Here is a 113,723-nt window from a genome sequence, read left to right on the forward strand (position 1 = left end):
TCCCGCCCATGTGATAGTGGGCGGCCGGCCGCACCGGGATCGGCTCCAGGGCCGGATCGAGCCGGGCGGCCCGGCAGAGGGCGGCGACGGTCGGGAAGCGGCGCGCGACGTCGAGGCGGCGGGCGTCGAGGAAGACCGCCTCGCCCCGGCCCGTCCGCAGGGCGATGGCCCGGGCGACCACGTCGCGGGGCGCCAGCTCGGCCCCGGCGATGCCGGCCATCACCCGGCCGCCCGCGGCATCGACCAGGATCGCGCCCTCGCCGCGCAGCGCCTCGGTGGCGAGCGGCAGCGGCCCGCCCGTGGATACCGCGATCGCCGTCGGGTGGAACTGCACGAATTCGGGATCGCGCACCACCGCCCCCGCCCGCGCCGCCAGGACGAGGCCGGAGCCGACCGCGCCGGCCGGGTTCGTGGTCGAGCGGTAGAGCCCGCCGAGGCCGCCGGTCGCCAGCACTACCGCCCGGGCCGGTAGCTCGATCGTTTCCTGCCCGGTCCGGACGGCGAGGCCGGTCACCCGGCCGTTCCCGTCCTGCATCAGGGCGGACCCCCGGCCGACCGTTACCGCGACCGACGGGCAGGCCGCCACCGCCCGGGCGAGGGTGCGCAGGACCGCCGCGCCGGTGGCGTCGCCCCCCGCCTTCACGATCCGGCGGCGGCCATGGGCGGCCTCGAGGCCCAGGGCCGGGGCGCCGTCGGGGCCGCGGTCGAAGGCGAGGCCGAGCCCGGCGAGCCACGCCACCAGGCCCGGGCCGGCCTCGGCAACGCGACGCGCCACCTCCGGGTCGCTCAGGCCCGCCCCCGCCGCCAGGGTGTCGGCGGCGTGGAGGGCGGGCGCGTCGTCGGCGCCGATCGCCGCCGCGATGCCGCCCTGCGCCCAGGCTGTCGCGGTCTCCTCGCCCAGGGGCGCGGCGGTGACGAGGGTGACGGGCAGCGGCGCCAGCCGCAGGGCCGTGGCGAGGCCGGCGACGCCGGCCCCCACCACGACGACGCGGTCCGTCCTCACGGCCGCACCGCCAGCATGCGCTCGACGGCGCGCCGCGCCGGGGCGATCAGGTCGCCCGGCACCGTGACCTCGTGGGTCAGGGTCTCCAGGCTGCGCCGGATCTTGCCCAAGCTGATCCGCTTCATGTGCGGGCAGAGGTTGCACGGCTTGACGAACGCGACATCCGGATTGCGGAGGGCGAGATTGTCGGCCATCGCACATTCGGTGATCAGCACCACCTGCGCCGGCCGGCGCGTCTCGACGTAATCCTGCATCGCCGCGGTCGAGCCGGAGAAATCGGCTTGCGCCACCACCGCGGGCGGGCATTCGGGATGCGCCAGGACCGTCACGCCCGGATAGGCCTCGCGGGCCTCGCGGATGTCGTCCGCCGTGAAGCGCTCGTGCACCTCGCAATGGCCGGCCCAGGTCAAGATCTCGATGTGGGGCAGCTCGGCCTGGACGTTCTGGGCCAGATACTCGTCGGGGATCATCAGGACGCGCGGGGCGCCCAGCGACTCGACCACCGCCTTCGCGTTGCCCGAGGTGCAGCAGAGATCCGATTCCGCCTTCACGGCGGCCGAGGTGTTGACGTAGGTCACCACCGGCACGCCCGGGTAGCGGCGGCGCAGGGCCCGCACGTCGGCGGCCGTGATCGAATCCGCGAGCGAGCAGCCGGCGCCCGGATCGGGGATCAGCACGGTCTTGTCCGGGTTCAGGATCTTGGCGGTCTCGGCCATGAAGTGCACGCCCGCGAGCACGATCACGTCGGCATCGGCGCGGGCGGCCTCGCGGGCCAGCGCCAGGCTGTCGCCGACGATGTCCGCCACGGTGTGGAAGATCTCCGGCGCCTGGTAATTGTGCGCCAGCACCACGGCGTTGCGTGCGCGCTTGAGCGCCTGGATCGCCGCGACGTCCTCGGCGAGGGCGGGCCACTCGATCGCCGGCACGTGGTGGCGCACACGCCGGTACAGCTCCGCCAGGGGAGGATCGCTCGCCCGGTCGAGGAATGCCGCGTCCATTCTCGCCTCCCGAAATATGCTCAGAGTGAGCATTTACCCGGCTAGGCTAGTCCCCGGCTTCCGGCCTGTCCAGATATGTTGGATCTGAGCATAAGTGCGTCAGACCGACGCAGAAAATCCGACGGGTTCCGCCCCCGGCCGGATCAGCCGGCCCGGCCCGAGGGGAGCCGCAGGCCAGGGGCGGGGCGTTCCAGCAGGACCTCGCGGCGGAATCGCATCAGCCGGGCGGGCCGTCCGCCGGTCTCGGCGGTCACGGCCTCGGTCTCCTCGACGAGGCCCTGCTGGGCGACGAGGCGGCGGAAATTCTGCTTGTGCAGGAGCACGCCCGACAGGGCCTCGACCACGCGCTGGAGCTGACCCAGGGTGAAGGTGGGCGGCATCAGCTCGAACACGACGGGCCGGTACTTGATCTTGCCGCGCAGGCGCCCGAGGGCGGTGGCGAGCATGCGGCGGTGGTCGAAGGCCATGGCGTGGCCCGCGACGTCGTCGGCGGCGCCCGCCTCGGGCACGAGGCCGGCCTCGAACAGCAGCTCGTAGCGCTCCAGCACCCGCTCCTCGTTCCAGCCGCTCCCGGCCGCCCCGAAGGTCAGGCCGATCCGGTCGCTGCGGCGCCGGCTCTCCTCCGGGTCGGTCGCGGCCCCGGCCCAGCCGTCGAGCCGGGCCATGAGGGCGTCGAGGCAGGGAGGCCGTCCCGCCCGCCGATCCTCGTAGGGGAAGTAGCGGTACCAGCTCTGCCAGGTCGCGTCGGCGGCAGGCCGCGCCTCGCGCACCAGCGCCAGGTAGGCGACCGAGAGGGCGTGCCGGTCCTCATCCCCCTTGCCGCCCTTCCGGCGGTTGCGGTCGCCGAAGGTGTAGAGCTGCTCGACATAGCCGAGGGTCTGGCCGGTCTGGCGCTCGACCCAGGCCCGCAGGCCCCGCTCCAGGGTGGGATGGGCCGGCTCCAGGGGGCCGGCCGGCAGGCCCTCGCCCCGGCCGGCGGGCTGGCCGGCCACCGGCACGGTGAGGACGCGCGGCTCGTCGAGCGTCGCCGCCAGGATCGCCGCCGCGAGGCCGACCAGGGGGGCCGCCGCACTCGGTTCCGCCTCGCTCATCAACCCCTCCCGGCCGGTGCGGGGACTTACCACGACACGGGGGTATGGCCAGGCTTCATGTTAGGGCAAAGGGCGATTCACCCGGCCGCCGCGAGCCGTCCCGCCGCCGGAGCCTGCACGGCGACCTCGCGCACCAGGACCCCGAACAGCGCCCCCAGCACCAGCGGCATGCCGGCGAACCCCATCATCTGCAGCGGCATCGTCAGGGTGGGGCCGAGCCAGGCGAAGACCGTGACCCGGTCCGGCTGGGTCCCGGGCTCTACGGCCGAGAGCCGCCACACGAGCACCGCCGCCAGCGCCGTCAGGTCGTAGTTGAAGGCGTAGGGAGTCAGGAGCGGCACGGCGGCGGCGAGGAGGCCCGCCCGCTGCACCGGGTCGCGGGTCCGGCGCACGGCCCAGATCGCCGCCGCGAGGACCGGCACGGCGACGACGGCCTGGAGAAGCCAGGCCACGCCGGTCGGCAGCCCGAAGGTGCGCGCGCCCGCGAACACCGAGGCCATCATGGTCGTGTAGAAGCCGGTGAAATGCTGCAGCAGGGCGTACTGGTAGGCGCTGGTCTCGCCGAGGTAGTGCCGCCAGGGCTCGGCCCCGAAGGCGAGGAGCGAGGCGCCGACGAGCGCCAGGGCGGTCGCCGCCGCCGCCGCGATGGTCCGCCACGCCCCGAGGGCCAGGAGGGCGAGGGGCAGCACAAGGCCGAGATGCGGCTTGCAGGTGAGGAGGCCGAACAGGATGCCGGCGAGGACCGGGCGGCGGTCGAGGGCGATGAGCCCGCCGAGGAACAGGGCGGCGGTGAGGAAGCCGTTCTGGCCCCCGACGGCGTTGATGAGGCAGGCCGGCGCCAGGGCGAGCAGCACCAGGGCCCGCAGGCGCCGCCCCGGCGCGACCCGGCTCAGCGTCACGGCCGCGAAGGCGGCGAACAGCCCGGCGGTCCAGAGGGCGAGGGCCGCGAAGTAGGGCAGCTGCGACAGCGGCCGCAGCAGCAGCAGCGTGAAGGGCGGGTAGCTCCAGTTGTGGAACGGCAGCGGCGCGCCGAAGGCGGTGCCGATCGCCGCCTGATAGGCGTCGAGGTCGAACAATGTGGCGAGCCGCCCCGACGCCGCGAGCTGCGGCCCGACCCAGTTGTTGATGAAGTCGCGCCCGATCGGATACCCGGTGACATCGAGCCCGCCCCCGGCCGGCCGGTAGAACCGCACCACCAGGGGCAGCGTGCTCAGGAGGCCGAGGAGCGCCAGGATCACCGCCGGATCGGTCGGCCGGCGGCGCAAGGGAAGCGGGATCATCGGGCGCGGTCCTGCGGTCTTCGGCGGGAGATCGGGACGGTCGGCTCGCCGTGCCGCACCGGGGCGCGGTACGCCTATCCGCGCCGGCGCTGCGGTACCCGGGCGGCGGGGAGCCCGGCGCTCACGGCTGGGCTCCCCGCGGCGCGTCGGGCGCCGGCAGGTCGAGGTAGCGCATGCGCTTGAACTCCCGCTGGCTCGCCCCGACCGCATCGACGATGATGCCGCAGGTCAGGCTCATGAAGGCGAGCTGCATCAGGGCGGCGGCGAGCACCGCCGTCGGAAGCCGCGGCACCAGGCCGGTCTCCAGGAAGGTGGCGGCCACCGGCAGCCCGAGGAGGAGCCCCGTCGCCGCCAGGAGCGCCGCCAGGGCGCCGAAGAAGCGCAGCGGCCGCACCGCCTTGTACATCAGGGCGATCTTGCCGAGGATCCGCGCCCCGTCGCGCCACTTGCTGAGCTTGCTCGCCGAGCCCTCCGGGCGCGACCGGTAGGGCAGGGGAATCTCCATCGCCGCGAGCCGCAGGTCGAGGGCGTGGACCGACAGCTCGGCCTCGATCTCGAAGCCCGACGACGAGGCCGGGAAGGACTTGGCGAAGCGCCGCGACACGACGCGGTAGCCCGACAGGATGTCGGTGAAGCCGTCGCCGAACAGTCGCATCACCAGCCGGTTGAACAGCCAGTTGCCGAAGCGGTGGCCGCGGGCGAAGGCGTCGCCCGAGCCCGCGCGGGCGCCCACCACCATGTCGACCTGCTCGGTCACCAGCGCGTCGATCAGGCGGCCGGCGGCGGCGGCGTCGTAGGTCAGGTCGCCGTCGGCCAGCACGTAGAGATCGGCCTCGATGTCGGCGAACATCCGCCGCACGACGTTGCCCTTGCCCGGCCGGCGCTCCCGCCGCACCACCGCGCCCGCCGCCGCCGCGACCGCGGCGGTCCGGTCGGTCGAGTTGTTGTCGTAGACGTAGACGGTGGCGCCGGGCAGGACGCGGCGGAACTCCGTCACCACCTGCCCGATCGTCGCCTCCTCGTCGAGGCAGGGCAGGAGCACCGCGATCGTGCGGTTGCGCACGAAGCTGGCCTGCGGCAGCAGGTCCGTCAGCTCGCGGCGGATCTGGGAGCCGGAGATCCGGGCGGCTTGCGTGCTGGCGGCTTGAATCATGGAGGCCCCGCCGGGCCGCGCGCTCCTGCGCCCCGGCCCTGGGCGAGAGGTTAAGGACCGGAGCCTTAACGGCCGGTTTCGCCGCGCCCCGTCACGCCGGCACCCGCACCGTCGCCCGCAGGCCCCCGAGGGGCGAATCGTACAGGGCCACGTCGCCGCCATGCGCCCGGGCGATGTCGAGGGCGATGGCGAGGCCGAGGCCCGATCCGCCCGCATCCTGGCGGGCGTCGTCGAGGCGCACGAAGGGCTTGAACACCTCCTCGCGCTGCTCGGGCGGGATGCCGGGGCCGTCGTCGTCGATCGAGACGGCGAGCCAGCGCGCCTCCTGGCGGGCGGTGATCGCGATGGTGTCGCCGTAGCGGGCGGCGTTGGCGGCGAGGTTGAACAGGCAGCGCCGGAAGGCGTCGGGCCGGACCGTCACGGTCGGCTGCCCCTCCAGCGTCACCTCGGAGACGTGGCCGCCGAGACGCTCCACGTCGGTGCGCACGTCCTCCAGCATCGCCCGCAGGTCGACGGCCGCGGCCGGCTCGCCGGAATCGCCCTTGGCGAAGGCGAGGTAGGCCTCCAGCATCCGGCTCATCTCGTCGACGTCGCGCTGCAGGTCGTCGATCTCGGGCGTCTGCGGCAGGAGCACCAGGGAGAGCCGGAAGCGCGTGATGATGGTGCGCAGGTCGTGGCTCACCCCGTTGAGCATCGTGGTGCGCTGCTCCATCGCCCGCTCGATGCGCCGCTTCATCTCGATGAAGGCGTGGCCGGCCTTGCGCACCTCGCGGGCGCCGCGGGGGCGGAAATCGAGTTCGCGGCCCTTGCCGAAGCTCTCGGCCACGTCGGCGAGCCGCAGGATCGGCCGGATCTGGTTGCGCAGGAACAGGATCGCGACGCCGAGCAGCACCATCGAGGAGCCGCCCATCCAGAGCAGGAAGATGTGCGAGTTCGAGGCATAGGCCTGGCTGCGCCGGGCGATCACCCGCATCACCCCGCCGGGGATCTCGACCCGGATCTCGATCAGGCTGGAGCGCCCGACGGTGTCGATCCAGAACGGCCGGGCGATCTGGCGGCGGATCTCGTCGGACAGGGCCTCGTCGAGGAGCGAGAAGAACGGCCGGGGCCCGGGGGCCGGGAGCTTGGCGCCCTCCAGGATGTCGATGTCGAGGTTGAGGCGCTCGCTGGCGATCCGCTCCAGGGTCTCGGAGCCCTTGTCCTGCGGATAGCTCTCGTAGATGTCGATGAGCGCCGCGACGTCGGCCGTCACGGCGGCCGAGAGGCGCCGCGTCACCAGCTGCCAGTGCCGCTCCATGAAGGTGTAGGCGATCACCGATTGCAGCAGCACCATCGGGGCGATGATGATGATGAGCGAGCGGGCATAGAGCCCCTTCGGCAGCCGGTCGCCGATCACGCGGCCGAGCCGGCGCCAGGCCCGCCGGGGCGTCGGCAGCGTCCCGGCGAGGGTGGGGGCGGCCATCGCGCTAGTCCAGGACCAGCCGGTAGCCGACGCCGCGCACGGTCTGCACGTAGCGCGGGTTGGCCGGGTCGTCCTCGATGCGCCGGCGCAGGCGGTTCATCTGCACGTCGACGGTGCGCTCGTTGGCGGCGCCGTTGGTGCCGGTCAGCGCCTCGCGCTCGACGTTGCCGCCGCGGGCGAGCGCCAGGATGGTCAGGATCTCGCGCTCGCGCTCGGACAGGCGGATCGCCTCGTCGTCGCGGGTCAGCTCGCCGCGCTCGATGCGGAACTGGAACGGCCCGAACCGCACCGCATCGAGGGGGGCGGCCCCGCCCTCGGCCGGCCCGCGGGCGTTGCGGCGCAGGATGTTGTTGAGGCGCAGGATCAGCTCCCGCGGCTCGAAGGGTTTGGGCAAGTAGTCGTCGGCGCCGATCTCGAGCCCGGTGACCCGGTCGTTCGGGTTCGAGCGGGCCGTGAGCATCAGGATCGGCACCTGCGAGGTCAGGCGGATCTGGCGGGCATAGTCGAAGCCGGTCTCGCCCGGCATCATCACGTCGAGCACCACCGCGTCGAAGACGAGGCTGCGGCCCCGCGCCCGCGCCTCGGCGGCGCTCGCGGCGGCGGTGACCCGGTAGCCGTTCTCCCCGAGGAAGCGGGCGAGGAGGTCGCGCAGGCGGCGGTCGTCGTCGACCACCAGGATGTGGGGGGCGTGGTCGGGCAGCTCGGCCCGGGGGGCGATGGCGGGATCGGCGCTCACGGCTTCACCTCCGGAGCGGGATCGCCGCCGGCGATCAGCCGGCTCACCGCCGCGCGCTCGCCCGGCTCGATCATGGCGAGCAGGAACCGGCTCGCCGGGTCGCGCAGCGAGGGGCCGGCTTCCGCGAGCGCCCGGCGGACCCGCTCGCCCTGGACGCCAGCGAGGCGCTGGGCGAGTTCCCGCCCCTGCGGCGTGCAGGTGAGGAGGCGGTGGCGCCGGTCGCTCGTGCCGGTGCGCTGCGCGATGTAGCCCTGCTCGATCAATTCCTTCAGCACCCGGTTCAGGCTCTGCTTGGTGATCCGCAGGATATCCAGGAGTTCGGCGATGGTGAGGCCGGGATGCCGGTCGACGAAGTGCAGCACCCGGTGGTGGGCGCGGCCGAAGCCGTACTCGGCCAGGATGCGGTCCGGATCGGCGACGAAGTCCCGGTAGGCGAAGAACAGGAGCTCGATCAGGTCGTAATGCGGCGCCTCGGCCGGCTCCCCGGGATTCGCAGGGCCTTGATCCGTCGGCAGGCGGGCGTAACCTGCCTCCCGCAGTTCCTCCTCCCGCACATCCTCGTTGGCGGCGTCCGGGATGGGGGCCGGACGGGTCCGGGCGGCCTGGGTCACGGGTCGCACCTCTTCGCGGGGATCAGGTCGACGAGAGTCACGACCTTCGGGGACCCTCGTCATTTATGTCAGTCTTGTTGACATATCTCAGCCTCGTTGATAGGCGTCAACCCCGCCGGCGAAACGAACGAACGCCCCGCGTCTCGTTCAAGCACGAACGTTGCGCGAGAACCAGCCAGGCGGAAACGAACGCATACGAGGATCATCGTCATGTCCGTCATTCCCTTCGACCAGCGTGAAGGCCACATCTGGTTCGACGGCAGCATGGTGCCGTGGGCGGACGCGAAGATTCACGTACTCAGCCACGGCCTGCATTACGGCTCCAGCGTGTTCGAGGGCGAGCGCGCCTATGGCGGCCAGATCTTCAAGTGCACCGAGCATTCGCAGCGCCTGCGCCGCTCGGCCGAGCTCCTCGACTTCGAGGTCCCGTACTCGGTGGCCGAGATCGACGCCGCCAAGAAGCTGGTGCTGAAGGAGAGCGGCCTGCAGGACGCCTATCTGCGCCCGGTCGCCTGGCGCGGCTCGGAGATGATGGGCGTCTCGGCGCAACACAACACCATCCACCTCGCCATCGCGGCGTGGGAGTGGCCGAGCTACTTCGACCCGGCGACCAAGATGAAGGGCATCCGGATGGACCTGGCGGATTACCGCCGGCCCGATCCGCGCACCGCGCCGTCGGCCTCCAAGGCGGCGGGCCTCTACATGATCTGCACGATCTCCAAGCACCGGGCCGAGAACAAGGGCTATGCCGACGCCCTGATGCTCGACTGGGAGGACAACGTCGCCGAGTGCACCGGCGCCAACGTGTTCTTCATCCAGAACGGGGTGATCCACACCCCGCTGGCCGACCGCTTCCTCAACGGCATCACCCGCCAGACCGTGATCGATCTGGCGCGGCGGCGCGGCTACGAGGTGGTCGAGCGGCGCATCCGCCCCGAGGAGATGGCGGGCTTCAGCGAGTGCTTCATCACCGGCTCGGCCGCCGAGGTCACCCCGGTCTCGGAGATCGCCCAGTACCGCTTCACCCCGGCCGCGATGACCAAGACCCTGATGGACGACTACACCGCCGAGGTGCAGCCGCGGGCCAAGGCTGCCTGAAGAGAGGCTGCCCGGGCCAGGGCGTCCCGAACCGCGCGACGACCGCGTGAACCGAAGGCCCCGGGCGGCAGACCGCCCGGGGCCTTCGCGCGTCCGGATCGGTGGTTTTTCGGGGACAAGCCGCCCCTGCGGCGCTCGGGCCGGGAACGCGGGCCGGGGCTTCCCCGTTGTCTGTCTGGAACATTCAGAGAACACGGGAAGCCCTCATGACCGCCAAGACTGCTGCCAAGAACGCTGCCGAGACCGAGAATCCGAAGCAGGACCCGAAGGACACCTCGAACCGCATCAAGGACCCGAAGGACTGGACCACCGGTTCCGAGCCGATGACCGGGGCACAGGCTTCCTACCTCAAGACCCTGGCCGAGCAGGCCAAGGACGACGAGGCGTTCGACCCCGACCTCGACAAGGCGGAAGCCTCGCAGCGCATCGACGCCCTGCGCCAGGAAACCGGCAAGGCCTGAGCGCGCACCCCCGACGATCCCGCAGGACGGCCGTGCCGCGGTCCTGCGGGCAAACCTCGCCGGACGATAACCTGCCTTGAGGATCGCACAGGTCGTTTCCACCGTCGCATTAACGCCTGATGAGGAGGTGTGACCTTACTGTCCGGGACGGCAAATCGAGGGACTGGGCGTGGCGGGCAGATCGCGGAGAAGGGATGCGCTCCGGCGCTTCCGACGTGACCGGTCCGGTACGACGGCGATCGAGTACGCATTGATCGCCGGCCTGATCTTCCTGTCGATGACGGTCGCGCTCTCGACCTACGGCGATGCGGCCGGCAGCCTGTACAGCAACATGAGCAACCGGTTTCTCGCCGCGCTCAGGTAACCGGTCCGCCCGCTACTCCGCCGCCATCCCGAGATTGTCGAGGCACTGCCGGATCTGCCCGGCCAGGATGTCGGCGAGCGGGTTGGGCTCGCCGGTGCGGTGACGCATCAGCCCGATGCGGCAGGCCGGCAGGCCCGCGAAGCCGTCCTGCGGCCCGAGCACCCGCATGCCCGGGCGGACGGCGCTCTCGGGCAGGACCGAGACCGCCAGCCCCGCCAGCACCGCCGCCCCGACCGCGGTGGAATTCCAGCTCACGAACAGGATCCGGCTCTGGCGCCCGCCGCGCTCCAGGACCTCGATCGCGGCCCGGCGCCAGTTGCAATCCGGGCGGCCGAGGGCGAGGGGCACCGGCTGCTCGGTATGGACCGCGTGGCGGCTCGAAGTGACCCAGAGCAGCGCCTCGGTGCGGATCGTCTCGACGTTGCGCCGCCCCTTCGCCTCCGTGACGATGGCGAGGTCGATGTCGCCGTCGGCGATCCGGTCGGCCAGCATGTCGGTCGGCTCGCACACCACCGTGACCTCGGCCCGGGGATGGGTGCGGGCGAAGCGCCCGAGGATCTCCGGCAGGTAGCGGTCGGCGTAGTCGTCCGGCAGGCCGAGGCGCACCCGCCCGGCGAGGTCGCCCTCGTCGAAGGTCGCCAGGCACTCCGTCTGGAGCCGCACGATGCGCCTCGCATAATCCAGCAGGCGCTCGCCGTCGTCGGTCAGCCGCACGCCGCGCCCGGCCTTGGCGAAGATCTCGCGCCCGATCCGCTCCTCGAGCCGCTTCATCTGCATCGAGACGGCGGATTGCGTCTTGTGCACGGCCTCCGCCGCGCGGGTGAACGAGCCGCTCTCGGCGATCGCCACCAGGGTCCGGAGCTGGTCGATGTCGAGGGGATGCACCGGCGCGCTCCATCATCAATCTGCGTGATGTGACACATCTCAATCATTCGCTCAACGCATCGGCGCAGCGGGGCTATAAGGGGGCAGCGGAAGAGCGATGGCCGGCGCATGACGAGGTTCGCCGACAGCTCCCGCCGGAGACCACGATGACGATCAGCTTCGCCCCCCTCTTCGGTGTTCTCGCGCTGGCGCCCGGCTACGGCCGCAAGGCCGCGCAGATCGTGGCCCGGATCGTCACCCTGTGGATCAACCGCCGCGCCGCCTACCGCCTCGCCGAACTCGACGACCGCGGGCTGAAAGACATCGGCCTCACCCGCAGCGACGTGGAAGGCGTGCTCGATCTTCCGTTCCGGCATGACCCGACCATTCCCCTGGTGCATCGACGTCGCGCACGGCGCCAGCCCGCGCCGCCGGCCGTGACCGTGCGCCTCGCCGCCCGGGACGGGCGGGCGGTGGAGGGGCGGGGAGTGTGATGCGACTTCCGCTTGATCCGTCCGAGCAACGGTAGAGCGCTTCCCCTCTCCCGCGTGGGAGAGGGGCCCGGGGATCGACGATCCCGCATGAGGGCGGCTCGGCTTCAGGATTACGTCGCCGACGGTCGAGCCGGACGGCTCGACGGTTCCGGATCATTGCGGACACCGCGCCACTCCGGGCGATCGTCGATCGCCCGGCCCGACCGAACAGGATGCAGGTTCCTACGCCGCGGCCCACGACACCGGCAGCTCCTCGACACGGCGGATCGCGGCCGAGCCGCGCACGGTCAGCGGCCGGTCGGGGCGCAGGTCCGGGAGCCGGCGCGTGAGCGCCCGCAGCCCTTCCTCCAGCTCGATGCGGGCGAGCGCCTCGCCGAGGCAGCGATGCACGCCGCCGCCGAACGCCATGTGCCAGCGCGGATGGTCGGTCCGGCGGATGTCGAAGACGTCCGGATCCGCGTAGAGGGCCGGGTCGCGCATCGCCGACAGCGTCGAGATCGACAACAGCGCGCCCGCCGGCAGCACGGCGCCCTCCAGGGGGATGTCGGCGAGGGCGAAGCGCGGGAACGACCCGACCGCCGGCTCGAAGCGCAGCGCCTCCGCCACCGCCCCCGGGATCAGCGCCTCGTCGCGGCAGACCGCCTCCCATTGCGCCCGGTGCGCGAGCAGCAGGCCGGCCTGGATCGCCAGCGCCGCGCGCGTGGTGTCGCTGCCCGCCAGGATCAGGGAGACGATCTGCATGCGCGTCTCCGCGGCCGCGTCCGGGTCGTCCTCGTCGATCGAGGGCAGCAGGGCGGAGATCAGGTCCTCCCGCGGGGCGCGGCGGCGCTCCGCTACGAGGTCCTCGACGTAAGCGATGAGCCGGCGCGCCGCCGCATCGCTCTCGGGCAAATCCTCGGGTGTCCAGGCCGAGGTGAGGGCGCGGGACACCGCGTAGACCCATCGGGTGAAGTCCGGCACGTCGCTCTCGGGGAGCCCCAGGATCGTCGCGATCGCCCGGGCGGGGAGCGGGGCGGCGTAGTCGGCGAGCAGGTTCATCCGCCCGTGCGGGAGATGCTCGGCCACCAGCGCCTCGGCGAGGTCGCGGATGCGCGGGCGCAGGGCCGCCACGACCTGGAACGCGAAGGCCCGGGCGATCGGGGTGCGCCGGCGCCGGTGAACCTCGCCGTTGGAGAGAAGCACCGTCTGCCGGAAGAACTCGAACAGCGGCCCCGCCGTGATGCCGCGCAGCCGCGCGAACTCCGTCTCCACCTGCCGCGTGCGCGGATCGGTGACGAGGGCCTGGACGTCGCGGGCCCGCAGCACCATGACGGCGCCGTCGTCGGTCCGGATGCAGGGCACGCTCGCGCGGTGATGCGCGAGCACGGCGTGCGGATCGGCCTCCAGGACGGCGCGGGGGACGAGAACGAGGTCCGTCGGCATCGCCTCGGAGGTGACGGCGTGCGGGGATCTGGCCATGGTCGCCCTCCTGGAATCGCTCCGGCCGGCATCGTGCACCGGACCGAATCGGACGCCAGTGTGCGCGCCCGCCTGACATGCCGTCGTCAACGAAATGAGGCGGGTGGGCCGGGCGGCGATCCGCCGGCCGTGTGCCGTTCGCAGATCGGCCGGACGAAGCTCTAGACCCCGGTCGCCTCCCGCCGCTCCAGCACTCCCACCACCCGGAACGCCAGCGCCAGCCCCACCACGCCGAACAGGGCAGACCCGATCCCCATCCCGGCCATCGCCCCTTCCGGCCCGCCGAGATGCGCTCCCAGCAACGCCGTCGGCATCGTGCCCAGCGTCGCCCGGCCCCAGTTGAGGGCGCTCGCCGCGAGCGGGAAGCCGAGGTTGTTGAACGAGGCGTTGCCGAGGAAGAGCAGGCCGTTGAAGAACCAGATCGCCCCGCCGGCGAGGCAGAAGAAGCCGAGGAGGTCGGCGCCGGCGCCCGTGAGGCCGAACAGGGCGGTGAGGGGCGCGCGGCCGAGGAACAGGGCGAGCCAGACCGCCGCCACGTAGAGGCCGGTGACCAGGGCGGCGTCGCGTAAACTCGCGCGCATCCGGTCGAAGCGGCCGGCGCCCCAGTTCTGTCCGAGGATCGGCCCGACCGCGCCGGAGAGCGCGAACAGGCCGCCGAAGGCCACCGGCACCATCCGGTCGACCACGGCGTTGCCGGCGACCGTCGCGGTGCCGAACCCCGCCATGACGTGGGCCAGGAACGCGCTCGCCACCGGGGGCGCCAGGTTGGTGAGCACGGTGGGCAGCGCGACGTGCAGGATCGGGCCGGCATCCGCGACGACCGCCCGGAAGCTCGGCCGCGCCACCATCCGGTGGACGCCCACCGCGCCGGCATAGCCGACCCACGCGAAGGCGAAGCGGGCGATCACGATGGTGATCGCCGCCCCCTCGACGCCGAGATTCAGGCCGAAGATCAGCAGCGGGTCGAGCACCACCGTGACCGCGGCCCCGGCGAGCGTCACGTTCATGCCCCGGCGCGCATCGCCGACCGCGCGCAGCACGCCCGAATAGCCCATGCCGAGCGCCATCAGCAGGCTCGAGGGCAGGGCGATCCAGAGGAAGGTCCGGGCCGCCGGCACGGTCTCCGGCCCGGCGCCGATCAGGGTCAGGAACGGCGTCAGCAGCGGCAGCATGAGCGCCGTCACGACGCCGGAGGCGACCAGGGCCAGCACCAGGGACGAGGCGGCCAGCCGCCGCGCCTCCCCGACGTCGCCGCGCCCGAGCGCCCGCGAGACCAGGGCGCCGACGGCGATCATCATCCCGATATTGATCGAGACCGCGAAGATCTGGACGATGGTGGCGAAGCCCACCGCCGCCGTCAGGACCGGGTCGCCGAGCCGCGCGATGTAGAGCAGCGACAGGAGGTCGACGACGAAGATCGCCATCAGGCCGACCGAGCCCGTCGCCCCCATCACCACGACGTGGCGGAAGGTCGAGCCGGTGACGAAGCGGGCGGGCGGGAGGGCGGTGCCGGGGCCGGCTTCCGGCGGGCGCACCTCACCCATCGACGCCGGCCCGCTCGCGGGCGATGATGTCCTCGGTCTCCGGGTTGAGGCCGTGCGAGGCGTGGAGCGGCGCGGTCAGGGGCTCGGGCTTGATCCGCACCAGGCTGCGCAGGGGATCGCCCCGGTCGAGGGGCTCGCCGGCCTGCTGCAGCACCAGCCGGGCGAGGTCGCGCTTGCGCACGTCGTCGACGGTGCGGGCCGCCTCCTCGGGGGAGAGGCCCAGCGCCTCCAGGGTGGCGCGGCCGAAGGCCAGGGCCGATTCGAAGGTCTCGCGGATCTGGTAGTCGACGTCGCGGCCCATCGCCTCGATCGCCTGGACCCGGTCGAACACCCGCACGTAGGTGCGGGCGGCCGGGAACTCGGCGTGGACGAGGTCGACGATCTTGAGCGTCGCCTCCGGGTCGTCGATGCAGATGCACACCACCTCGGCCTTGCCGGCGCCCGACGAGCGCAGCACGTCGAGGCGGGTGCCGTCGCCGTAATAGACCCGGAAGCCGAAGCGGGCGGCGCTGCGGATCTGCTCGACGTCCTTGTCGATCACCGTGACGCTCAGCCCTTGAGCCAGCAGCACCTGGTTGAGGATGTGGCCGAAGCGCCCGAATCCGATCACCAGCACCCGCGCCTCGGCGCCCTCGATCGCCTCCGGCTCGGGTTCGAGCGGGGCGGTGGTGCGCCGCGCCAGCACCCCGTCGAGCACCTTGGCGCCGATCGGCCCGATCAGCATCGTGATGGCGGCGAGCGCGATGGCGAGCCGGCCGGACGGGCCGTCGACGAGGCCGAGTTCCTGGCCGACCGGCAGGAGCACGAAGGCGAACTCGCCCGCCGGTGCCAGCACGGCGGCGCCGCGCAGGGCATCGAGCCAGGGCGAGCCGAACAGCCGGAAGAGCCCGGCCACCAGCGCGACCTTGATCAGGATCGCCCCCACCGTCGCGGCGGTCAGGCCGAGCCAGTTCTGCGCCACGAGGCCGAGGTCGATCGACATGCCGACGCTCATGAAGAACAGGCCGAGCAGCATGCCGCGGAACGGCTCGATATCGGCCTCGAGCTGGTGGCGGAAATTCGATTCGGCGAGCAGCAGCCCGGCGAGGAACGCCCCCATCGCCATCGACAGCCCGACCTCCTCCATGAGGAGGGCGGTGCCGAGCACGACGAGGAGGGCTGCCGCGGTCATTACCTCGCGGGCGCCGCTGGCGGCGAGCAGCCGGAAGAACGGGTTGAGGCCGTAGCGCCCGACCAGCACCACCCCAATCACCGCCGCGACCGCCGTGCCGGCCGATTGCAGGGCGGTGCCGAGCCAGGCCTCGCCTCCCGCCCCGGTGCCGGTCTGGGCGATCAGCGGCAGCAGCGCCAGGATGCCGACGATCGACAGGTCCTGGAACAGGAGCACCGCGAAGGCGCGCTGGCCGTACGGCGCCGCGAGGTCGCGCCTTTCTTCGAGGAGTTGCAGGGCGACGGCCGTCGCCGAGAGGGCGAGCGCGATGCCGATCACCGTGGCGGCCCCGCCCGAGAGGCCGGTGAGGAAGCCGAGGCCTCCGAGCGCCAGGGCGCAGAGCCCGAGCTGCAGCGTGCCGAGCCCCAGGATGTCGCGCCGCAGCGAGATCAGCCGCGAGATCTCCAGCTCCAGCCCCACGATGAACAGGAGCAGCACCACCCCGAGTTCCGAGACGCTGCGGGCGGTCTCCGGCTCGGTGATGAGCGACAGGCCGGAGGGGCCGATGACGACGCCGGCCACGAGGTAGCCCAGCACCGCGCTCTGCCCGAGCAGGCGGAAGATCGGCACGCCGATCACCGCGGCGGACAGGAAGGTCAGGACCGGCGGCAGGAAGCTGGCGTGGTCGGCGGCGGTCGCCATCGCGCGGGGATCTCCCGGGTTCGAGGTCGGCTCGGGACCTCCCTTACCCCGATCGAGGCCATCGGGCTAACCCGGTCTTCACGGTTCGGCGAAGCCCGTCACGCCTATGCCGCAGGGGAGCCGTCCGTCGCGCGCACTTTGGATCGGCGCGATTGCGTGGCACAAGAGGTTGACAGAGACAGCCCCGCCTCGCCACATCCCGGATCATGAGCGCCTCCGTGAACCAGACCGACGCCGGTGCCGCCGCGCCCGCGAAGCCGCCCCTCGAGATCCTCCTGTGCGCCCCGCGCGGGTTCTGCGCCGGCGTGGTGCGGGCCATCGACGTGGTCGAGCGCGCGCTCGCCCTCTACGGCCCACCCGTCTACGTGCGGCACGAGATCGTGCACAACAAGTACGTGGTCGAGAGCCTGAAGCGCAAAGGCGCGGTCTTCGTCGCCGAGCTCGACGAGGTGCCGGACGGCAAGGCGCCGGTGATCTTCTCCGCCCACGGCGTGGCGAAGACCGTGCCGCAGAACGCGGTCGCCCGCGGGCTCACCACCATCGACGCGACCTGCCCGCTGGTGACCAAGGTCCACCGCGAGGCCGAGATCCACCACAAGCGCGGCCGCCACGTGCTGCTCGTCGGCCATTCCGGCCACCCGGAGGTCGTCGGCACCATGGGCCAGCTGCCCAAGGGCTCGATCACCCTGGTGGAGGATGTCGAGCAGATCGAGGCCCTGGAGCCCGCGACCCGCGACAACCTCGCCTGGGTGACCCAGACGACGCTGTCGGTCGACGACACCCACCACATCGTCGAGGCGCTCAAGCGCAAGTTCCCCAAGATCGTCGGCCCGCACAAGGACGACATCTGCTACGCCACCACCAACCGCCAGGAGGCGGTGAAGCAGGTCGCCCCCCTGGTCGACGCGCTGATTGTCGTCGGCTCCTCGAACTCCTCGAACTCGCAGCGCCTGCGCGAGGTCGCCGAGCGGGTCGGCTGCCCGATCACCCGGCTCGTCAACCGCGCCGAGGACCTGGACTGGGAGGCCTTCTCCAACATCCGCCGGCTCGGCCTCACCGCCGGCGCCTCGGCCCCCGAGGTGCTGGTCGAGGAGATCATCGACGCCTTCGCGACCCGCTACGAGGTTACGGTCGACACCGTCTCGACCACGACCGAGGACATGGTCTTCCCGCTGCCGCGCGAACTGCGCAGCGAGGCGGCGGAGTAGGGTCGGCACTCCTCCCGGTCTGGCGTTCGCAGGATGAGGCGGGATCCCCTCTCCCACTCGGGAGAGGGGATCCCGCGTTTTTATTGAAGCGCCGGTTTTTCGCTCATTCATCCCATTTAAAGAGCAAAGCAGAACGGCCGTGGCGGTCTACACCGAGGTTCCGGACGAGGCGCTGGCCGCCTTCCTTGCCGCCTACGAGATCGGCGATCTCCTGTCCTACAAGGGCATCGCCGAGGGGGTGGAGAACACGAACTTCATCCTGCACACCACCACCGGCTCCTACATCCTCACCCTCTACGAGAAGCGGGTGAAGGAGGGCGACCTGCCGTTCTTCCTCGGCCTGATGCAGCACCTGGCCGCCAACGGCCTCGCCTGCCCGCAGCCGATCCGCACCCGCGACGGCGCCACCCTGGGGCGGCTCTGCGGCCGGCCCGCCGTGATCGTGTCGTTCCTGGAGGGCGTCTCGGTGCGCCGGCCGGGGGTCAGGCATTGCCGGGCGCTCGGCGCCGCGCTCGCCGGCCTGCACGCGGCCGGGGCCGATTTCCCGATGCAGCGGCCGAACGCCCTCTCGGTCGCGGGCTGGCGCCCCCTCTTCGAGGCGGCCGAGGCCGATGCCGACCGCGTCGCCCCGGGCCTTGCTGCGCGCACCCGCGCGGACCTGGCGCAACTGGAAGAAGCCTGGCCGCAGGACCTGCCCGGCGGCGTCATCCACGCCGATCTCTTCACCGACAACGTGTTCTTCCTCGGCGACGAGGTGTCGGGACTGATCGACTTCTACTTCGCCTGCACCGATTCCTTCGCCTACGACCTGGCGATCTGCCTCAACGCCTGGTGCTTCGAGGCGGATTATTCGTTCAACCGCACCAAGGGCCAGGCGATGATCGCCGCCTACCAGGCGGTGCGCCCGCTCGAACCCCGCGAGGTCGCGGCCCTGCCGCTTCTCGCCCGCGGCGCGGCGCTCCGCTTCATGCTGACCCGCCTCGTCGACTGGCTCAACGTGCCCCCCGGCGCCCTGGTGAAGCCGAAGGACCCGCTCGAATACGACCGCAGGCTCGCCTTCCACCGCAAGGTCGCGGCGGCGGAGGAATATGGATGGAGCCCGGTGGCGAGTTAGCGGGCAAGGGCTCTTCCCTCGTCAAAGACGGTATGAAAAAATCATACTCTGGCGTCGACCGTCCGGGGGAGTTGCGATCATGCCTGCCACGACCAAGCGGACCTTCAGCCTGCCCGACGAGCAATCGCACTACATCGACAGCTTGGTCGCCTCCGGCACCTATGCGACCGGCAGCGAGGTGGTGCGAGCCGGTCTGAGAGCCTTGCAGGAGCGCGACGCGGCCGTCGAAACCTGGCTGCGCGACGAGGTCGTGAAGACCTACGATGCGATGACGAGCGACCCGGGCCGCGGACGGTCCGTGGACGACGTGCGCGCCGCTCTCCGCGACCGCCATGCCGCCCGGTTGCGGGACACCGAGCGGTGAGCCTGCGGTCGTCCTCTCGCCGGAGGCCGAAGCCGATCTGCAGGGCATCTACGACATTGTTGCAGAGAGAGCCGGGACGACGCGAGCGCTCGGCTATGTCGAGCGGATCCTGGCGCATTGCGAAGGGTTCGCGACCTTTCCGGAGCGCGGACGAAGACGTGACGATCTTCGCCCGGAGCTACGGGTGACGGGTCACGATCGCGTTTCACCGCACGGTCGACCATGTGGTGATCGGCCGGATCCTCTACGCCGGCCGGGATGTCGAGACCGCTTTCGACGCGGATGATACGCCTCAGGGCGCGGCGGGCTTCACGTCCCTCACAACCGCGCCAGCAGTTCCGTCTTCTTCGCGGCGAACTCGGCCTCGGTCAGCACGCCCTTGCGGTGCAGCTCCGACAGGCGCTCGATCATCCCGAACACGTCGCCGACCTGCGCAGCCGGGGCATCGGCCGGTTGGGAGGGGGCCATCGGCGGAGAGGCCTCCGGTGCGGGTGCGGTGTGGGGCGCGGGGCTCGCGTCCGGTGCAGGGCCGCCCACCACCGGCAGCTCTTCCAGCCGCACCGGGCCGTGCTGGCTGGTGAAGCTCAGGGAGTGGGACGAACCCTGCTGCTGCGAGACGCCGCCGATCTGATGGTCGCCGGTGTCGTAGAGCGTCACCCGGCCGCCGGTCTCGATCGCCAGGCGGCGGAACTCGGGGAAGAAGGCGTAGCGCGTGTCGTTCTGCGATCCGGAGGTCGCCGGCTGGCCGAGGCCGTCCGGCCACCAGGAGCCGCCCCAAGACCCGCTCGAAGAGCCGCTCGAAGACCCGCCCCAAGAGTCTCCCGAGCCGAGGCCCTGGCTCTGGTGCTGGCTCGCTCCCCGGCCCTCCGCCGGCATCGCCGTGGCGAGCGGCGCCAGCTCGTCGCAGAGCGCGACGACCCGGGCCTTGAGGCCGGAATTGAACATGTCGCCGATCATCGTCATCCCGCCGGCGGACCACTGGCCCATGCCGCCGAGATCGGGATGGTTGAACTGCGCCATCCGGCCATGGCCGCGGGCGAGCGCGTCGAGGAGGTGGCGGACGGCGTCAAGGCCGACGCCGTGGCGGGCGGCGATCGCGTCGAGGTCGGGCATCGGTCAGGTCGCTCCGGAGCGGGATCCGGGCTTAGCCCAGTCCCTGTCCGAGGGGAACGCCCCTGGGAGCCTTCCGGGTCAGCCGAGCCCCGGCAGCATCCCGCGCAGGCGCTCCAGCACGCCGCCGGGCCGGCGCGGCAGGGGCGGGATCGTCGGCGAGAGGTGCCAGGCGCCCGGATCGGTGCGCAGGTCGCCCTCGCGCAGCGAGTCGATGCGGGCGATCTTGTCGAGGAGTTCCGCCGCCACCGTCCCGGGCTCGCGCAGCACGAAGTTGACGGTGAAGCCCTCGCCGACATGGCTGCTCGTCCCGACCGGGTAGTAATAGTGCGCCTGCGTGCCGGTGATGAGGTCGATCAGCCGGTAGGTCGCGCTCAGCTTGAGCCGGTCGGCGATGGCGATCACCCGCCGGCCCGGGGGGGCGAAGAGCAGGGTGTGGAAGGCCGAGCCGTTGGCGCCGAGGATGACCCGGTGGCGGGCGAACAGGCGCACCTGCTCGGGGAAGCTCAGAAGCTCGGGATGGACGATCCGTACCCCGTTCGCCGCCAGCACCTCCGTCACCGCCTCCTCGTTGGCGAAGCGCCGCACCCCGTGCGTCAGCCGCGCCTTCGACAGGTAGACCGGCTGCGGGTCGGCATCGACCTCCCCGGGAGCGTAGTAACCTCGCCCGATCTCCCGGCACAGGTCGGCGAGGACCGGGAAGGCGTAATCGTCCTGCTGCAGGGCGGCCTGCGGCACCAGGAGGGTGCGGATCCGCATCGGCCGGCCGAACGAGGCGAGGTCCATCACGCTCAGGCCCAGCCGGCCGAGGATCTCCGGGATGAACGGCGTGGCGCTCCAGTTCGCGTCGAGCCCCGGCCCGTGGCAGAGCAGGGTCGGGCGCAGGCCCTCCCCGTCGAGATCGAGGAGCGGCCAGAACCGCGCCAGGGTGTTGATGACGAAGTGGCCGTAATGCGGGTGGATCGCCCCGACATAGAGGTAGGGGCCGTCCGGCGCCTCGTCGGTCACCGGGCCCTGCCCCTCCGGCCACTCGGTCGTCTGCCAGGTCGGGGTGCGGTCGCCGCTGTGATGGTCGAGGGATTCGGGCACCATCCGGCCGGCGGCGTCGAAGATCACCGGCACCTTGTCGAGATGGGGCACCCGCGTGAGGTACTGGGCGCCCTCGACCAGGCGCAGGGCCGGCCGGCCCGCCCGCACCTCGGCCCGGCCGTAGAACGCTTCGCTCCGCTGCAGGATCATGCCGCTCTTGTCAGTCCCGTCGTCCTGCGCGGCTCAGGCCTGCGCCGCCGGGCTCGCATCCCCCGGCACCTCGATCACTGCCCTTAAGCCGCCGAGTGCGGCCGCGTCGAGGCGCAGGCGGCCGCGATACAGGGCGGCGAGGTCGGAGACGATGGAGAGGCCGAGGCCCGAGCCCGGCTTGGTCTCGTCGAGGCGCCGGCCGCGGGCCAGCACCGCGACCCGGGCCTCCGGCGGCAGGCCCGGCCCGTCATCCTCCACCGTGACGATGAGGTGGGGGTACTCGCCCTGGCCGATCACCTCGGCGCGGATCGAGACGCGCGAGTGGGCCCATTTGGCGGCGTTGTCGACGAGGTTGCCGATCATCTCCTCGAAATCCTGGCGCTCGCCGCGGAAGCGCAGGCCCGGGGTGATGCTGGTCTCGAAGGTCAGGTCCTTGTCGTAGAAGATCTTGCCGAAGGTGCGCACCAGGGCCGCCACCACCGGCTCGACGTCGGTGAAGGTGCCGAGCGCGCCGGCGAGCGCCGCGGCGCGGGCGCGGTCGAGGTGGTAGTTCACCTGGTCGCGCATCACCGCGGCCTGCTCGCGCACCTTGACGGCGAGCTCGCTGTTGGCGTCCCCCGCCGACGCCTCGTTGACGATGATGCTGAGTGGGGTCTTGAGCGCGTGCGCCAGGTTGCCGACCTGGGTGCGGGCCCGTTCCAGGATCTCGCGGTTGGTCTCGAGGAGCAGGTTCACCTCGCCGGCGAGCGGCGCGATGTCCCGCGGATACTCGCCCGAGATGCGGTCGGCCTCGCCGCGGCGGATCGCGCCGAGCGCCGCCCGCAGCTTGATCAGCGGCGCGAGGCCGAAGCGGATCTGCAGCAGGGTGGTGAGGCCGAGCGACAGGCCGAGCAGCGAGAAGGTGATGGTGAGCGCCAGGGTGAAGCGCCGCATGTCGGCGTCGATCTCGTCGGAGGGGCCGGCGACCCGCACGATGTAGCGGCCCTCCTCGCCGAGATCGACGGTGCGCTCGATGATGCGCAGCGGCCGGTCGTCCTGCGCCTTGCCGTAGCCCTTGCGCAGCTGTCCCGCTCCGGCCTCGCCGACGGCGTTGTCGGGCGGCTGGAGCGGCACGCCGACCAGCGAGCGCGAGGTGCGCAGGTCCCGCGGCCGGGCATTGGGCCGGCCGACCTGCCAGTACCAGCCCGACAGCGGCAGGTCGAAGCGCGGGTCGCCGAGAGCGCCGAAGCTGCGCGCCTCGGAATCGGCGGGCGTGACGAGGTTGGTGGCCAGATCGTTGGCGTAGACGAGGAGGCGGCTGTCGAAGGCCCGCTCGGTGGTCTCGCGGTACAGGGTCGAGAGGATCAGGCCGGCGATCAGCAGGATGAGCGCGCTGGAGATCAGTGCCGAGACCGCGAGGCGGACCGCGATCGAGCGCTTGCGCCACGGCCGCCAGCCGAGCCAGCCGAACCCCCGGGAGACGGGCGCGGAGCCGGGGGCGACGCCGCCGGCAAGGCCCGTTTCGACCGTGTCCGTCGGCCTCGGCGTCTCGGCCGCGGCGCGGCCGGTCACGGCTGCTTTCCGCCGGCGCCCGCGTCGATCAGGTAGCCGAGGCCGCGCACGGTCTGGATCAGGTCGACCGCGAGCTTCTTGCGCAGGCGCCCGACGAAGACCTCGATGGTGTTCGAGTCGCGGTCGAAATCCTGGTCGTAGAGGTGCTCGGTCAGCTCGGCCCGGGAGACGACCCGGCCGGTATGGTGCATCAGGTAGGAGAGCAGCCGGTACTCGTGCGAGGTGAGCTTGACCGGGCTGCCGTCGACGAAGACGCGGCCGGAGCGGGTGTCGAGCACCACGGTGCCGACGCTGATCTGGCTCGTGGCGTGGCCGGCGGTGCGGCGGAGCAGGGCCCGCACCCGGGCCAGCAGCTCTTCCATGTGGAAGGGCTTGGTGACGTAGTCGTCGGCGCCGGCGTCGAAGCCGTTGACCTTGTCGCTCCAGCGGTCGCGGGCGGTCAGGATGATGACCGGGGTCTTCACCTGCGCCCGGCGCCAGCCCGACAGGACGGAGACGCCGTCGGCCTTCGGCAGGCCCATGTCGAGGATGATGCAGTCGTAGGGCTCGGTCTCGCCCAGGAAGGCGCCCTCCTCGCCGTCGAACGCCTTGTCGACGGCGTAGCCCGCCTCCTCCAGGGCACTCACGACCTGGCGGTTGAGGTCCCGGTCATCCTCGACCACGAGCAGACGCACGATCCGAACCCCTCACGCTCAGCACAAACCCGCGATCACCACTGACCGGCCACTTTCCCGGACCGGGCATCCACCATCACGTGCACGAACTGGCCGTCCTTGCGCAAGGCCGTCAGCATGTAGACCAGCGCCTCGTCCCGGCGGCAGAGATTGGCCCGCACGATGTCGGCCCGCGGCACGGCGGCCCGCGCGGCGCGGATCGCCGCCACCGGCTCGACCACCCGCTTCTCCGCCACCGCCTCGCGCAGGTCGCCGGAGGAGAGGCAGGTCTGCGCCGTCTCGGCGGCCTTGAGCGGATGGGGCGTCACCGCCCCGGTGGCGGTCTCGTCCCGCTCCTCCGCGGCCGCGAGCCAGCCCGAAGCGCCGGCGAGGCCGACCAGGGCGGGGAGCAGGAGGAGAACGAGATGACGCATGCCGGAGACCATCGTCGCCGGGCACTGAATGCACCCTGAATGCGAACGTGCCGGGTTTTCGAAGGCCGGTCCGGTCACATCCTCGTGTGCCGCCAAGGTTCGGGATCAAGGTTCGGGACCAAGGTTCGAGGCAAGGCTCCCGCAGGCGCGACGCGGATGAACCAATCCGGCGGCGTCTCCGTTATAGTTAAGGTGGCGTTCACCGCGCCGTCCGACCCTGCCGGCCGTCACCAGGGAGAGGCTTGTGCGTCCCGCCGCGATCCCGTTCCTCGCCGCCGTCCTGATTGCCGGAGGGCTCGTCGGTGCGGCCTCCGCGCAGGAGACGGCGCCCGAGCCGGCTTCCGTCACCGCGACGGGCGCTCCCCTGCTGCTGCGCATCCACCCCCGCGACGAGGCGCCGGAGGACGGCCCGGGCGCCGACGCGGCCGACGCGGCGCGCGAGGCGGAAGCCGCGCGGGTGGCGGCCGTGGCCCGCGCCGCTGCGGCCCGGGAGGCGTTCGAGGCGCGCATCACCGCGCGGGCCAACCGGGCGATCGCCTCGGTCTGCACCGGCTGCCTCGGCCCGGTGCCGCGCTCCGTGGCGCTGGCGCCGCCGGAGGGCGGACCCGCGCCGGTCCGACCGATCCCGGCTTCGGTCGCCATGACGGAGCCTTGATAGGACCTTGATGGGACGGAGTCGTGAGCAGCGGGGTTGACAGAGGATCAGGTGCCGCGCCCGATATCGCCGGCGCCGTCGGAATGGGCCGTCGTCCCTCCGTGTCGCCGGAATGCGGGGAGCCTGTCGGCATGGTCGGCGCCATCGGACTCGTCCTGTTCGACCTCGACAACGTGCTCTACGATTACAACCGCCGCCGGCGCGCCGAGCGTCTATCGGCCATCACCGGCATCGCGGCGGACCATATCTCGGCGGCGATCTGGGACAGCGGCCTGGAGCGTCTGGGAGATGCCGGGACTCTTCCACGTGACGCCTATCTCCAGGCCTTCGGCGACCGGATCGGATTCCCGGTCGGCCTGGCGGACTGGCTGGATGCGCGGCGCGCGGCGATGAGTCCCAACGGCCCGATGCTCGCGCTGGTCGAGCGGCTGCGCGCCTCGGTGGGCGTGGCGATCCTGACGAACAACCCGGAATTGCTGACCGATCACGTCGACGTCCTGTGCCCGGAACTCCGGCCCCTGTTCGGGGACCGGATCTATGCTTCGGCGTCGTTTCGCGCGGCCAAGCCCGACGTGACCTGCTTCCAGCGCTGCCTCGCCGGCCTCGCGGTCGAGCCGTCGGCCGTGCTGTTCGTGGACGACCTGCCCGAGAACGTCGCGGGCGCGCGGGCGGCGGGTCTGCATGCCCATCACTTCACATCGGTCGAGGGGGTTCGCCGCGAACTGGCGGCGCGGGGCATGGCGATGTAGGGGCGGATCGCCGCATCCGGGCGAACTGATCCGCCGTGATCTCCGGTTTGTCGGGATGGCCTCGCCGCCGGCAGGGGCGAAGACCAGGGAGACGAATGGCCCGTCGAGGAAGCGCGGGCGTCCATCGGAGGCCGGCTCGGGAGGCTGGCTCGGCCGCCTCGACCCTGGCATCCGCCCAGTCGAACCGGTCGCGCGCATCGGCGAAATCCATCCGATGCTTGCGGATGGTGCTCCCACGCGTGGGATCGTCCGAGGCCATCCACGTCATTTAAGCGTCCATACGAAAAATCATGGAGGCGGGATATTTCGTATGGACGAGATGAAACGTCTTCGCTCTCGCTGCCACCCTGAGGACCCGAACTCGGACCGATCGCCGGGCATCGGTGGACCCGGCCGGGATGGCGTTCCGCCACCCTGGACCTTCCCCGTCGGATCGGGCAGGGCGGAGGTACCCGACCCTGCGCTCCGAGAGCGACGTGATCCGCCCAGCCATTCCGTTTCTCGCCGCCCTCCTCGCCCTCGCCACCCCCGCCCGGGCGGTCGTCGGAGGGAGCGAGGCACCGGACGCGGCGCTCGCGCGCTCCAGCGTCATGGTGCTGTCGTCCCGCGGCGGTGTCTGCACCGGGATCGTGCTCGCCCGCGACGTGGTGCTCACCGCCGCCCATTGCGCCGCCCCCGGGGCCGAGCACCGGGTCCATTTTCGCGATGAGGCCGGGACGCCGGTGCTGATCGGGGTCGCCGCCCGGGCGGTGCATCCGGGCTACGATGCCGGGGCCATCGCCGGGCGGCGGCGCTCGATCGACCTCGCGCTCCTGCGCACCGAGACGGCGCTGCCGGCCCGGTTCGTCCCGGCCGCCCTCACCGACGCGCCTGTCACCGCCGGCACAGCCCTGACGCTCGGCGGCTACGGCGTGGCCCGGCCCGGGGACCATCGCAGCACCGGCACCTTCCGTACCGCGACCCTGCCGCTGGTCGAGCCCTACGGCCCGAGCCGCATCCTGGTCTGGCTCAAGGGCGCCACGGCATCGGGGGCCTGCGAGGGCGATTCGGGCGGGCCGATCGCCGGGGCGGGCGGGGGCGTGCTCGCGGTGACGACCTGGGCGAGCGGGGCCGGCAAGGCCTCTTGCGGCGGGGTCTCGCAGGGCGTGCTGGTCGGGCCGCAGCGGGCCTGGATCGCCCGCACGACCGCGGAATGGGGGGCCCCGGCGCGCTGGGACTGAGCCGCTCTCCGCCCCCGCGCTCACGGCTTCGTTCCCGGTCCGGGCCCGTGCCGGTGCGGAACCACACAAGCGGCGCGAGACTTCACTTGTCGAGCGTGGCCGCACGCTTCTAGGGTGGTCTCATGCGCGTCTCCCCGTCCCGCCTCCGTTCCACCCTGGCCGCCCTCGCGGTGGCTGCGCCCCTCGGCCTGTGGACCGGCGCCGCCGGCGCCGTGGTGCGCGGCGAGGTGACCCGCGATCCCGACGGCCTCCGCAGCTCGGTGGTGCGGATCGAGAGCACCACCGGCGAGATGTGCTCCGGCTCGCTCATCGCCCCCGATCTCGTCCTGACCGCGGCCCATTGCGTGATGCGCAAGGCCGGCTACTGGGTCGTGGTCGTCGACCGCAACTTCCGCCAGCGCCGCCTGCGGGCGATCGCGGCGGCGATGCACCCGGATTTCGTGCCCGGCACCACGCCGGAGACCCAGCCCGGCACCGACCTCGCCATCCTGAAGCTCAGCGAGCGCCTCGGCCCCGATTTCCGCCCCCTCGACCTGCGCGGCAGCGGCGACATCGCACAGGGCGACAGCGTGGCCATCGCCGGCTACGGCGTCGTGGCGGAGAACCGCCGCGGCACCGCCCGGGTGCTGCGCCAGGCCCGCCTCGTCTCGCTCGGCGAGTTGCAGGTCGCCAACACCGTGACGGTGGTGGCCGACCGCACGACGCTGGCCGAGACCGCCGGCGCCGGCGCGTGCCTGGGCGATTCCGGCGGCCCGATCCTGCGGGCCGGCCCCGGCGGCTACCAGCTCGTCGGCGTGGTGAGCTGGTCGAGCGGCGCCGCCCAGCAGGGCCGGGTCCGCACCGCCTGCGGCGGCTTCACCGCCGTGACGCCGACCGGCCTCCATGCCGGCTGGATCAACGCCCGCGCCGCCGAGCTCGCCCGCTTCGAGCCCGGTGAGGCGATGCCGGCAGGCGCGCGTCCCCATCCGGCGGACTGGACCGGGGGCAGGTGACGATCGGGCCGGGTGACGATCGGGCCAGATGACGATCGGGGATGTCGACGACCGGGGGCTAACGCCAGCTTGACTGTTTCGCGGCCAAGCCGTCCAACGGGCTCCGTCCAACTCCGGAGCCTCCGATGAGCCAAGCCGTGTTCAGTGTTGCCCGCATCCTCGTCGTGGTGCTGTTCTGCGTCTCCGGCGCCCAGAAGCTGATGAACCCCGCCGCCGTCGCGAGCGCGATCTCGGCCAAGGGGCTGCCCTACCCGCAGGTGCTGGCCTACCTCACCATCGCGGCCGAGCTCGGCCTCGGCCTCCTCATCGCGCTGGGCTTCTACGCGCGGGCGGCCTCGGTGCTGCTCGCCGTCTTCACCCTCGCGACGATCGTGGTGTTCCACAATTTCTGGTCGATGACCGGCGATGCCGTCCGGACGAACCAGATCCAGGCGATGAAGAACCTCTCGATCATCGGCGGCCTTCTGATGATCGCTGCCGCCGGTCCCGGCCGCTTCGCCCTCAACCGGCGCTGAACGCGGAACTTTTTCGTTTCGCAGGCGCCGGAACGGCGCCCCTCCCGGCACGTTGACCGCCCCTGATGGAGCGCGATCGGCGGCGGGGAACAGGTGGGAATCATGGCCGCGGACACAGCATTGCCGGACGCGGCCTTTCGCAGCTTTGCCGAGGGCGCCGGCCTGATGATCTGGCGCGCCGATCCGGAGGCGCGCCTGATCTACGTCAATCCGGCCTGGACGGAGTTTCGCGGTCGCCCGGCGGAGGACGAGATGGGGCACGGCTGGAAGGACGGGCTGCACCCGGACGACCGGCCCGGGCACGAGGCCGCCCTGGCGGCGGCCTATGCCAGGCGCCAGCCGCACAGCGCCGAGTACCGCCTGCGCCGTCACGACGGCGCCTTCCGGTGGATCCACGGCCACGCCTATCCGCTGCACGAGGGCCGGGACTTCGCGGGCTTCGCCGGCTCCTGCTTCGACATCACCGAGCGCAAGGAGGCCGAGGAGCAGGCGGCCAGAGCGCTCGGGGAGCAGGAGGCGCTGCTCGCCGAGATCTACCACCGGGTGCGCAACAACCTGCAGGTCACGGTCAGCCTGATCGGGCTCTACGGCCGCGCCGCGGCGGCGCCCTGCCGCCCGGCCTTCGACGCGCTCGGCCAGCGGGTGCGGGCGATCGCCCTGGTGCAGCAGCACCTGCACGAGGCGCCGCAGATCGCCAGCGTCGACCTCGCCGACTACCTGACGCGCCTCGCCGAGGGGCTGACCCAGCTGCGCCGGGCCGGGCGCATCGCCGTCACGGTCGAGGCCGGCCGCACCGTGCTGCTCGAACCGCGCATCGTCAACGCGCTCGGCATGATCCTGGCCGAGATCGTCGCCGAATGCCTCGACGGCACCGGCGAGGGGACCGCCTGCGTCACCCGGGTCGAGGTGCCGGCGGGGAGCGTGACCGATCCGGTGCGGGTACGGATCACCTCCGGCGGCGTCGCCGGCGAGCCGCCGGCCGGCGTGCCGCGGCTCGGCCCCCGCCTGATCGCGGCCTATGCGGGCCAGGCCGAGATCGCGGTGTCGGGCACCGGCACGCCCGAGTCGCCCCTCGACCTGACGCTTCCGGAGAAGGGCTGAACGCCACGGGTGAGGCGCGCGCGGTGGCGGGCGGCGCTCCGCCCGCCTATATGCCGGGTCTCGACTCCTTCACTGCCCCGTCAGGTCCCATGCTGCCGCCCATCGACGAGATCGTCTCCAACTTCGAGTTCCTGGACGAGTGGGACGACCGCCATCAATACCTGATGGAGCTCGGCCGCAAGCTGCCGCCCCTGCCCGAGGAGGCCCATAGCGAGGCCAACCGGGTGCGCGGCTGCGTCAGCCAGGTCTGGCTCGAGACCCAGGTCGACCGCTCCGGCCCCGAGCCGCGGCTGCATTTCCGCGGCGACAGCGACGCCCACATCACCAAGGGCGTGGTAGCGGTGCTGATCGCCTTCTTCGACGGCCGCACCGCCGGCGATGCCGCCCGGGCCGACGCCCTCGGGCTGTTCCAGAAACTCGGCCTTTCCGAGCACCTGACGGCGCAGCGCTCGAACGGCGCCCGCGCGATGATGGACCGCATCCGGGCCGATGCGGAGGGCGTCGCGAAGGCGGCGTAACCGCGCCGCGCACCCAAGACCGCACCGCCCACCCTTGCGGCGGCGGCCCCGGGACGGCACATCCGTGCCCTGACGCCATCATCCGGGGAGCCGCATGACCCTTCGCCTGAGCCCGCCCGCCGCCGCGCCGACGGCGCCAAGCCGGCCCGTCACCGTCACGGTCCATGGCCGCGCGGTGACCGACCCCTATGCCTGGCTCAAGGCGGAGAACTGGAAGGACGTGCTGAAGGATCCCGCCGCCCTGCCGGCGGAGATCCGCACCCTGCTGGAGGCCGAGAACACGTACGCGGAGGCCACGCTCGCCGGCACCACGGCGTTGCGCGAGACCCTGGTGGCCGAGATGCGCGGGCGCATCCGCGAGGATGACGGCAGCGTGCCGGACCTCGACGGGCCCTTCGCCTATTACACCCGCTACCGCGAGGGCGGGCAGCATCCCCTGGTCTGCCGCCGCCCGGCCGATCGGGTCGCCCCCGGCCTCGTCGGGGACCTCGCCGGGGAGGACCAGGAGAATTCGGGCGAGGAGATCCTGATCGACGGCGACCGGGAAGGGGAGGGGCACGCCTTCTTCAGCCTGGAGGGCGCCGCCCATTCCGACGACCACTCCCTCGTCGCCTGGAGCGCCGACACCAAGGGCTCCGAACTCTACACCATCCGGGTGCGCGACCTCGCGACGGGCCGGGACCTCGAGGACCAGATCCTCGCCACGACCGGCGACGTGGTCTGGAGCGCCGACCACAAGGCGTTCTGGTACGTCGCCGTCGACGAGAACCATCGCCCCGCGACCGTGATGCTCCACCGCCTCGGCACGCCGCAGAGCGACGACGTCACCATTTACGAGGAGGAGGATGCGGGCTTTTTCGTCGGCATCGGCGAGACCCAGTCCGGCGCCTACCTGGTGGTGACGGCGAACGACCACGAGACCTCGGAGGTCCACCTCGCCGACCGGGCGAAGCCCAACGGCCCCTTGCGGGTCGTGGCGCCGCGCGAGCACAAGCTGATCTACTCGGTCGAGCATCGCGGCGAAGAGCTGTTCGTCCTCACCAACGCCGACGGCGCCGAGGACTTCAAGATCGCGGTGGCACCGGTCGAGAACCCGGCCCGGGCGAACTGGCGCGACCTGATCCCGCACCGCCCGGGCGTGATGATCCGCTTCCAGCACGTGCTCGCCCGCCACCTCGTGCGGTTGGAACTGGAGAATGCCCGGCCGCGCCTGATCGTGCGCGACACCGAGAGCGGCGCCGAGCACAGCGTTGCCTTCGCCGAGGAGGCCTACTCGCTCGGTCTCTCGCCGGGCCACGCCTTCGACACCGATCTCGTCCGCTTCACCTACTCGTCGATGACGACGCCGGCGGAGACCTACGACTACCACGCGACGACCCGCGAGCGGACCTTGCGCAAGCGCCAGGACGTGCCGAGCGGCCACGATCCGGCCGCCTACGTGACCCGGCGGCTGTTCGCGACCGCGCCGGACGGGGAGCAGGTGCCGGTCTCGCTGCTGCACCGGCGCGATACGCCGCTCGACGGCACCGCGCCGCTGCTGCTCTACGGCTACGGCTCCTACGGTTCGCTGATGTCGGCGGCCTTCCGCACCAACCCGCTCTCGCTGGTCGATCGCGGATTCGTCTACGCCATCGCGCATGTCCGCGGCGGCACCGAGAAGGGCTGGCGCTGGTACCTCGACGGCAAGCGCGAGAAGAAGCCCAACACCTTCTCGGACTTCGTCGCCTGCGCCCGCGCCCTGATCGAGGCCCGCTATACGGGGGCCGGCCGCATCGTCGCGCATGGCGGCAGCGCCGGCGGCATGCTGATGGGGGCGGTGGCGAACCTCGCGCCCGAACTCTTCGCCGGCATCGTCGCCGACGTGCCCTTCGTCGACGTGCTCAACACCATGCTGGACGGCGAATTGCCCCTCACTCCGCCGGAATGGCCGGAATGGGGCAATCCGGGCGCCGACCTCCAGGCCTTCGAGACCATCCTGTCCTACTCGCCCTACGACAACGTCGCGGCCAAGGCGTATCCGGCGATCCTGGCGCTCGGCGGCCTCACCGACCCGCGGGTGACCTACTGGGAGCCGGCGAAATGGGTCGCGCGCCTGCGCGCCACCATGACGGGGGGCGGGCCGGTGCTGCTGCGCACCAACATGGAAGCTGGGCATGGCGGCGCGGCGGGCCGCTTCGACCGGCTCGAGGAAGTGGCGCTGATCTACGCGTTCGCGCTCGCGGCGGTGGAGGCTTGAGCTCAAGTCCCGGAACGCAAAAAACCCTCCCCCCTCTTCACGGGAGGGTTCCCGGCGGAGCCGGGCGGGAGAGGGGCGGCGCGACGCTGTTTCAGGGGGCGCCCTTCACGACGACCCCGCCATATCCGGAAGCGGCGTCCCCTCTCCCGGCTCGCTTCGCTTCGCCAACCCTCCCCGCGGAGCAGGGAGGGGGTTCAGGCCGCGGTCCTCACACCGGCCGCATCGTGCCGCCCGTCCCGACATGCCGGCTGCGCAGCCGGAAGGCCAGGACTAGCATGAACGCCCCGAAGGCGATGGCGTAGCCGCCCATCCAGTAGGTCAGCACCAGCAGCGACAGGCCCGGGCTGGCGATCAGGGCGATCGCGAACAGCACCGACAGCGCACCGCCGATCCCCAGCCACCAGCGGCCGTGGTCGAGGTGGAGCCGGAAGGCGGCGGCGATCATCAGGGCGCCGGTCACGAGCGCCCAGGCGGCGATGAGGTAGACGAAGGCCACCAGCGCACTGCCCGGCATCAGGAAGGCGAGCACGCCGACCAGGACGTTGATCGCGCCCGCGGCCAGCAGATAGCCCCAGCGCTCGTGCCGCTCCGCCGCCCGGATCGCCGCGACGATCTCGGTGATGCCGTCGACCAGCATGTAGGCCGAGAAGAAGATCACCAGGGTCAGGAGCGTGGCGCCCGGCGCGATCAGCGCCACGACCCCGAACAGGATCGCGAAGACGCCCCGGAGCGCGATCAGCCACCAGTTGCGGGCCAGCGCCGCGCTCATCGCGTTGAGACGCGCGAACGGATCCGGCGCGCTGCCGTAGGGAGAGGCGCCGCCGGGCGCCGTATTCGGAAGGGGTGCAGCAGTACTCATGCGATCATCCTCCGAGGCGAGAGCCGCCAAGGTCCGGCCTACACAGGGTGAACGTCGCCGGAGCGCGGCCGTTCCGCATACCCGTGCCCGCGGCGCGCGAAACGGTTCATGAGCCCGCTTCATCCCGGATCCGTCCCGGCTTTTTTGCCGCAATGCGGAACCCGTCCCCCTGCCCCTGCGTCTTCCAGGCCGAGGCGGGCGCCTTGGCCCGGCCCCTACCCCGGGCCGTCGCGTGGAATTCACGACATGCTGGACGATCAGTCGCGGGCGGAGGCCCCGGTGGGACGGGACGCGCCGCCCTCCGTCGTGACGCGAGCGGATGCGGCGCGCGACGCCAACACGCGTGCCTTGCAGGAGAACACCCGCGCCTTACGCGAGCACGCGCCTCAGGATGAGGGATCGGGTCGGGATCCGGAATCGGACGAGAAGAATTCGGACGATCGGGGCGACGAGGGCAAGCGGAAGAAGCCGGGCCTGGTCCGGCGCCACCTGCTGTGGTTCGTCCTCGGCGCAGTCGCGCTGCTGCTCGTGGCCGCCGGCGGCTACTGGTACTGGCTAACCTCCATCCACCCCTACGAGAGCACCGACGACGCCTTCGTCGATGCGCGCCAGTTCGCGGTCTCGCCGAAGGTGTCGGGCTACGTCACCGCCGTGCCGGTGACCGACAACCAGCACGTCGAGGCCGGCGCCGTGCTGTTCCAGATCGACAAGCGCGACTACGAGGTCGCCCTGCAGCAGGCGCGGGCGCAGATCCAGTCGGCGCAGGCCCAAATCCAGGGCTTCGAGGCCCAGATCCAGGCGCAGCTGGGGAGCATCCAGGAGGCCAAGGCCCAGGTCGAGCAGGCCAGGGCGGCTCTGCAATTCGCCAAGCAGGATGCGGCCCGCTACCAGGATCTCGCCCAGCGCGGCGCCGGCTCGGTGCAGCAATCGCAGCAATCGACCTCGAACCTGCAGCAGCAGCAGGCCAATCTCGACCGCGCCAACGCCGCCGTGACGGTGGCCCAGCGCCAGATCGGCTCGCTCCAGGCCCAGAGGGCCGGCGCCGAGGCGAGCCTCGCCCAGGCGCGGGCGCAGGAGGCCCAGGCGAAGCTGAACCTCGATTACACGACCATCACGACCGCCCAAGCGGGCCGGGTGGTGCGCCTGACGGGCGCGGTCGGGCAGTTCGCGCAGGCCGGGCAGGCGCTCAGCATGTTCGTGCCCGACGACATCTGGGTCACCGCGAACTTCAAGGAGACCCAGATCACCGACATGCGCCCGGGCCAGCCGGTCGACGTCGAGATCGACGCCTATCCGGATCACAAGATCACCGGCAAGGTCGATTCGGTCCAGCCGGGCTCCGGTACCGCCTTCAGCCTGCTGCCGGCCGAGAACGCCACCGGCAACTACGTCAAGGTCGTGCAACGCATCCCGGTGAAGATCTCGGTCGACAACTGGCCCAAGGACGTTTCGATCGGCCCCGGCATGTCGGTGGTGCCGACGGTGCGGGTCCGCTGAAGGGGGCCGTGCCGTGAGCGGTCAGAACCCCGCCGACAGCGCCGCCGGCGACCACAATCCCTGGATCATCGCCATGGTGGTGGCGCTCGCCACCTTCATGGAGGTCCTGGACACCACCATCGCCAACGTGGCGCTGCGCTACATCGCCGGCGGGCTGGCGGTCGGCCCCGACGAGGCGGCCTGGGTGGTGACGAGCTACCTCGTCGCCAACGCGATCGTGCTCACCGCGTCGAGCTTCCTCGCCAAGCGCTACGGCCGCAAGGCCTTCTTCCTGGCGGCGATCGCGCTGTTCACGGTGTCGTCGATCCTGTGCGGCTTCGCCTGGAGCCTGGAATCGCTGCTGTTCTTCCGGATCCTGCAGGGGCTCGGCGGCGGCGGCATGGCGCCGCTGGCGCAGTCGATCCTGGCCGATTCCTTCCCGCCGGAGAAGCGCGGCCAGGCCTTCGCCCTGTACGGCGTCGCCATCGTGGTCGCGCCCGTCGTCGGGCCGACGCTCGGCGGCTGGCTCTCCGACCAGTATTCCTGGCACTGGTGCTTCCTCATCAACGCGCCGGTCGGCGTCGTCGCCCTGTTCCTGATCTGGTGGCTGGTCCAGGACCCGAAATCGGCGATCGAGGAGAGGAAGCGCCTGCGCCGCGAGGGCGTGCGCTTCGACATCGTCGGCTTCATCCTGGTGGCGACCTTTCTGGGCTCGCTCGAGGTCGTCCTCGACGAGGGCCAGCGCAAGGACTGGTTCGGCTCGAACCTGATCGTGATCTTCGCCTGCCTCACCGTCGTGTCGTTCGTCGCGATGATCCCGTGGGAATTGAACCACAAGAACCCGGTCGTCGACCTGCGGCTGCTGGGCAAGCGGCAATTCGGCTCGTGCTTCCTGGTGATGCTCGCCACCGGCGCCATCCTGATCGCCACGACGCAGTTCCTGCCGCAGCTGTTGCAGGATTATTTCGGCTATACCGCCACCTGGGCCGGCCTCGCGCTCTCGCCCGGCGGCATCGTCACCTGCGTGATGATGTTCGTGATCGGCCGCGTCTCCGGCTACGTCCAGCCGAAATACCTGATCGCCACGGGGGCCACCATCATCGCCTTCGCGATGTATGATCTCACCAACCTCTACGGCGATCTCAATTTCGGATTCTTCGTCTGGTCGCGTGTCTATATCGGCATCGGCCTGCCGATGATCTTCCTGTCGATCACCGCCGCCTCCTACGAGGGAATCGGCAAGGACCAGACCGACCAGGCCTCGGCGCTGATCAACGTCGCCCGCAACGTCGGCGGCTCGATGGGCGTGTCGCTGGCCCAGAACATCCTGGCCTATCGCCAGCAATTCCACACCAGCCGGCTCGTCGAGCACGTCGTCCCGTCGGAGCCGGCCTACCAGGAGACCTTGCGGGCGGCGACGCAGTTCTTCTCGAGCCGCGGCGCCAGCGCCGTCGATGCCCAGAGCCAGGCGATCGCCTGGATCGGCCAGCAGGTCCAGACCCAGTCCGCGTTCCTCGCCTATATCGACGTGTTCTGGGCGCTCGCCGTGGTCTCGGCCTGCGCGGTGCCGCTGGCGATGATCCTCAAGAACGTGAAGCGCGGCGGCGAGGCGCCGGTGGGCGGGCATTGAGAGCGGGGCGACGTCCGGACTGCCCGAGGCTCCTCCCGACCCCACCCGCGACCTCGTCCCCACGCGCTGCTGCCTGCAGCACCCGAGGACGAGGTCGCGGGTGGGAACGATCGTCCAAACCGTGATCAGGTACCGAATCTTGGCCCCATCGGGATCGAAGCTCGTCGTCTACGCCGCGCTGGCCGGCAACCTCGCCATCGCCGTCACCAAGCTCGCGGCGGCGTCCTATACCGGCTCCGGGGCGATGTTCACGGAAGCCGTGCATTCCTTCGTCGATACCGGCAACCAGGGCCTCCTGCTCTACGGCATGCGGCGCGCCGCCCGGCCGGCCGACGACAGCCACAATTTCGGGCACGGGCTGGAGCTGTATTTCTGGTCCTTCGTCGTCGCCCTGCTGATCTTCACCCTCGGGGGCGCCTACGCGGTCTACGAGGGCGTCGAGAAGCTGCATCACCCGGAGCCGATGACCGCGCCCTGGGTCAATGTCGGGGTGATCGCCCTGTCGGCGGTGTTCGAGGGGCTGTCCTTCCGCACGGCGCGGCGCGAGATGCGGGCCCGCTTCGCCCGCGAATCGCTCTGGACGGCGGTCACCCGCAGCAAGGACCCGGGTACCTTCGCGATCATCCTGGAGGACGGAGCGGCGCTGATCGGCCTCGGGCTCGCACTCGCCGGCGTGGTCGCGAGCGGCTTCCTCGGCCGTCCCGAAGGCGACGGGATCGCCTCGGTGGCGATCGGGCTCCTCCTCATCGCCACGGCCGGCGTGCTGTTTCGCGAGACCCGCAGCCTGCTCACCGGCGAGAGCGCCTCGCCGCGGGTGATCGCGCAGGCGCGAGAGATCCTGGCCGCCGATCCCCGGGTGATGCGGATCGAGCGGATGCGCAGCCTGCAGCTCGGCCCCGGCACGGTGCTGCTCGCCGTCACCCTCGACCTCGCGCCGCGCCTCACCGGCGACGAACTGCGCCGCGCCACTGCCGACCTGCGCGCCGCGATCCGCCACGGCCTGCCGGGCGTCGCCCACCTCTATTTCCAGCTGCCGGTGCGGGAGCACGAGGACCGGCAAGGAGCCGACGGAGAGGCGCGCGAAAGATCGGTAAAAAAACCCTGAACGAGCCGGAACCGACCGGCGCATCCCTCGTTGATGCAGTGTCCGAGGGGCCGGGCCGTCCTGCCTGCGCGCCTCCCCCGTGGCCGCTTCGCTCAAGCTGAGGCCAGGGGATTGGGATCAGGGGAGCTGGCTCAAGGCCGCAGGCGGCGCTTCGTTGGGCCTGCGGGTGTCGATCTGCTCCGCGATCGCCGCGACCGGCTGATACTGGTCGAGGCGCTGGTCGATCATGCCGTCGAGGCGGTCATAGACCTCGGCGACCGTCAGGCTGCGCGTCTTCCGGCCCTCGCGCCGAAAAAACAGCGAGCGATTCGCCCGCGCGGCGGCCCGGAACGAGGCCTGTGCCGGCTGGTGCGGCTTCTCGACCGTCATCTCCATGAACTTGCCGGCACTCGCAGCGCCCAAGAAATGGGCGAAGTAGCATTCCGTGGGCTTCAGGTCGCGCCCGAGGCGCTGCTCGACCCGGGTGCGGTCGCGCTTCATCATCTCGCCGGCCATCAGGCTCGCCACGTAGGGGTCGCGGCGAAGCGCCAGCACCCGGCGCCGATCGGCCTCCTTCAACACCACCAGGGTGCCGCCACGCTTCTCGATCAGCTCGGCCTCGGCCGCGAAGCCGTGCTTGGCGCCGAAAGAGCGCAGCAATTCGAGCCAGGTCCCGGTGAGGAACTGGAACAGCCCCTCGGCCGTCGAGGTCGCGGCCCGGACGCTCGGCTGGAAGCTCGATTCCTTGTCGGCCAGAGCCATCAGGTACACGGGATCGACATCCGCCTCGCGGGCGGCCCGCACGATGGTCTCGACCAGCGTCCGCGGTACCTTCTTGTCGCCGAAGATCACCCGGCCGTCCTCGGTCTCCTCCGGCAGGGCGGCCACTTCGGGCAGGGCGAGGTCCTGCGGCGGGGACATCTCCGGAAGCGGGGAAGCCGACTGAGGAAGAGGAGCCTCCGGGAACAGCGACGCCTCCCGAGACGGCGACGCCTCTTGCGGCAGCGACGCGTCCTGCGGCAGCGCGGTCCCGGCGCGGGCGGCCTCACCGAGGCTCGCCGCCTCCGGCGCCGTGCGCCCCTGGACCGTCTCGTGGATCTCGTCCCGCATCTCCCGACGCAAGCGCTCGAGATCGCCCCGGATCAGCGCGGCGGTGCTGGGACTCTCCTCCACGAGGGCCGGGCCCGGCCAGTCCGGCATCGCCCCGCGGGACGCGGCGGGCGCATGGGGGGCCGAGAAGTCGATCCGGTCATGCGCCTCCGCCGCCGGGGCGACGGCGTCCTGCGGCAGGCAGGCCGCGAAGGCGACGCCGACCGCCAGGGCCGCGGCGGTCTTGCGGGCGAGCGAGGCAGCCAGGGAACCGGTGCGGCCGCGCGCTCTCGAATGATGGCCTTCGCGGGCGGTCAGCCAGCGGATGGTGTCGGTGCCCGCCTCGGGCACGAGTCGGCCAGCGTCGTCGGCGCAGGGCGCCGGCTCCGGGTAAACCCCCATCTCCAACCTTTTGTCCTTGGCGCGGAACCGGTCCTGTGGTGCCGCGCCGTTGCTTCGCTCATCCGCACCTGTGGCCGCCGGGTGTGTCCATAATGGGACGAGGCCGGGGCAGGCCCGGGGGCGATTTCGCGGCGCGGCTTCCGGCCCGGGATGTTAGATCCCGGTGTGAGACCCTCCGGGGCGACCGGAAGCACACGAAAAAATCGCGCACCCGCCGGAACCAAATACTCCCCCGGGCATTTCCAGTCGCCACGCGGAAGTAGAGCGAACGATTGCTCCATCGCCCCGTCCGGGGTCCGCGGGCCTTGAAGAGGACATTCCCTACCGATGAGCATGCAGCCCGGTCGGCGCGTCGGCGTCGCTTTCGTCGGGATGGGGGGTGCCGTCGCCACCACCGCCATCGCCGGCATCGAGATGATCAAGTCCGGCTCGAATCGTCTCGATGGTCTGCCCCTTGCGGGCCATGCCGTCGCCGGGATGGTCGGGTACAAGGATCTGGTCTTCGGCGGCTGGGACCTCAACGGCGACGATCTCGGCGCCGCGGCGGCCGGGCATGGCGTCCTGACCAAGCAGGACATCGAGAACGGCGCCCAGGTGCTCAACGGCATGAAGCCGTGGCCGGCGGTCGGCAGCGCCAAGTTCTGCAGGAACATCGACGGCGGCAACCGCATCGTCGCCAAGGACCACCGCGAGGCGGTCGATTGCATCGCCGGCGACCTCAAGCGCTTCCGCGAGGAATCGGGCGTCGACGACGTGGTGGTGGTCAACCTCGCCTCGACCGAGCGCTGGCCCGATCTCGACGACCCGACGCTGAACTCGGCCGCCGCCTTCGAGCGCGGCCTCGATTCGAGCGACGAGGCGATCAGCCCGGCGATGCTCTACGCCTACGCGGCGATCAAGAACGGCATCCCCTACGCCAATTTCACGCCGTCGGTCGCCGCCGACGTGCCGGCGCTCGTCGATCTGGCCCGGCAGATGAACGTCCCGGTCGCCGGCAAGGACGGCAAGACCGGCCAGACCATGATGAAGACGGTGCTGGCCCCGGCGCTCAAGTCGCGGGCGCTCCACGTCGACGGGTGGTTCTCCACCAACATCCTCGGCAACCGCGACGGCCTGGCCCTCAACGACAAGGACTCACTCCAGTCCAAGCTCAACACAAAGGGCACGGTGCTGGATTCGATCCTCGGCTATCCGGTCGAGGATCATCTGGTCCACATCCACTATTACCGCCCGCGCGGCGACGACAAGGAGGCCTGGGACAACATCGACGTGACCGGCTTCCTCGGCCAGCGGATGCAGATCAAGATCAACTTCCTCTGCAAGGATTCGATCCTGGCCGCTCCGCTGGTGATCGAGATCGCCCGCGTCCTCGACCTCGCCAAGAAGCGCGGCGACGGCGGCGTGCAGGAGCAGCTGTCGCTGTTCTTCAAGGCGCCGATGGTCAAGAACGGCCACGGCCCCGAGCACGCCTTCGGCGCGCAGGAGCGCATGCTGCTCGACTGGCTCGGCGTCCACTAGGGATGGCCGACAGCCAAATCGCGGCGGGCGGGGCTCATGCCCCGCTCCACGCCCCGCGTGCTTTGCGTGAGCTTCTCGTGGAGCTCAACGACATCAAGCGCGTCCGGTCCGCCGGGCGCGACGGCTCGATCGCCGAGCGGCTCTTCCTCCAGGCCTGGGCGGCGCTGACCGGCGGCGCCGATCCCGCGACGCTCGCCCTCGACATCACCGCCAAGGCGCTGGCCGCCTCGCGCCTCGGCGACCTCGACGCGGCCTTCCTGTCCGTCGCCGGGCTCTCGCAGGCCCAGGCATCCGCCGTGCTGGTGCGGGGCTTCGATGAGGTGGCGGGGCCGCTCGATCCCGCCCTCGCGGGGGGCCTGCGGGCTTGCCTCACCGCGCCGCGGGACTGGAATCCCGGTCCCCTGCCGCATTTCGCCCTGCTCCAGGCCGACCAGCCGCGGGCCGGCGTCACCTGTCCCGGCAAGCCGCGCATCCTGCTCGAACCGCCGGAGAACCACGCCGAGCATTGCCTGACGGTGGCGGTCTACGGCGTGGCGCTGAGCCCGTTCTACGGCGCCGACCCGACCACGGTCTTCGTCGCAGGCCTGGCCCATCACCTGCACAACGCACTGATGCCGGATGCCGGCTTCACCGGCGAGATCCTGCTCGGGGACCATCTCGATGCGGTCATCGCGACCTTGAGCGAGCGGGCCCTGTCGGAACTGGACGAGCCGTTGCGCGGTCTCGTCGCCTCGTCGCGAAGGATCCTGGCGGACGACCGCACGGCGGAGGGCCGGGCCTTCCACGCCGCCGACGTGATCGACCGGGTGCTGCAGATCGCCCAGCACCTGCGGGCGGCCTCGCTCACCATGGACACGGTGCTGGGCGAGATGGCCCTCGTGCATGACGGCCCGGTGAAGGGCTTTCACGACCGGGTGCTCGCCGACATGCGGCTGCCGTGACGAGGATGGCGGACACCCTCGGGGGTCCGCACGTCCTCGCAGGGCCGAACGTCCTTGGGCGTCCGCGCCCGTGCTCTATCTCACGTCAGTAGCCTGCCGCAGGGCGGGCGCCGCGAGGAAACGCATCCGTGATCCCGTTCGGGCTCCTCTCGCCGGTCACCGGCGAGGCGCTGCACCACGATACGCCCCATTCCCTGCGCGAGGGCAAGCGCGGCCCGCGCTGGCCGGTGGTCGACGGCATCCCCTACCTGCGGGTCGGCCGCGACGGCCTGATCGGGGAGGTGCTGGGCCATCTCGACAAGGGCGCACCGGGCCACGCCCTCGAACTCCTTCTCGCCGACCAGGACGATTGGTGGACCGGGCCGAAAGCCGATCCCGCGGCCCTGCGCGGCCTCGTGCGCGAGATGAAATACGTCTCGCTGCGCGAGGCCTGCGCCCGCCTCGGCTGGGGCCGGGTCGGCGACTATTTCGTCCATCGCTGGACCGACCCGACCTATCTCGCCGGCCTCGCCCTGCTGGAGGCACACTGGAACAAGCCTGCTTGTGCCTTCGAGCTGGCCTGCGGCATCGGCCACTACCTGCGCGAGCTGCAGGGGCGGGGCGTGCGGGTCTCGGGCGGCGACGTGGTCTTCGCCAAGCTCTGGGTCGCCCGCCACTGGGTCGCCGGCCAAAGGCCGCAGCTCGTCTGCTTCGACGCGGCCTCGCCGCACTGGCCGATCGACCAGGCGCCGGTCGACCTCGTGATGTGCCACGACGCCTTCTACTTCCTCCCCGAGAAGGCCCGCATCCTCGATTGCTTGCGAAAGACCGCCGGTGAGGAAGGCTGGCTGGCGTTGAGCCACGTCCACAACAGCGCCCGGCCGGGCTTCTCCGCCGGCCACGCGGTCTCGGCGGCCGAGATCGAGGAGCTGTTTCCCGACGGGCTCGTCTACGACGACGACGAACTGACCCGCGCCCTCGTCGAGGCCCGCGCCCCGGTCCCGGCCGAGCCTGCCGCCCTCGACCATGTCGAGGCCTTCTCGGTCGTGTGCGGTCCCGGCATGCGCCCGGCACCCCGCCCGCTGGTCGATGGGCTGACCCTGCCGCGGGAGGGGGCCGCCCTGCGCCTCAACCCGCTCTACCGGCCGGACCCCGCCGGCGGCTCCACCATCGCCTGGCCGTCCGAGCGCTACCGCGACGAATACGCGCCCCGCGCGACCTATCCGCTGCATTCCGAGGGCCCCGAGACCCTGGAGATGACGCCCGAAACCCTCGACCGCGCCCGCATCCGCGAGTTCGTCGACCTGCCGGAGCGCTGGTGATGCCGGACTCGATCGGCTGGGGCATCGTCGGGTTCGGCTGGGTCGCCCAGGACTTCATGGCGCCGGCGATCCGGGAGGCCGGCCACCGCCTCGTGGCGGTCTGCGATCCCGGGGCCGACGCCCGTGCCGCCGCCGCCGATCTCGGCGCGCGGGGACACGCGGACCTTGCCGGGCTCCTGGCCGAGCCGGAGGTCGAGGCGGTCTACGTCGCGACCCCGAACCACCTGCATCGCGGCGCCGTCGAGGCCCTGGCGGCCTCGGGCAAGGCGATCCTGTGCGAGAAGCCGATGGCGGCGGCGTTGCCCGACGCCGAGGCGATGGCGGCGGCGGTGGCCCGGACCGGCATCCTCTACGGCACCGCCTTCGACCAGCGCCACCATCCGGCCCACCGGCTTCTTCGCGACGAGATCCGCGCCGGCCGGGTCGGCACCGTGACGGCGATCCGGATCGTCTATGCGTGCTGGCTCGACCGGGGCTGGACGGCGATTCCGGGTCAGCAGAACTGGCGCATCGACCAGGCCCAGGCCGGCGGCGGCGCCCTCATGGACCTCGCCCCCCACGGCCTCGACCTGACCGACTTCCTGCTCGACGAGCCGATCCTCGACGTCACGGCGCTGACCCAGGCGAGGGCGCAGGACTACGCCGTCGACGACGGGGCGCTGTTGATCGGGCGCACCGGCTCCGGCATCCTGGCGAGCCTGCACGTCGCCTACAATTGCCCCGATGCGCTGCCGCGCCGCCGCCTCGAGATCGCCGGCACCGGGGGCCTCCTCGTGGCAAGCGACACGATGGGCCAGGAGGCGGGCGGGAGCGTCGCCTTTATCGACGGCGCCACGGGCGAGACCGTCCCGCTCCCGTTCGACCGCGAGGCCTCGCCGTTCCTGGAGCAGGTGCGGGCCTTCGGGCGCTCGCTCCGCGATCCCGCCGGGCGCGACGCCTGGTCGGCCGAGCGCGACCTGCACACCATGCGGCTGCTCGCCCGCGCCTACGCCGCGTCGCCTTCGCGGCATCCCGCCCAATCCCCCGTCATGCCGGCCGCCTGAGGCCAGCGGAGGAGCTTTTTCATCGTGGACAGACCCACCGCCCCCCGCCCCTACGCCTACGGCCAGGCACGCGTCATCGAGGGCCTGCCCGAGCGCCTGCCGGACGCCGTCCGCGCCTATCTCGACGTGCTGCCGCCGGGCCGGATCGTCGGCTTTCCCCTGGCGCCCCTCGACCGGACCGGGGTGCCGTGCTGGTTCGTGTCGCTGTTCCTCGACGATCCCTACTTCGTCGGCGCGATGCCGAGCGGCATCGGCTACGGCGCCACCGACGACGAGGCGATCATCGGCTCGGTGGCCGAGATCGCCGAGAACCTGATGCCGAGCCTGGCGCTGATCCCGCGCAAGAAGGAGCGCGGCAGCTATCACGACCTCGTGCGGGTCTTCGGCGCCGGGTCCGTCGCCGATCCGCTCACCCTCGGCCTGCCGGCGGGCAGCCCGGTGAACCGCGACACCGTGCTCGAATGGACCGGCACGGTGCGGGCCCGCACCGGCGAGACGGTCCTGATGCCGCTCGACCTCGCGGCGACCGACTATTTCGAGCTGTCGGAGGGCTACCAGCCCTTCACCAACCTCATCACCAACGGCCTCGGCGCCGGGCCGGACGTGGACTTCGCCCTCGGCCACGGGCTCCTCGAACTGCTCCAGCGCGACGGCAACGGCCTCCTGTTCCGCGCCCTCGACCAGGGCGTGATGCTCGACACCTCCGAGGGGCTGGGGCCGGAGACGCGGGCGATGCTCGACCGGCTGGAATCGCTCGGCATCCGCGCGATGCCGAAATTCGCCACCGACCAGTTCGGCTTCACCAACGTCTATTGCGTCGGCTACGACGTCGATGCCTCCCGCACCCCGGCGCCGATCGCGCTGTCGGCCTGCGGCGAGGCCTGCGACCCCGACCGCGAGCGCGCCCTGCGCAAGGCGATCCTGGAATTCCAGGCGGCGCGGGTGCGCAAGACCTTCGGGCACGGACCCCTCGACCTCGCGCGCTCGATCACCCCGCCGGGCTACGTCGACGCCTTCATCGAGAAGGCGCTGCCGAGCCTCGATCTCGAAGAGGGCAGGGCGCTCGCCGCGATGCTCGACTGGATCGACAAGCCGGCCGAGACCCTGCGGGGATTCCTCTCCGAGACCGTCTATTCCGAGCGCGCCACGAAGCGTTTCGCCGACCTGCCGACGCAGCCGGCGCCGACCGGCCGGGACCGCGCCCGCATCGCCCGCGAGCGGCTGGAGGCGGAGGGCTTCGACGTGCTCTACGTCGACGCCTCGCCGCCGGGCGGAGGGGTCGGCATCGTCAAGGCTATCGTGCCGGGGCTCGAAGTCGAGACCATGAGCTACTACCGCATCGGCGAGCGCAACACGCGAAAGCTCATCGAGCGCGACCACCCGCTGATCCGCTTCGGGCAGGCGAGCGAGTCGCTGCGGCCCGTGCGCCTGACGCCCGAGGCGCTGGAGCGCTTCGGCGGCCAGCCGCTGTTCGATGTGGCGCTGGCCGAAAGGATCGTCGGCCCGCTCTACCCGCTCTACCGCGAGCCGGAATCGCATCACGCGCCGTTCCGCCTGGAACGCCGGGGGAGGGCGGCATGAGCCTGCGCTTCGCCTACAACACCAACGGGGCGGCCAATCACCGCCTCGACGACGCGCTGAGCCTGATCGCCGATGCGGGCTACGACGGCGTCGCGCTCACCCTCGACATCCACCACCTCGATCCGTTCGCCGAGGGATGGGCGCAGGAGGCCGAGCGGGTGCGCGGCCGGCTCTATGCCCTGGGCCTCGGCTCGGTGATCGAGACCGGCGCCCGCTTCCTCCTCGATCCGCGGGCCAAGCACGAGCCGACCCTGGTGACGGCGGACGCCGCCGGACGCGCCCGCCGGATCGCCTTCCTGCACCGCGCCGTCGACATCGCGGCGATCCTCGGCTCGGAGGCGGTGTCGTTCTGGGCCGGGGTGCCGAAGCCCGGCATCGATCCCGCGGTGGCGCGGGGCTGGCTCCGTGACGGCCTGGAGCAGGTCGTCGCCTACGCCGCCGAGCGCCGGGTCGTCGCGGCCCTGGAGCCCGAGCCCGGCATGCTGGTCGAGACCCTCGACGATTACGCCGCCCTCGACGTGCACGGCCTTCGCCTGGCGCTCGATACCGGCCATTGCCTGGTGACGCAGGAGCGCGAGCCCGCCGCCGCGGTCGGGGAATTCGCCGACCGTCTCGGCACCGTGGCGATCGAGGACATGGCGCGGGGCAGCCACATCCACCTCCCCTTCGGCGAGGGCGACATGGATGTGCCCGGCGTGCTCGACGCCCTGGAGGCGATCGACTTCCAGAAGCTCGTCTGCGTCGAGCTCTCCCGCGAGAGCCACCGGGCCGACAGGATGATCCCGGATTCGCTGCGCTACCTCCGGGAGTGCCGCCGATGAGGATCTGCTTCGTCAGCCGGCGCTACTTCCCGGCGATTTCCGGCATGAGCGTCTACGCGCAGAACCTGCTGCGCGAGCTGGTCGGCGCCGGCCACGACGTCACGATGGTGAGCCAGTACCGGGGCGACGCCTTCGGCACCAAGGTTTATGGCGGCGGCCCGCCGCCGCCGGTCCCGGGCGTGCGGGTGATCGGCCTCGAACAACGCGGCGAGCAGGAGAGCGGCGACTTCGAGCGCGACATCGCCACCATGGTCGAGACGATCATGGCCGAGCACCGGGCAAAGCCCTTCGACGTGCTGCACGCCCAGTACGGCTACCCGACCGGTTTCGCGACGCTGATCGCCTCGCAGCGGCTCGGCGTGCCGAACGTCGTCTCGATCCAGGGCGGCGACGGACACTGGGTCGGCTCGTGCTGCGAGACCCACCGCCTCGCCATGGTGCGGGTGCTGGCCCATGCCAACGCCCTCCTGATCGGCGGGCGCTCCTTCGTGGCCGAGGTCTGCGACCGGCTCGGCAGCGATCCCGGGCGCTTCACCATCGTGCCGGGCGCCGTCGACACCGCGCGCTTCCGCCCCCCCGAGGGCTGGCAGCCGGGCGACGCCGCCGACCCGGTGCGGCTGTTCTACCACGGCCGGGTCGACCGCCGGAAAGGCGTGCTCGACTTCCTCGACGCCTTGAGCCTGCTGCGCCTGCGCGGCACGCCGTTCTCCGCCATCATCTCCGGCATCGGCCCCGACGTGGAGCCGGCCCGCGCCCTGGCCGCCGATCTCGGCTTCTCGGACGCGCAGGTGCGTTTCACCGGCTACGCCGAGTACGACACGGTGCCGGGCCTCTACGCGATGGGCGACGTGTTCGTCTCGCCGACCTATGCGGAAGGCTTCTCCAACACCATCCTGGAGGCGATGGCGGCCGGCCAGGCGGTGGTCTCGACCCACTCGGTCGGCGTCTCGGACTGCCTGCGCGACGGCGAGAACGGGCTCCTGGTCCAGCCCGGCGACGTGCCGGCGCTGGCGCAAGCCCTGCACCGGATCATCACCGACCGTTCGCTTCGCGCCCGCCTCGCGGCGGCGGCCCTCGAGGAGTGCCGACGGGTCTATTCCTGGCAGGCGGTGGGGCGGCAGATCATGGCGGTCTACGCGGCGGTGAAGGACGAGCGGCCGGATCCGGCCTTCGACCCGGATCTGCCGCGCGACCCGGGCTGCCGCTTCCGGGCCGAGCCGCACCTGTTGTGAGGTTCACTCCCCTCCCCCTGCGGGGAGGGGCCGGGGGTGGGGGTGGTGCCGTGCATGGCGCGGCGGTGCCGTCTGCACCACCCCCACCCCCTATCCCTCCCCGCAGGGGGAGGGGAGACCTGCGCCTTGATCGTCGAGTCCCATGCCCACAGCCCTCGCCCTCTCGCCCCATCTCGACGACGCCGCCTTCTCCTGCGGCGGCACCCTGGCGCAGCTCGCAGGGTGCGGATGGCGGGTGGTGATGGTGACGCTGCTCACCGCCGGCGTGCCGGAGCCGACGGGCTTCGCGCTGGCCTGCCAACTCGACAAGGGGCTCGGGCCGGAGGTCGACTACATGGCGCTCCGCCGCGACGAGGACCGGGCGGCGGCGGCGGCGCTCGGTCTCGCCCCGCCCGTCCACGTCGCCCTGCGGGAGGCGCCGCATCGCGGCTACGCCTCGGCGCCCGAACTCTTCGCCGACACCCGGCCCGACGACCGGCTCGCCGACGATCTCGCCCCGGTCATCGAGCGCCTGATGGCGGAGGCCGCACCCGACCTGCTCCTCGCGCCGCAAGGCGTGGGCGGCCACGTCGATCACGTCCAGCTGGTCCGGGCGCTGACCGCCCTGGCACCCGCCTGCCCGATCCTGTGGTGGCGCGACTTCCCCTACACGGTGCGCCACCCCGACCCGAAGGAGCCGTTCCGCGACACCTTCGCGGCCCTGGACCCCGTGACCGTGCGCCTGTCCCCGGAGGAGGCGGCGGCCAAGCACGCGGCCTGCGCGGCCTATGCGAGCCAGATCGGCTTCCAGTTCGGAGGCCCGGACGGCCTCGCCGCGCGGCTCGGCGCCGAGGGCGCCCGCGAGCATTTCCGTCTCGCCGGCTCCCTGCCGGACGGGCTCGCCCTCGCGTGAGCGACGGGCCGGCCGCACCCAGGAGCCTGGCCGATCCCGGCGCCGTCGCGGCGCGCCACGCCCTCGTCGAGGTCAGCCCTCACCTCGCCCCCTTGCGCCGCCTCGCCGAGCGGATCAGGACCGAGCAGGACAGGTCGGTGCCGGAGGCAGATCCCCTCGACGGCGGGGTGGGTGCCCGCCTGCTCCTGCTGCTCGAGACCCCGGGCCCGGCCACCGGCCGCACCGCCTTCGTGTCCCGCGACAACCCGACGGGCACCGCCGCCAACCTCCTTCGCTTCCTCGCCGGCGCCGGCATCCCACGCGCCGACACCCTGATCTGGAACGCCGTGCCCTGGGTGATCCATGCCCCCGGTGCCCGCAACCGGGCGCCGCGCACGGGCGAGATCCGGGCGGCGCGGGCCTACCTGCCGCCGCTGCTGGCCCTGATGCCGGACCTTGCGGTGGTGGTCCTGTCCGGCCGGGTCTCGCAAGGCCTGGCACCCACCCTCGACGAGGCGCGCCCCGGGCTACCGGTGGTGGCGATCCCGCATCCGAGCCCGACCTATGTCTGCACCAGCCCGGAGGTGCCCCGGCGCATCGCCGCCGGGCTTGGCGAGGCCGCCCGCCATCTCGGTCTCCCCGGGTGATTGCCCGCTGCCGCGCGGTCCGGCTGGTCATTCGGCGGTGGAGGGCCTACATGGCGAGCACATGCGAGCGGGGCTCGGTCGGAGTGCCGCCGGGCACCTTTGTGCGCGAGCCTGGCCGCGAACGGCCGCGGGCTCGCGCCGGCGACCAGCGGGGTCGGACGCCGACGCGATGAATTTCGCCAGCCAGGACAAGAACCTCGCGCAGGCCAAACCCCTGCGCGATGCCGGTGCGGGGGGACGACCTGCCGCGCGACGAGGATCCGGCCGGGCAGGATCCGGGGCGCGACCCGCATGCGCCCGCGGCCAGTCATGCCCGCCACCGCCGCCGCTACGCCTGGCTCGGCACGCTGGCGAGCGTGGTGCTGTTCGTCATCTCCCTCGGGGTGCTGGGCAAGCTCGTCTCGACCGTCACCTGGGCCGAACTGCGCGCCGCCTTCCTGGCGGCGACGCCGGAGCAGATCGGGCTCGCCGTCGCGCTCGTCGTGGTGAGCTACCTGTTCCTCACCTGCTACGACGCCCTGGCCCTGCGCCAGCTCAAGCTGAAGGTGCCCTACAGCACCACCGCGCTCGCCTCCTTCACCAGCTACGCGGTGAGCTTCAACCTCGGCTTCCCGCTGCTGACCGCCGGCACGGTGCGCTACTGGATCTATTCGGCCCAGGGCCTCAGCCCCGGGCGCATCGCGGCGCTCACCATCGTCGCCGGCTTCACGTTCTGGCTCGGCATGGGGGCGGTGCTCGGCATCAGCCTGATCCGCGAGGCCGAGCCGCTCTCGCACCTCACCTATACCAGCGCCCTGTTCAACCAGGGCCTCGGGATCGCGACGCTGGCGGTGGTGCTGGCCTACCTCGCCTGGGTCACGGTCAAGCGCCGCAGCGTCAAGGTGCGGGGCTGGCGGCTGGAACTGCCGGGGCTGAAGCTGAGCTTGAGCCAGATGCTGGTCGGCGCCGGCGACGTCTGCGCGGCGGCCGGCGTGCTCTACGTGCTGCTGCCGGCCGGCCACGGCGTCAGCTTCGAGGCCTTCGTGGCGATCTACGTGCTCGCCGCGATGCTCGGCATCGCCAGCCACGCCCCGGGCGGGCTCGGGGTGTTCGAGGCGACGGTGCTCCTGGCCCTGTCCGGCCTGCCGCGGGAATCGGTGCTCGGCGCGCTGCTGCTGTTCCGGGTCTGCTACTATCTGGTGCCGTTCGTGGTGGCGCTCGCGGCGCTCGGCGCCTACGAGATCGCCAAGCGGGCGCGACTCACCCCGCGGGAAGCGCCGGACGACGATGCCGCCGAGAGCGACGCAAGCCCCTGATCCCGACGACCGGCAGCAGGACGACCGGCGGCAGGACCGCCCGGTCGAGGCGGATCCGCCGCCGTTCCTGCCCAGCGCCGCCGGCACCCTCTCGGCCGCCCGACGGGCGGCGTGGCGCGGCGCGCTCGGCGCCGTGCTGGCCTTCCTGGCCGGCGATGCCTGGCTGCACGGGCTCGATCCCGGCACCGGGCTCGTCGGCCTCCTCGCTCTCCTGGCCGGCGGCCTCGCGGCGGCGCCGCGCCGGGGCGAGCCGGTGCCGCGCTCCGAGGCGCAACCGGGCCGCGGGCGCCACGGCCTCGCCGAGGCTCTGCTCGCCAACATCCCGGACCCGGTCATCCTGGTCGATCGCCGCGCCCTGGTGATCGAGACCAACGCCGCCGCCCGCGCCCTGCTGCCGTCCCTGCGCCCGCGCCACCCGCTCTCCTTCGCCCTGCGCGACCCCGACGTGCTCGACGGCATCGAGACGGTCCTGCGCACCGGCGAGCCGCTCAAGACGGTCTATTCCCCCCGGGTGCCGACCGAGCGCACCTTCGAGGTGCAGATCGGCGCCATGCAGGGCGGCGAGGCCGGGCGGGGCGGCCCGAACGTGGTGCTGTTCCTGCGCGACCTCACCTCGGCCCAGCGCCTCGAGACGATGCGGGTCGATTTCGTCGCCAATGCCAGCCACGAGCTGCGCACCCCGCTCGCCTCGCTGCTCGGCTTCATCGAGACCCTGCAGGGCCCGGCCCGGGACGACGCGAAGGCGCGCGAGCGCTTCCTCGGCATCATGCGGGTCCAGGCCCTGCGCATGACGCGGCTGATCGACGACCTCCTGTCGCTCTCTCGCATCGAGCTGCGCGCCCACGTGGCGCCGACGCACGTCGTCGACGTGGCGCCGCTCGCCCGCCAGATCGTCGACGCGCTCGGGGTCATCGCCCGCGAGCGCGGCGTCGCCATCACCCTCGATGCCGAGCCGGGCTCCTTGCGCATCCTCGGCGACCGCGACGAGATCCTGCGGGTGATCGAGAACCTGGTCGAGAACGCCGTGAAGTACGGCGGCGACGGCGGCCGGGTCGACGTCTCCTTGAGCGCCCTGCCGGCGGAGGAGGGCCGCCCGCCCCAGGTCGCGATCGCGGTGCGCGACGCAGGACCGGGCATCGCCCCCGAGCACCTGCCGCGCCTGACCGAGCGATTCTACCGGGTCGACGCCGCATCGAGCCGCCAGCAGGGCGGCACGGGGCTCGGGCTCGCCATCGTCAAGCACATCCTCAACCGCCATCGCGGCCGGCTGACGATCGAGAGCACCCCGGGGGAGGGGGCGACCTTCCGCGCCCTGATCCCCGCGCTCCTCCCCGCCCACGGCGATCCGCGGCAGGCCGCGGAGACGCAGGCCGTGGATCAGGGACAGGCGACGAGCAGGCGCCCGACATAGTCGGCGGCGGCCGCCGCGGCCGCGCCCGGCGTGCCCGTGGCCTCCGCGTCGGGGATCAGCTGCTCGCCCTCCTTGGCCTGCCGCGCCGGGCGGTTGAGCTTCAGCACGCAATCCGGGCTGCCCGACAGCGTCACCGGTTCCCCCGGCGGCAGCCCGAAGGCGACGTAGAAGTCCGGGTCGTCGAAGCTCAGCACCAGGTTGCGCACCGGCCCGGCCGGTCCCTGCGGCACCAGGGTGAAGTCGAGGGTGAGGCGGCCCTGCGAAAAGCGCGCCTTCGGGGCGGGGCCGGCCTTGAGGGCGAGCGGACGCCCGTTGAGCTTAGCCGTCGTGAAATACGCGGTCTCGGCCATCGCCTCCAGGCGCTCGACCGCCATCGCGTCGAGCTTGTCCGGGTCCGGCACGCCGTCGCGCTTCGCATCGAGGTTCAGCACCGCGAAGGCGGAATATTCCGGATCGAAGGTCCAGGATTCCCGGATCGCCGTCAGGTTGCGCCTGGCATCGAGCACCAGCTCGGCCCGGGCCTGCACCCAGACGTGGGGATGCGCCAGGGCCGCCCCCGCCCCGCCGCACAGCATCGCCACCGCCGCCAGAACCCGCCCGATCATCGCCCGCTCCCGCTTCGCGTCGCCCTCTGGCGCCCGAGCGCGGCGAAACCATGTTCGTGACGCAGGGGGCGCAGTCGATCGGGCTCGTTTCCCGCCGCCTCGACCTACCCCACATCCGTCATGGGAGACCGCACCATGACCGCACCCGCCCGCCGCCTCACCCTGCCCGTCGAGGGCATGACCTGCGCCTCCTGCACCGGCCGCGTCGAGCGGGTGCTGAAACGGGTGCCGGGCGTGCAGGCCGTCGCCGTCAACCTCGCCACCGGCCGCGCCACCCTCGACCTCACCCCCGACAACGACCCGACGGCGCTCGCCGCGGCGGTGGAGGATGCCGGCTACGCGGTGCCGGAGGCGCTGAGCGAGTTCGCCGTCGAGGGCATGACCTGCGCCTCCTGCACCGGCCGCGTCGAGCGGGTGCTGAGGGCCGTGCCCGGCGTGCGCGAGGCGAGCGCCAACCTCGCCACCGGCCGGGTCACCGTGCGCCACCCCGCCGGCCTCGTGCCGCGCGACGCCCTCGAGGCGGCCATACGCGAGGCGGGCTACGAGCCCGGTCCGGCGACGCGCCCGGCCGACTCCCCCGCGGCCCCCCGCGAGGCCGACACCCTGGCCCGCGACCTCATCCTCGCCGCCCTGCTCTCGCTCCCCGTCGTCGTGCTCGACATGGGAAGCCATCTCGTCGGTCACGGCCTCCTGCCCGAAGGCTGGAGCGCCGGCATCCAGGCCGTGCTCGCCACCCTGGTCCTAGCCGGGCCCGGCCGGCGCTTCTTCGCCCGCGGCTTGCCCGGCCTGGTCCGCGGCCATCCGGACATGAACGCGCTCGTGGCGCTCGGCGCCGGCGCCGCCTACCTGTTCTCCCTGGTCGCCACCCTCGTCCCCTCCCTGCTGCCGGCGGGCGCGGCGCATATCTACTTCGAGGCGTCGGTTCTCATCGTCACCCTGATCCTGCTCGGCCGCACCCTGGAGGCGCGGGCCCGGGGCCGGACGGGGGCGGCGATCGCCCGCCTCGTCGGCCTCGCCCCGAAGACCGCGCTCCTCCTGCGGGACGGCGCCGAGACCGAGGTACCGGCGGCCGATCTCCAGGTCGGCGACCGCGTCCGCGTCCGCCCCGGCGAGCGCCTGCCGGCGGACGGGCGGGTGGTCGAGGGCCGATCCCGCGTCGACGAGAGCATGCTGACCGGCGAGCCGGTGCCGGCGGCCAAGGGCCCGGGCGATCCCGTGACCGGCGGCACCGTCAACGGCACCGGCGCGCTTGAGATCGCGGTCGAGCGGGTCGGCGCCGACACGGCGCTCGCCCAGATCGTCCGCATGGTCGAGGCGGCGCAAGGCGCCAAGCTCCCGATCCAGGCCGTCGCCGACCGGGTCACCGCCCGCTTCGTGCCGGCGGTGCTGGCCCTGGCACTTCTGACCTTCCTCGCCTGGCTCGGCCTCGCCCCGGCGCCCGCCCTCGGCGAGGCCCTGGTCCACGCCGTCGCGGTGCTGATCATCGCCTGCCCGTGCGCCATGGGATTGGCGACCCCGACCTCGATCATGGTCGGCACCGGCCGGGCGGCGGAACGCGGCGTGCTGTTTCGCAGCGGGTCGGCGCTCCAGGCCCTGGAGGAGGTGCGCGTCGTCGCCTTCGACAAGACCGGTACCCTCACCGAGGGCCGCCCGCGCCTCACCGACCTGATCCCGGCCCCCGGCTTCGACCCCGACACGGTGCTGGCCGCCGCGGCGGCCCTCGAATCCCGCTCCGAGCACCCGATCGCCCGTGCCGTCGTGGCGGCGGCGGCCGAGAAGGGGCTCACCCTGCCGCTCGTCGGCGACGTCACGGCGGTGCCGGGCCACGGCGTCACCGGCCGGGCCGGCGGCCGGGAGATCGCCATCGGCGCCGCCCGCCACCTCGCCGGCCTCGATCTGACGGGTCTCGCTCCGCACGCCGACCGCCTGGCCGGACAGGGGCGCTCGCCGGTCTTCGTCGCCCTCGACGGCGTGCCGGCGGCGGTTCTCGCCGTCTCCGATCCGATCAAGCCCGGCGCCGCCGAGGCGGTGCGGGCGCTGACCGACCAGGGCCTCGCGGTCGCCCTCGTCACCGGCGACGACCGGCGCGCCGCCGAGGGCGTCGCGCGCAGCCTCGGCATCGCGACCGTGCTCGCGGAGGTGCTGCCCGCGGGCAAGCGCGACGCCGTCCGGGCCCTCCGGGAGCGGCACGGCCCGGTCGCCTTCGTGGGCGACGGCATCAACGACGCCCCGGCCCTCGCCGAGGCCGAGATCGGGCTGGCGATCGGCACCGGCACCGACGTGGCGGTGGAGAGCGCCGACGTCGTCCTGATGGCCGGCGACCCTGCCGCCGTCGCCGAGGCGTTGCGGCTGTCGCGAGCGGTGATGCGCAACATCCGCCAGAACCTGTTCTGGGCCTTCGCCTACAACGTGGCGCTGATCCCGGTGGCGGCGGGCGTGCTGCGGGTCGTCGGCGGGCCGTCCCTGTCGCCGGTGCTGGCGGCGGGCGCGATGGCCCTGTCGAGCGTGTTCGTGGTGGGCAACGCGCTGCGGCTCAGGCGGGCGTGACCGTCGCGCGCGTCGTCCCCCGCTCGTGCCGCGGGGCCGGGATGGCGCCGCCCTGAACTGCCGTCCTGAACCGCCGTCCTGGGCTTCCGTCCGGCGGTCGCGTCCCCGGGCGGCATCGCGCCGGACGCGCGGATCGCATCGACTCGACCGTGACGACGGCGCCATCAAGGGTGTCTTAAAGTCTCTTTGATACGTTGGGGGAGCGTCGGCGGCGATTGACTTCCTCCTGCAATGTACGCGAGCGTTGGATTGCAAAACACAATCGATCGTTCTTCGATCCCGGTGGTCGGAGCGGAGGCTCTCGCTGCGTTCCTCGATCGCGTCCGGGGTGCCTTCGAGGTGGATGTCGTCCTTCTGGTCGGCCGCGACGAACGGCAGCCTCCGCCGATCGTCAGTGGTGCGCACGTGTCGCTCGACCTCGTCGATCTGTGCCGTAGCGTTTCGGGTCCCGGGCTCCGGGCCGTCGCGGATCTCCGGGCCGTCGCGCGGTGGCGCGCCCATCCCGCCGTTGCCGGCGCGCCGGGGTGCCGCTTCGTCGCGACCCACGCGCTCGGTCCCGGATCGGGGCTCCTGGCCCTCGTCGATCGCCAGCCCCGCCGCCTGACCGCCGCCCAGCGCCGGCGCCTCGCCGATTTCGCCGCCGCGGCGGAGTGCCTCGTCCAGGTCGCCGGGGCGAATGCGAGCTTGGGAAAGGCGCTGGCACACAGCCGCAAGATCTTCGACCGCGCCTCGGCGGCGGCGCGGATCGGGGTCTGGGAATGCGATCTGCCGGCCGAGACCCTGACCTGGACCGATCAGGTCTACGCGATGTTCGACCTGCCGCCGGATACGCCCCTCGACCGGGGCCGGATCGTCGCCTGCTACGCGCCGGATTCCCTCGAGGCGCTCGTTGCCGCCCGCAGCCGCGCCATCGCCGAGCGCGGCGGCTTCACCCTCGATGCCGAGATCGTCACCGTCGCCGGCCGCCGCCGCTGGATCCGCATCACCGCCCAGGTCGAGTGCGAGGGGACGGTGCCGGTCCGGATCTTCGGGATGAAGCAGGACATCACCGAGGAGAAGCTGCTCGCCGACCGGACCCGCTACCTGGCCGAGTTCGATACCATGACGGGGCTCGCCAACCGGGCGACCTTCGAGGCGCAACTCGCCGCGCTGGACCAGGCGCCGCCGGGGCGTCGTCCCTACGGTGCCCTGCTGCTGGTGGACCTCGACGGCTTCAAGCCGGTCAACGACACGCTCGGGCACGCCGCCGGCGATGCCTGCCTCGTCGAGGTCGCGAGCCGGCTGCGCCAGTCCTGCCGCGACGGCGACCTCGTGGCGCGGATCGGCGGCGACGAGTTCGCGATCCTGCTCGCCGCGACCGCCCCCGGCGTCGCCGAGGACGTGGCGTCCCGTCTCGTCGCCGCCTTGAACCGGCCGATGACCTGGGCCGGCCGGGTCTTCGGCATCGGCGCCTCGATCGGGATCGTCCGCATCGACGGTCGTCCCTCCGCCGACCTGTTCATGGCGGCGGACGCGATGCTCTACGCGGCGAAGGCGGACGGACGCGGGCGGTTCCGGGTGGCGGCGGGAGCGGCTCCAGGCGGGCCGCGGCCGGCGACCGCGGCGTGAGGGCGGTCCGGCCTCGGCCCGGCCCCTCCGCGCGGACGCCGCCTCAGGCCCGGATCGCGTCCAGGCCCTTCCAGTCGAACGCGATGCCGTGGCCCGGCCGGTCGGGCGCGACGGCGAAACCCTCCTCGATCACGAGCGGCTCGGCGATATAGGCATCGAGCCCGAAGCCGTGCGCCTCGAGATACGAGCGGTTGGGCGCGGCCGCGAGCAGGTGCACCGTGACGTCGTGCGCGCCGTGCGACGTGACCGGCAGGTTGAAGGCTTCCGCCAGGTGGGCGATCTTCATGAACGGGGTCACGCCCCCGCAATTCGTCACGTCCGGCTCCGGGAAGGTGACCCCGCCGGCCGCGATCAGCTGCTTGAAGTCCCACAAGCTCCGCAGGTTCTCGCCCGCGGCGATCGGCAGGCCGCCCTCGCGCACCACGCGGGCCTGGCCAGCGACGTCGTCCGGGATGACCGGCTCCTCCAGCCAGAAGGGCTCGAAGGGCTGCAGGGCGCGGGCGGCGCGGATCGCCTCGTCGGCGCTCCAGCGCATGTTGGCGTCGACCATCAGCGGGACGCCGTCGCCGAGATGCCCGCGCATCGCCCGCACCCGCTCCACGTCCTCGGAGAGCTTCGCCCGGCCGACCTTCATCTTGATGGCGCGGAACCCCTTCCTGAGGTTGTCGTCGGTCTGGCGCAGCAGCTGGTCGATCGGCAGGTGGAGGTCGATGCCGCCGGCATAGGCCGGCACCTTGGCGTCGTGCCCGCCGAGCAGCGTCCAGAGCGGCCGGCCGAGGCGCTTCGCCTTCAGGTCCCACAACGCCATGTCGATCGCCGACTGGGCGAGCACCGCCGGCCCGCCGCGGCCGCCGTAATGCTGGCCCCACCAGAGCCGCTGCCAGATGTGCTCGATCCGGTCGGCCTCCTGCCCGACGAGCTGCTCGGGAATGTCGCGCCGCAGGATCGCGTCGATGGCGGCGCCGTTGCGGCCGCAGGTATAGGTATAGCCGGTGCCCTCCGCACCGTCCGCATCGCGCAACCGCACGGTGTTCAGCTCGAAGGCCGGCATGTCGCCGTGCATGCTGTCGCTGAGGGTGACCGCCAGCTTCACGCGATAGTAACCAGCCTCCAGCGCGACGATGCGGGGCATGGCGTTCCTCCCTGTCGGCGGCTCTTTTTCGCCGCTCCCGGACCGATTCGTCCGTTATTGTCGGAATGGCCTATGGTCGGTTCGGTGCATCGTCAAGGCGTGACTGTGATGGGCGGCCATGTCGGCGGATGTGTTGTTGAGGTGAGTATTCCGAAATAGCACGACATCATGAAGGCGGGCCAATCTATGGGGCGCAATAGGATTTTGCGCGCTCATACTTTGTGTTGACTTGGGCCGAATTGCCTCACGCCCCATCCCGTGCTGATATGCCGGAAAGTCGCCCGACCAACGGGGCGCCTGGGAGGATTCGATCGATGAAGCGGGTGATCGCGGGAGCGTTGTCGCTGGGCGCCCTGATAATGGCAGCGCTGCCGGCCGTCGCGCAGGACAACAAGACGCTCACCGTCTGGTTCAGCAAGGGCTTCTACCGGTCCGAGGACGAGTCGCTCTGGGCGACGATCAAGAAGTTCGAGCAGAAGACCGGGATCAAGGTCGAGCTGTCGCAATACGCGATCCAGGACATGATCCCCAAGACCGTGGCGGCGCTCGATTCCGGCTCGCCGCCCGACGTCGGCTACTCCGACACCTACAACAACCAGGCCGCCGGCAAGTGGGCCTACGAGGGCAAGCTCGAGGACCTCACCGACATCCTCCAGCCGATGATGCCGCGCTTCGCGCCGCAGACCGTCGAGCACGTCCTGCTCATGAACGGCCAGACCGGCAAGAAGGCCTATTACGGCTTCCCGCTCAAGCGCCAGACGCTCCACACCGAGATCTGGGGCGACATGCTGGAGAAGGCCGGCTTCAAGCAGGCCGACATCCCGCAGAAGTGGGCCGATTACTGGTCGTTCTGGTGCGACAAGGTCCAGCCGGCCTACCGCAAGGCGTCGGGCTCCCGCGCCTACGGCATCGGCGCGCCGATGGGCGTCGAATCGACCGACAGCTTCCAGTCCTTCTACGCCTTCATGGACGCCTACGACGCCAAGCTGGTCGACAGCGACGGCAAGCTGACCGTCGACGATCCGAAGACCCGCGAGGGCGTCGTCAAGGCACTCAAGGACTACACCGACCCCTACATCAAGGGCTGCGTGCCGCCCTCGGCCACGACCTGGAAGGACCCCGACAACAACGTCGCCTTCCACAACCGCACCACGGTGATGACGCACAACTTCACCATCTCGATCGCCGCAAAGTGGTACGAGGACAGCGTCAACCCGAACAACACGCCCGAGCAGCGCGAGGCCTCGAAGAAGGCCTACGAGGAGACGATCATCACCGCGCCTTTCCCGAACCGGCCGGACGGCAAGCCGATGACCTACCGCGCCGACGTCAAGCAGGGCGTGGTGTTCTCGGGCGCCAAGAACAAGGCGGCGGCCAAGGAGTTCGTGAAGTTCATCATGGAGGAGGACAACCTCCGTCCCTACGTCGAGGGCGCGATCGGCCGCTGGTTCCCGGTCACCAAGGACTCGATCGAGAGCCCGTTCTGGCAGGCCGACAAGCACCGCAAGGCGGTCTACAACCAGTTCAAGTCCGGCACCGAGCCGTTCGACTACGTGAAGAACTACAAGTTCACGCTGGTCAACAACGAGAACGTGTTCGCCAAGGCGATGAACCGGGTGGTGAGCGAGAAGGTCCCGGTCGAGAAGGCCGCCGACGAGATGCTGGCCCGCATCAAGCAGATTGCCGGGCAGTAAGGCGACAGGTCTGATTGTTCGAAGGTAACGCGCTTCCCCTCCCCAGGCGATCCCGGGCTTGCCCGGTATCGCTGCAAGGTGTGGGGAGGGGAGAGCGCCAACCCTATCCAGAGCGGGGTCCGATCGCGTCGCGCTCGGGGCCCGCTCTCGATTTTCACGTACCCCCCATCCCGGCCTCATCGAGGAGACCGACCATGTCCGCAACGGTCGCTGAGGCAGCGCCGGTCGCCGCGGCCCAGCCCTTCCGCCTGACCTCGTGGCAGGCCTGGGGGCTGATCCTGATCGCGCCCTACCTGCTCATCTTCCTGTTCTTCGTCATCTACCCGATCGGCTACGGCCTGTGGCTGGCGCGCAGCCCCGCGAGCTACGTGCATCTGGCGGAAGATCCGATCTTCGCCCGCGCCGTCGTCAACACGCTGATCTTCCTGATCGTCGGCATCAACGTGAAGATGGCGATCGCGCTCCTGCTGTCGGGGTTCTTCACCAACGAGCGGCGCTGGATCCGCTGGCTGTCGGTGCTGTTCATCCTGCCCTGGGCGGTGCCGTCGATCCCGACCATCCTGTCGGTGCGGTTCATGCTGAACCCCGAATGGGGCGTGGTGAACTCGCTGATCTTCCGGCTCACCGGCGATGACGGCCCGAACTGGCTCAACGACCCGTCGCTGGCGCTGACGCTCGCCATCGGCGTCCATATCTGGAAGTCGCTGCCGTTCTGGACGCTGATCCTGCTCGCCGGGCGGCTCGCCATCTCGGCCGACCTCTACGAGGCGGCCTCCGTCGACGGCGCCACCAAGTGGCAGAAGTTCCTGCACGTCACCTGGCCGTCGATGCGGACGCTCTACGTGACCTGCACCATCCTGTCGATGATCTGGACGCTGGGCGACTTCAACTCGGTCTACCTGCTCACCGGCGGCGGTCCCGCCGACCTGACCCACGTGCTGGCGACGCTCGGCATCCGGTACCTGCGCCTCGATCAGGTCGACGCCTCGATGGCGGCGGTGGTCTGCGCGATGCCCTTCGTGCTGCCGCTGGTCTACGTGCTGATGAAGAGGCTCTCGAAATGAGCGCGACCACCGCCCGCCCCGCCCTGGCGACGCCCTCGGCGGAGGAGCGCGCCGCCGCCCGGACCAACTGGCTCAAGGCCGCCGGGACGGAGGCGAAGCTCCTCCTCATCGGCATCCCGGTCCTGCTCTGGACCGTGATCCCGATCTACCACCTCGTCCTGTTCGCGATCTCGCCGAAGCAGGACGCGATGTCGGGGGCGCTGTTCCCGGCCCACCCGACGCTTCAGAACTTCAAGATCGTGTTCGGGCAGCAGCACTACTTCCTGTCGAACTTCTGGCAGCAATTCTGGAACTCGGCGGTCATCGCCTTCGCGACCGGGGTGCTGACGCTGCTCATCGCCACCGCGGCGGCCTTCGCGATCAGCCGCCTGAAAGTGAAGGGCGGCCGGACCGTGATGAACATGGCGCTGTTCACCTACTTCATCCCGGCCGCGTTCCTGGCCGTGCCGATGTACAAGACGATGGGCGCCTACGGGCTGCTCAACTCGAAATGGGCGCTGATCATGGCGATGGTGACGATCGCCAGCCCCTACGCGATCTGGGTGCTGAAGCAGGCCTCCGACAAGCTGCCGGTGGAACTGGACGAAGCCGCAATCATGGACGGCGCCTCGCCGCCCCAACTCTTCCGCTTCGTCTACCTGCCGCTGATGGTCCCGTCGCTGGTCGCGATCGGCGTCTACGCGCTGCTGCTCGCCTGGAACGAGTACCTGTTCGCCTTCCTGCTCCTCTCCCGCGACACCGACGTGACCCTGCCGGTGGCTCTGGGCAGCTTCCTGGCGGCGGATGACTCGCCGTGGGAGCTGCTGATGACCACCGGGTTGATCTACGCCATGCCGCCGGCCGCGATTTATTATGTGTTCAAGCGGTATATGGTGGGTGGGTTGACGGCCGGGGCTGTGAAGAGTTGATCGCTCACAAGGGCGGACTAGAAAATTAGCTTCGGCCACGAACCAATAGTTTCGTGGCCGATTTCCTGTTTGTACGAGTAGACTTATTTAAATATAAGATAATACAATATTTATTATATATGAAAGTTCACGTCGTCATCGAATTTGTCTATCGTATGTAAAAAATTTGCGGCTCATCTGTAAAATTTATGTCATAAATATCGAAATGTATTTTACTGCGCGTATTTTTATTTATGTGCGAATATTGTGGATTGTCGTAAAAAGGGCTGGAGGAAGCGTCGCCGCCAGCGTAATTTTTCTGTGCGTAGAATCGGGAGCTTGTTGTCGTTTCTCGCAGCGTGTATGAGTGATTGCTATCATGTCCGACCATGTTCGGTCTATTTGTATATGCCATCCTGTGAGGAAGCGAAGATGGCGATCGGATCCTTGAGCGAGATCTTGAGTGTTTCGACGGATCCTGCTGTCGGCGAGATAGGTGGAAGTCATAACCAGAAGGGAGTCGAATATCAGCGAAATTGGGCAGTAGTCCAGATGCTCGTGCTTGAAGAGGGCGGGGCGTCCGATTTTCTTTTTCTGTTTGAATCTATACAGGATATCGCAATTCTTGACTCTGCCGAGAATCCAACGAATATCAAATTATTCCAATTAAAGAAGAAAGATAGAGGCGAATGGTCATGGGCAGGACTTACTAGACTGCATGAACCCGCAGATCCCGCAAAGAGAAAAAAGAAAATTTCTACACCAAAGCCCCTGAATGACGTCGCTACGAGCCCAATCGGAAAGCTGCACGCCGCCATTCATGCTTTTAGCGTTCTAACGAGTTCAGGTCGATTTATATCAAATGCAGGCTGTGATTTAAGCATGGCGGACGGCTCCAATGCGGCGACTTCATTGTCAGTTGCGCTGGATGCTCTCCCCGATCATTTTCGTATTCTCCTGAATGATGCTCTCACTACTATGCACAAACAGGGGGAATCGCCACCGGATTTGTCGAAGATCACTTTAGAAAAATCAGACATTCCCGTCGAAGATACATCCATATATACGGTTGGAAGAGCTCATGATTTTTTCGTAAAAAGAAGTCCTAAGCACGCGGGCCAAGCTCGCTCATTTGTGGACAGCCTGTTAGCCAAAATCGGTCCACTAGGTGGAAAGACGGATAAATGTTCAAATTTTGAAGAGATCAAATCACAGCATGGATATTCTCGGCGAGACTTCGCTATTGCTCTTTCGGCATTGGAAAGCATTGTAGATGTCGATTTCTTTCTAGATGCATGGTTGATACAGCTTCAGCAAGAAGGGATGGGATTCTTAGAGATTGCTCGTATACGTGCAGCCGTGGCTTCGATATATCGACGTCAAGTCCTAGGCGAAAGGTTGCCTCAGGAGGAGAGCGTTATCTCAGCCTGTGATTCATGGCTGCTCGACCAGCCAGACCCGCCTATGCTATTGCCTTTTTTTAGAGCAGCTCTCGCACATTTGACCGCTAAGTTTCCTCTGGTTAAATCGGAAGAGTTGCAAGCTCATTTTGCATTGAGAGCTATCAACAAATGCGTAGACCTGAACTGAGAAAGCTAGTGCGGAGCTTGCGGACGAAGTCACATGAAGATCTTCAGATTCGAAAATATCTGTCTGGTTTCTCAAAACGAGCGGAGAGCCAGGAGGGTGGAGTTTCATCCGAGGAGGAATTTGATAGTCGGAGAAAACCACACCGGAAAATCTAGCCTTATTAAATCTTTATTTATAGCTCTTGGCGCGCGTCCTGAAGGCAATCTAGATCGTTGGGACAAGAGCACAATAGCTCTTGTGCAATTTTCTATTGATGGACAAATATACTTTGTCTTACAACAGCAGTCTTATCGTGCTTTATATCTCTCAGATGGAAGATGTGCTTTTGCAGCAGGCACAAGTTCTGAATGGGCCGGTGAATTTTCAAAATTGATTGGATTTAATCTTGCTCTAACTGATAAGTCTCAAAAGATCGTAGACGCAGATGCGCGTGCATTTTTTCTTCCTTTCTACATCAATCAAGATGGAAGCTGGCAAGCAAGTTGGTCGACATTTGCAGGGCTCCAACAATTTAAGTCGCCCGTGGCACCCATCTTAGAATATTTTTCTGGTGTTAAGCCGCCACTGTATTATGAAATAAATGCGCTGAAAGAGCTTGCGCAGAATGTGCTGAGGGATCTGCAGCGAGAGCAGCGGCTTGTTGTGCATGTAAGAGATAAATTTGGTGAGACGTTACCGTTGGATGGTCCGAAGATTATGCCCGATATTTTTGAACAAGATGTTCAAAAATTGACAGAACAAGTAAGTTTATTGAATAGGCGCCAAGAAGAGCTTCGTAACGTGTATGTCAGAGAGCAAGAAACTTTGCGCAGCCTTCGCTTGCAGATCGATATGGCGAACTATGAGCTGAAAACGTACGATGGGGATGCATCATTTTTGCACTCTGAGCCCCATGCGATATTAACTTGTCCTACTTGCGGCGCTGAGCATGATAGAACATTTATGGATATACTGCATTATGCAGAAGATGCTCGTGTGCTACGGCAAATAATTTTCCGGCTACAAACTGATGCAGATAAATTATCTGAAGAAATTAGTAGGACACGTAGTAAGCTACATGAAATTGATATTAATTACCAGCAAATATCGCTGATCTTAGAGACGCGCCGAGGGGATCTAAAATTCGGCGATGTCGTGAAGGGCATGGGTGCGGAAGTTGCGTTGGCAGCCTTTGAAGGCGAGTTGCGCAGCCTGAAAGAAAAAATCGATGAACAGCTTAGCGAAATAGAAACGTATGACGCTCGCCTTCACGAATTGACGAATCGTAGGCGGTCAGCAGAAATACTAAAGATATTTCGACGGGCTTATATTGAAGCGCGCGTCTCACTTAATTTACCTCCGATTGACACAAAGAGATTGAATTTGAGAAGTCGCCCAAACGTTTCTGGAAGCGGTGGGCCACGCTCGGTTTTAGCATACTACTCTGCGCTTTGGGCAACAACATTTGGCGAATATGGATCTTTCGATGTGCCGCTGGTTATCGATTCTCCGCAGCAGCTAGGTCAGGACGATAAAAATCTTCCAAAAATGATCGAACATGTCGCGACAAAGATGCCAGAAACAGCCCAAATTATCTTGGGCATAGAGGGTAATACAAAAGAAAAATTTGAAAAAATAATTAATCTCGATACGCCCTACGAATTGTTACAGGCTGATAAATACGAGGAAATTAACAATATTGTTACTCCTTATCTAAATCTAATGTATGCCCAAATATTCTCAGATAACGAATCTGTCGGTTGAATCTAATCAATGAATTTTTAGAAGTGTGCCACAGTTTCTATAACTGTGGCACACTGCCTACTACGCCACAGCTGCCACACCCCCCGGCATCAACCGCCCCTCCTCCACCGCATGACAAGCCACCCCATCCCGAAACACCGGCACCTCCGCCTTGCACCGGTCATTCGCGAACGGGCAGCGCGGGTGAAAGGTGCACCCTGACGGCGGATTGATCGGGTTCGGGATCTCGCCCTGCACCGGCACGCGCTGGCGGCCGATATGGGCGAGGTCGGGGACCGCATCGAGGAGCATGCGGGTGTAGGGGTGCTTCGGGGCGGTGAAGAGCTCGCGGCCGCCGCCGATCTCGACGATGCGGCCGAGATACATCACGCCGATGCGGTTCGCCATGTGGCGCACCACGGCGAGGTTGTGGCTGATGAACAGGTAGGTCAGGCCGAGCCGGTCCTGGAGGTCGCGCATCAGGTTCAGGATCTGGGCCTGGACCGAGACGTCGAGGGCCGAGGTCGGCTCGTCGGCGACCAGGAACTCGGCCTCGGAGGCGAGCGCCCGCGCGATGGCGATGCGCTGGCGCTGGCCGCCCGAGAAGGCGTGGGGGTAGCGCTTGCCGTCGTCGGGGTGCAGGCCGACCAGGGTCAGCAACTCGCCGACCCGTGCCTGAATCTCGCGCTCACCATTGAGGAGCCCGAAGGCGCGGATCGGCTCGGAGACGATCCGGTCGACCCGCCAGCGCGGGTTCATCGAGGCGTAGGGGTCCTGAAAGATCATCTGGATGCGACGGCGTAAGAGGCGCCGCGCGGCGGCCTGGCGCGGGTCGGTCATCGAGACGCCGTCGATCCGGACCTCGCCGTCGGAGGGCGGCATCAGGCCGACTACCATGCGGGCGACCGTCGACTTGCCGGAGCCGGATTCGCCGACGATCGCCAGGGTCTCGCCCTTGGCGACCGAGAACGAGACGTGGTCGACGGCGCGCAGGTATTGGCGCGGCTGGCGCTCGATCACCCGGTTGAGCCAGGGGCGCGAGACGTCGAACAGGCGGCGCAGGTCGCGGACCTGCACGTAGTCGGGCTGGGGCGTGATCACGGGCTTCAAGGCACTATGGGGCTTCATGCGGCGGCCTGTCCGGACGCGTCGTAGAGGTGGCAGGCGACCCGGTGCGAGCCGACCGTCAGGGGCTCGGGCCGGTCCACCGTGCAGCGGGCGAACACCTTCGGGCAGCGCGGGTTGAAGGCGCAGCCGGGCGGGATCGCCGAGAGCCGCGGCATCGCGCCGGGGATCTGGGCGAGGCGGTCGGCCTCGTGCGACAGGGACGGAATCGCCCCCATCAGGCCCTTGGCGTAGGGGTGGAGCGGATCGCCCACCACCGCGGCCACCGGACCGATCTCGGCGACGCGGCCGGCATACATCACCGCCACCCGGTCGGCGGCCTCGGCGATCACCCCCATGTCGTGGGTGATCAGCATCACGGCGGTGCCGTGGTCGCGCCCGAGGCGCTTCAGGAGCGTGATGATCTGGGCCTGGACCGAGACGTCGAGCGCCGTCGTCGGCTCGTCCGCGATGATCAGCTCCGGCTCGGCGGCGAGCGCCAGCGCGATCACCACGCGCTGCCTCATGCCGCCGGAGAACTCGTGCGGGTAGCCGTCGATGCGCCGCTCCGGCGCCGGGATGCCGACCTCGGCGAGAAGGTCGATCGCCCGCTGGCGGGCGGCCTTGGCCGAGAGATCGGTATGGGTGCGGATCGTCTCCTCGATCTGCCGGCCGACCCGGTAGAGCGGGTTGAGGCTGGTCAGCGGATCCTGGAAGATCATGCCGATGCGCCGGCCGCGGACCTTGCGCATCGCTTCGGGCGAGAGGTTGTCGATGCGCTCGCCGTTCAGACGAATCTCGCCGCCGGCGATGCGGCCGGGCGGGTCGATCAGGCCGATCACCGCCGAGCCGGTCACCGACTTGCCGGCGCCGGATTCGCCGACGACGCCGAGCACCTCGCCGCGGTTGATCTCGAAGGAGACGCCGTCGAGCGCGGTCAGCACGCCGCGGCGGGTGGCGAACTCGACCCGCAGGTCGCGCACCGAGAGGACGGGGTGGGACATAGGGGGTTCTTTGGCGGTCATTGCAGCTTGGGGTTCAGGGCGTCGCGCAGCCAGTCGCCGAGCAGGTTGATCGCCAGCACGAGGCCGGCCAGCGCCAGCCCCGGAAAGGCGACGATCCACCACTCGCCCGAGAACAGGAAGCGGTTGCCGGTGCGGATGAGCGTGCCGAGGGACGGCATCGTCTCCGGCAGGCCGGTGCCGAGGAAGGAGAGCGTCGCCTCGGTGATGATGGCGAGCGCGAGGTTGATGGTGGCGATGACGAAGACCGGGCCGGTGACGTTCGGCAGGATGTGGCGGGTGAGGATCACCGGCGCCGAGAGGCCGATGAGCCGGCCGGCCTGGACGTAGTCCTTGTTCTTCTCGACCATCACCGAGCCGCGCACGGTGCGGGCGTACTGCACCCAGAACGACAGGCCGATTGCCACGACGATGAGGGCGATCTGCGCATTCGCCTCCATGTGGCCGCCGGCCACCGCCTTGGCGACGCCGTCGACGATGAGTGCGATCAGGATCGCCGGGAAGGTCAGCTGCACGTCGGCGACGCGCATGATGATGGTGTCGACGAAGCCGCCGGCATAGCCCGCGATCAGCCCGAGGCCGATGCCGATGAAGCCCGACAAGAGCACGCCGAGCACCCCGACGAGGAGCGACAGGCGCATGCCGTAAAAGACCGCCGAGAGCACGTCGCGGCCCTGGTCGTCGGTGCCGATCAGGAACGGCGCCTGCCCGTCAGCGTACCAGATCGGCGGCAGGCTGGCATTCATCAGCTCGAGCTGCGCCGGGTCGTAGGGGTTCTGCGGCGAGATGAGGGGGGCGAGCAGCGCCAGCGCGACGAACAGGACCGTCGCCGCGAAGGCGGCCATCGCCAGCTTCGAGCGCTTGAAATTGGCGAAGAGATCGGAATCGAGGAAGCGCGCGAGGCGCGACGGCGGGGCCGCCGCATTCAGGGTCGGCGCGGGAGCGGGGGAGGCCATGGCTCTAAACAATCCTCACGCCGCCCGCCGCACCGAGAGGCGCAGGCGCGGATCGACGATGGTGTAGAGGAGATCGACCACGAGGTTGATCGTCACGAAGATGAGGGCGACCAGCAGCAGGTAGGCGGCCATGATCGGCACGTCGACGTTCTGCACCGCCTGCACGAAGAGCAGACCCATGCCGGGCCACTGGAAGACCGTCTCGGTGATGATCGAGAAGGCGATGATCGAGCCGAGCTGGAGGCCCGCCACGGTGATGACCGGGACGAGCGTGTTCTTCAGCGCGTGGCCGAAATGGATGGAGCGGGTGGTGAGTCCGCGGGCGCGGGCGAAGCGGATGTAGTCGGTGCGCAGAACCTCCAGCATCTCGGCCCGGACGAGGCGCATGATCAGCGTCATCTGGAACAGCCCGAGGGTGATCGAGGGCAGGATCAGGGCCTTCAGGCCGGACGCCGTCAGGAAGCCGGTGGTCCACCAGCCGATCCGCACCGTGTCGCCGCGGCCGTAGGACGGCAGCCAGCCTAAGCTGACCGAGAACAGGAAGATCAGCAGGATGCCGATCAGGAAGGTCGGCAGCGAGACGCCGACGAGCGAGATCGCCTGGACGAGCTTCGCCCCGACGCTGTCGCGGTGGAGCGCCGAATAGACCCCCATCAGGATGCCGGCGGTGAGCGCGAACAGGGTGGCGCAGAGCGCGAGTTCGAGCGTCGCGGGCATGCGCTCGGCGAGCAGCGTCGAGACCGGCTGGCGGAACTGGTACGAGTTGCCGAACTGGCCGCGCACGGCGTTGCCGGCGTAGCGGGCGAACTGCACCAGCACCGGATCGTCGAGGCCGAGGCTCTGGCGGATCTGCAGCCGCTCGGCATAGGGCGTGTCCGGCGCGACCAGCTGGTTCACCGGATCGCCGGCGAAGCGGAACATCGCGAAGGCGATCAGCCCGACCGCCAGCAGCACCCCGACGGATTGCAGCAGGCGGCGGAGAATGAAGGCGAGCATGAGGGGTTTCTTGTGTTCTCGTGTGGTCCGAGGCGGGGGCTCGGGTTTTCTGAAGCGAGACGACGTTCGAGCTTTCCCCTCCCCCTCGTGGGGAGGGGCTAGGGGTGGGGTGGTGCAGAAGGCACCACCGAGCTTTATCCGGCACCACCCCCACGCGGGATCTTCGATCCCCATGACCCCTCCCCACAAGGGGGAGGGAGGTGCTCGTCCTCGTAGGGGGTTAGCTCTCGGAGCGCCTTACGGCTCCTTCGACACCCAGTACAGCATCATCTGGTTGTCGGCGCGGGGCACCAGCTTCACCTTCTTCGACACGCCCCAGGCGAGCGCCTGCTGGTGGAGCGGGATGTAGCCCCAATCGTTCATGACGATCTCGTAGGCCTGCTTGATCATCAGGTTGCGGGCCTCCTGATCGGTCTCACGCTCGATCTTGTCGGCCAGTGCATCGACCTTCGGGTTGCAGTAGTTCCCGAGGTTGGTGGTGCCGCGCGGCGAGGACTTGTCGTTCCGGCAGCCGGCGATCTCGTACAGGATGTTGTGCGAGTCCATCGACGACGGCGTCCACCCGAGCATGTAGAACGAGGTGTCGAAGGCGGGCTTCAGGATCTTGGCGAAGTACTTCGCCTTGGGCTGGGCGATCAGGTTCACCTTGACGCCGACGCGGGCGAGCATCGAGGTCACGGCCTGGCAGATCGCCTCGTCGTTGACGTAGCGGTCGTTCGGGCAGTCGAGCGGCACCTCGAAGCCGTTCGGGTAGCCGGCTTCCGCGAGCAACGCCTTGGCCTTGGCCGGGTCGTAGGCCGGGCGCTTGAACTCCCCGGCGAGCGGGAAGAGCGGCGGGGCGATCAGGAGGGCCGCCGGGGTGGCCTGCCCGCGCATCACGCGCTTGACGATCGCGTCCTCGTCGATCGCCCGGAAGAACGCCTCGCGCACCCGCACGTCCTTGAACGGGTTCTTGCCCTTGACGTTGGAGCCGCGCAGCTCGTCGCTGGTCTGGTCCATGCCGAGATAGATCGTGCGCAGCTCGGGCGCGTTCACCACCACGGCGTTGGGGCTCGCGCTGACGCGGCTCTGGTCCTGGAGCGGGACCGGATCGACCCAGTCGACCTCGCCCGAGATGAGCGCGGCGACGCGGGTGGCGTCGTTGCTGATCGTGGTGAAGATCGCCTCGTCGAGGTTCGAGTCGACCTTGCCCCAGTAGCCGTCGAACTTCTTGAACACCGTGCGCACGCCGGGCTGGTGCTCGGTGATGGTGAACGGGCCGGTGCCGTTCTCGTGGAGCGCCGCGTAGCTCGGGGTCGAGGCCGCGACCGGGGTGGGCTTCAGGGCGTCGTGCTTCTCGGCCCAGGCCTTCGACATGATGTACCAGCCGCCGAACTGGTACAGGGCGATCGGGTTGGGGTTCTTCAGCACCATGTCGACGGTGTGGTCGTCCACCTTCACGAAGGTGGCGTCCGCCGGCACGTTGGTCTGGAAGTTCGAGCCCGGCGCCCGCACTCGCTCGGCGGAGAAGATCACGTCGTCGGCGGTGAAGGGCGAGCCGTCGTGGAACTTGACGTTCTTGCGCAGGTGGAAGCGGTAGCGGGTCGGCTCCGGGGTCTCCCAGGATTCGGCGAGGCCCGGGACCAGCTTCAGGTCCTTGTCGCGGGTGACGAGCGACTCGTAGACCGCGCCGTGCGCCGCGATCGTGAACGTTTCCTTCAGGGTGTACGGGTCGAGGGACTTGAGATCGCCCTGGAAGGCGAACCGGAAGGTGTTGGCGGCCGAGGCCGGCGCGGCACCGGCAACCGCCACGAGGGCGGTGGCGGCGAGGCAGGCCAGCAGCGGACGAAACTTCACAGGCGACATCGACAGGGACACTCCGCGGAAATCCAAAGGGGCGGTCAAGCGCGTTAGAGCATCTTCCAGCGCCGCAGGCGACGCCCAAATGCTGAAAAATGATGCACCGTCCCGTCCCTTCCGGCCAGGGGGCAGGAGGGTGCGGAACGATCGTGCAGCCGTTACAAATCCCGGGCCAACCGGCGGCCGGGCATGCAGCCGGCGCTTGGGTCCGCGACATTCGCGAGCCGCACAAGGGAGTTGACCGCGGGCCGGTCTGCCTGTTGCATCCTGCGCATTCGTTCCCGCCCCGACACGAGCGTTTTGTCACATGCCCGTCATCAACCGCGTCGCCGCCCTCTCCGACGAGATCACGGCCTGGCGCCGCGACTTCCACCAGCATCCCGAGCTGCTGTTCGCCCTCGACCGGACCTCCGGCCTGGTGGCCGAGCGGCTGCGGGCCTTCGGCTGCGACGAGGTGGTGACGGGGTTGGGGAAGACCGGCGTCGTCGGCGTGATCCGCGGTCGCGACACCGGCTCGGGCAAGGTCATCGGCCTGCGCGCCGACATGGATGCCCTGCCGATCGAGGAGACGAGCGGCGTCGCCCACCGCTCGACGGTGCCGGGCAAGATGCACGCCTGCGGGCATGACGGCCACACCGCCATGCTGCTCGGGGCCGCCAAGTACCTCGCCGAAACCCGCAATTTCGACGGCACGGCGATCGTGATCTTCCAGCCGGCGGAAGAAGGCGGCGGCGGCGCCGACGTGATGCTGAAGGACGGCCTGATGGAGCGCTTCGGCATCCAGGAGGTCTACGGCCTGCACAACATGCCGGGCCTTCCGCTCGGCAATTTCGCGATCCGCCCGGGCGCGATCATGGCGGCGGCCGACCGGATCACCATCCGGATCGACGGCAAGGGCGGCCACGCGGCGGCGCCGCACGATTGCATCGATCCGGTGCTGGTCGCCTCCCACATCGTCACCGCCCTGCAATCGATCGTTTCGCGCACCCTCGATCCGATCGCCTCGGCGGTGATCTCGGTCACCCAGGTCAAGGCGGGCGACGCCTTCAACGTGATCCCGGAATTCGCAATCCTCAACGGCACGGTGCGCACGCTCTCCGAGAGCGTCCGCGACACCTGCGAGGCGCGCATCGGTCAGGTGGCGTCCAACGTGGCCGCCGCCTTCGGTGCCACCGCGACCGTCGATTACGGCCGCGGCTACCCGGTCACCGCCAACGATCCCGCCCGGGCGAGCTTCATGGCCGACATCGCCGCCGAGGTCTCGGGCGAGGGCGCGGTCGAGCGCGCCGTCCAGCCGATGATGGGCGCCGAGGACTTCTCCTACATGCTGAACGCCCGCCCGGGCGCCTACATCTTCCTCGGCACCGGTCCCGGCGCCGGGCTGCACCACCCGGCCTACGACTTCAACGACGAGGCCGCGCCCTACGGCGTCTCGCTGTTCGCCCGGATGATCGAGCGGGCGATGCCGGCGGCGTGAGGGATCGGCACCGTCGGGCGGAGCCGCCCGACGGTGCCGCCCGGGCGCGGCGACGCAATTGCGGCTCGCCTCCGGCGCGCGGGGCCTCATATGGCCCGGGTCAGGCGGCCGTCGCCGCGTGAATCCCCGAAAGGAGCCCGATGCCCCGCCTGCTGCCGATCCTCGCCCTGTCCGTCGCGCTCGGGGTCCCGCCCTCCCTCGCCCTGGACGCGTCCAGGCCCAGCCCGGGTGGCGAGCGCGATCTCGAGCGGCTCGAGGTCGGCAGTCCGATCGCGGCGGACCGGGCGAGGCTCGGCAGCCTGATGGTCGGGCGCGGCTGCCTCTCCACCGACGGCGCCTTCGCCACCGACGGGACCTTGAGCTGGCAGCCGAGCTGCTTCGGGACCTTCATCGCCGGCGGGATCGGCAGCAAGGTCTACCCGACCCGCGGCACCGCGAAGGACGGCGACGGCCATCCGAGTTCCAACGCCTATGCCTCGCTGCTGGTGCAGTTCCAGGCCGACGGAGCGGTCAAGCGCGAGGTGAACGGGATGTTCATCAACGCGGATATCGTGGGCGGGGCGGCCTCGGCGGCGGAGCGCGACTCCACCAACACCACCGGGCAGCTGATCTCGCTGCGCCAGCGTCCCGGCCCGAACGGCGAGCGTCCTCCGACCGCCTGGGGCCACAACATCGACCTCCACATCGCCCCCGGCGCCGGCGACGTTCAGAGTTGGGGCGTCGAATACGACATCAACAACTTCAACAAGGATTGCGCGCCCGGTTCCGGTTGCCTCTCGGCCGGCATGTTCTTCAACGGGATCAGCGGTCATCCAAATACGGCATGGATCTATTCGGGCGGCGGAACGACGAACACCTACAAGGGTACCGTCACCGTCGGCAAGAACATGATCAATTGGGTCTCGGGCGCGAAATTCGTCCCGGCCCTCTACGGCATCCGCCTCAACGGCACCTTCTACCGCGCCCGCTACGTCAGTCCGACACAGCTCTCCGGCGACGTCGCGATCCCCGACACGGCCGCGCCGGTGGCCTACACGGCCCAGAATGCCATCGTCCACAACGGCATCTTTCTCCAGGGCGACAACAACGTCTCGGGCTCGGACTTCATCTCGGCCACCAACGCCTATCACGGCATCAACATCACCGGGCATCACCACGTCGCGTTCAACGCGGCCGGCGACAGCGCACCCTACGCCCTGCTGGCGCGCCCGGGGCAGAACCTGTGTCTCGACAGCTTCGACAGTTGCGTGAGCGACAACGGCACCGGCCTGGTCTACGGCCGCAAGGGAGCGCGGGTGCTCTACGCCGAACCGCAGCGCACGAGCGTGAGCGGATTCCTCAACTCGCCGCTCGCCACCCCGGCCTCGTCCAAGGCCCCGTGCCAGGCCGGCGACTGGGCGCACGACGCCAACTTCGTCTATACATGCGTCGCTGCCAATACCTGGAAGCGCGCCGCCCTCTCGTCCTGGTGAGGGGCGGCGCTTGAAGGTGCCCTATACCTCGAACGTCACGCCCTGCGCCAGCGGCAGGGTCTTGCCGTAATTGATGGTGTTGGTGGCCCGCCGCATATAGGCCTTCCAGGAATCCGAGCCCGCCTCGCGGCCGCCGCCGGTCTCCTTCTCGCCGCCGAAGGCGCCGCCGATCTCGGCGCCCGAGGGGCCGATATTGACGTTGGCGATGCCGCAATCGGAGCCCGACGCCGACAGGAAGGTCTCGGCCTCGGACAGGTCCCGGGTGAAGATCGAGGAGGAGAGGCCGGCCGCCACCGCGTTCTGGGCGGCGATCGCCTCCTCCAGATCGGTGTAGCGCGTCACGTAGAGGATCGGCGCGAAGGTCTCGCGGCGCATCGGGCCGGCCTGCTCGGGCATCTCGACGAGGGCCGGGCGGACATAGGCGGCCGCCTCGCCGCGGATGTCGCGCAGGCGCTCGCCGCCATGGACGGTGCCGCCGATCGCCCGCGCCTCGTCGAGGGCGCGCGCCATGCCGTCGGCGGCGTGGACGTCGATCAGCGGGCCGATCAGGGTGGCGGGATCGCGCGGATCGCCGATCCGCACCGAGCCGTAGGCCGCCTTCAGGCGCGGCACCAGGGCATCGTAGACCGAGTCGTGCACGAAGAGCCGCCGCAGGGTGGTGCAGCGCTGGCCCGCGGTGCCCATCGCCGCGAAGGCGATGGCGCGAAGCGCCAGGTCGAGGTCGGCGGAGGGCGCCACGATGGCGGCGTTGTTGCCGCCGAGCTCCAGGATCGCCCGGGCGAAGCGGGCGGCGAGCTTCGGCGCCACCTGCCGGCCCATCGCGGTCGAGCCGGTGGCGGAGACGAGCGCGACCCGCTCGTCCTCGACCAGCCGCTCGCCGAGTTCCCGGCCGCCGATCAGCAGGCCGAGCAGGCCCTCGGGCGCGTCGGCGCCGAAGCGCTTCACCGCCTTCAGGGCCAGCGCGTGGACGGCGAGCGCGGTGAGCGGGGTCTTCTCCGACGGCTTCCAGATCACCGGATCGCCGCAGACGAGCGCGAGCGCCGCGTTCCACGACCACACCGCCACCGGGAAGTTGAACGCCGTGATGACGCCACACACCCCGAGCGGGTGCCAGACCTCCATCATGCGGTGGTCCGGCCGCTCGGTCGCGATGGTGAGCCCGTGCAATTGCCGCGACAGGCCGACGGCGAAGTCGCAGATGTCGATCATCTCCTGGACCTCGCCGAGGCCCTCGGACAGGATCTTGCCGGCTTCCAGCGTCACGAGCCGGCCGAGATCGTCCTTGTGGGCGCGCAGCTCCTCGCCGAGCAGCCGTACCAGCTCGCCGCGGCGCGGGCCCGGCACCCGACGCCAGGCGAGGAAGGCCTGGGCGGCCCCCGCCAGAACTGCCTCGGCCTCGTCCGCGCCGGTCTGGCGCAACTCGGCCGCCACGCCGCCATCGACCGGCGAGCGCGCCGGGAGCCCGCCTTCCGCGAAGGCCTGGGCCGGGACGCCGAGGCGCTCCAGCACCGCCAGGGTGTCGTCGCGGACGGACAGGATGGTCGGGGCCATGGGACGATCTCCGTGTTGAAGACAGACGGCCCGCCTCCTTGCGGAAGGCGGGCCGGGCATGATTTGCGATCTTAAGGGATTCGACCCCGTTTCACAGCAGGAGCGGGCTTACGCGGCCTTCCGCTTCGGCTGGATCAGCTTGCGGTTGACCAGCACCTCGGCGATCTGGACCGTGTTGAGGGCCGCGCCCTTGCGCAGGTTGTCCGACACGCACCAGAACGACAGGCCGTTCTCGACCGTGATGTCCTCGCGGATGCGCGAGATGTAGGTGGCGTCCTCGCCCGCCGCCTCGTGCGGGGTGATGTAGCCGCCGGGCTCGCGCTTGTCGTCGACCAGGATGCCGGGCGCCGAGCGCAGGATCTGGGTCGCCTCCTCGGCCGAGAGCGGGCGCTCGAACTCGACGTTCACCGCCTCCGCGTGGCCGATGAACACCGGCACGCGCACGCAGGTCGCCGTCAGCTTGATCTTGGGGTCGAGCATCTTCTTCGTCTCGACCATCATCTTCCACTCTTCCTTGGTGGAGCCGTCCTCCATGAAGACGTCGATGTGCGGGATGACGTTGAAGGCGATGCGCTTCGTGAACTTCTGCACCTTGACCTCGCCGGCGGTGAACACCGCGCGGGTCTGGTTGAACAGCTCGTCCATCGCGTCCTTGCCGGCGCCGGAGACCGACTGGTAGGTCGCGACGACGACGCGCTTGATGGTGGCGGCCTCGTGCAGGGGCTTCAGGGCCACGACGAGCTGCGCGGTCGAGCAGTTCGGGTTGGCGATGATGTTCTTCTTGGTGAAGCCCACCACGGCGTCGGCATTCACCTCTGGCACGATCAGCGGCACGTCGGAATCGTAGCGGAAGGCCGACGAGTTATCGATGACGACGCAGCCCTGCTGGCCGATGCGGGGCGACCACTCCTTCGAGGTCTCGCCGCCGGCCGACATCAGGCAGATGTCGGTGTCGGAGAAGTCGTACTGGTCGAGGGCCTGGACCTTCAGCGTCTTGTCGCCGAAGGAGACCTCCTGGCCCAGGCTGCGGCGGGAGGCGAGCGCCACCACGGTGTCGGCCGGGAAGGCGCGCTCGGCCAGGATGTCGAGCATCTCGCGGCCCACATTGCCGGTGGCTCCGACGACGGCAACCTTGTAACCCATCTCAATCGCTCCAGTTCGGATGACTTCCTCCCCGGACGATCTCAGGCGGGCTCATGGAGCCCGGCCTCCGTCCGCCACGGACGGGGAGGGATCCGAGGACGACGCGAGGCTTCAGCCGGCGGCGGTCATCGCCGTCGTGGCTTTGCGTTTCGTCGTGGTCGACACAGGCCGCATGGCGCGGTCAGTCCTCGGAAATGGCGACACCCGAGATGGGGTGCGCGAGCGCGGGAAGCAACAGCCGGAACGCCCCCGCCTGTCAAGGGGTGGAACCGGGCGCCGGCAACAGATTTCCCGCGACGTCACTGTTAGGGTCTCGTTGACTCTGCGGCCGGTCGGCCGGGGACAAGTCGGGGCGGGTCAACGAAATCGCTAAAATGCGAGGGGATCCTGGTTTCGCGAACACGCGCAACCGTAAGGAGCGATCCCGTGCGGCAGAGGCCGGACTTCGACGACGCCGCCCTGGCGCGGGCGGCCCAAGCCCTCTCGCAAGACATCGGTCCCGTCGAGCCGCTGCTGCCGCGGCCGTTGCCGCGCGCGGCCCCGCGCGCCTGCCGGGGCCGGCGGGCTGCCGGCCGGACCGTCGGTGCCGCGGCGGTGATCGCGCTGCTCAGCGTGCTCGCCAGCGAACGGCGCCAGGCCGACGGAACGCCTGCCGATCCGCCTCTCGCCGATCGGGGCGCCTTCGTGCCGCGCTACGCCGCCCCCGCGGTGGCGCCCCCGGTCTGGAGCGACGCCGCGCCCGACCGCTACCGCCTCGGCGAGGCGACCGGCAGCGCCCGGATCCAGGCCGGCGGACTGCGCGAGGACACCCTGACCATCGGCGCCTTCGGCGTGCAGGAGGCGCCGTACCTGCGCCTCGTCGCCGCCGAGACGGCGGAGCCGGACGGGGAGGGGAGCCTGTTCGTCACCCTGGCGCGCCGGGCCGCCGAGGCCGGCGGCCTCTCGGTGGCGCGCACCGGCGAGCGCGCCCGGCTGGCGACGCGGTTCGGGGCGCTCGACACCGTCGACGCGACCCTCTCCGACCCCGAGGGGCGGCGCGCCTGCACGGCGTTCCGCCTCGGCGCGGCCCTGCGGCTCGAAGGCTGGCTGTGCGCGCCGCTGGGGCAGCTGCCCGAGCCGCAATCGGTCGCCTGCACGGTCGAGCGGCTGGGTGCCCTGCCGGGGGCCGCTCCGTCTCCGGCGGTGGCCGAGATGCTGGCGCAACCGCGATCGGCCGCCTGCCCGCCCGAGGAGCCCGCCACCACCGCGGCCCTGCCGACGCCCCGCAAGGCGGTTCGAAAGAATGCGGCGAGAGTGCGGCATTCGCGACCAGCTTCGCCGTGAACGGGAACCTCGGCCGCGCTCGCACGTCTCTTTCCACAAAGGCGTCGTTTCTTAACGAGTGCGGCGCTACCCCTGGCGACGTTCATCAAAGGTGCGTCATGCGCTTCCAGACTCTCGCCCTGACCGGGCTTCTCTCCCTCGCGGCCCTGGGCGCCGGCACCGCAGCCTCCGAGGCGCAGGACAGCTACGTCATCCGCAGCTACCGGGACGGCCAGGGCCTCGCGATCCGGGTGCGTCCGCGCAGCTGGCTCGATGCCGGAAACGTGGTCGAGGCCAATTCGGGCGCGGTGAGCAACCCGGCCACCAACCCGCACTTCATCACCGCCTCCTACCTGAATTCGCCGCCCTACATCGCCAACCGCGAGCGCTTCGGCGGCGCCGGCATCCTGCCCGATCCGATCACCAACGGCCCGTTCATCGGCGCCCGCCGCAGCGCCGTCACGGTGGATCTCTCGGCGATCGACTACCTCGACCCGACCTCGCCGCTGTCGCGGGCGCGTTACGGGTACTGATCCGCGACGCATCGACGGATTGTGCGACGGGCCCCGAGAGGGGCCCGTTTCGTTTGGAAGGTGTCTCTCGACCGAGCTGGCACCCTCCATCGTCATCCCGGGGCCGCGCAGCGGAGCCCGGGATCCATAACCGCCGACGATGCAGGAGGAGGTGGCCAGTGCTCTGCTTCGCTCGGCACCGTTAGCGGGTATGGATCCCGGGTTCTCGCCTGCGGCGCGCCCCGGGATGACGCCGAGGGTTGTCGATGCGGACTGTCATTCGACGTTCCGCCCCTACCGCTCCTCCGCCTTCACCCACTTGATCACCCGCGGCGGCTCGTAGGCCCGGATCCGCGCGACGAGGTCCGCCGGCTCGGTGCCGACGATCAGCATCGCCCGGTGCGGCTCGCGCACGAAGCCCTCGGCGACCACGGAATCGAGGAAGCCCAGGAGCCCGTCGAAGAAGCCGCCGGCATTGAACACCGCCAGCGGCTTCCGGTGGTAGCCGAGCTGGGCCCAGGTCCAGACCTCGAACATCTCCTCGAAGGTGCCGAGGCCCCCGGGAAGAGCCACGAACCCCTCGGCGAGGTCGGCCATCAGCGCCTTGCGCTCGTGCATCGAGGCGACGACGCGCAGGTCGGTCAGGCCGAGATGCGCGGTCTCCTTCTCGACGAGGGCCTGGGGAATGATGCCGGTCACCCGGCCGCCCGCCGACAGCACGCCGTCGGCGACCGCGCCCATCAGCCCGACCTTGCCGCCACCATAGACCAGCTCGATCCCGGCCTCGGCGAAGTGGCGCCCGAGCGCGGTCGCCGCCTCGCGGTAGAGCGGGCGGGCCCCGTCGCTGGAGCCGCAGAACACACACAGGCGCATGGTCGTCCCTTTCCCGATCAGCCGGCTTGCGCCTGCAGCTCGCGCACGATGGCATCGCCCATCTCGGCCGTGCCGACCGCGTTGGTACCCGGCCCGGCGATGTCGCGGGTGCGGGTGCCGGCGGCGAGCGTGCGGGTGATGGCGGTCTCGAGCTGGTCCGCCGCCTCCAGGAGGCCGAAGGAGTAGCGGAGCGCCATCGCCAGCGAACCGATCATGGCGATCGGGTTGGCGAGATTCTGGCCGGCGATGTCGGGAGCCGAGCCGTGGACCGGCTCGTAGAGGGCGCGCCGGGTGCCGTTCTCGACCGCGCCCAGCGAAGCCGAGGGCAGCATTCCGAGGGAGCCCGTCAGCATCGCGGCCACATCCGACAGGATGTCGCCGAACAGGTTGTCGGTGACGAGCACGTCGTACTGCTTGGGATTGCGCACCAGCTGCATGGCGCAGTTGTCGGCCAGCACGTGCTCCAGGCCGACATCGGAATACTGCTCGGCATGGAGCCGGGTGACCGTCTCCTTCCACAGCACGCCGGTCTTCATCACGTTGTGCTTCTCGGCCGAGGCGACCTTGTTGCGGCGCTTGCGGGCGAGGTCGAAGGCCACCGCCGCGATCCGCTCGATCTCACCGGTGGTGTAGATCTGGGTGTCGACCGCGCGCTTCTGGCCGTCTTCCAGCGTCACGATCTCCTTCGGCTCACCGAAATAGACGCCGCCGGTCAACTCGCGCACGATGACGATGTCGAGTCCCTCGACCAGCTCGCGCTTGAGCGCCGAGGCCTCGGCCAAAGCCGGGTAGCAGATCGCCGGGCGCAGGTTGGCGAACAGGCCGAGATCCTTGCGCAGGCGCAAGAGGCCCGCCTCGGGGCGCTTGGCATACGGCACGCCGGCCCATTTCGGCCCGCCGACGGCGCCGAACAGCACCGCGTCGGCGGCCTTGGCCCGGTCCATCGCGGCTTCGGAGAGCGGGACGCCGTGGGCGTCGATCGCCGCGCCGCCGACGAGGTCGGTCTCGGTCTCGAAGCGGGCGATGCCGGCGCGGGTGAACCAAGACAGAACCTTGGAGACCTCTTGCGCCACCTCGGGGCCGATGCCGTCGCCGGGCAGGAGCAGGATCTTGTGTGTGGCCATGGCGTGACCTTCTCGAAAAGGGGAGGGGGCGGAGGAACGGTCCCTCCGCCGGGAGTTCGGGGGCGGTTTACGACTTGCGCGCGACGGTGAAGCGGGCGGCCTCGCAGAGCGTCGCGGCGGCCTCGCCCCAGGGCTTCAGGGCGCTCTCGCACTCGCCCACGAGGCGCTCGCATTCGGCGCGGGCGCCGTCGAGGCCGAGGCGGTCGACGAGGGTGGCCTTGCCGGCCTCCTTGTCCTTGCCGGTGCGCTTGCCCATCGCCTCCGAGGAGGCCTCGCGGTCGAGGATGTCGTCGGCGACCTGGAACGCCTGGCCCAGCGCCCGGCCATAGGCCAGGAGCGCCCGGCGCTCGTCCGGGGAGGCGCCGCCGACGAGCGCCCCGGCATCGACCGAGAAGGCCAGGATGGCGCCGGTCTTCATCGCCTGAAGCTGGAGCGTGGCGTCGACGTCGAGGTTGGCCGGGCCGAAGCGCCCCTCCGCCCCGAGATCGAGGAGCTGGCCGCCGACCATGCCGCCGAGGCCCGAGGCGCGGGCGAGGCCCAGCACCAGCTCGGAGCGGATCAGCGGGTCGGCCTGCCAGGCCGGATCGGCGACGATCTCGAAGGCGAGGGTCTGGAGGGCGTCGCCGACCAGGATGGCGGTCGCCTCGTCGTACTTCTTGTGCACGGTCGGCTGGCCGCGGCGCAGGTCGTCGTCGTCCATCGCCGGCAGGTCGTCGTGGACGAGCGAGTAGCAATGGACCAGCTCGACGCCGGCGCCGGCCGCCATGGCCCCCTCGAACGGGCCGCCGAGCATCCGGGCGGTCTCGATGGCGAGGAACGGGCGCAGGCGCTTGCCGCCGTTGAGCACCGCGTGGCGCATCGCCTCCATCAGCCGGGGCGGCCGGGCGATCTCGCCGGCCTGCACCGCGTCGCCGAGGCGCTCGGCGAGGAAGCCTTCGACGCTCTTGGCGACGGCCGAGAGCCGCGCCGTGAAATCGCCTGCCTGCGGGTATCCTGTGGTGCCGGCCATCGTTTTTTCCTGGGGACGGCCCGGCGTCGTGTCCTGCGGGGCCCGCGTTGACGTCATGGTGTCCTCATATCGACGGGCACGCCGAGAGGAGGGTCGGATTCAGGAGCCGCGGGTCACGGCGGAGCGCCGGGAGGGCGTGCCGCAGCCGCTGCGGGGCTTGGTCCCGGCGGGGGCACCACCGGCCCGGCCCCGGGGTCGGCGCATCGTGCGCGCCGTGCTCCTGGTGCCCGTCATGGCGGTCGTCCTCGTCCTGGTCCTGGCGCTCGTCTATCGCGCGCTGACCCCGCCCTCAACCCTGATGCTCGGCCGCTGGGCCACGCTCCAGCCGGTGACCCGCGAGGTGGTGGCGCTGGATGCCATCGCCCCGGCCCTGGTCCAGGGCGTCGTGGCCTCCGAGGACCAGCGCTTCTGCCTGCATGGCGGCGTCGACTGGGACGCCCTGTGGAGCGTCGTCGACGACGAGGACGGCCCGAGCCGCGGCGCCTCGACGGTGACGATGCAGACGGTGAAGAACGTCTTCCTGTGGCCGGGCCGCTCCTACCTGCGCAAAGCCCTCGAGATCCCGCTGGCGCTGATGGTCGATCTGGTCTGGGGCAAGCGCCGGACGATGGAGATCTACCTCAACGTCGCCGAGTGGGGCGATGGGATCTTCGGGGCGGAGGCCGCCGCCCGGCACTGGTTCAATAAGTCCGCCCGCGACCTCACCCGGGGCGAGGCCGCCCTGCTGGTCGCCGCCCTGCCGAACCCGTTTTTCCGCAACCCGCGCCACCCGACCCGGGTCCTGCGGGCGCTCGCCGGGCGGATCCAGGGACGGACGGCGGGGATCGGGTCATTGAGCCAGTGCGTGCGGCCGTGAGCCGGCGAACATTCGGCGCCCTGGCGACTTTCCCTCAAGGCCGCCCGGAACGGGGCTGGCGCGGCGGCCTTTCCCCCCGTAACACCGGCCGCGCCCGCCCTTTGCGGCGCGGCCCTTACAAGGGAAGCACGATGTTCACTCTCGAGATCGACGGCACGCCCGTCGCCATCATCCGGTCGAACGAGGAACGGGCCCGGGAGCTTCTCGAGGTCGAGGGCTTCAAGGACGACCTGCGCACCATGAAGAGCGACGGCCGCCCGCTGTGGACGGGCAAGGTCGAATCGCTGAAGCTGCGCCCCGCCACCGAGGACGAGGTCGAGACCTTCGAGGACTCGATGGACGAGGAGGATTTCGAGGACGAGGACGAGCCCAAGGCCGCGAACGACACCCAGGCCGGGACCGACGACGAGGACGAGGAGGACGACGTCGACATCCTGTTCCTGGTCGACATCGACGACGAGGACGAGGCGTAAGGCGAAACGCCTCGCGCGGCCGGCCTTGGGGTCGGCCGCGCTTCCCCCGGCGGGTGTCAGGGCGTGCGCCGCACGATGCCGATCGCCCCGAGGCCAACCCGCAGGTCGGTCTCGAAGCGCTGATAGGAGGGTAGGCGCCCGAGGCGCCGCAGGTCCATCTCCGCGGCGATCTGGTCGAGCAGACCTCCGGGATCGGGCGCGCGCCGCCCCTTGCGTCCGCCGAACAGGACGCGAACCGCCTCGTTGAGGGCGCGCTTGGGATCCTCGACGGTTTCCGCCCGCTCCGGATGCCAGGAGAGGGGGACGCGATCTGGCCAAGACGCGAAGCCGAACACCCGCGCGACCGCATCGGGATCCGCCAGCGTCCAGGCCTCCATCTCGCGGACCGGCATCAGCGGCACGATGCGGTGTTCCGGCATCGCGCATTCCGCTCGGGAGAATGTCCGGACCTGTCCGACAATCTGCGCCTCCACCTGCTCGACCCGCGCTCGCGACGCGTCGGCGTGGATCACGAACAGATCGACGCTGTCCCGGTCGCGGCAAACAATGGCGGCGCGCGCGGCATTGGTCTTCTCGGTGTAGGAGAGGATGTCTTCCTGCAGTTCGACCCTGACGACCGCCTCTGCCTGCACGATACCGAGCAGCGTGCGGTAGACGATCTTCGGCAGGAAGCGCCGGTCGGTAGGCCCCTCCGAGAACAGGCCGGCCACGAGCCACGTCATGCCAAGTCCTGCGTCAAAGGGTGCGCTCGTCCCCGCTCTGGACGATCCGATCGATATCCGATCGTGTCAGGCGGTGCTCGCGGTCGTCGAGAGGGAGTTCGCCCGCGACGAGGCCGGCGCGCATACGCGTGCGGCGCGTCACGGCCCTGTGCTCGGGATCGACCCGGGACACAACGTCGACGGCAACGATCTCCTCGTCCTCCGTCGCCCGGAGCACGACGGGAGAATGGGTGTTGAGGATCACCTGGAACAGGCGCTCCTCGTCGTCCTCGGCTGTCCGTAACGAGGTGCAGGCCTCGCGTAGCACTGCGATCAGGCGGGCGAGCCGGTCGGCGTGGATGCCGTTCTCCGGCTCCTCGAACAGCAGCACGCTGCGGCGGCGCGGATCGTAGAGATAGGTCAGCAGGGCGAGCATCCGCAGCGTGCCGTCCGACAGCACGCGGGAGCTGAATTCCTCGCCGTCCTGCGTCGTCAGCAGGAAGCGATAGCGGCCATAGGCTTCATCCCGCTCGACGCGCAGGTCCTTCACGCCCGGGATCAGGGTCGACAGGGCGGAGCGGATCAGCCCGATATCGCCGCGCGGACGCTCGGGCGTTCGCGTCTCCGCCTCGATCCGGGCCAGCACTTTCGCAAGATTGGAGCCGTCGGGCAGCAGGTCGTCGGGGGCCAGCGCGTCGCTCGGCTCGCGCTCGGCCGAGACTTCGAGCTGCAGGAAGGTCATGCCCTCAAGCTCCTGCCGCAGCGCGAACAGGTGTGGGAACTCGGTGGCGGTGGTGATCTTCGACAGGACTGTCGCGGTGGCGCGGCCCTTGCGGACCGGGAACGGGCGCGGGAGCCCCTGTCGGCCGTCCTGGTTGACCTGGAACGTATCGTCCAGTGTCTCCAGAAAGGGCGTCCGTGCCCGGCCGGTGCCGTATCGGGCGCGCCTCTTGGCAAAATCCTGCGCGAGCGAGGAGCGTCGGCCCCATGCATCGTCGGCCCGGCGGATCGCAGAAGCCTGCTCGCGGCGGACGTAAAGCCGTTCCAGGCCGCCCGGGTCGTCGGCGCGCCGCTCGATCTCAAGCTCGTAGCGCAGGCGGGTATGGGCGAGGGGCTTGCGCTGCCCGAAGGCGTCCTCGACCTCCGGGTCGAGCAAAACCTCGACTGCGAAGCGCATCGCGTCGACGGTCGCGCCGTCGGCGCGGCGGCGGAACATCTCGCTCGGGTCGCCCCGCATGGTCCGGACTGCGTCCGGCAAGTCCAGGGCGGCGAGGCGCGCCAGCAGCCGGAGCGCGTCGAAGAAGTTCGACTTTCCCGACGCGTTCGGGCCGGCGATGACCGTGAAGGGTTGCAGGTCGAGGGTCAGGCCCTCGAAGCTCTTGAAGCCATCGATCTCGACCCGCGTCAGCATCTGGTGCCTCAGGCGCCCAGCTTGCGCTTGCGCTGGCCGAGGGTTCGCAGGCGCAGCGCGTTGAGCTTGATGAAGCCCGCCGCGTCGCGGTGGTCGTAAGCGACGGCGCCTTCCTCGAAGGTCACGAGGTCCTGGTCGTAGAGCGAGTTCGGGCTCTCGCGGCCGATGACGTGGACGCCGCCCTTGTAGAGCTTCAGCCGCACCGTGCCGGTGACCATCTCCTGGCTCTTGTCGATCAGGGCCTGGAGCATCTCGCGCTCCGGCGAGAACCAGAAGCCGTTATAGATCAGCTCGGCGTAGCGCGGCATCAGCTCGTCCTTGAGATGGGCCGCGCCGCGGTCGAGGGTGATCGACTCGATCGCCCGGTGGGCCGGCAGCAGGATGGTGCCGCCGGGGGTCTCGTACATGCCGCGGCTCTTCATGCCGACGAAGCGGTTCTCGACGAGGTCGAGGCGGCCGATTCCGTTGGCGCGGCCCAGCTCGTTGAGCTTGGCGAGCAGGGTCGCCGGCGACAGGCGCTCGCCGTCGATCGAGACCACGTCGCCGCGCTCGAAGCCGATGGTGATGACGGTCGGCGTGTCGGGCGCCTCCTCGGGGGAGAGGGTGCGCGAGTAGACGTAGTCCGGCACGTCCTGCGCCGGATCCTCCAGCACCTTGCCCTCGGAGGAGGCGTGCAGGAGGTTCGCGTCGACCGAGAACGGCGCCTCGCCGCGCTTGTCCTTGGCGATCGGGATCTGGTGCTGCTCGGCGAAGGCCAGGAGCGATTCGCGGGAGCGGAAATCCCATTCGCGCCAGGGGGCGATCACCGTCACGTCGGGCTTGAGCGCATAATAGCCGAGTTCGAACCGGACCTGGTCGTTGCCCTTGCCGGTGGCGCCGTGGGACACGGCATCCGCCCCGACCTTCTCGGCGATCTCGATCTGCTTCTTGGCGATCAGGGGCCGCGCGATCGAGGTACCGAGGAGATAGATGCCCTCGTACTGGGCGTTCGCCCGGAACATCGGAAAGACGTAGTCGCGGACGAATTCCTCGCGCAGGTCCTCGATGAAGATATTCTCGGGCTTGATGCCGAGCAGCTCCGCCTTGGCGCGGGCCGGCTCCAGCTCCTCGCCCTGGCCGAGATCGGCGGTGAACGTCACCACCTCGCAGCCGTAGGTGGTCTGGAGCCACTTGAGGATGATCGAGGTGTCGAGGCCGCCCGAGTAGGCGAGCACGACCTTCTTCACGCGCTTCTGGGGCTGGTCGGACATGCGGGCGCGCCTTGCGATGATGGAGAACGGAGGACCGCGGGGGCTTACCAGCCCGGCCCGGCCGCGTGCAACCGCGCTCCGTAAGTTCCATCGCCCACCCGTGGCGAAGCGACGCCTAAGGCAACGCTTGTGGGCGGGGCGTGCGGACGCGAAGGTGCGCATTCAGTCCAACGGAGGGGTGCGATGCCGCGCCGGCCCACGCTCGAATTCTGGTTCGAGTTCGCATCCACCTATTCGTATCTCGCCGCGATGCGGATCGAGGCGCTCGCCGAGGCCGCCGGGGTGACCCTGCGCTGGCGTCCGTTCCTGCTCGGGCCGGTCTTCGCCGCGCAAGGCTGGACCTCCTCGCCGTTCAACCTCTACCCGGCCAAGGGCCGCAACATGTGGCGCGACCTCGCCCGCGAGGCCGCCCGCCTCGGATTGCCTCCGGTGATGCGCCCCGCGAGCTTTCCCCAGAACAGCCTCGCGGCGACCCGGGTCGCGGTCCACGGCGCCGAGGAGCCGTGGATCGGCGCCTATGTCCGGGCGGTCTACGAGGCGGAGTTCGCACGCGGCGCCTCGATCGCCGAGCCGGCCGCGATCTCCGCGCTCCTCAACGGGCTCGACCTCGACGGCCCGGCGCTGATCCGCGCCTCGACCCAGGAATCGGTGAAGAGCCGCCTGCGCTCGATCGGCGAGGAGGCGAAGTCCCGCGGGCTGTACGGCGCCCCGAGCTTCCTGACCGAGGACGGCGAATTGTTCTGGGGCAACGACCGGCTGGAACAGGCGCTCGCCTGGGCGGTGGGGGAGCGGCCGGCGGGGTTGCGGTAGGGGCGAGAGCCCTACTCCTTCTCCAGGATCGACACGGTGCCGTCGCGCTCGACGATGGCGGCGGCGACCCAGTCGAGGTCGTCGAGCTTCTGCTGGCGCGCGGCGGTGCGGATGTCGGCCTGCTGCATGCGCAGGCGGCGCATCGCGGTCTCGTTCCAGCGCCCATCGCGGAAGACCACGATCGGGGTGCCGTCGACGACGCGCTCGAACCAGACGAAGCGCAGCTTCAGCCACGACACCGCGACATGCATCAGGCCGACGGTGAACAGGGCACTCATCGCGCCGACGAAGGAGCGGTCGTCGCCGAGCACGGCGCTGACCGAGAGGCCGCCGAACAGGAACAGCACCACCATGTCGATCGGCGCCTGCTGGCTCGCGGTGCGGCGGCCGATCAGCCGGATCACGAACAGCACGATGACGTAGGCCGCAGCGGCCTTGAGGACGGTATTCATCTCACGGCACCGCGAATTGCGACCAGGACAGGGTCTCGCCCTCGTCGAGGCGAGCGGTGAGGGCGACGGCGCCGAGGAAGCTCGGCGAGCCGGTGAAGCGGATCACCGCGCGCGTCTCGCCCTTGAGCACCGGGAAGACGAGGCGGATGTTGCCGCCGGCGATCTGCCAGGCCTGCGGCCGCGGCGTGATGCTCTCGAGGCCGAACAGGTCGACCAGCTCCTTGGCGATCGTCACCGCGACTTGGTCGCCGCCGGGCGGCACCCGGGTGTCGAGGCGCACGATCGTCGGCGCGCCGAAGCGCGTCACCGGCTCGTAATGGATCACGATCGAGCCGTCGCCGTTGGCGCGAGTGTGCTCGCTGAACGGCCCCCGCCCGAGGAATCCGAGGGCGCAGACGACCACGAAGGCCAGCATCAGCCAGCGCCCGGCCAGCTCCGCCCGGCGCCAGCGATCCTCGAAGCCGGGATAGAAGCCGGCGGCGATCTCCTCGCGCATCGGCGGATCGTCATGGATGACCTTCACGGGGGGCACTCTCGTCGCGGGCGGCCCGTCTCGGGATGCCGCAGGGTCGCAAGGCGACGACATAGCGCCGGGACGTCGGACGGCCATGTCCTTGCACCGGCTGGAACCCCGCTCCGGCCGCGCCTACAAGGGGACGCAGCGCCAGCCGGCCTCGCGATGGTGTCAGACCTGCACCGACCTTCCTCGGCCGCGCCGGCCGGGCGCCTCGTCGCCCTCGACCGGATGCGCGGCTTCGTCGTCGGCCTCGTGGTCCTGCACCACGCGGTGCTGGCCTACTGCACGTTCGGCCACATCGACCGGGTCCACTACGCCCTCTCGACCGCGCCGATCGTCGATCCGCAACGCTGGATCGGCTTCGACCTGGTCGTCCTGCTCGACGACGGCTTCTTCATGCCGCTGCTGTTCGGGCTCTCCGGCCTGTTCGTCCGCGACGGGCTCGCGCGCAAGGGGGTCGGACCCTACCTGCGGGCGCGGCTGCTCCGCCTCGGCCTCGCCTTCTGCGTCGCCGAGCTGACGCTCGTCCCGCTGGCCTATTACCCGTCCTTCCTGCAGGCCGGCGGCAAGTTCCTTCAAGCCGGCGACGCCCCGGGCTTTCCGGCCTTCTGGCACGCCACGGTCACGGCCGGGCCGTGGCCGAGCGGGCCGCCCTGGTTCATCGGCGTCCTGCTGCTGTTCGATGCCGCCGCGGCCTTGTGGTTCGTGCTCGCGCCGCACGAGTGGTCGGCCACGCCCGCGGAGGACCCTCGCCCGGGCCGGGACTTCGTCCGGCTCGTCGCCGTCACGATCCTCGTCTTCCTGCCGCTGCTTCTCGCGGTCGGTCCCCGTCCCTGGTTCGCGGTCGGGCCGCTCGCCGTGCAGGGCAGCCGCATCGGGCTCTACGCGGCGTATTTCGCCGCCGGGGTCGGGCTCGGCCGAGGCGGCGGGCCGGCCATCGCCGGGTTCGGGCGGGCGCTCGCCCGCCGATGCGGGCTCTGGGTCGCGCTCGCGGTGGCCGCCGGGACGGTCTTCGTCGCGGCGACCCGCCTCGGCGCGGCGGTCCCCCGGCCGGCCCAGGCGGCACTCGCCCTCGACGGGATCGCGCAGGCTGTCTTCTGTGCCGCCGCCTGCTTCGCGCTGCCGGCCCTGTTCCTGCGCCTCGCGGAGGGCCGGCATCCGGCCTGGGACAGCCTCGCGGCGAATGGATTTGCCGTCTATCTGCTGCACTATCCCGTCGTGACCTGGACGCAGTACGGGCTGCTCGGGTGGAAGGCCGGCGCCGTGGCGAAGGGCCTCTCGACCTTCGTCGTCGCGCTCGGCGCGAGCTGGGCCGGCGCCGCATTGCTGCGGCGGTCGCCCCTGGTCGGACGGGTGCTCTGACCGCCGCGCCCGGTTTGCCGCCGCGAAGAAACCCGCTATGCTTCATGCGGGTCGGCAGTCACCCAGGCGTCACCGCCCCGCGAGGGGAGCTAAACCTGTCCATTCTCCCTTCGGCCACGCTCATTCCCGTGCCGCGTCGAAAGCCGGTGACCCTCGACATCCGATCAGGACCGGCACACGGAGAATGACCGTGCCGAGAGACCCGATTCCCTTCGCGACCCACGACGTGTCGGCGCTCGCCAAGTCGCTGCGTGCCCAATGGGCGGCGCGGACCAGGCCGGCGAGCCAAGGACCGAGCCGCGTGCCGAGCCATGTCGAGATGCTGAACATGCTCGCCCGGGCCGCCGGCCACCGCAACTTCCAGCACTTTCGCGCCCTGGGCGACCCTCGCCCGCCGGAGGATCGCTCCGCCCCCGCTCAAGCCGATCCCGAGATCGTGCAGCGCGCCGCACGGTACTTCGATGCGCAGGGACGGTTGCGGAGCTGGCCGGCCCGGCGGTCGATCCAGGATCTCTGTCTCTGGGGGCCGTGGTCGAAGATCCCGGCCCAGCGCTCGTTCGACGAGCGGCAGATCAGTACCCTGCTCACCGCGCTTCATCTGTTCGGCGATCCCGCCATCATCCGGCGCACGATGTGCCACGTCGGGTTGATGACCCGGGGCATCGACGGGCGGGATTATCGCCGGATCGAGCGGGCCCCGTCGCCCGAGGGGGCGGCGCTGATCCGCCAGCTTCGCCGGAACGGGCACTGACCGGACCCGCCGCGATGGCCTGTCTCCGGCCATCGCGGCGGGTGCGGGAGGGGCGGAAGCCGGCGCGTTCAGCCCCGCACGGCCGAGGCGTTCGCCGGAAGTGCCGCCGCGGTCTCCGCCGGCTCGCCGGCCGCGACCCAGCGCAGGCACAGGGCGGCGGCGAGCATCGGCAGGGCCAGCGCCACGCAGTAATCCGGCCGCTCCCAGCCCGCCGCCATCAGCATCCCGGCGAGCGACGGCCCGGCGACGGCGCCGAGGCGGCCGACGCTCATGGCGAGCCCGGTGCCGGTGGCGCGCACCGGGGCCGGGAAGATCGGCGGCACCACCGCATACATCGCGTTGATCGAGCCGTAGAGGCAGAAGCCGATGGCGAGGGTGGCGGCGAGCAGCGCCGCCGGCGTCGCCGGGACGTGGCCGAAGAGGGTGGCGGCGAGGAACAGGCCGGCCATGAAGGCGGCGGCGAGCCGGCGCGTCCCGGCCTTCCGGGCGGCGAACCCGAACAGCAGGCAACCGGCCGCCCCGCCGAGATTCATCAGCATCGCTCCCGAGATGCCGCCGCTGACGCTGAGCCCCAGCTCGGTCAGCACCTTCGGGGTCCAGCTCAGGAAGAAGTAGCAGGTCGTCATCACGCAGAAATACGCCGCGCAGGCCGCGAGCGTGCGGGTGCGGTAGGGCGGGCGCGCGATGGCCGAGAGGCTGGCGCCGGCCTCGGCCTCGGCGCGCAAGGGGGCCGGCAGGGCGGCCAGCGCCGGACGGCCGAGCCGGGCGAGCACCCGGTTGACCTTCGTGAGCGCCCCGGCCGGGCGGCGGGCGATGAGGTAGTCGAGGGATTCCGGCAGGAAGGCCAGCACCGCCGGCACCAGCGCCAGCGCCACGAGGCCGCCGAAGACGTAGACGGCGCGCCAGCCGTAAGCCGCGATCAGGTAGACCGAGAAAGCGCCGCCCAGCGTCGCGCCGAGGGGATAGCCGAGCGACATCAGCGAGATCGACAGGTTGCGCCAGCGGTCGGTGGCGTATTCGGCCACCACGATGTTGACGGTGGCGAGCCCGCCGCCGATGCCGAGGCCGGTGAAGAGCCTCACCAGGGCGAGTTCGGTCAGGGTGTTCACCGCGGCGGCGGCCAGCATGCCGAGGCACAGGATGGCGAGGCACAGGAGCAGGGTGGTGCGCCGGCCGAACCGGTCGCTCAGCGGCGCGATCAGCAGGGCGCCGAGCCCCATCCCGGCGAGCCCGGCACTGAACAGCAGGCCGAGATCGGTCGGCTTCAGGGCGAAGTCCCTGGCGATCGAGGCCGCCGTGAAGGCGACCACCAGCACGTCGAAGCCGTCCAGCGCACAGATCAGCACGCAGACCGCCACGGCGGCGACCTGGAACGGGGTCATGGAGCCCTGGCGGATCGCGGCGCGGGGGTCGGATGTGTCCGGTGTGACGGCCATGGTGGTCCTCCCAAATATTGTATTCGTCTTTTTTCGATGATCGCGAGGGTTGTCGCACCCTCCGCGTCATCCCGGGGCTGCGCGGCGGAACCCGGGATCCATCACCGCTGGCGTTCCAGTACGAGGCGGGACGCGATACGCCGTATCCGGCACCGTCGGCGGTTATGGATCCCGGGGTCTCATCTTCGGCGAGTCCCCGGATGACGTCGGAGCCTGGTAAGACGCGTCGGTTCGACTTGCTTTCGCCGGACCGCCCGCCTCACCCCGCCCGGTCCGCCGTATCGATGGTGATCCCGCCGCCCACCACCCGCGACACGCAGGTGCAGAGCTGGGCGTTCGCCGCCTTCTGGGCCTCGCTGAAGAACACGTCGCGGTGATCGACCGTGCCGTCTGCATCCAGGATCTTCACCGTGCACAGCCCGCACTCGCCGCGCCGGCAATCGTGGATCATGGCGATTCCCGCCGCCTCCAGGGCCTCCAGCATGGTCTGGTGGCGCGGGACGACGATCTCCCTCGACAGCCGCGGGATGCGGACGGTGAACGCCTCGGTGGCGTGGCGGCCGCCGGTGCCGAAGGTCTCGAAGCGCAATCCCTGCGCCGGGCGACCCGATTCCGCCCAGGCCCGGCGGCCCGCCTCCATCATCCCGTAGGGCCCGCACAGATAGGCCTCGCCGCCGGGGGCGAGGTCCGCGACCGCCGCCGCGAGGTCGATCCGCCCGCCCTCGTCGTCCGTGAACGTCTCGAGCCGGTCGCCGATCCGCGCGCGCAACCCGTCGGCGAGCGCCAAGTCCCGACGCGTCCGGGCGGCGTAGAGCAGGCGGAACCGGGCGCCGGCCTGATGCAGGGCCAGCGCCATGGCGTGCAGCGGCGTGATGCCGATGCCGCCGGCGACGAGCAGGTAGCCGGGCCGGCCCGGGGTGAGGCCGAAATGGTTGCGGGGGCCCGAGATGCTGAGGCGGGCGCCGGGCTCCAGCCCGTGCATGTAGGCCGAGCCGCCGCGGCTGTCGGGCAGACGCTTCACGGCGATGCGGTAGAGCCCGTCGGCGCCGGAATCGAGCAGCGAGTAGGAGCGGGTGTCCGGCCGCTCGCCGATCATCACCGCCACCCCGAGATGGCTGCCGGGCGGGGCGGGCGCCCCGGGAGTGGCCGGCTCGATCTCCAGGAGCCGGATGTCGGGCGTCAGCGCCCGGGCGGCGCGCAGGCGCGCCGGCTGCCAGTCGGTCGCGGCCATGGCGGCTACTCCGCCGCGATGCCGACGGGCGGAGCGGCCTTGGGGTCCCGGCCCTCCTTCGCCATCATCCCGTCGATCAGGCGGTGGGCCCAGAGCGCGCCGGCATCGATGTTGAGGTTGTAGAACGGCTGGCGCGGCTGGCGGTCGATCGCCCGCTGCTGGGCCTCCAGCACGTCGTGGTCCTGGTCGTAGACGCCCTTGCCGTCGTTGACGTGGGCAAGGGTGAGGGACTTCGTCAGCTCCTCGTCGTCGGGGCGCCAGTTGCGCACGAAGTTCCAGAAGTAATGGCAGCTCGTGGCGGTCTCGGGGGTGATGGCCGCCAGGAAGAAGCCGTTGACTCCTTCCGAGCGGTCGCCCTGGCGGGCGCCCGTGCCGGCGAGCGCCACCCCGACATCGCCCGCCACCACGTTCGGCGCCTCGAACCGGATGATCTGCCAGCGGTCGACATGGCCGGGCCGCCCCAGGTTCCGCGCCCAGAACGGCGGCGGCTCGATATTCTCCATCCAACGCTCGACCGTGACGCACCGGTCGGTGTGGGTCACCTCGAACGGGCTGCGGGTGATCGCGTCGTCGCCGATGCTGCCGGCATGGACGTAGGTCTCGTGGGTGAGGTCCATCAGGTTGTCGATGACCAGACGGTAATTGCACTTCAGGCTGTAGAAGGTGCCGCCCTCGCCGACCCACGGCGCGTCGCTGTTCCAGTGGAAGTCGGGCACGAGGTCGGGATCGGCGAGGGCCGGGTCGCCCATCCAGAGCCAGACCAGGCGGTAGCGCTCCACTGCCGGGAAGGCGCGCACGCAGGCCGACGGATTGATGGTCTCCTGGGCCGGCATGAAGGTGCAGCGGCCGGACGCGTCGAAGACGAGGCCGTGATAGCCGCACATCACCTGGTCGCCCTTGAGGTGGCCGAGCGACAGCGGGAGCAGGCGGTGCCAGCAGGCATCCTCCAGGGCCGCGACCGCGCCGTCGGTGCGGCGGTACAGCACCACGTCCTTGTCGCAGATCCGGCGCGGCGTCAGCGCCCGGCCGATCTCGTGGCCCCAGGCGGCGGCGTACCAGGCGTTCAGGGGAAAACCCTTGGGATCCGTCATCGTTCTCTCCCTCGTCGTCGTCCGGCCTCGCGGGTCTTTCGCCGCGCTGGAGGTCCGGTCGTGCGGCGGCCGGCTTGGCCGTATCGGGGCGTTCGGGCGGATCGCCCGAGGGCCGCCGCCGGCGGGCCGGCCGGTATTGCGCCGCACACAGGTTTCGCGTGCCGGATCAGCAGTTTGGAACTGGTCCGGTTCGATCCTTCGACGCTAGCCGCCGGGCGCCGGCCCGGCCATGGACGCGATCCGGAATTTCTTGGACGGATCCGGCGCCCGGCCTTACCCTGCCGGCGGGAGGAGGGGACGATGCCAGCGCAGCGGGAGCGGCCGATCCCGGTCTTTCGCCTCTACGGCGAGACCGCCGAGGCGACGGTGCCGAGCTTCGTCCATGCCGAGCGGATCGGCTCCAGCGCGGCCCTGCACGATTGGGAGATCGCGGCCCACCGCCACGGCGCGCTGACGCAGGGGCTGGTCGTCACGCGCGGCCACGGTGCCCTGTCGCTCGATGCCAGGCGCGAGGAGTTCTCCGCGCCCTGGCTGGTCTGGGTGCCGTCCGGCGTGGTCCACGCCTTCTCGTTCCGGCCCGGCACCGACGGGGTGGTCCTGTCGCTCGCCGACGACTTCCTCGCCGCGGTGCTCGATCCCGATCCGGAGGCCGCCCGCCTGCGGTCCGCCGCCGAGGCGACGTTCAGCGGAAGGCCCGGCTCGCCGGAGGAGATCGACCTCGACCTCGCCTCCCTCGTCGAGACCCTGATGCGGGAGGCCGCCGGTGCCCTGCCGGGGGCGGCGAGCGCCGTGGCGGCCCTCGTGAAGCTCCTGGTCGTCGGCGTGCTGCGGACCCGCGCCGCCCGCTCGATCACCGAGCCGGCGGCGCTCGCGCGCGCCGACCTGCATCGTCGCTTCCGCCGGCTGGTCGAGGCGCATCTGCGCGAGGGCTGGCCGCTCGCCCGCTTCGCGGCCGCCCTCGGCGTCAGCCCGGACCGGCTGCACGCCGCCTGCACCGAGGCGGTGCGGCGCTCGCCGCAGGGGATCCTGCACGACCGGCTGATGCTCGAGGCCAAGCGCAGCCTGATCTACACCACGCTGCCGGTCTCGAAGATCGCCTTCGATCTCGGCTTCAACGATCCGGCGTATTTCTCGCGCTTCTTCGCGGCGCGGGCGGGGTCAAGCCCGGCGGCGTTCCGGCGGATGAGCAGGGGGGAGGGGTGACGGCCTGACAGTCGAGCGGCCGCGAAAGCGTCGCCGCAAAGCAAGAGGGAATGTCAGGATAAGGAAAAGTGGCTCCCCGAGTAGGACTCGAACCTACGACAAGGCGATTAACAGTCGCCTGCTCTACCAACTGAGCTATCGGGGAACACCGGGCCGCCGCTCGCTGCGAGCGCCGACGGGGGCTTACTAGCCATTCCACCCGCCGGGCGCAAGCCCGGTTTTCGGCAGCCCGGTTCCAGAATCCCCTGGGCGAGCCGGGTCCGAGGCTCAGAGCGCCGGCGGGCAGGCCGGGCCGAACGGGCCGACCGTCAGGTCGCCCTGGCGGGGGTCGTTGAGCACGAAGGGCTCGGTGCCGCCCCGGCCGAAGCCCATCAGGCCGAGATCGTAGTAGCAGCGATCGATGATCGCCGTGAACGTGTAGCTGTCCTGCGCCACCGGAGGCCCGACCGGGACGAGGCGCCCGCGCGGGCCCCGGCCTGCGCAATGGGCCGCGATGTCGACCCGGCCCGGCGCCATCATGCGGATCGAGCGCGAGGAATGCGGCGGGATGCCGACGCTGGGGCCGCCGTTGCGGCTCGCCACCGCGAAGTAGGGCGAGCGGTTGATGACCCGCCGGACGCAGCCGGCCTCCGCCGCGCCGATGCCGCCGGCGAGCAAGGCCGCCGCCGCAGACCACAGATAGAGCCGCTTCACGCCCGGCCGCATGGCATACCTCTCTCCACACGCGAAGGACCGCGTGACACTCACAACCTAACGCGTCGCCGCGCTGCTGCCAGGCTTGAGAGAATACCGAGCATGGCAGGCACCGGGGTTCGGCGGGTCACCGCAACATGCGCCGCGACACCGGAACGGAACGGCAGAGCTTGGCGTTGAGTTCCGGTCTTCGAGCGGGGCGGCATGTCCGGTGCCGCACCGCGCCACCTGCCCTCCACCGCCCGGAGCCCCGATGCGCATCCGTTCCCTGCTGCTGGCCCTGTTCCTGCTCACCGGCCTCGGCGGTCTCGCCGGCGCCTCGCCGCTGATGCCGACCGCCGCCGTCACCACCGCCCTCGACCAGCCGTCCACGGTGGAGACCGTGCGCTGGCGCCGTCACCGGCACTGGCACCGGCGGCACTGGCACCGCCGCCATTGGCATCGCCGTCACTGGCATCACCGCCGCCACTACCGCCGTCACTGGCATCACCGCCGGCATTACGGGCGCCACTTCCATCACCGCGGCCGCCATCACGCGCGCCGTCTGCATTTCAGCCGTCCGGCCGCCCGTCCGGTGCGCTGGATCGAGCCGCGCCAGATCGGACGCTGAGCCTTGAGCGAACTGCCCCCCGAATCCGGCCCCGACGGACGTCCCCGCGACTGGCTCGATCTCGGGGGGACGCCCCGGCCCGCCGCCGGGACGACCGCGCCGCCCGAGGCTCCGGCGCCGCAGGCCCGGTTCGCCGGGCTCCGCCGTGCCGCGGCCGGGTTCGGCGCCCGCCTCGGCCCGGCCGCTCGCGAGGGCGTCCTGCGGGCGCGGGCGGGCGCCGGCCGCCTCGCCGCCCATCCCGCCACCCGCCGCGCCGCGGCCGCGACCGCCGCCGCCTGGCGGCCGGCCGCGGCGCTGGCCCGGCGGGTGCCGTGGCTCCGGCTGACCGGGGCCGCGGCGGCGGTCGTCGTCGGCCTCGTCCTCGCCTATGCGATCTACGCGCTCGCGACCCTGCCGGTGAATGGCGGGCTCACCGTCGAGCCCACCGCCTCCGCCCTGGTGGTGCGGGCCGCCGACGGGCAGGCCTTCGCCACCCGCGGCGTCATCAAGGGAGCGAAGCTCGCGCCGAAGGAGGTGCCGCCGGTCCTCGCCAAGGCGATCGTGGCGATCGAGGACCGCCGCTTCTACGAGCATCACGGCATCGACCTGCGCGGGCTGTTCCGCGCGGCGCTCCGCAATGCCGCCGCCGGCGGCACCCGCGAGGGCGGATCGACCCTGACCCAGCAGCTCGTCCGCATGAGCTACCTGTCGCAGGACCGCACCCTGAAGCGGAAGGTGCAGGAGGCGGTTCTGTCGCTGTGGCTCGAATCGCAGCTGCCGAAGGAAGAGATCCTCACCCGCTACCTCAACGCCGCCTATTTCGGCGCCGGCGTCTACGGCGCCGACGCCGCGGCGCAGCGCTATTTCGGCAAGCCGGCCAAGGACCTGACCTTGAGCGAGGCCGCCATGCTGGCGGGCCTCGTGCGCGCGCCCTCCCAGCTCGCCCCCCACCGCAACCTCGATGGCGCGCGAGGCCGCGCCGCCCAGGTGCTCGACGCGATGGTGGAGACCGGCGCGATCACGACGGCGGAGGCCGACGCGGCCCGGCGTGCGCCCGCCACCGTCCGGGTGCCGACGGAGACGCCGGTCGGCACCAACTACTTCGTCGACAGCGTCGCCGATTCGGTGCGCGGGTTGATCGGCACCGGGCCGGCCGACGCCACCGTGCGCACGACCCTGGACCTGACGCTCCAGAACATCGCCGAGAGCGTGATCGCCCGCCGCCTCGACCAGGACGGCGAGCGCCGCAAGGTCTCGCAGGGAGCCCTGGTGGCGATGGCCCCCGACGGTGCGATCCTGGCGATGGTCGGCGGCCGCGATTACGCCGACAGCCAGTTCAACCGCGTCACCCAGGCCAAGCGCCAGCCGGGCTCGCTGTTCAAGCTGTTCGTCTACCTCACGGCGCTGCGCGACGGGTACCGGCCCGATTCGACGATGATGGACCGCCCGACCCAGGTCGGCGAATGGGAGCCCGAAAATTACGGCGGGCGCTATCGCGGCGCCGTCACCCTGCGCACCGCCTTCGCCCACTCGATCAACACCGTCGCGGTTCAGCTCGCCGAGGCGGTGGGGATTCCGGCGGTGATCGAGACCGCGCGGGGCCTCGGCATCACCTCGGACCTGCCGAACCTGCCGAGCCTCGCTCTCGGCTCGGCCGAGACCACGCTCCTGGAAATCACCCGCGCCTACGCGGCCGTGGCGGCCGGCGCCGAGAGCCTCGAGCCCTACAGCGTGCGCCAGATCCTCGCCCGCGAGCAGCCGCTCTATACCCGCCCTCAGACCGCCCCGACTCCCGCCCGCGACCAGGCCGCCCGCACCGCGATGCTCGACCTGCTCAGCGCCGTGGTCCGGGAAGGCTCGGGCAAGAACGCCCGGGTCTCGGTGCCCGCCGGGGGCAAGACCGGCACCACCCAGGATAGTCGCGACGCCTGGTTCGTGGGCTTCGCCGGCGACCTCGTGGTCGGCGTCTGGCTCGGCAACGACGACAATTCGCCGATGGCCGGCGTCACCGGCGGCGACATGCCGGCCCTGATCTGGCACGACTTCGTCACCCAGGCCCTGGCCGCCCGGGCCAAGGCCGCCCGATCGGAAGCGGGCAAGATCGACGCGGGCAAGGTCGAAGCGGGCAAGCCCGAGGCCGCGCGGTCGGCTCCGGCGCCGCGGCCCGAGGTGGCGAGCGTCGCCGAGCCCGAGGCCGATCCGCGGGCGCGGGATCTGACGGGCCGCGCGGTCCTGCGCGGCAACCCGTCGGTGGTCGATACCGGCACCCTCGATTTCGACGGCCGCACGGTGCGGCTCGTCGGGGTCGACGGGCTGTCCGGCCGCAACGCCCGCGAGCTCGGCCGCTACCTGCGCCGGCGCGACGTCGCCTGCGCGCCGGCGGATGGCGGCGCCTATCGCTGCTCCCTCGACGGGCAGGACCTGTCCGAGCTGATCCTGTTCAACGGCGGCGGCCGCGCCAGCGCCGACGCGACGCCGGACCTGCTGGCCGCGGAGGAACAGGCGCGGTCGAACCGGATCGGGATCTGGCGGCGGTGAGCGGCGAGACGCGCCCCGGTCGGCCGTCGAGCTGAGCTTTCATCGTCCTCAACCCCCGCATCGCACCCCCACGACCGTCCCGGCGAACCGCCCGGCGATCGCGCCGGCGCTGAGCGGGGCGGACTCGCCGGCAGGCGCCGTGGGAGCGTCCGCGCCGAGGAAGCCCGTCAGGGCGTCCGATCCGACGAGCGGATGGGTGAGCGGCGGCAGCACGCCGGCGACGAGGCGGGGTTGCGCCGGCAGGCGGGCGACGAGGCCGAGGAGGCGGCCGGAGCGGTCGAGGACCGGGGCGCCGGCGGCGCCGGGCTGGAGCGGGGCGAGCACCCCGCCCGGGGCGATGTCGCCGGGCGTCACGGTCGGGCCGTCCGCGCCCGCCGCGAGCACCAGGGCGCTCTCGCCGGGGCGTGAGGCGGGAGCGAGGGCGGGCGCCGTTCCGGCGGCGGTGGCGGCGTCGAGGAGTGTGAGGCCGGTGGCCTCGTCGCGCCGCAGGATCCGGGCCGGAGCGCCGCCGGCCTGCGGGCCTGGGCAGGCGGCGGGCAGCACCGCGACGATCCGGCGGGGGCCGACGGCGAGGCCCGTGCCGGTCGCCGCCTCGCCGACGGGCGGGCCGGGAGGGGGCGGGGCCGCGGCCGCCGGTCGTGCCGGGGCCGCCGTCGGGGCGTCGCCCGGGAAGGGCACGAAGCTGTTGGCGATGGCGATCACCAGCCGGTCCATGTCCCGGGCCGAGGCCTTGTCGTAGGACAGGCTGAAGCCGCGCAGGCCCGCCGGGCCGGCGGCGTCGCGGATGTAGAATTTGCCCGAAGGCGTCTCGCCGGTGACGACGGTGAAGTCGGGGCGCTTGAGGGTGTAGGTCACCTTGCGCTCCGGCGTCGCCGCGGCGCTCTGCGCGAACAGGGCGTCGAGGTCGGCGGTGCCGGGGGCGAAGGCTCTCGTGTCGAGGGTGATGCGCCCGTCCGGGCTCTGCCAGCGGCTGCCGGCGGGCAGGCGGCTGCGCTTCGGCAGCAGCCGTTCGGGGATCCCGATGACGAGGCCGGTGGCGGGATCGGCCGCGACGGTGAACCGGGCCGCACGGCGCGCCGCCTCGCCGGCCGCCAGCAGGGCGGCGCGGGCGGGCTCGTCCAGGATGCCGGTACCCGCGGCGCCGGCCTTCGCGTCCTTGCCGGCATCCTTGGCCTGCCAGGCGCCGATCGCCTCGTAGGTGCGCCGGCCGAAGGTGCCGGTGACGACGCTGTTGTAGCTGCCCGCCCAGACCAGGGCGTCCTGCACCGCCCGCCGCTCCGCCTCCGGCCGGGCCTCGAAGGCGGCACGCGCCGCCTCGAAGGCGGGATCGGGCGCCGCCGGCCCGGCGGGGCGCGGACCCGGGGTCCTCGCGCCCGACGGGGCGCCCGGGCCGGGCGCGCCACTTGAGGCCGCCCCTTGGGCGACGGCCCCGTCCGGTGCGAGGCTGCAGGCAAGGAGCGGCAGCAGGCCGGCGGCGAGCAGGTGGGCGGGGCGCGGCATCGGGCTCTCCGGAAGACGGCCGCCGAACCTTGCGGAAGGCGAAAAGCCCGTCGAGCTTGCAACAGTCGGAGCCGGACTTCCAGGGGCCGGCCTGACGGTGGAGGGCCGCCATGTCGTAGCCGGTCCGGTCCGAGCCGATCTGGCCGGAGCCGGTGACCGGCAACCGGATCACCCCAAATCGACCGGTCCGGCGCGGAGGACGGATTGCCCCCGGACCCGGCGCTGCTTAGGCTCCGGAGCGGGCAGGGAAGCGCCGCGAGGCCGGTCATGTCGCTCATCACCCGGGTCGGACGCGCCGCCTGCGGTCTCGCCGGCCTCGTCACGGCGCTCGCAAGCCTCCCGGCCGCGGCCCAGCAGCCCCCGATCTCCGCGCCCCGCCGCGCCGCCCTGGTGCAGCCGGCGCCCCGCTCCAAGAGCTTCGTGCGCCCGGCGCTGGCCAGCGAGGCGGTGCGGCTCGAGGCGCGGCTGAAGGACGAGGGTGCCGCCGGCAAATCCGCCGCCCAGTGGCGCCGGGAGGGCGAGGCCCTGCGTGCCAAGGACGAGACCGACGGGGCGCTCGCCGCCTTCCGCCGCGCCGCCGCGGCCGAGCCGGCCGAGTGGCGCAACTGGTACGCCCTGGCGGAGGCCGCCGGCGCCGCCGAGAACGACGATGACGAGACCAGCCGGAAGCTCGACGCCGAGGCCCGGGCCGGCGCCTACCTGGCTTATCAGCGCGCGTCGAGCCCCGCCGACGAGGCGAGGGCCCTGGCGCTCCTCGGCGCAGGCCTGGCCAAGCAGGAGAGCTGGCGCCCGGCGCTCGAGGCCTACGCGGCGAGCCTGGCGCTCGCGAGCGATCCCGAGACCGCCAGGACCTACGAAGCCTTGCGCGACGCCCACGGCTTCCGGGTGCTCGACTACAAGGTTGATTCCGACGCCGCCGCCCCGCGGGCCTGCTTCACCCTCTCCGAGACCGTCGACCCCAAGGCCGATATCGCCCCTTACGTTGCGGTATCGGGGGCCAGCGACGCCGCCGTGACGGCGCAGGGCCAGCAGGTCTGCGTCGACGGCCTGCGCCACGGCGAGCGCTACGGGGTGGTCCTGCGCCAGGGCCTGCCCTCGACCGTCGGCGAGTCCTTGCGCAAGGCGGCCGACTACGACATCTACGTCCGCGACCGCAGCCCGCAGGTGCGCTTCACCGGCCGCAACTACGTGTTGCCGCGCACCGGCCAGGCCGGGGTGCCGCTGGTCTCTGTCAACGCCCCGAAGCTCGATGTCGAGGTGGTGCGCATCGGCGATCGCGGCCTGCTGCCGGCCCTGCGCGGCGACGCGTTCCTGTCGCAGCTCTCCGGATCGGGCTTACGCGGCATCGCCCGCGAGCGCGGCGTTCCGGCCTGGAAGGGCACGCTCGACGCCGCGCCGGCGGAGGTCAACCGCGAGGCGGTGACCGCCTTCCCGGTGCTCCAGGCCGTCGGCAAGGTCGAGCCCGGTCTCTACGTGATGACGGCGCGGCCGAGCGGCAGCGTTCCTCTGGCCGACGCCGAGGAGGGCGGCTACGAGAGCGAGGCGACGCAGTGGTTCGTGGTCTCGGATCTCGGGCTCACCGCGCTCAAGGGCCGCGACGGGATCCATGTGCTGGCCCGGTCGCTCGCCTCGGCGGCGATCGTGAAGGACGCGGAGATCCGCCTGATCGCCCGCAACAACGAGGTGCTGGCGACCCGCGGCACCGACGCGCAAGGGCACGCCGCCTTCGATCCGGGCCTCGCCCGCGGCGAGGGCGGAGCGGCGCCGAGCCTGGTGGTGGCGCGCCTCGGCGACGATTACGGCTTCCTCGACCTGTCTCTGAGCGCCTTCGACCTCGCCGATCGCGGCGTGAAGGGCCGGCCTGCCCCCGGCGCGGCGGAGGCCTTCCTGTTTCCCGAGCGCGGGGTCTACCGCTCCGGCGAGACGGTGCAGCTGACCGCCCTCCTGCGCGACGCGAAGGGCGCGGCGATCCCGAACCTCCCCCTCACCCTGGTGGCCAAGCGCCCGGACGGGGTCGAGTACCGTCGGGTGCAGGTCCCTGACGGGGGCCTCGGCGGTCGCGCCCTCTCGCTGCCGCTGCTCCCCGGCGCGCAAGCCGGCACCTGGCGGGTCGCCGCCTATACCGACCCGAAGGCACCGCCGGTCGGCGAGGCGAGCTTCCTGGTCGAGGATTACGTCCCCGAGCGCCTCGACGTGACCCTGACCCCGGTCGAGGCCGCCTTGCGTCCGGGCGAGCCCGCGACGGTGGCGGTCGCGGCGCGCTACCTCTACGGCGCCCCGGGCGCGAACCTCACGGTCGGCGGCACGGTGGCGGTGCAGCCTGCGGCCCGCTCCGGCATCAGGGGCTTCGAGGACTTCTCCACCGGTCTCGACGACGAGCGCGTCGAGCCGGTGACGGCGGAGCTGGAGGCCCCCGTCGCCACCGACGGGCAGGGCCGCGCCACCGTGCGGGCCCCGGTGCCGGCCACGAGCGGGCCGCGGCCGTTCGAGGCCAGGGTCTCGCTCCAGGTCGGCGAGCCCGGCGGCCGGGCGGTGCAGCGCAGCCTGACCCTGCCGATCCTGCCCGCCGGCCCGGTGCTCGGCATCCGGAAGTCTTTCGACGGTCTGCGCGAGGGCGCGACCGCGAATTTCGAGGTGGCGGCCGCCCGGCCGGACGGCACGCGGTTGTCGGGCGAGGCTACCTGGACCCTGCTGCGGGTCGAGCGGCGCTATCAATGGTACCGGGCCGACGGGCGCTGGGCCTTCGAGCCGGTCAAGACCACCGCCAAGGTCGCCAACGGCCGCCTCGCCGTCGAAGCCGGCGCGCCGGCCCGGCTGGCGATCCCGGTCGATCTCGGCAGCTACCGCCTGGAGCTGCGCGGGCCCGGCTTCGCGGCGGCGAGCCTGTCCTTCGAGGTCGGCTGGAGCGGCGGCGAGAGCGCCGACGCGCCCGATCTCCTCGACCTCACCCTCGACCGCGACGCCTATGCCTCCGGCGACACCCTGCGGGCGCGCCTGCGGCCGCGCTTTTCCGGCACCGCCACCGTCGCGGTGGTGAGCGACCGGGTGCACGAGATCCGCACCCTCGACCTGCCGGCGGGCGGCGCCACCGTGGAGATCCCGGTCAAGCCCGATTGGGGCGCGGGCGCCTACCTCGTCGCCACCGCCTACCGGCCCCTCGACCAGGCGGCCAAGCGCCTGCCCGGCCGGGCGCTGGGCCTCGCCTGGTTCGGGATCGACCGGGAGGCCCGCGCGCTGGGCGTTACCGTCGAGGCGCCCGCCAAGGTCCGGCCCCGGGGCGATCTGCGCCTGCCGATCCGGCTGGCCGGCCTCAAACCCGGCGAGGAGGCCCGGGTGACGGTAGCGGCGGTCGATGTCGGCATCCTCAGCCTCACCCGCTACGCCAACCCGGATCCGTTCGGGTTCTTCTTCGGCCAGAAGGCGCTCGCCGCGGAGATCCGCGACCTCTACGGCTACCTCATCGACGGCATGCAGGGCACGCTCGGCGCCATCCGCTCCGGGGGCGATTCCGGTGGGGCGGAGCTGGAGGGCGCGCCGCCGGCACAGGAGCCGCTCGCCCGCTACTCGGGCGTCGTCACGGTCGGGCCGGACGGCCGGGCCGAGGTGAGCTTCCCCCTGCCGGCCTTCAACGGCACCGCCCGGGTGATGGTGACGGCCTGGAGCGCGGCGCGGGTCGGCGCGGCCTCGGCCGAGGTGGTGATCCGCGACCCCGTGGTGGCGAGCGGCACCCTGCCGCGCTTCCTCGCCATCGGCGACCGTTCGCGCCTGCACGTCGCCCTCGACAACGTCGAGGGGCCGGCCGGCGACTACGCGGTCGATGTCGATCTGGCCGGGCCCGTGGTGGTGCCGGCGGGCGCGCTCGCCCGCTCGCTTCACCTCGATCCCGGCGGGCGGGGCAGCGTCGAGATCCCGCTCACCGCCGCCGGCCCCGGTCTCGCGCGGGTCGACCTGCGGCTGACCGGGCCGGGCCTGTCGGAGCCCGCCGGGCAGAGCTTCTCCTTGGGCATCCAGCCCGGCACCGGGACGCTGCTCCGCCGCGAGGTCCGCACGCTGGCGCCCGGCGCCAGCCTCACCCTGTCGGGCGACCTCCTCGCCGATGTGATCCCCGGCACCGGCGCCGTCACCGTGGCGGCCTCGCCCTTGGGCGGCATCGACGTGCCGGCCCTGCTCCAGGCACTGGACCGCTATCCTTACGGCTGCACCGAGCAGGTGGTGAGCCGGGCGCTGCCGCTGCTCTCGGTCAACCGGCTCGCGGCCCTGTCGCAGCTCGGCCTCGACGGCTCCGCCGACGAGCGGGTGCGCGGCGCCATCGACCGGGTGCTGTCGCGCCAGGATTCGAGCGGCGCCTTCGGCCTGTGGTCGGCGGGCAACGTCGAGGATCCGTGGCTCACGGCCTACGCCGCCGACTTCCTGACCCGGGCGCGGGAGCATGGGTTCCCGGTGCCGCAACAGGCGCTGTCGCTCGCCCTCGACCGGCTGCGCAACACCGTCGCCAACGCCGCGGACGTCACCGAGGGCGGGCTCGACCTCGCCTATGCGGCCTACGTGCTCGCCCGCAACGGCCGGCCGGTGATGGGCGACCTGCGCTACCTCGCCGACACCAAGCTCGCCGCCTTCGCCACGCCGCTGGCCCGCGGCCAGATCGCCGCGGCGCTCGCGCTGCTCGGCGACCGGGCCCGGGCCCGCACCGCCTTCGAGGCCGCCCTGGGCGCGCTCCGGGCCGAGCGCGACGGCGGCGCCTACCGGGCCGATTACGGCTCGCGCCTGCGCGACGGCGCCGGCCTGATCGCGCTCGCCGCCGAGACCGGCATCGCCCCCGACTCCCTCGCCTCCCTCGGCACGATCGTGGCCGAGGAGCGCGGCACGCGCCCGACCAGCACCCAGGAACAGGCCTGGCTGGTCCTGGCGGCGGCGGAACTCGCCAAGGATCCCGCCAAGGATACGAAGGAGGCATCCGCCCTCACGGTCGACGGCACGCCAATCGCGGGCGCGCTCTACCGCACGTTCCCGGGCGCCGCCCTGGAGGCCCGGCCGGTGACGGTGGCCAATCGCGGCACGGCCCCGGTGCGGCTCGCCCTCGGCATCGCCGGCAACCCGGCGGTGCCGGAGCCGGCGGAGGCGAAGGGCTACGCGATCGAGCGCAGCTACCACCGCCTCGACGGCAGCCCGGCCGACCTCGCGGGCCTGCGCCAGAACGACCGCCTGGTGGTGGTGCTGAAGGTGACGGAGGCCAAGGCCAGCGCCGGCCGCCTGCTCCTCGTCGACCGCCTTCCCGCCGGCCTCGAGATCGACAACCCGAAGCTCCTCGATGCCGACGCCGCCGCCGGCCTCGCCTGGGCGAAATCCGACGTGAAGCCGACCCATACCGAGTTCCGCGACGACCGCTTCGTGGCGGCCTACGACCGCGACCCGGCCCAGTCCGCGTTCTTCAGCGTCGCCTTCACGGTCCGGGCGGTGACCCCCGGCCGCTACGTCCATCCGGCGGCGACGATCGAGGACATGTACCGGCCGGAGCGCTACGGGCGGACGGCGTTCGGGGTGCTGGAGGTGGGCGCGGCGCGGTAGGGGGAGGGGGCTCCCTCGCGTCCTCCTCCGCCCCGCTGCCCCGCCGGCGAACCGCCCGCGCGGGTCCCTCGTCCCGCCCGAAGGTCTGGGCCCAGGTCAGCGTGATGATCTCGGCTCCCGCGCCCTCCGCGCCCGGACGGGTCCGGGCGGCGCGGCGGCGCCGGGCGCCGATCCAGCGCCGGACGAGGGGCCCGTCCCGCCCCCCGGTCCAGGGGCCGGTCCCGCCCCCCGCGCCGGCGGCATGCCGTCGCCCGCATCCCTGCCACCCGCCCGCTCGCCGCACCGTGAGACTCCCATCTGTCAGGATGTGCACATCTCGTGTACGGGCGCGGCCGGGACGAGTACCGTCCGTCCCAATCGCTTCAGCGAACGTCCCAATTTCAGGCGTCGAGCGTCAGGACCCACTCGTAGAAGTCGTCCCAGCCGCCGCCCGGCAGGTCCGTCGGCGCGCGCCGCACGGCGGAGGCGCCGTCGGGCCGCGCCCCGGCCTTCACGTCGGCGGGGCTCAGGCCGAACTCGGCGCGGAAGGCCGTGGTGAAGCCGGCCGGGCTGCCGTAGCCGTAGCGGTAGGCGATCTCGGAGATCCGCGCGGCGCGGTCCCCGCCCTCGACGAGGTCGCGGCAGGCGCGGGCGAGCCGGCGGCGGCGGATATACTCGGCGACGCCGCCGAGCGGCGCGAAGAGGCGGTAGAGCCCGCTGCGCGAGACGCCGAAGCGGCGGCAGATCTGCTCGACGCTCAGATCCGCGGAGGCGATCTCGGCGTCGATGTGGCTGCGGATCGCCAGGAAGACCGGGGCGCGCTGCAGCGGACGCTCGGCGGCGCTCTCCACCCCGAGGCCCGCCGCCCCGGATATCAGGATCGCCGTCGCCTGCCCGGCGGCCCGCGCCTCGGCCGGGGTGAAATGCGGGACATGGGCGGCGAGCGAGCGCAGGTGGTTGTTGACCAGCATTCCGTACGGAGTCGCCCCGCGCAGGACCGTCCCGTGCGCCGCGCCGAGGCGGGTGCCGGCCTCCGGGAACAGGGCGCGCGGGATGATGACCGTCATCGCGCGATAGCCGCTCGAGCGCAGGGAGAGCGGCTGCGCGAGATCGAGCAGGGAGATGTCGCCGGGGGCCATCGGCACCTCGCGTCCGGCGATCTCGACCGTGGCGTGGCCCTCCAGACGGATCTGCGCCGCGACGTGGTCGACCCCCATGCGGGCGACGAGGCTGCGCGAGCGCTCGTTGCGCAGCTCCGAGGCCGCGGTGAGGCCGATGATCGCGTTGCCCAGGTGGTAGACGTCCGACCGGCCGCGGAATTCCGAGGAATCTTCCTTGCGGATCTCGACGTCCCAGAACGGTGCCACCGCCTCGCGCCAGGCCGAGATCTTGCGCGGGCCGAAGGTCGAGCCCTCCAGGCGCAGGTTGGGGCCGCGGACGGTCATGGCGGGCTCGAAGCGGGTGGACAGCCACCCTGCGGTCGCACAGGCTCGCACAAAGGTCGAGCTTGTGCAAATCAAACCGCCGCCCGACCCGCGTGTCCCTCAGCGCGGAGAGCGCCGCGGCGGCAGGGCGCCGACCCGCGGGGCCGGCGCCCCGGCCGTCTTCTCGCCGATCCAGACCACGTGGCGCCCGCCGCTCCCGGCCGAGCGGACCTTGTGCTCCTCGACCGTGAAGCCGCCGCGCTGGAGCCGGGACTTGAACTTGCGGTCGGGGCTCTCCGACCATACGCCGAGCAGCCCGCCCGGCCGCAGCGCCCGATGGGCGCGGCCCAGGCCCGCGACGTCGTAGAGCCGGTCGTTGGTCTGCTGCACCAGCCCCTCGGGGCCGTTGTCGACATCGAGCAGGATGGCGTCATAGGCGCCCGGCGACGCCGCGATGAGGTGGTGGACGTCGGTCTCGTGCAGGGCGACCCGGGAATCGTCGAGGCTGCCGGCGAAGAGGTGCGCCAGCGGCCCGCGGGCCCAGGCGGCCACCGCCGGCACCAGCTCGGCGACCACCACCTCGGCGTCCGGCCCGAGCTCGGCGAGCGCCGCCCGCAGGGTGAAGCCCATGCCGAGCCCGCCGATCAGCATCCGGGGCCGCGGCCGGTCGCGCAGGCGGGCGCAGGCCAGGGTGGCGAGGGCCCGCTCCGAGCCGCTGCGGCGGCTGTTCATCAGCTCGATCGAGTCGACCACGATCGCGAACTCGTCGCCGCGCTGCATCAGGCGCAGGGACGCGGTCTCGCCGGGGATGGCGCTGGTGTCGAGGTGAACCCAGGGGATCAAGGACCGAACTCCATCGGGCAGGTACTCATCGGGCACGCCGTCGTCGGGGAGGATCGTGGGGACCCGCCGCGGCAGCGGCCGGTCGCGGCGACCTCGAGACGGGCGAACACGCGGGGACTCCGGGATCGTCGGCGTCGCTCCCGTCGCGGACCGGATGCCGGCGTCGCGCCGGCTATCGCACGGGCCGGCCCGCCCCGTCGAGCGGGCGGATCCCGGCCCGCCGCCGCGCCGCGGCGAAGGTCTGTCCTCGGCGTGAGTTCCGTGCCATAAATCCGCGGATGAGCGAAAATGAATTTTATCCGTTCTCCATCGAGGTGGCCCCGCTGAACAGCCCGAAAGGAAAATTCGGCTGGGCGATCCGCAAGCACGGCAAGCTGCTGGAGCGGTCGGACCGGCCGCATGACAGCGAGGAGCGCGCCTATGCCAGCGCGACCCAGGCCGTGGAGCGTGCCTTCCGCCCGGCCGATCCGCGCCGCCGCTGATCGTGTCCCCGACCCCTCGTCCGGCCGCACGCGGACCGGACGAGGCCGCCGGCCCGCGCATCCCGCCGGATGTCGCGACGGATTTCCCGTCGTCGCGCCGAGATTCCGCCAATTCTTATCGTCTCTGAACGAGACGCCGCCTTGCCAGGGCGACGAAAACCGCCGATAATCGATCGGTCGATATGTGGCTGGCTTTTTTGGATCTTGTAGCCCGATACGGTGGGCGCCGGCTCTGACACTTCCTCCCAGCATGATCGCCAGGTCGGTCCGGCGACGGGTGGCGCGCCTTTTCGGCCCGCTCCGCGGTCCGGCCCGTCGGAGGACACGCCATGGCCAAGATGTTCATCACCGGTTCGGCCCGCAGCCCGTCGACCGAGGAGTTCAAGGCGCGCATCGCCCGGCTGGCCGAGATGCCGACCCACACGGCCTCCCCGGCGAATAGCCGCAAGAACCGGCCTGCGAAGCCCGCTTTCTCGCAATCGCCGCTGAAGCGCGCTCCGGAGGGCGTGGCGGAGGATTCCCCGGAAGCCGCATCGGAAAACACGCCCGAGTCCGAGGCGGACGAGGAGAGCTGAGGACGGCGCCGCACTCCCGGTCGCCGACGACTCCGGCATGCTAGATCCTGTCCGCCGGCGCGCCGTGCGCCGGCGCCCCGCGGCAGGAGACATCCGCTGAGCGTCGTGACCACCGGCGCCGGCGTGCAGATCTTCTACAAGGCGGATCTTCTATCAGGAAGCGGGGCTGCGAGACGCGCCGATCCTCGTGTTCCACCATGGCCGGCCGCTCTCGTCGGACGATGGGGACGCCCAGATGGTGTTCTTCGTGCAGAACGGCGACCGGGTCGTCGCCCATGACCGGCGCGGCTACGGCCGCTCGCCGCAGGTATCGGACGGCCACACCATGGACCACGACGCCGCCGACGCGGCCGCCGTGGTGCACCAGCTCGGTCTGACGAACGTCATCCCTGTCGGGCCACCGCCCGATCGCTTTGCTCGTGAGGCACCCTCCCCCGCAGAGGGGGGAGGGGTCTGGCGCGGTGGCCGTCGCCCCCGCACCCGCGCAACCTCCTTCGTCGCGTGCTGTGCGCCTTGCAACCGGTCAGTGCTCTAAGTATTCGATTTTGCTACATTTTCTGAGACGAACCGGTTTTCGCTTCGTCGGAAAATGCTCTAGCCCTTCCAGTTCTTCAAGGCCGCGAACGGGCTGTCCGCCGCTGCGCTCTTCGGCGGAGTCAGGACCGGCTCGACCTGGGCGACGGCGTCGGCGAGCGAGAAGGCGGTGCCGCTCGGCAGCTTGCCGCCGGCGGCATCCTGGTGGCCGCCGCCGCGGAACAGGCGGGCGCCGTCGAGGGCGGTGCCGTCGATCGAGCGGAACGACAGGGTGCCGGTGCGCTGCACGTTGACGAGACGCTTGGCGCGCCCGCTCGCCATCACGAGGTCCGAGACCCGCTGGAAGGTGCCGGCGTCGAGGGCGAAGGACAGGAGCGTACCGTCCGGCAGCGCGTGGAACAGCGCGTCGGAGCGGGCGAGGGCCCGGGCCATGCGCTGGCGCGTCGTCATCGCCGGATCGTCGTCGGGCGCGTCGCGCATCAGGTCGTCGACGATCGCCCCGCGGATCGCCGGCACGGCGCGCTCCAGCTCAGCCGGGGTGGCGCCGGCGCGCAGTCGGGCGGTCGCCTCGAGCAGAAGGCGGGCGATGAAGGGATCGTGCGCCGGGTGCCCGACCGGCACCAGGGTGCCGACATTGTCCCAGAAGATCTCGTCGAGGGCGAAGCCGCCGGGGAAACGGGGATCGTCCTTGCGCCAGAGGTCGAGGGCGTCGACGCAGGCCGTGAACAGCGCCAGGTCCTCGGCCAATGTCCCGGATGACGTCTGTGCGGGATCGGGCTCGCGGGTGGCGAACAGGGCGCGGTGGGTCGCGACCATCCGGGTCGCGCTCGAGCCCTCGTCGACCATCACGGTGACCGACGGATCGCCGAGGTCGAACCGCGACAGGCGCGGGTTCTCCGCATCGGCCTTCGGCTCCAGCCCCTGGCGGCGCATCTGGTCGATCGAGGAGGTGTGGTGGTCGAGGACGATCAGCCGGTGCGGCGCCTCCGCGTCGCGCTTGCGGTTCATGGCAGCGAAGCGGCGCAGGAAGGCGATCGTCGGTTCCTCGATGCCGAGATCGGTGATGAGCACCATCTCGGCCGTCTTGGTCTTGCCTAGGCGCTTCAGCTCGTCGTCGACCACGGGACCGACATCGCCGTAGCGCGGGACGTGCACGATGCGCGCCGGCTCGGCATAGGCCGCGACGAGGGTCGCGGCGCCGTAGCCGTCGAGGTCGTGGTGGGTGATCTGGGTCAGGCGCACGTCGATGGGTCCAAGTCGGTTCGGGGTGTCGGTTCGGGGTGTCGGTTCGGGTCGGCGGTGGATCGGGGGAGCATAGCCGCTTTGCCGTCGCACCGGCAGGGCCGGAACGGAAAAAGCCGGAGCGCCGGTGCCGGGCCGGGAGACCGGTGCAGGCGCCGCGCCCGGCGGCGCCCTCGTCCGGGGACGCATGCCCGCCGCGACGGCGCCATCGTGTATCCTGCAGGGACCGCCGCCCCGGAGACCGCCCCATGCTGACCCTGCGCCAGATCGAGGTCGCCCGCGCCGTGATGGTGACGGGCACGATCGCCGGCGCGGCCCGCCTCCTCAACGTCTCGGCGCCGGGCATCAGCCGGTTGATGAAGTACACCGAGACGTCGCTGGGCTTCCGCCTGTTCGACCGGCGGGCCGGGCGGCTGGTGCCCAGCGAGCAGGCGCGTCACGTCTTCGAGCAGATCAACGCGGTCTTCGACAAGGTCGAGGACCTGCGCTTCGTGCTGGAGCGGACGCAGGGAGGGGCGGGCCAGGACCTGCTGATCGGCTCGGTGCCGTCGATCTCGCACGTGATGGTGCCGCGGGCGATCGAGCGGGTGCGGGCGGCCTATCCCCACCTGGTCATCGACATCAACATCCTCAAGCTCGAGGAGGCGATCGACTACCTGCTGCTCGGAAAGGGCGAGGTGGTGGCGATGAGCTACCGCCTCGACCACCCGGCCCTGACCTTCGAGCCGCTCGCCCGCGGCGGCCTGTTCTGCATCGTGCCGCTCGACCATCCGCTGGCCGCCCGGACCGCGATCTCGGCCGCCGAGATCGTGCGCCACCCGCTGATCGGCATCGACCCGAACGACCCCTACGGCCGGATCATGTCCGACATCTTCCGCGAGCGCGGCCTGTCCTACGGCATCACGATCCGGGCGCGGTTCGGCTCGACGGTCTGCTCGCTGGTCCGGGCGGGCCTCGGCATCGCGGTGATCGACCAGTTCACCATCGCGTACGACGCCTTCCCGGGCATCCGCGTGCTGCCGATCGAGGAGGCGCCGGTCTTCGAGACCTGGATCGCCATGAAGGCCGGGACCGCGCTCAGCATGTTCGCGGCGAGCTTCGTGCGGTTCCTGCGCGAGGAGATGGCGCGGCCGGGGCAGGTGAGGCCGCAAGGCTCCGCCGGACCGTAACATGATGTTACGATCCCCGCGCAACTTGGTACTCAGGATGCGGGCCGCGTACGGATAATGTCCGGTCCAGGGAGAGCTCGCCGCGGGCGGGCGCAAAGCGCAAGGGCCGTCGCACCATGGCTCACGGACAGGCCAGACCGATCCTGCTCGGGCTGATCGGATCGCCGATCGCTCATTCCGCCTCGCCGGCGATGCACGAGGCCGCCGCCGAGGCGGTCGGGCTCCGCGCCCATTACCAGCTCATCGACGTGCCGGGGGCCGATGCCGCGCAGCTGCGCGGCCTGCTGTCGTGCTTGCGCCCGATCGGCTTCTCGGGCGTCAACGTCACGTATCCCTACAAGGAGGCGGTCCTGCCGCTCCTCGACGACCTGTCGCCCGGCGCGAAGGCCGTCGGCGCCGTCAACACCATCGTGGTCCGCGACGGGGGCCTCACCGGACACAATACCGACACGACCGGCTTTGCCCGCGCGCTGACGCAGGCCTTCGGGCCGAACCCCGAGGGGCCGGTGGCGGTGATCGGCGCCGGCGGCGTCGGCAAGGCGGTCGCGGTGGCGCTCGCCCGCTTCCCCGGGCTCGAGATCCGGATGGTCGATGCCGACCCGGCCAAGGCCGAGGCGGTGGCGGCCGCCCTTGCCGGCCACGCGGCGTTGCGGGTGTGCCGGGACGTCGCCGAGGCGGTGGACGGCGCGAAGGGCCTAGTCAACGGCACCCCGGTCGGCATGCTGCCGGATCGCGGCACGCCGGTGCCGCCGGCCCTGCTCCACCCCGGGATGTGGGTGGCCGACGCGGTCTATTCCCCGCTCTGGACGCCGCTGCTCGCGGCCGCGGCGCAGGTCGGCGCCCGCACCATGACGGGCCGCGAACTCGCCATCCACCAGGCCCTCGACGCCTTCGCGCTGTTCACCGGCCGCGACGCGCCGGCTGGCGCGATGGAGCGGGCCTTCGACCGTGCGGTGGCGCCGCTCGCCGCCTGACTCGCGAGCCAGGCGGCACAGGCACGGGGGCACGCCCGATTTCGGCCCTGGCCGACCTTCCCCTCGCTCTTGCCCTTGCCCTTGCTTTTCGAAACCGGATATGGAATTGCGCGCAACGGGTTTTGATCGATACTTACTTTACGCTATTCGCACCGTTGCCTTAGAAGAAGAACCAAGCTGACCGAATGCCGCCCGAAGCGCGAAGGCGGCACCGACTCGACCCTACCATGGAGGAACCCCCGATGAGTGCCGCACCGGCAGGACACACCCACGACCGCCAGCAATCGAAAAAGGCCGCCGCCAGCGGCTGGATCGGCTCGGCGCTGGAATACTACGACTTCTTCATCTACGCGACGGCGGCATCGCTGATCTTCCCGCAGCTGTTCTTCCCGTCCAACAACCCGACCGTGGCGATCGTGGCCTCGCTCGCCACCTACGGCGTCGGCTATGTCAGCCGGCCGATCGGCGCCTTCGTGCTCGGCCACTGGGGCGACACCCACGGCCGCAAGCACGTGCTCGTCCTGTGCATGTTCCTGATGGGCTTCTCGACCATCGCGGTCGGTCTTCTGCCCACCTACAGCCAGGTCGGCATCCTCGCCCCGATCCTGCTCGTCATCCTGCGGCTGATCCAGGGCTTCGCCGTCGCCGGCGAGATCTCGGGCGCCAGCTCGATGACCATGGAGCACGCGCCGTTCGGCCGCCGCGGCTTCTTCGCCAGCTTCACCCTGCAGGGCGTCCAGGCCGGTCAGATCCTCGCCGCCGCGGTGTTCCTGCCGCTCGCCGCCTACATGCCGACGGAGGCCTTCAACTCCTGGGGCTGGCGCATCCCGTTCCTGCTCAGCTTCATCGTCATCATCGTCGGCTACATCATCCGCCGCGAGGTCGACGAGACCCCGGCCTTCGCCGCCGAGGAGAAGCAGGGCGAGGTCGCCCGCGCCCCGGTCGTCGAGGCCTTCGCGACCTCCTGGCCCGACATGCTGCGGGTGGTGTGCATGGCGCTGATGAACGTGATCCCGGTGGTCACCACCATCTTCGGCGCGGCCTACGCGGTCCAGGCGGCCTACGGAGTCGGCTTCCACAAGGACGTCTATCTCTGGATCCCGGTGCTCGGGAACATCCTGGCGGTCGTCGTCATCCCGTATGTCGGCAACCTGTCGGACAAGATCGGCCGCCGCCCGCCGATCATCGTCGGGGCGATCGGGTCCGGAATCCTGTCCTTCGGCTACCTCTACGCGATCAGCATCGCCAACGTGCCGCTGGCGATCGTGATGTCGCTGCTGATGTGGGGCGTGGTCTACCAGGGCTACAACGCGGTCTTCCCGAGCTTCTACCCCGAACTGTTCCCGACCCGCACCCGCGTCTCCGCGATGGCAATCTCGCAGAACGTCGGCACCGCCATCACGGCGATGCTGCCGGCCCTGTTCGCCACCGTGGCGCCTCCCGGCTCGACCAACATCCCGCTCACCATCGGCGCCATCACGCTGGCGATCACCGCGGTGGCGGCGGCCGCGGCC

At 70.9% G+C, this 113,723-nt stretch carries 99 protein-coding genes, 1 tRNA gene and 1 pseudogene (2 of these 101 only partly in view); 56 read left to right on the forward strand and 45 right to left on the reverse strand.

Annotation, left to right across the window (positions count from 1 at the left end):
- The 8 genes from G4G93_RS01565 to G4G93_RS01600 form a co-directional block, all read right to left on the reverse strand.
- On the reverse strand, positions 1–1,003 hold the 5' portion of the coding sequence (locus G4G93_RS01565) for an L-aspartate oxidase (protein WP_165080601.1). 506 nt of this gene lie to the left of the window's left edge; the window shows 1,003 of its 1,509 coding nt (coding positions 1–1,003); it begins with the start codon at positions 1,001–1,003; its stop codon lies off the left edge, out of view.
- Positions 1,000–2,001: a quinolinate synthase NadA gene (gene nadA, locus G4G93_RS01570; RefSeq protein ID WP_165080603.1), complete on the reverse strand. Its 1,002-nt coding sequence runs from the start codon at positions 1,999–2,001 to the stop codon at positions 1,000–1,002. Before nadA ends, G4G93_RS01565 begins: the two co-directional genes overlap by 4 nt.
- A 143-nt stretch (positions 2,002–2,144) precedes the next feature.
- On the reverse strand, positions 2,145–3,092 hold the full coding sequence (locus G4G93_RS01575; protein ID WP_165080605.1) for an NrtR DNA-binding winged helix domain-containing protein: 948 nt from the start codon (positions 3,090–3,092) through the stop codon (positions 2,145–2,147).
- A 77-nt stretch (positions 3,093–3,169) separates the two neighbouring features.
- Complete coding sequence (locus tag G4G93_RS01580; protein ID WP_165080607.1) at positions 3,170–4,372, reverse strand: glycosyltransferase family 87 protein; 1,203 nt, start codon at positions 4,370–4,372, stop codon at positions 3,170–3,172.
- Between the two features lie 121 nt (positions 4,373–4,493).
- Positions 4,494–5,525, reverse strand: coding sequence for a glycosyltransferase family 2 protein (locus G4G93_RS01585; protein ID WP_165080609.1), 1,032 nt, complete (start codon positions 5,523–5,525; stop codon positions 4,494–4,496).
- Positions 5,526–5,616: 91 nt separating this feature from the next.
- Positions 5,617–6,987: an ATP-binding protein gene (locus G4G93_RS01590; RefSeq protein WP_165080611.1), complete on the reverse strand. Its 1,371-nt coding sequence runs from the start codon at positions 6,985–6,987 to the stop codon at positions 5,617–5,619.
- Between the two features lie 4 nt (positions 6,988–6,991).
- Positions 6,992–7,723: a response regulator gene (locus G4G93_RS01595; RefSeq protein WP_165080613.1), complete on the reverse strand. Its 732-nt coding sequence runs from the start codon at positions 7,721–7,723 to the stop codon at positions 6,992–6,994.
- Positions 7,720–8,238, reverse strand: a complete 519-nt coding sequence (locus G4G93_RS01600; RefSeq protein ID WP_246736503.1) for a MarR family winged helix-turn-helix transcriptional regulator — start codon at positions 8,236–8,238, stop codon at positions 7,720–7,722. The genes G4G93_RS01595 and G4G93_RS01600 overlap by 4 nt, the downstream gene beginning before the upstream one ends.
- Before the next feature lie 306 nt (positions 8,239–8,544).
- Between G4G93_RS01600 and G4G93_RS01605 the strand changes: the two genes are divergently transcribed.
- The 3 genes from G4G93_RS01605 to G4G93_RS36360 all read left to right on the forward strand — a co-directional run bounded on the left by G4G93_RS01605 (position 8,545) and on the right by G4G93_RS36360 (position 10,257).
- Positions 8,545–9,432, forward strand: coding sequence for a branched-chain amino acid aminotransferase (locus G4G93_RS01605; protein WP_165080615.1), 888 nt, complete (start codon positions 8,545–8,547; stop codon positions 9,430–9,432).
- A 206-nt stretch (positions 9,433–9,638) separates the two neighbouring features.
- The gene (locus tag G4G93_RS01610; RefSeq protein ID WP_165080617.1) at positions 9,639–9,893 is read left to right on the forward strand and encodes a DUF3072 domain-containing protein; all 255 of its coding nucleotides are present in this window, start codon (positions 9,639–9,641) and stop codon (positions 9,891–9,893) included.
- A gap of 169 nt (positions 9,894–10,062) precedes the next feature.
- On the forward strand, positions 10,063–10,257 hold the full coding sequence (locus tag G4G93_RS36360; protein ID WP_165080619.1) for a Flp family type IVb pilin: 195 nt from the start codon (positions 10,063–10,065) through the stop codon (positions 10,255–10,257).
- Positions 10,258–10,269: 12 nt separating this feature from the next.
- Here G4G93_RS36360 and G4G93_RS01620 read toward each other — a convergent pair whose 3' ends face one another.
- On the reverse strand, positions 10,270–11,142 hold the full coding sequence (locus G4G93_RS01620; protein ID WP_165080621.1) for a LysR substrate-binding domain-containing protein: 873 nt from the start codon (positions 11,140–11,142) through the stop codon (positions 10,270–10,272).
- A gap of 146 nt (positions 11,143–11,288) precedes the next feature.
- On the opposite strand from G4G93_RS01620, the gene G4G93_RS01625 reads away from it, so the two are divergent.
- Positions 11,289–11,615 (forward strand): DUF1127 domain-containing protein, encoded by a 327-nt coding sequence (locus G4G93_RS01625; protein ID WP_165080623.1) that lies wholly within the window; start codon positions 11,289–11,291, stop codon positions 11,613–11,615.
- 222 nt (positions 11,616–11,837) lie between these two features.
- On the opposite strand, the gene G4G93_RS01630 is transcribed toward G4G93_RS01625, so the two are convergent.
- The 3 genes from G4G93_RS01630 to G4G93_RS01640 all read right to left on the reverse strand — a co-directional run bounded on the left by G4G93_RS01630 (position 11,838) and on the right by G4G93_RS01640 (position 16,469).
- A complete protein-coding gene (locus G4G93_RS01630; RefSeq protein WP_246736468.1) occupies positions 11,838–13,073 on the reverse strand; it encodes a cytochrome P450 in 1,236 nt (411 codons plus the stop codon).
- A gap of 161 nt (positions 13,074–13,234) precedes the next feature.
- Complete coding sequence (locus tag G4G93_RS01635; protein WP_165080625.1) at positions 13,235–14,617, reverse strand: MATE family efflux transporter; 1,383 nt, start codon at positions 14,615–14,617, stop codon at positions 13,235–13,237.
- On the reverse strand, positions 14,610–16,469 hold the full coding sequence (locus tag G4G93_RS01640) for a monovalent cation:proton antiporter-2 (CPA2) family protein (RefSeq protein WP_165080627.1): 1,860 nt from the start codon (positions 16,467–16,469) through the stop codon (positions 14,610–14,612). Before G4G93_RS01640 ends, G4G93_RS01635 begins: the two co-directional genes overlap by 8 nt.
- Positions 16,470–16,675: 206 nt before the next feature.
- On the opposite strand from G4G93_RS01640, the gene ispH reads away from it, so the two are divergent.
- From ispH to G4G93_RS01660, 4 genes are all read left to right on the forward strand, one after another.
- Positions 16,676–17,677, forward strand: a complete 1,002-nt coding sequence (gene ispH, locus G4G93_RS01645; RefSeq protein ID WP_165080629.1) for a 4-hydroxy-3-methylbut-2-enyl diphosphate reductase — start codon at positions 16,676–16,678, stop codon at positions 17,675–17,677.
- Positions 17,678–17,816: 139 nt separating this feature from the next.
- Complete coding sequence (locus G4G93_RS01650; RefSeq protein WP_165080631.1) at positions 17,817–18,791, forward strand: homoserine kinase; 975 nt, start codon at positions 17,817–17,819, stop codon at positions 18,789–18,791.
- A gap of 79 nt (positions 18,792–18,870) precedes the next feature.
- Positions 18,871–19,155: a type II toxin-antitoxin system ParD family antitoxin gene (locus G4G93_RS01655; RefSeq protein ID WP_165080633.1), complete on the forward strand. Its 285-nt coding sequence runs from the start codon at positions 18,871–18,873 to the stop codon at positions 19,153–19,155.
- Entirely contained in the window at positions 19,124–19,441 is a 318-nt protein-coding gene (locus G4G93_RS01660) for a type II toxin-antitoxin system RelE/ParE family toxin (RefSeq protein ID WP_246736469.1), read from the forward strand. Before G4G93_RS01655 ends, G4G93_RS01660 begins: the two co-directional genes overlap by 32 nt.
- A 32-nt stretch (positions 19,442–19,473) precedes the next feature.
- Here the strand turns inward: G4G93_RS01660 and G4G93_RS01665 are convergent, their stop codons facing one another.
- The 5 genes from G4G93_RS01665 to G4G93_RS01685 form a co-directional block, all read right to left on the reverse strand.
- Positions 19,474–20,268 carry an SHOCT domain-containing protein gene (locus G4G93_RS01665; RefSeq protein ID WP_165080635.1) on the reverse strand — a complete coding sequence of 265 codons (795 nt, stop codon included), beginning with the start codon at positions 20,266–20,268 and terminating at the stop codon, positions 19,474–19,476.
- Between the two features lie 78 nt (positions 20,269–20,346).
- Positions 20,347–21,504, reverse strand: coding sequence for a DUF563 domain-containing protein (locus tag G4G93_RS01670; protein ID WP_165080637.1), 1,158 nt, complete (start codon positions 21,502–21,504; stop codon positions 20,347–20,349).
- Between the two features lie 33 nt (positions 21,505–21,537).
- Entirely contained in the window at positions 21,538–23,055 is a 1,518-nt protein-coding gene (locus G4G93_RS01675; RefSeq protein WP_165080639.1) for a sensor histidine kinase, read from the reverse strand.
- On the reverse strand, positions 23,052–23,729 hold the full coding sequence (locus G4G93_RS01680; protein WP_165080641.1) for a response regulator transcription factor: 678 nt from the start codon (positions 23,727–23,729) through the stop codon (positions 23,052–23,054). The genes G4G93_RS01675 and G4G93_RS01680 overlap by 4 nt, the downstream gene beginning before the upstream one ends.
- 35 nt (positions 23,730–23,764) lie before the next feature.
- A complete protein-coding gene (locus G4G93_RS01685; RefSeq protein WP_165080643.1) occupies positions 23,765–24,142 on the reverse strand; it encodes a PepSY domain-containing protein in 378 nt (125 codons plus the stop codon).
- Positions 24,143–24,386: 244 nt separating this feature from the next.
- On the opposite strand from G4G93_RS01685, the gene G4G93_RS01690 reads away from it, so the two are divergent.
- The 8 genes from G4G93_RS01690 to G4G93_RS01725 all read left to right on the forward strand — a co-directional run bounded on the left by G4G93_RS01690 (position 24,387) and on the right by G4G93_RS01725 (position 32,128).
- Positions 24,387–24,797 (forward strand): hypothetical protein, encoded by a 411-nt coding sequence (locus G4G93_RS01690; RefSeq protein WP_165080005.1) that lies wholly within the window; start codon positions 24,387–24,389, stop codon positions 24,795–24,797.
- A 131-nt stretch (positions 24,798–24,928) separates the two neighbouring features.
- Complete coding sequence (locus tag G4G93_RS01695; RefSeq protein ID WP_165080645.1) at positions 24,929–25,546, forward strand: HAD family phosphatase; 618 nt, start codon at positions 24,929–24,931, stop codon at positions 25,544–25,546.
- 476 nt (positions 25,547–26,022) lie between these two features.
- Positions 26,023–26,766 (forward strand): trypsin-like serine protease, encoded by a 744-nt coding sequence (locus G4G93_RS01700; RefSeq protein ID WP_312891624.1) that lies wholly within the window; start codon positions 26,023–26,025, stop codon positions 26,764–26,766.
- A 122-nt stretch (positions 26,767–26,888) separates the two neighbouring features.
- Entirely contained in the window at positions 26,889–27,758 is an 870-nt protein-coding gene (locus tag G4G93_RS01705; RefSeq protein ID WP_165080649.1) for a trypsin-like serine protease, read from the forward strand.
- A gap of 125 nt (positions 27,759–27,883) precedes the next feature.
- Entirely contained in the window at positions 27,884–28,273 is a 390-nt protein-coding gene (locus tag G4G93_RS01710) for a DoxX family protein (protein ID WP_165080651.1), read from the forward strand.
- Positions 28,274–28,375: 102 nt separating this feature from the next.
- A complete protein-coding gene (locus G4G93_RS01715) occupies positions 28,376–29,374 on the forward strand; it encodes a sensor histidine kinase (protein WP_165080653.1) in 999 nt (332 codons plus the stop codon).
- A gap of 89 nt (positions 29,375–29,463) precedes the next feature.
- Positions 29,464–29,892, forward strand: coding sequence for a SufE family protein (locus G4G93_RS01720; RefSeq protein ID WP_165080655.1), 429 nt, complete (start codon positions 29,464–29,466; stop codon positions 29,890–29,892).
- 94 nt (positions 29,893–29,986) lie between these two features.
- Positions 29,987–32,128: a S9 family peptidase gene (locus G4G93_RS01725; protein WP_165080657.1), complete on the forward strand. Its 2,142-nt coding sequence runs from the start codon at positions 29,987–29,989 to the stop codon at positions 32,126–32,128.
- 208 nt (positions 32,129–32,336) lie between these two features.
- On the opposite strand, the gene G4G93_RS01730 is transcribed toward G4G93_RS01725, so the two are convergent.
- Entirely contained in the window at positions 32,337–32,987 is a 651-nt protein-coding gene (locus G4G93_RS01730) for an HdeD family acid-resistance protein (protein WP_165080659.1), read from the reverse strand.
- 246 nt (positions 32,988–33,233) lie between these two features.
- On the opposite strand from G4G93_RS01730, the gene G4G93_RS01735 reads away from it, so the two are divergent.
- From G4G93_RS01735 to G4G93_RS01745, 3 genes are all read left to right on the forward strand, one after another.
- Positions 33,234–34,484 carry an HlyD family secretion protein gene (locus G4G93_RS01735; protein ID WP_165080661.1) on the forward strand — a complete coding sequence of 417 codons (1,251 nt, stop codon included), beginning with the start codon at positions 33,234–33,236 and terminating at the stop codon, positions 34,482–34,484.
- A 73-nt stretch (positions 34,485–34,557) separates the two neighbouring features.
- Positions 34,558–36,093, forward strand: a complete 1,536-nt coding sequence (locus tag G4G93_RS01740) for a DHA2 family efflux MFS transporter permease subunit (RefSeq protein ID WP_206289477.1) — start codon at positions 34,558–34,560, stop codon at positions 36,091–36,093.
- Between the two features lie 139 nt (positions 36,094–36,232).
- Positions 36,233–37,198, forward strand: coding sequence for a cation diffusion facilitator family transporter (locus tag G4G93_RS01745; RefSeq protein WP_165080665.1), 966 nt, complete (start codon positions 36,233–36,235; stop codon positions 37,196–37,198).
- Between the two features lie 117 nt (positions 37,199–37,315).
- Here the strand turns inward: G4G93_RS01745 and G4G93_RS01750 are convergent, their stop codons facing one another.
- Positions 37,316–38,668 (reverse strand): transglycosylase SLT domain-containing protein, encoded by a 1,353-nt coding sequence (locus tag G4G93_RS01750; protein ID WP_246736470.1) that lies wholly within the window; start codon positions 38,666–38,668, stop codon positions 37,316–37,318.
- Between the two features lie 327 nt (positions 38,669–38,995).
- Between G4G93_RS01750 and G4G93_RS01755 the strand changes: the two genes are divergently transcribed.
- From G4G93_RS01755 to G4G93_RS01805, 11 genes are all read left to right on the forward strand, one after another.
- Entirely contained in the window at positions 38,996–40,186 is a 1,191-nt protein-coding gene (locus tag G4G93_RS01755; protein WP_165080667.1) for an inositol-3-phosphate synthase, read from the forward strand.
- A 2-nt stretch (positions 40,187–40,188) separates the two neighbouring features.
- Positions 40,189–41,127 carry an HD domain-containing protein gene (locus G4G93_RS01760; protein WP_165080669.1) on the forward strand — a complete coding sequence of 313 codons (939 nt, stop codon included), beginning with the start codon at positions 40,189–40,191 and terminating at the stop codon, positions 41,125–41,127.
- A 128-nt stretch (positions 41,128–41,255) separates the two neighbouring features.
- On the forward strand, positions 41,256–42,428 hold the full coding sequence (locus G4G93_RS01765) for a bifunctional 2-polyprenyl-6-hydroxyphenol methylase/3-demethylubiquinol 3-O-methyltransferase UbiG (RefSeq protein ID WP_165080671.1): 1,173 nt from the start codon (positions 41,256–41,258) through the stop codon (positions 42,426–42,428).
- The gene (locus G4G93_RS01770; protein ID WP_165080673.1) at positions 42,428–43,471 is read left to right on the forward strand and encodes a Gfo/Idh/MocA family protein; all 1,044 of its coding nucleotides are present in this window, start codon (positions 42,428–42,430) and stop codon (positions 43,469–43,471) included. Before G4G93_RS01765 ends, G4G93_RS01770 begins: the two co-directional genes overlap by 1 nt.
- A gap of 24 nt (positions 43,472–43,495) precedes the next feature.
- Entirely contained in the window at positions 43,496–45,052 is a 1,557-nt protein-coding gene (locus G4G93_RS01775; RefSeq protein WP_312891625.1) for a YcaO-like family protein, read from the forward strand.
- Positions 45,049–45,873 (forward strand): sugar phosphate isomerase/epimerase, encoded by an 825-nt coding sequence (locus G4G93_RS01780; protein ID WP_165080675.1) that lies wholly within the window; start codon positions 45,049–45,051, stop codon positions 45,871–45,873. Before G4G93_RS01775 ends, G4G93_RS01780 begins: the two co-directional genes overlap by 4 nt.
- Positions 45,870–47,105, forward strand: coding sequence for a glycosyltransferase family 4 protein (locus tag G4G93_RS01785; RefSeq protein WP_165080677.1), 1,236 nt, complete (start codon positions 45,870–45,872; stop codon positions 47,103–47,105). The genes G4G93_RS01780 and G4G93_RS01785 overlap by 4 nt, the downstream gene beginning before the upstream one ends.
- Positions 47,106–47,247: 142 nt before the next feature.
- Entirely contained in the window at positions 47,248–47,997 is a 750-nt protein-coding gene (locus G4G93_RS01790; RefSeq protein WP_165080679.1) for a PIG-L deacetylase family protein, read from the forward strand.
- The gene (locus G4G93_RS01795; RefSeq protein ID WP_165080681.1) at positions 47,994–48,623 is read left to right on the forward strand and encodes a uracil-DNA glycosylase; all 630 of its coding nucleotides are present in this window, start codon (positions 47,994–47,996) and stop codon (positions 48,621–48,623) included. Before G4G93_RS01790 ends, G4G93_RS01795 begins: the two co-directional genes overlap by 4 nt.
- Positions 48,624–48,844: 221 nt before the next feature.
- Positions 48,845–49,918 carry a lysylphosphatidylglycerol synthase domain-containing protein gene (locus tag G4G93_RS01800; protein WP_206289421.1) on the forward strand — a complete coding sequence of 358 codons (1,074 nt, stop codon included), beginning with the start codon at positions 48,845–48,847 and terminating at the stop codon, positions 49,916–49,918.
- Positions 49,890–51,329, forward strand: coding sequence for an ATP-binding protein (locus tag G4G93_RS01805; RefSeq protein ID WP_165080683.1), 1,440 nt, complete (start codon positions 49,890–49,892; stop codon positions 51,327–51,329). Before G4G93_RS01800 ends, G4G93_RS01805 begins: the two co-directional genes overlap by 29 nt.
- Here G4G93_RS01805 and G4G93_RS01810 read toward each other — a convergent pair.
- Positions 51,296–51,934, reverse strand: a complete 639-nt coding sequence (locus G4G93_RS01810; RefSeq protein WP_165080685.1) for a DUF1007 family protein — start codon at positions 51,932–51,934, stop codon at positions 51,296–51,298. The two genes, G4G93_RS01805 and G4G93_RS01810, sit on opposite strands and share 34 nt — an antisense overlap.
- Positions 51,935–52,069: 135 nt before the next feature.
- On the opposite strand from G4G93_RS01810, the gene G4G93_RS01815 reads away from it, so the two are divergent.
- On the forward strand, positions 52,070–54,481 hold the full coding sequence (locus G4G93_RS01815; RefSeq protein WP_165080687.1) for a heavy metal translocating P-type ATPase: 2,412 nt from the start codon (positions 52,070–52,072) through the stop codon (positions 54,479–54,481).
- Positions 54,482–54,820: 339 nt separating this feature from the next.
- Positions 54,821–56,089, forward strand: a complete 1,269-nt coding sequence (locus G4G93_RS01820; protein WP_312891626.1) for a diguanylate cyclase domain-containing protein — start codon at positions 54,821–54,823, stop codon at positions 56,087–56,089.
- A 43-nt stretch (positions 56,090–56,132) separates the two neighbouring features.
- Here G4G93_RS01820 and G4G93_RS01825 read toward each other — a convergent pair whose 3' ends face one another.
- Positions 56,133–57,221, reverse strand: coding sequence for a mandelate racemase/muconate lactonizing enzyme family protein (locus tag G4G93_RS01825; RefSeq protein ID WP_165080699.1), 1,089 nt, complete (start codon positions 57,219–57,221; stop codon positions 56,133–56,135).
- Between the two features lie 314 nt (positions 57,222–57,535).
- Here G4G93_RS01825 and G4G93_RS01830 point away from each other — a divergent pair, with 314 nt between their 5' ends.
- The 5 genes from G4G93_RS01830 to G4G93_RS01850 all read left to right on the forward strand — a co-directional run bounded on the left by G4G93_RS01830 (position 57,536) and on the right by G4G93_RS01850 (position 64,199).
- Positions 57,536–58,915 carry an ABC transporter substrate-binding protein gene (locus G4G93_RS01830; protein ID WP_165080701.1) on the forward strand — a complete coding sequence of 460 codons (1,380 nt, stop codon included), beginning with the start codon at positions 57,536–57,538 and terminating at the stop codon, positions 58,913–58,915.
- Positions 58,916–59,109: 194 nt separating this feature from the next.
- On the forward strand, positions 59,110–59,979 hold the full coding sequence (locus tag G4G93_RS01835) for a carbohydrate ABC transporter permease (protein WP_165080703.1): 870 nt from the start codon (positions 59,110–59,112) through the stop codon (positions 59,977–59,979).
- Positions 59,976–60,887 carry a carbohydrate ABC transporter permease gene (locus G4G93_RS01840; protein ID WP_246736471.1) on the forward strand — a complete coding sequence of 304 codons (912 nt, stop codon included), beginning with the start codon at positions 59,976–59,978 and terminating at the stop codon, positions 60,885–60,887. Before G4G93_RS01835 ends, G4G93_RS01840 begins: the two co-directional genes overlap by 4 nt.
- A 411-nt stretch (positions 60,888–61,298) precedes the next feature.
- Positions 61,299–62,456, forward strand: coding sequence for a dsDNA nuclease domain-containing protein (locus G4G93_RS01845; RefSeq protein WP_165080705.1), 1,158 nt, complete (start codon positions 61,299–61,301; stop codon positions 62,454–62,456).
- 33 nt (positions 62,457–62,489) lie between these two features.
- On the forward strand, positions 62,490–64,199 hold the full coding sequence (locus G4G93_RS01850; protein ID WP_165080707.1) for a hypothetical protein: 1,710 nt from the start codon (positions 62,490–62,492) through the stop codon (positions 64,197–64,199).
- A 60-nt stretch (positions 64,200–64,259) separates the two neighbouring features.
- Here the strand turns inward: G4G93_RS01850 and G4G93_RS01855 are convergent, their stop codons facing one another.
- From G4G93_RS01855 to G4G93_RS01875, 5 genes are all read right to left on the reverse strand, one after another.
- On the reverse strand, positions 64,260–65,306 hold the full coding sequence (locus G4G93_RS01855; protein WP_165080709.1) for an ABC transporter ATP-binding protein: 1,047 nt from the start codon (positions 65,304–65,306) through the stop codon (positions 64,260–64,262).
- Entirely contained in the window at positions 65,303–66,286 is a 984-nt protein-coding gene (locus G4G93_RS01860; protein ID WP_165080711.1) for an ABC transporter ATP-binding protein, read from the reverse strand. Before G4G93_RS01860 ends, G4G93_RS01855 begins: the two co-directional genes overlap by 4 nt.
- Positions 66,287–66,303: 17 nt before the next feature.
- Positions 66,304–67,260, reverse strand: a complete 957-nt coding sequence (locus G4G93_RS01865; RefSeq protein ID WP_165080713.1) for an ABC transporter permease — start codon at positions 67,258–67,260, stop codon at positions 66,304–66,306.
- A 15-nt stretch (positions 67,261–67,275) separates the two neighbouring features.
- The gene (locus G4G93_RS01870; RefSeq protein WP_165080715.1) at positions 67,276–68,256 is read right to left on the reverse strand and encodes an ABC transporter permease; all 981 of its coding nucleotides are present in this window, start codon (positions 68,254–68,256) and stop codon (positions 67,276–67,278) included.
- Positions 68,257–68,493: 237 nt separating this feature from the next.
- The gene (locus tag G4G93_RS01875; RefSeq protein WP_409513815.1) at positions 68,494–70,092 is read right to left on the reverse strand and encodes an ABC transporter substrate-binding protein; all 1,599 of its coding nucleotides are present in this window, start codon (positions 70,090–70,092) and stop codon (positions 68,494–68,496) included.
- 310 nt (positions 70,093–70,402) lie between these two features.
- Between G4G93_RS01875 and G4G93_RS01880 the strand changes: the two genes are divergently transcribed.
- Together G4G93_RS01880 and G4G93_RS01885 are read left to right on the forward strand one after the other, a co-directional pair.
- Positions 70,403–71,572 (forward strand): M20 aminoacylase family protein, encoded by a 1,170-nt coding sequence (locus G4G93_RS01880; protein ID WP_165080719.1) that lies wholly within the window; start codon positions 70,403–70,405, stop codon positions 71,570–71,572.
- A 140-nt stretch (positions 71,573–71,712) separates the two neighbouring features.
- Positions 71,713–73,044, forward strand: a complete 1,332-nt coding sequence (locus G4G93_RS01885; protein WP_165080721.1) for a hypothetical protein — start codon at positions 71,713–71,715, stop codon at positions 73,042–73,044.
- 21 nt (positions 73,045–73,065) lie between these two features.
- Here G4G93_RS01885 and G4G93_RS01890 read toward each other — a convergent pair whose 3' ends face one another.
- Both G4G93_RS01890 and G4G93_RS01895 read right to left on the reverse strand, forming a co-directional pair.
- Positions 73,066–74,595: an aldehyde dehydrogenase family protein gene (locus tag G4G93_RS01890; RefSeq protein WP_165080723.1), complete on the reverse strand. Its 1,530-nt coding sequence runs from the start codon at positions 74,593–74,595 to the stop codon at positions 73,066–73,068.
- A 108-nt stretch (positions 74,596–74,703) separates the two neighbouring features.
- Positions 74,704–75,738 carry an aspartate-semialdehyde dehydrogenase gene (locus tag G4G93_RS01895; RefSeq protein ID WP_165080734.1) on the reverse strand — a complete coding sequence of 345 codons (1,035 nt, stop codon included), beginning with the start codon at positions 75,736–75,738 and terminating at the stop codon, positions 74,704–74,706.
- A 426-nt stretch (positions 75,739–76,164) separates the two neighbouring features.
- On the opposite strand from G4G93_RS01895, the gene G4G93_RS01900 reads away from it, so the two are divergent.
- Together G4G93_RS01900 and G4G93_RS01905 are read left to right on the forward strand one after the other, a co-directional pair.
- Entirely contained in the window at positions 76,165–77,061 is an 897-nt protein-coding gene (locus tag G4G93_RS01900; RefSeq protein ID WP_165080736.1) for a hypothetical protein, read from the forward strand.
- Positions 77,062–77,159: 98 nt separating this feature from the next.
- Positions 77,160–77,573: a hypothetical protein gene (locus G4G93_RS01905; RefSeq protein WP_165080738.1), complete on the forward strand. Its 414-nt coding sequence runs from the start codon at positions 77,160–77,162 to the stop codon at positions 77,571–77,573.
- A gap of 273 nt (positions 77,574–77,846) precedes the next feature.
- On the opposite strand, the gene G4G93_RS01910 is transcribed toward G4G93_RS01905, so the two are convergent.
- The 3 genes from G4G93_RS01910 to G4G93_RS01920 form a co-directional block, all read right to left on the reverse strand.
- On the reverse strand, positions 77,847–78,425 hold the full coding sequence (locus tag G4G93_RS01910; RefSeq protein WP_165080740.1) for a TIGR00730 family Rossman fold protein: 579 nt from the start codon (positions 78,423–78,425) through the stop codon (positions 77,847–77,849).
- Positions 78,426–78,442: 17 nt separating this feature from the next.
- Positions 78,443–79,549, reverse strand: a complete 1,107-nt coding sequence (leuB, locus tag G4G93_RS01915; RefSeq protein ID WP_165080742.1) for a 3-isopropylmalate dehydrogenase — start codon at positions 79,547–79,549, stop codon at positions 78,443–78,445.
- A 67-nt stretch (positions 79,550–79,616) separates the two neighbouring features.
- Complete coding sequence (locus G4G93_RS01920; RefSeq protein WP_395410240.1) at positions 79,617–80,615, reverse strand: polyprenyl synthetase family protein; 999 nt, start codon at positions 80,613–80,615, stop codon at positions 79,617–79,619.
- Between the two features lie 148 nt (positions 80,616–80,763).
- On the opposite strand from G4G93_RS01920, the gene mtgA reads away from it, so the two are divergent.
- Positions 80,764–81,414, forward strand: coding sequence for a monofunctional biosynthetic peptidoglycan transglycosylase (mtgA, locus tag G4G93_RS01925; protein WP_395410243.1), 651 nt, complete (start codon positions 80,764–80,766; stop codon positions 81,412–81,414).
- 131 nt (positions 81,415–81,545) lie between these two features.
- A complete protein-coding gene (locus tag G4G93_RS01930; RefSeq protein ID WP_165080748.1) occupies positions 81,546–81,887 on the forward strand; it encodes a hypothetical protein in 342 nt (113 codons plus the stop codon).
- A gap of 56 nt (positions 81,888–81,943) precedes the next feature.
- Here the strand turns inward: G4G93_RS01930 and G4G93_RS01935 are convergent, their stop codons facing one another.
- The 3 genes from G4G93_RS01935 to G4G93_RS01945 are packed head-to-tail and all read right to left on the reverse strand — an operon-like array spanning position 81,944 to position 85,249.
- Positions 81,944–82,597: a DUF4276 family protein gene (locus G4G93_RS01935; RefSeq protein ID WP_165080750.1), complete on the reverse strand. Its 654-nt coding sequence runs from the start codon at positions 82,595–82,597 to the stop codon at positions 81,944–81,946.
- Positions 82,598–82,622: 25 nt separating this feature from the next.
- Positions 82,623–83,999, reverse strand: coding sequence for an AAA family ATPase (locus G4G93_RS01940; protein ID WP_165080752.1), 1,377 nt, complete (start codon positions 83,997–83,999; stop codon positions 82,623–82,625).
- Positions 84,000–84,007: 8 nt separating this feature from the next.
- Entirely contained in the window at positions 84,008–85,249 is a 1,242-nt protein-coding gene (locus tag G4G93_RS01945) for an argininosuccinate synthase (protein ID WP_165080754.1), read from the reverse strand.
- A 183-nt stretch (positions 85,250–85,432) separates the two neighbouring features.
- Here G4G93_RS01945 and G4G93_RS01950 point away from each other — a divergent pair, with 183 nt between their 5' ends.
- Positions 85,433–86,059: a 2-hydroxychromene-2-carboxylate isomerase gene (locus tag G4G93_RS01950; protein WP_165080756.1), complete on the forward strand. Its 627-nt coding sequence runs from the start codon at positions 85,433–85,435 to the stop codon at positions 86,057–86,059.
- An 11-nt stretch (positions 86,060–86,070) separates the two neighbouring features.
- Here the strand turns inward: G4G93_RS01950 and G4G93_RS01955 are convergent, their stop codons facing one another.
- Both G4G93_RS01955 and G4G93_RS01960 read right to left on the reverse strand, forming a co-directional pair.
- Entirely contained in the window at positions 86,071–86,511 is a 441-nt protein-coding gene (locus G4G93_RS01955; RefSeq protein WP_165080758.1) for a DUF421 domain-containing protein, read from the reverse strand.
- A gap of 1 nt (position 86,512) precedes the next feature.
- Complete coding sequence (locus tag G4G93_RS01960) at positions 86,513–87,034, reverse strand: hypothetical protein (protein ID WP_165080761.1); 522 nt, start codon at positions 87,032–87,034, stop codon at positions 86,513–86,515.
- Between the two features lie 156 nt (positions 87,035–87,190).
- On the opposite strand from G4G93_RS01960, the gene G4G93_RS01965 reads away from it, so the two are divergent.
- A complete protein-coding gene (locus G4G93_RS01965; RefSeq protein WP_165080763.1) occupies positions 87,191–88,390 on the forward strand; it encodes an acyltransferase family protein in 1,200 nt (399 codons plus the stop codon).
- Positions 88,391–88,580: 190 nt separating this feature from the next.
- On the forward strand, positions 88,581–89,141 hold the full coding sequence (locus G4G93_RS01970; RefSeq protein ID WP_165080765.1) for a DUF2087 domain-containing protein: 561 nt from the start codon (positions 88,581–88,583) through the stop codon (positions 89,139–89,141).
- 68 nt (positions 89,142–89,209) lie between these two features.
- Here the strand turns inward: G4G93_RS01970 and G4G93_RS01975 are convergent, their stop codons facing one another.
- From G4G93_RS01975 to G4G93_RS01985, 3 genes are all read right to left on the reverse strand, one after another.
- The gene (locus G4G93_RS01975; protein WP_165080767.1) at positions 89,210–90,577 is read right to left on the reverse strand and encodes an MFS transporter; all 1,368 of its coding nucleotides are present in this window, start codon (positions 90,575–90,577) and stop codon (positions 89,210–89,212) included.
- Between the two features lie 259 nt (positions 90,578–90,836).
- Entirely contained in the window at positions 90,837–91,808 is a 972-nt protein-coding gene (locus tag G4G93_RS01980) for a PDR/VanB family oxidoreductase (protein ID WP_165080769.1), read from the reverse strand.
- A 5-nt stretch (positions 91,809–91,813) separates the two neighbouring features.
- Positions 91,814–92,899, reverse strand: coding sequence for an aromatic ring-hydroxylating dioxygenase subunit alpha (locus G4G93_RS01985; protein WP_165080771.1), 1,086 nt, complete (start codon positions 92,897–92,899; stop codon positions 91,814–91,816).
- A gap of 300 nt (positions 92,900–93,199) precedes the next feature.
- On the opposite strand from G4G93_RS01985, the gene G4G93_RS01990 reads away from it, so the two are divergent.
- Entirely contained in the window at positions 93,200–94,102 is a 903-nt protein-coding gene (locus G4G93_RS01990; protein WP_165080773.1) for a helix-turn-helix domain-containing protein, read from the forward strand.
- 69 nt (positions 94,103–94,171) lie between these two features.
- Here the strand turns inward: G4G93_RS01990 and G4G93_RS01995 are convergent.
- Positions 94,172–94,247 (reverse strand) — tRNA-Asn (locus G4G93_RS01995).
- 122 nt (positions 94,248–94,369) lie between these two features.
- Positions 94,370–94,807 carry a hypothetical protein gene (locus G4G93_RS02000; protein WP_165080775.1) on the reverse strand — a complete coding sequence of 146 codons (438 nt, stop codon included), beginning with the start codon at positions 94,805–94,807 and terminating at the stop codon, positions 94,370–94,372.
- Between the two features lie 241 nt (positions 94,808–95,048).
- On the opposite strand from G4G93_RS02000, the gene G4G93_RS02005 reads away from it, so the two are divergent.
- Both G4G93_RS02005 and G4G93_RS02010 read left to right on the forward strand, forming a co-directional pair.
- Complete coding sequence (locus G4G93_RS02005; protein WP_165080777.1) at positions 95,049–95,405, forward strand: hypothetical protein; 357 nt, start codon at positions 95,049–95,051, stop codon at positions 95,403–95,405.
- A gap of 3 nt (positions 95,406–95,408) precedes the next feature.
- Positions 95,409–97,922: a PBP1A family penicillin-binding protein gene (locus tag G4G93_RS02010; protein WP_246736472.1), complete on the forward strand. Its 2,514-nt coding sequence runs from the start codon at positions 95,409–95,411 to the stop codon at positions 97,920–97,922.
- Between the two features lie 48 nt (positions 97,923–97,970).
- On the opposite strand, the gene G4G93_RS02015 is transcribed toward G4G93_RS02010, so the two are convergent.
- Complete coding sequence (locus G4G93_RS02015) at positions 97,971–99,422, reverse strand: peptidoglycan-binding protein (RefSeq protein ID WP_165080779.1); 1,452 nt, start codon at positions 99,420–99,422, stop codon at positions 97,971–97,973.
- A gap of 267 nt (positions 99,423–99,689) precedes the next feature.
- On the opposite strand from G4G93_RS02015, the gene G4G93_RS02020 reads away from it, so the two are divergent.
- Entirely contained in the window at positions 99,690–104,987 is a 5,298-nt protein-coding gene (locus tag G4G93_RS02020; protein WP_165080781.1) for an alpha-2-macroglobulin, read from the forward strand.
- A gap of 380 nt (positions 104,988–105,367) precedes the next feature.
- Here the strand turns inward: G4G93_RS02020 and G4G93_RS02025 are convergent, their stop codons facing one another.
- Together G4G93_RS02025 and G4G93_RS02030 are read right to left on the reverse strand one after the other, a co-directional pair.
- Positions 105,368–106,411 carry a helix-turn-helix domain-containing protein gene (locus tag G4G93_RS02025; protein WP_165080783.1) on the reverse strand — a complete coding sequence of 348 codons (1,044 nt, stop codon included), beginning with the start codon at positions 106,409–106,411 and terminating at the stop codon, positions 105,368–105,370.
- A gap of 99 nt (positions 106,412–106,510) precedes the next feature.
- Positions 106,511–107,233, reverse strand: a complete 723-nt coding sequence (locus G4G93_RS02030; RefSeq protein WP_165080785.1) for a spermidine synthase — start codon at positions 107,231–107,233, stop codon at positions 106,511–106,513.
- A gap of 314 nt (positions 107,234–107,547) precedes the next feature.
- Here G4G93_RS02030 and G4G93_RS02035 point away from each other — a divergent pair, with 314 nt between their 5' ends.
- From G4G93_RS02035 to G4G93_RS02045, 3 genes and pseudogenes are all read left to right on the forward strand, one after another.
- Positions 107,548–107,715, forward strand: coding sequence for a hypothetical protein (locus G4G93_RS02035; protein ID WP_409513816.1), 168 nt, complete (start codon positions 107,548–107,550; stop codon positions 107,713–107,715).
- 329 nt (positions 107,716–108,044) lie between these two features.
- Complete coding sequence (locus G4G93_RS02040; protein ID WP_165080789.1) at positions 108,045–108,290, forward strand: hypothetical protein; 246 nt, start codon at positions 108,045–108,047, stop codon at positions 108,288–108,290.
- A 145-nt stretch (positions 108,291–108,435) separates the two neighbouring features.
- Positions 108,436–108,687: pseudogene (locus G4G93_RS02045) on the forward strand (alpha/beta fold hydrolase); the annotation flags it as partial.
- A gap of 197 nt (positions 108,688–108,884) precedes the next feature.
- Here the strand turns inward: G4G93_RS02045 and G4G93_RS02050 are convergent.
- Complete coding sequence (locus G4G93_RS02050) at positions 108,885–110,066, reverse strand: dimethylmenaquinone methyltransferase (RefSeq protein WP_165080791.1); 1,182 nt, start codon at positions 110,064–110,066, stop codon at positions 108,885–108,887.
- 248 nt (positions 110,067–110,314) lie between these two features.
- Between G4G93_RS02050 and G4G93_RS02055 the strand changes: the two genes are divergently transcribed.
- The 3 genes from G4G93_RS02055 to G4G93_RS02065 all read left to right on the forward strand — a co-directional run.
- The gene (locus G4G93_RS02055) at positions 110,315–111,235 is read left to right on the forward strand and encodes a LysR family transcriptional regulator (RefSeq protein WP_165080793.1); all 921 of its coding nucleotides are present in this window, start codon (positions 110,315–110,317) and stop codon (positions 111,233–111,235) included.
- Positions 111,236–111,351: 116 nt separating this feature from the next.
- The gene (locus G4G93_RS02060; RefSeq protein ID WP_165080795.1) at positions 111,352–112,209 is read left to right on the forward strand and encodes a shikimate dehydrogenase; all 858 of its coding nucleotides are present in this window, start codon (positions 111,352–111,354) and stop codon (positions 112,207–112,209) included.
- Positions 112,210–112,451: 242 nt separating this feature from the next.
- Positions 112,452–113,723 carry the 5' portion of an MFS transporter gene (locus tag G4G93_RS02065; RefSeq protein WP_165080797.1) on the forward strand. The gene runs 111 nt beyond the window's last position, so the window shows 1,272 of its 1,383 coding nt (coding positions 1–1,272); its start codon is at positions 112,452–112,454; its stop codon lies off the right edge, out of view.

It is taken from the genome of Methylobacterium sp. DB0501 (assembly GCF_011043735.1).
In the GTDB taxonomy this organism is placed as follows: Bacteria; Pseudomonadota; Alphaproteobacteria; order Rhizobiales; family Beijerinckiaceae; genus Methylobacterium; species Methylobacterium alsaeris.

Coding starts and splice junctions, on each gene's coding strand:
- nadA (WP_165080603.1), bottom strand. CDS start 2,001: ATGGACGCGGCATTCCTCGACCGGGCGAGCGATCCTCCCCTGGCGGAG.
- G4G93_RS01575 (WP_165080605.1), bottom strand. CDS start 3,092: ATGAGCGAGGCGGAACCGAGTGCGGCGGCCCCCCTGGTCGGCCTCGCG.
- G4G93_RS01580 (WP_165080607.1), bottom strand. CDS start 4,372: ATGATCCCGCTTCCCTTGCGCCGCCGGCCGACCGATCCGGCGGTGATC.
- G4G93_RS01585 (WP_165080609.1), bottom strand. CDS start 5,525: ATGATTCAAGCCGCCAGCACGCAAGCCGCCCGGATCTCCGGCTCCCAG.
- G4G93_RS01590 (WP_165080611.1), bottom strand. CDS start 6,987: ATGGCCGCCCCCACCCTCGCCGGGACGCTGCCGACGCCCCGGCGGGCC.
- G4G93_RS01605 (WP_165080615.1), top strand. CDS start 8,545: ATGTCCGTCATTCCCTTCGACCAGCGTGAAGGCCACATCTGGTTCGAC.
- G4G93_RS01610 (WP_165080617.1), top strand. CDS start 9,639: ATGACCGCCAAGACTGCTGCCAAGAACGCTGCCGAGACCGAGAATCCG.
- G4G93_RS01625 (WP_165080623.1), top strand. CDS start 11,289: ATGACGATCAGCTTCGCCCCCCTCTTCGGTGTTCTCGCGCTGGCGCCC.
- G4G93_RS01630 (WP_246736468.1), bottom strand. CDS start 13,073: ATGGCCAGATCCCCGCACGCCGTCACCTCCGAGGCGATGCCGACGGAC.
- G4G93_RS01635 (WP_165080625.1), bottom strand. CDS start 14,617: ATGGGTGAGGTGCGCCCGCCGGAAGCCGGCCCCGGCACCGCCCTCCCG.
- G4G93_RS01640 (WP_165080627.1), bottom strand. CDS start 16,469: ATGGCGACCGCCGCCGACCACGCCAGCTTCCTGCCGCCGGTCCTGACC.
- ispH (WP_165080629.1), top strand. CDS start 16,676: ATGAGCGCCTCCGTGAACCAGACCGACGCCGGTGCCGCCGCGCCCGCG.
- G4G93_RS01655 (WP_165080633.1), top strand. CDS start 18,871: ATGCCTGCCACGACCAAGCGGACCTTCAGCCTGCCCGACGAGCAATCG.
- G4G93_RS01660 (WP_246736469.1), top strand. CDS start 19,124: ATGCCGCCCGGTTGCGGGACACCGAGCGGTGAGCCTGCGGTCGTCCTC.
- G4G93_RS01665 (WP_165080635.1), bottom strand. CDS start 20,268: ATGCCCGACCTCGACGCGATCGCCGCCCGCCACGGCGTCGGCCTTGAC.
- G4G93_RS01670 (WP_165080637.1), bottom strand. CDS start 21,504: ATGATCCTGCAGCGGAGCGAAGCGTTCTACGGCCGGGCCGAGGTGCGG.
- G4G93_RS01685 (WP_165080643.1), bottom strand. CDS start 24,142: ATGCGTCATCTCGTTCTCCTCCTGCTCCCCGCCCTGGTCGGCCTCGCC.
- G4G93_RS01695 (WP_165080645.1), top strand. CDS start 24,929: ATGGTCGGCGCCATCGGACTCGTCCTGTTCGACCTCGACAACGTGCTC.
- G4G93_RS01705 (WP_165080649.1), top strand. CDS start 26,889: ATGCGCGTCTCCCCGTCCCGCCTCCGTTCCACCCTGGCCGCCCTCGCG.
- G4G93_RS01710 (WP_165080651.1), top strand. CDS start 27,884: ATGAGCCAAGCCGTGTTCAGTGTTGCCCGCATCCTCGTCGTGGTGCTG.
- G4G93_RS01715 (WP_165080653.1), top strand. CDS start 28,376: ATGGCCGCGGACACAGCATTGCCGGACGCGGCCTTTCGCAGCTTTGCC.
- G4G93_RS01720 (WP_165080655.1), top strand. CDS start 29,464: ATGCTGCCGCCCATCGACGAGATCGTCTCCAACTTCGAGTTCCTGGAC.
- G4G93_RS01725 (WP_165080657.1), top strand. CDS start 29,987: ATGACCCTTCGCCTGAGCCCGCCCGCCGCCGCGCCGACGGCGCCAAGC.
- G4G93_RS01730 (WP_165080659.1), bottom strand. CDS start 32,987: ATGAGTACTGCTGCACCCCTTCCGAATACGGCGCCCGGCGGCGCCTCT.
- G4G93_RS01735 (WP_165080661.1), top strand. CDS start 33,234: ATGCTGGACGATCAGTCGCGGGCGGAGGCCCCGGTGGGACGGGACGCG.
- G4G93_RS01740 (WP_206289477.1), top strand. CDS start 34,558: ATGGTGGTGGCGCTCGCCACCTTCATGGAGGTCCTGGACACCACCATC.
- G4G93_RS01750 (WP_246736470.1), bottom strand. CDS start 38,668: ATGGGGGTTTACCCGGAGCCGGCGCCCTGCGCCGACGACGCTGGCCGA.
- G4G93_RS01755 (WP_165080667.1), top strand. CDS start 38,996: ATGAGCATGCAGCCCGGTCGGCGCGTCGGCGTCGCTTTCGTCGGGATG.
- G4G93_RS01760 (WP_165080669.1), top strand. CDS start 40,189: ATGGCCGACAGCCAAATCGCGGCGGGCGGGGCTCATGCCCCGCTCCAC.
- G4G93_RS01770 (WP_165080673.1), top strand. CDS start 42,428: ATGCCGGACTCGATCGGCTGGGGCATCGTCGGGTTCGGCTGGGTCGCC.
- G4G93_RS01780 (WP_165080675.1), top strand. CDS start 45,049: ATGAGCCTGCGCTTCGCCTACAACACCAACGGGGCGGCCAATCACCGC.
- G4G93_RS01785 (WP_165080677.1), top strand. CDS start 45,870: ATGAGGATCTGCTTCGTCAGCCGGCGCTACTTCCCGGCGATTTCCGGC.
- G4G93_RS01790 (WP_165080679.1), top strand. CDS start 47,248: ATGCCCACAGCCCTCGCCCTCTCGCCCCATCTCGACGACGCCGCCTTC.
- G4G93_RS01800 (WP_206289421.1), top strand. CDS start 48,845: ATGCCGGTGCGGGGGGACGACCTGCCGCGCGACGAGGATCCGGCCGGG.
- G4G93_RS01805 (WP_165080683.1), top strand. CDS start 49,890: ATGCCGCCGAGAGCGACGCAAGCCCCTGATCCCGACGACCGGCAGCAG.
- G4G93_RS01810 (WP_165080685.1), bottom strand. CDS start 51,934: ATGATCGGGCGGGTTCTGGCGGCGGTGGCGATGCTGTGCGGCGGGGCG.
- G4G93_RS01815 (WP_165080687.1), top strand. CDS start 52,070: ATGACCGCACCCGCCCGCCGCCTCACCCTGCCCGTCGAGGGCATGACC.
- G4G93_RS01825 (WP_165080699.1), bottom strand. CDS start 57,221: ATGCCCCGCATCGTCGCGCTGGAGGCTGGTTACTATCGCGTGAAGCTG.
- G4G93_RS01830 (WP_165080701.1), top strand. CDS start 57,536: ATGAAGCGGGTGATCGCGGGAGCGTTGTCGCTGGGCGCCCTGATAATG.
- G4G93_RS01835 (WP_165080703.1), top strand. CDS start 59,110: ATGTCCGCAACGGTCGCTGAGGCAGCGCCGGTCGCCGCGGCCCAGCCC.
- G4G93_RS01840 (WP_246736471.1), top strand. CDS start 59,976: ATGAGCGCGACCACCGCCCGCCCCGCCCTGGCGACGCCCTCGGCGGAG.
- G4G93_RS01845 (WP_165080705.1), top strand. CDS start 61,299: ATGGCGATCGGATCCTTGAGCGAGATCTTGAGTGTTTCGACGGATCCT.
- G4G93_RS01850 (WP_165080707.1), top strand. CDS start 62,490: ATGAAGATCTTCAGATTCGAAAATATCTGTCTGGTTTCTCAAAACGAG.
- G4G93_RS01855 (WP_165080709.1), bottom strand. CDS start 65,306: ATGAAGCCCCATAGTGCCTTGAAGCCCGTGATCACGCCCCAGCCCGAC.
- G4G93_RS01860 (WP_165080711.1), bottom strand. CDS start 66,286: ATGTCCCACCCCGTCCTCTCGGTGCGCGACCTGCGGGTCGAGTTCGCC.
- G4G93_RS01865 (WP_165080713.1), bottom strand. CDS start 67,260: ATGGCCTCCCCCGCTCCCGCGCCGACCCTGAATGCGGCGGCCCCGCCG.
- G4G93_RS01870 (WP_165080715.1), bottom strand. CDS start 68,256: ATGCTCGCCTTCATTCTCCGCCGCCTGCTGCAATCCGTCGGGGTGCTG.
- G4G93_RS01880 (WP_165080719.1), top strand. CDS start 70,403: ATGCCCGTCATCAACCGCGTCGCCGCCCTCTCCGACGAGATCACGGCC.
- G4G93_RS01885 (WP_165080721.1), top strand. CDS start 71,713: ATGCCCCGCCTGCTGCCGATCCTCGCCCTGTCCGTCGCGCTCGGGGTC.
- G4G93_RS01890 (WP_165080723.1), bottom strand. CDS start 74,595: ATGGCCCCGACCATCCTGTCCGTCCGCGACGACACCCTGGCGGTGCTG.
- G4G93_RS01895 (WP_165080734.1), bottom strand. CDS start 75,738: ATGGGTTACAAGGTTGCCGTCGTCGGAGCCACCGGCAATGTGGGCCGC.
- G4G93_RS01905 (WP_165080738.1), top strand. CDS start 77,160: ATGCGCTTCCAGACTCTCGCCCTGACCGGGCTTCTCTCCCTCGCGGCC.
- G4G93_RS01910 (WP_165080740.1), bottom strand. CDS start 78,425: ATGCGCCTGTGTGTGTTCTGCGGCTCCAGCGACGGGGCCCGCCCGCTC.
- leuB (WP_165080742.1), bottom strand. CDS start 79,549: ATGGCCACACACAAGATCCTGCTCCTGCCCGGCGACGGCATCGGCCCC.
- G4G93_RS01920 (WP_395410240.1), bottom strand. CDS start 80,615: ATGACGTCAACGCGGGCCCCGCAGGACACGACGCCGGGCCGTCCCCAG.
- G4G93_RS01930 (WP_165080748.1), top strand. CDS start 81,546: ATGTTCACTCTCGAGATCGACGGCACGCCCGTCGCCATCATCCGGTCG.
- G4G93_RS01940 (WP_165080752.1), bottom strand. CDS start 83,999: ATGCTGACGCGGGTCGAGATCGATGGCTTCAAGAGCTTCGAGGGCCTG.
- G4G93_RS01945 (WP_165080754.1), bottom strand. CDS start 85,249: ATGTCCGACCAGCCCCAGAAGCGCGTGAAGAAGGTCGTGCTCGCCTAC.
- G4G93_RS01950 (WP_165080756.1), top strand. CDS start 85,433: ATGCCGCGCCGGCCCACGCTCGAATTCTGGTTCGAGTTCGCATCCACC.
- G4G93_RS01955 (WP_165080758.1), bottom strand. CDS start 86,511: ATGAATACCGTCCTCAAGGCCGCTGCGGCCTACGTCATCGTGCTGTTC.
- G4G93_RS01965 (WP_165080763.1), top strand. CDS start 87,191: ATGGTGTCAGACCTGCACCGACCTTCCTCGGCCGCGCCGGCCGGGCGC.
- G4G93_RS01975 (WP_165080767.1), bottom strand. CDS start 90,577: ATGGCCGTCACACCGGACACATCCGACCCCCGCGCCGCGATCCGCCAG.
- G4G93_RS01980 (WP_165080769.1), bottom strand. CDS start 91,808: ATGGCCGCGACCGACTGGCAGCCGGCGCGCCTGCGCGCCGCCCGGGCG.
- G4G93_RS01985 (WP_165080771.1), bottom strand. CDS start 92,899: ATGACGGATCCCAAGGGTTTTCCCCTGAACGCCTGGTACGCCGCCGCC.
- G4G93_RS01990 (WP_165080773.1), top strand. CDS start 93,200: ATGCCAGCGCAGCGGGAGCGGCCGATCCCGGTCTTTCGCCTCTACGGC.
- G4G93_RS02000 (WP_165080775.1), bottom strand. CDS start 94,807: ATGCGGCCGGGCGTGAAGCGGCTCTATCTGTGGTCTGCGGCGGCGGCC.
- G4G93_RS02005 (WP_165080777.1), top strand. CDS start 95,049: ATGCGCATCCGTTCCCTGCTGCTGGCCCTGTTCCTGCTCACCGGCCTC.
- G4G93_RS02015 (WP_165080779.1), bottom strand. CDS start 99,422: ATGCCGCGCCCCGCCCACCTGCTCGCCGCCGGCCTGCTGCCGCTCCTT.
- G4G93_RS02020 (WP_165080781.1), top strand. CDS start 99,690: ATGTCGCTCATCACCCGGGTCGGACGCGCCGCCTGCGGTCTCGCCGGC.
- G4G93_RS02025 (WP_165080783.1), bottom strand. CDS start 106,411: ATGACCGTCCGCGGCCCCAACCTGCGCCTGGAGGGCTCGACCTTCGGC.
- G4G93_RS02040 (WP_165080789.1), top strand. CDS start 108,045: ATGGCCAAGATGTTCATCACCGGTTCGGCCCGCAGCCCGTCGACCGAG.
- G4G93_RS02055 (WP_165080793.1), top strand. CDS start 110,315: ATGCTGACCCTGCGCCAGATCGAGGTCGCCCGCGCCGTGATGGTGACG.
- G4G93_RS02060 (WP_165080795.1), top strand. CDS start 111,352: ATGGCTCACGGACAGGCCAGACCGATCCTGCTCGGGCTGATCGGATCG.